This window comes from Nitrobacter sp. NHB1 (assembly GCF_036964665.1).
Classification (GTDB): Bacteria; Pseudomonadota; Alphaproteobacteria; order Rhizobiales; family Xanthobacteraceae; genus Nitrobacter.
Genome location: NZ_JBAMDA010000003.1, coordinates 113,143 through 226,607 on the forward strand (window position 1 = coordinate 113,143; position 113,465 = coordinate 226,607).

The 113,465-nt window shown below is 61.4% G+C and carries 103 protein-coding genes, 20 pseudogenes and 1 other annotated feature (2 of these 124 only partly in view); of the genes and pseudogenes, 58 read left to right on the forward strand and 65 right to left on the reverse strand.

Translation table 11 applies throughout. The features are described from left to right. Positions 1-106 carry the 5' portion of a hypothetical protein gene (locus V4R08_RS16110; RefSeq protein WP_335580398.1) on the reverse strand. It extends 38 nt beyond the left edge of the window, so 106 of the gene's 144 nt are visible here — the first part of the coding sequence; the start codon lies at positions 104-106; the stop codon falls past the left edge of the window. 82 nt (positions 107-188) lie between these two features. Here V4R08_RS16110 and V4R08_RS16115 point away from each other — a divergent pair, with 82 nt between their 5' ends. Next, a complete protein-coding gene (locus V4R08_RS16115; protein ID WP_335580399.1) occupies positions 189-1,028 on the forward strand; it encodes a universal stress protein in 840 nt (279 codons plus the stop codon). A 9-nt stretch (positions 1,029-1,037) separates the two neighbouring features. Continuing rightward, the gene (locus V4R08_RS16120) at positions 1,038-2,318 is read left to right on the forward strand and encodes an APC family permease (RefSeq protein ID WP_335580400.1); all 1,281 of its coding nucleotides are present in this window, start codon (positions 1,038-1,040) and stop codon (positions 2,316-2,318) included. 564 nt (positions 2,319-2,882) lie between these two features. Here V4R08_RS16120 and V4R08_RS16125 read toward each other — a convergent pair. Together V4R08_RS16125 and V4R08_RS16130 are read right to left on the reverse strand one after the other, a co-directional pair. Continuing rightward, positions 2,883-3,134: pseudogene (locus V4R08_RS16125) on the reverse strand (IS110 family transposase); the annotation flags it as partial. Positions 3,135-3,356: 222 nt separating this feature from the next. Continuing rightward, positions 3,357-3,659 carry a hypothetical protein gene (locus V4R08_RS16130; RefSeq protein ID WP_335580402.1) on the reverse strand — a complete coding sequence of 101 codons (303 nt, stop codon included), beginning with the start codon at positions 3,657-3,659 and terminating at the stop codon, positions 3,357-3,359. A gap of 254 nt (positions 3,660-3,913) precedes the next feature. On the opposite strand from V4R08_RS16130, the gene V4R08_RS16135 reads away from it, so the two are divergent. Both V4R08_RS16135 and V4R08_RS16140 read left to right on the forward strand, forming a co-directional pair. Continuing rightward, a complete protein-coding gene (locus V4R08_RS16135; RefSeq protein WP_442935701.1) occupies positions 3,914-4,372 on the forward strand; it encodes an arsenate reductase (azurin) small subunit in 459 nt (152 codons plus the stop codon). A gap of 11 nt (positions 4,373-4,383) precedes the next feature. Further along, on the forward strand, positions 4,384-6,984 hold the full coding sequence (locus V4R08_RS16140) for an arsenate reductase (azurin) large subunit (RefSeq protein WP_335580403.1): 2,601 nt from the start codon (positions 4,384-4,386) through the stop codon (positions 6,982-6,984). Between the two features lie 476 nt (positions 6,985-7,460). Here the strand turns inward: V4R08_RS16140 and tnpC are convergent. The 6 genes and pseudogenes from tnpC to V4R08_RS16170 form a co-directional block, all read right to left on the reverse strand. Continuing rightward, a pseudogene (gene tnpC / locus V4R08_RS16145) lies at positions 7,461-8,984 on the reverse strand (IS66 family transposase). Between the two features lie 76 nt (positions 8,985-9,060). Then, positions 9,061-9,417 (reverse strand): IS66 family insertion sequence element accessory protein TnpB, encoded by a 357-nt coding sequence (tnpB, locus tag V4R08_RS16150; protein WP_335580404.1) that lies wholly within the window; start codon positions 9,415-9,417, stop codon positions 9,061-9,063. Beyond that, the gene (gene tnpA / locus V4R08_RS16155) at positions 9,414-9,848 is read right to left on the reverse strand and encodes an IS66-like element accessory protein TnpA (RefSeq protein WP_335580405.1); all 435 of its coding nucleotides are present in this window, start codon (positions 9,846-9,848) and stop codon (positions 9,414-9,416) included. Before tnpA ends, tnpB begins: the two co-directional genes overlap by 4 nt. Before the next feature lie 296 nt (positions 9,849-10,144). Further along, the gene (locus V4R08_RS16160; RefSeq protein ID WP_335580406.1) at positions 10,145-10,441 is read right to left on the reverse strand and encodes a helix-turn-helix transcriptional regulator; all 297 of its coding nucleotides are present in this window, start codon (positions 10,439-10,441) and stop codon (positions 10,145-10,147) included. Between the two features lie 394 nt (positions 10,442-10,835). Continuing rightward, a pseudogene (locus V4R08_RS16165) lies at positions 10,836-11,099 on the reverse strand (transposase); the annotation flags it as partial. Between the two features lie 35 nt (positions 11,100-11,134). Next, positions 11,135-11,269, reverse strand: a pseudogene (locus V4R08_RS16170) (IS3 family transposase); the annotation flags it as partial. 348 nt (positions 11,270-11,617) lie between these two features. Between V4R08_RS16170 and V4R08_RS16175 the strand changes: the two are divergent. After that, complete coding sequence (locus V4R08_RS16175) at positions 11,618-11,836, forward strand: hypothetical protein (protein ID WP_335580047.1); 219 nt, start codon at positions 11,618-11,620, stop codon at positions 11,834-11,836. Next, positions 11,826-13,898, forward strand: coding sequence for a recombinase family protein (locus V4R08_RS16180; RefSeq protein ID WP_335580054.1), 2,073 nt, complete (start codon positions 11,826-11,828; stop codon positions 13,896-13,898). Before V4R08_RS16175 ends, V4R08_RS16180 begins: the two co-directional genes overlap by 11 nt. A 17-nt stretch (positions 13,899-13,915) precedes the next feature. Here the strand turns inward: V4R08_RS16180 and V4R08_RS16185 are convergent. After that, positions 13,916-14,961: pseudogene (locus V4R08_RS16185) on the reverse strand (IS3 family transposase); the annotation flags it as partial. A gap of 50 nt (positions 14,962-15,011) precedes the next feature. Then, positions 15,012-15,251, reverse strand: a pseudogene (locus V4R08_RS16190) (transposase); the annotation flags it as partial. Positions 15,252-15,608: 357 nt separating this feature from the next. Here V4R08_RS16190 and V4R08_RS16195 point away from each other — a divergent pair. Further along, entirely contained in the window at positions 15,609-15,935 is a 327-nt protein-coding gene (locus tag V4R08_RS16195; protein ID WP_335580407.1) for a P-II family nitrogen regulator, read from the forward strand. Here the strand turns inward: V4R08_RS16195 and V4R08_RS16200 are convergent. Then, complete coding sequence (locus V4R08_RS16200) at positions 15,925-16,857, reverse strand: LysR family transcriptional regulator (protein WP_335580408.1); 933 nt, start codon at positions 16,855-16,857, stop codon at positions 15,925-15,927. The two genes, V4R08_RS16195 and V4R08_RS16200, sit on opposite strands and share 11 nt — an antisense overlap. A gap of 360 nt (positions 16,858-17,217) precedes the next feature. Between V4R08_RS16200 and V4R08_RS16205 the strand changes: the two genes are divergently transcribed. From V4R08_RS16205 to istA, 5 genes and pseudogenes are all read left to right on the forward strand, one after another. Further along, a complete protein-coding gene (locus V4R08_RS16205; RefSeq protein WP_335580409.1) occupies positions 17,218-18,684 on the forward strand; it encodes a form I ribulose bisphosphate carboxylase large subunit in 1,467 nt (488 codons plus the stop codon). Between the two features lie 14 nt (positions 18,685-18,698). Continuing rightward, positions 18,699-19,124, forward strand: coding sequence for a ribulose bisphosphate carboxylase small subunit (locus tag V4R08_RS16210; RefSeq protein WP_335580410.1), 426 nt, complete (start codon positions 18,699-18,701; stop codon positions 19,122-19,124). A 158-nt stretch (positions 19,125-19,282) separates the two neighbouring features. After that, a complete protein-coding gene (cbbX, locus tag V4R08_RS16215) occupies positions 19,283-20,197 on the forward strand; it encodes a CbbX protein (RefSeq protein WP_335580411.1) in 915 nt (304 codons plus the stop codon). A 258-nt stretch (positions 20,198-20,455) separates the two neighbouring features. After that, positions 20,456-20,761 carry a hypothetical protein gene (locus V4R08_RS16220; RefSeq protein WP_335580560.1) on the forward strand — a complete coding sequence of 102 codons (306 nt, stop codon included), beginning with the start codon at positions 20,456-20,458 and terminating at the stop codon, positions 20,759-20,761. Positions 20,762-20,901: 140 nt separating this feature from the next. Further along, a pseudogene (gene istA / locus V4R08_RS16225) lies at positions 20,902-22,092 on the forward strand (IS21 family transposase); the annotation flags it as partial. Between the two features lie 85 nt (positions 22,093-22,177). Here the strand turns inward: istA and V4R08_RS18280 are convergent. Further along, complete coding sequence (locus V4R08_RS18280; RefSeq protein WP_442935697.1) at positions 22,178-22,402, reverse strand: succinate dehydrogenase/fumarate reductase transmembrane subunit; 225 nt, start codon at positions 22,400-22,402, stop codon at positions 22,178-22,180. Continuing rightward, positions 22,360-22,515: a hypothetical protein gene (locus tag V4R08_RS16230; protein WP_335580412.1), complete on the reverse strand. Its 156-nt coding sequence runs from the start codon at positions 22,513-22,515 to the stop codon at positions 22,360-22,362. Before V4R08_RS16230 ends, V4R08_RS18280 begins: the two co-directional genes overlap by 43 nt. Before the next feature lie 236 nt (positions 22,516-22,751). Here V4R08_RS16230 and V4R08_RS16235 point away from each other — a divergent pair, with 236 nt between their 5' ends. From V4R08_RS16235 to V4R08_RS16265, 7 genes are read left to right on the forward strand one after another with little or no spacing between them, the layout of a single operon-like run. Continuing rightward, positions 22,752-23,072, forward strand: coding sequence for a helix-turn-helix domain-containing protein (locus tag V4R08_RS16235; RefSeq protein ID WP_335580413.1), 321 nt, complete (start codon positions 22,752-22,754; stop codon positions 23,070-23,072). Next, a complete protein-coding gene (gene hyfB, locus V4R08_RS16240) occupies positions 23,072-25,087 on the forward strand; it encodes a hydrogenase 4 subunit B (RefSeq protein ID WP_335580414.1) in 2,016 nt (671 codons plus the stop codon). The genes V4R08_RS16235 and hyfB overlap by 1 nt, the downstream gene beginning before the upstream one ends. Continuing rightward, complete coding sequence (locus V4R08_RS16245; RefSeq protein ID WP_335580415.1) at positions 25,078-26,034, forward strand: respiratory chain complex I subunit 1 family protein; 957 nt, start codon at positions 25,078-25,080, stop codon at positions 26,032-26,034. The genes hyfB and V4R08_RS16245 overlap by 10 nt, the downstream gene beginning before the upstream one ends. Beyond that, positions 26,034-26,696 (forward strand): hydrogenase-4 component E, encoded by a 663-nt coding sequence (locus V4R08_RS16250; protein WP_335580416.1) that lies wholly within the window; start codon positions 26,034-26,036, stop codon positions 26,694-26,696. Before V4R08_RS16245 ends, V4R08_RS16250 begins: the two co-directional genes overlap by 1 nt. Beyond that, entirely contained in the window at positions 26,693-28,144 is a 1,452-nt protein-coding gene (locus V4R08_RS16255; RefSeq protein ID WP_335580417.1) for a hydrogenase 4 subunit F, read from the forward strand. The genes V4R08_RS16250 and V4R08_RS16255 overlap by 4 nt, the downstream gene beginning before the upstream one ends. Positions 28,145-28,161: 17 nt before the next feature. Next, complete coding sequence (locus tag V4R08_RS16260; protein WP_335580418.1) at positions 28,162-29,673, forward strand: hydrogenase large subunit; 1,512 nt, start codon at positions 28,162-28,164, stop codon at positions 29,671-29,673. 12 nt (positions 29,674-29,685) lie between these two features. Next, complete coding sequence (locus V4R08_RS16265) at positions 29,686-30,219, forward strand: NADH-quinone oxidoreductase subunit B family protein (RefSeq protein ID WP_335580419.1); 534 nt, start codon at positions 29,686-29,688, stop codon at positions 30,217-30,219. A 994-nt stretch (positions 30,220-31,213) separates the two neighbouring features. On the opposite strand, the gene hemA is transcribed toward V4R08_RS16265, so the two are convergent. Then, on the reverse strand, positions 31,214-32,542 hold the full coding sequence (gene hemA / locus V4R08_RS16270) for a 5-aminolevulinate synthase (protein ID WP_335580420.1): 1,329 nt from the start codon (positions 32,540-32,542) through the stop codon (positions 31,214-31,216). A 166-nt stretch (positions 32,543-32,708) separates the two neighbouring features. Here hemA and V4R08_RS16275 point away from each other — a divergent pair, with 166 nt between their 5' ends. The 4 genes from V4R08_RS16275 to V4R08_RS16290 all read left to right on the forward strand — a co-directional run bounded on the left by V4R08_RS16275 (position 32,709) and on the right by V4R08_RS16290 (position 34,682). After that, positions 32,709-33,455, forward strand: coding sequence for a methyltransferase domain-containing protein (locus V4R08_RS16275; protein WP_335580421.1), 747 nt, complete (start codon positions 32,709-32,711; stop codon positions 33,453-33,455). Between the two features lie 105 nt (positions 33,456-33,560). Further along, positions 33,561-33,899: a phosphoenolpyruvate carboxykinase (ATP) gene (locus V4R08_RS16280; RefSeq protein WP_335580422.1), complete on the forward strand. Its 339-nt coding sequence runs from the start codon at positions 33,561-33,563 to the stop codon at positions 33,897-33,899. Between the two features lie 24 nt (positions 33,900-33,923). Further along, entirely contained in the window at positions 33,924-34,289 is a 366-nt protein-coding gene (locus tag V4R08_RS16285) for a DUF983 domain-containing protein (protein ID WP_335580423.1), read from the forward strand. A gap of 51 nt (positions 34,290-34,340) precedes the next feature. After that, entirely contained in the window at positions 34,341-34,682 is a 342-nt protein-coding gene (locus V4R08_RS16290; protein WP_335580424.1) for a hypothetical protein, read from the forward strand. Positions 34,683-35,033: 351 nt separating this feature from the next. Here V4R08_RS16290 and V4R08_RS16295 read toward each other — a convergent pair whose 3' ends face one another. From V4R08_RS16295 to V4R08_RS16305, 3 genes are all read right to left on the reverse strand, one after another. Beyond that, entirely contained in the window at positions 35,034-35,369 is a 336-nt protein-coding gene (locus tag V4R08_RS16295; RefSeq protein ID WP_335580425.1) for a DUF983 domain-containing protein, read from the reverse strand. A 207-nt stretch (positions 35,370-35,576) separates the two neighbouring features. Next, the gene (locus tag V4R08_RS16300; RefSeq protein WP_335580426.1) at positions 35,577-35,777 is read right to left on the reverse strand and encodes a hypothetical protein; all 201 of its coding nucleotides are present in this window, start codon (positions 35,775-35,777) and stop codon (positions 35,577-35,579) included. A 126-nt stretch (positions 35,778-35,903) separates the two neighbouring features. After that, positions 35,904-36,224, reverse strand: a complete 321-nt coding sequence (locus V4R08_RS16305; protein WP_335580427.1) for a helix-turn-helix transcriptional regulator — start codon at positions 36,222-36,224, stop codon at positions 35,904-35,906. Between the two features lie 314 nt (positions 36,225-36,538). Between V4R08_RS16305 and V4R08_RS16310 the strand changes: the two genes are divergently transcribed. The 12 genes and pseudogenes from V4R08_RS16310 to V4R08_RS16365 form a co-directional block, all read left to right on the forward strand. After that, positions 36,539-36,847 carry a hypothetical protein gene (locus tag V4R08_RS16310; RefSeq protein WP_335580428.1) on the forward strand — a complete coding sequence of 103 codons (309 nt, stop codon included), beginning with the start codon at positions 36,539-36,541 and terminating at the stop codon, positions 36,845-36,847. Between the two features lie 100 nt (positions 36,848-36,947). Then, complete coding sequence (locus V4R08_RS16315) at positions 36,948-37,688, forward strand: spermidine synthase (protein WP_335580429.1); 741 nt, start codon at positions 36,948-36,950, stop codon at positions 37,686-37,688. Continuing rightward, positions 37,688-38,878 carry a beta-ketoacyl-ACP synthase gene (locus V4R08_RS16320; RefSeq protein ID WP_335580430.1) on the forward strand — a complete coding sequence of 397 codons (1,191 nt, stop codon included), beginning with the start codon at positions 37,688-37,690 and terminating at the stop codon, positions 38,876-38,878. Before V4R08_RS16315 ends, V4R08_RS16320 begins: the two co-directional genes overlap by 1 nt. Before the next feature lie 59 nt (positions 38,879-38,937). Further along, the gene (locus V4R08_RS16325; RefSeq protein ID WP_442935702.1) at positions 38,938-40,209 is read left to right on the forward strand and encodes a beta-ketoacyl-ACP synthase; all 1,272 of its coding nucleotides are present in this window, start codon (positions 38,938-38,940) and stop codon (positions 40,207-40,209) included. A gap of 764 nt (positions 40,210-40,973) precedes the next feature. Continuing rightward, positions 40,974-41,129 (forward strand): hypothetical protein, encoded by a 156-nt coding sequence (locus tag V4R08_RS16330; protein ID WP_335580431.1) that lies wholly within the window; start codon positions 40,974-40,976, stop codon positions 41,127-41,129. A gap of 296 nt (positions 41,130-41,425) precedes the next feature. After that, positions 41,426-42,704, forward strand: a pseudogene (locus V4R08_RS16335) (IS256 family transposase). 478 nt (positions 42,705-43,182) lie between these two features. After that, complete coding sequence (locus tag V4R08_RS16340) at positions 43,183-44,247, forward strand: IS630 family transposase (RefSeq protein WP_335580432.1); 1,065 nt, start codon at positions 43,183-43,185, stop codon at positions 44,245-44,247. A gap of 141 nt (positions 44,248-44,388) precedes the next feature. Continuing rightward, on the forward strand, positions 44,389-44,817 hold the full coding sequence (locus V4R08_RS16345) for an EF-hand domain-containing protein (RefSeq protein WP_335580433.1): 429 nt from the start codon (positions 44,389-44,391) through the stop codon (positions 44,815-44,817). Between the two features lie 39 nt (positions 44,818-44,856). Next, positions 44,857-44,958: pseudogene (locus V4R08_RS16350) on the forward strand (recombinase family protein); the annotation flags it as partial. Between the two features lie 174 nt (positions 44,959-45,132). Continuing rightward, positions 45,133-46,437: an MFS transporter gene (locus V4R08_RS16355; RefSeq protein ID WP_335580434.1), complete on the forward strand. Its 1,305-nt coding sequence runs from the start codon at positions 45,133-45,135 to the stop codon at positions 46,435-46,437. A gap of 67 nt (positions 46,438-46,504) precedes the next feature. Then, the gene (locus V4R08_RS16360) at positions 46,505-46,645 is read left to right on the forward strand and encodes a hypothetical protein (RefSeq protein WP_335580561.1); all 141 of its coding nucleotides are present in this window, start codon (positions 46,505-46,507) and stop codon (positions 46,643-46,645) included. Between the two features lie 5 nt (positions 46,646-46,650). Next, positions 46,651-47,142 (forward strand): annotated as a pseudogene (locus tag V4R08_RS16365) (IS5 family transposase); the annotation flags it as partial. Between the two features lie 294 nt (positions 47,143-47,436). Here V4R08_RS16365 and V4R08_RS16370 read toward each other — a convergent pair. Both V4R08_RS16370 and V4R08_RS16375 read right to left on the reverse strand, forming a co-directional pair. Further along, positions 47,437-48,468 carry an IS110 family RNA-guided transposase gene (locus V4R08_RS16370; protein ID WP_335580551.1) on the reverse strand — a complete coding sequence of 344 codons (1,032 nt, stop codon included), beginning with the start codon at positions 48,466-48,468 and terminating at the stop codon, positions 47,437-47,439. A 320-nt stretch (positions 48,469-48,788) separates the two neighbouring features. After that, positions 48,789-49,043, reverse strand: a pseudogene (locus V4R08_RS16375) (IS110 family transposase); the annotation flags it as partial. 51 nt (positions 49,044-49,094) lie between these two features. On the opposite strand from V4R08_RS16375, the pseudogene V4R08_RS16380 reads away from it, so the two are divergent. Beyond that, a pseudogene (locus V4R08_RS16380) lies at positions 49,095-50,325 on the forward strand (IS3 family transposase). Further along, positions 49,379-49,495 (forward strand) — a sequence feature (AL1L pseudoknot). (Overlaps the previous pseudogene by 117 nt.) Positions 50,326-50,348: 23 nt before the next feature. On the opposite strand, the pseudogene V4R08_RS16385 reads toward V4R08_RS16380, so the two are convergent. From V4R08_RS16385 to V4R08_RS16395, 3 genes and pseudogenes are all read right to left on the reverse strand, one after another. Next, a pseudogene (locus V4R08_RS16385) lies at positions 50,349-50,909 on the reverse strand (IS110 family RNA-guided transposase); the annotation flags it as partial. Between the two features lie 85 nt (positions 50,910-50,994). After that, on the reverse strand, positions 50,995-52,311 hold the full coding sequence (ltrA, locus tag V4R08_RS16390; RefSeq protein ID WP_335580552.1) for a group II intron reverse transcriptase/maturase: 1,317 nt from the start codon (positions 52,309-52,311) through the stop codon (positions 50,995-50,997). Between the two features lie 491 nt (positions 52,312-52,802). Further along, positions 52,803-53,051, reverse strand: a pseudogene (locus V4R08_RS16395) (IS110 family transposase); the annotation flags it as partial. Between the two features lie 201 nt (positions 53,052-53,252). Between V4R08_RS16395 and V4R08_RS16400 the strand changes: the two are divergent. Both V4R08_RS16400 and V4R08_RS16405 read left to right on the forward strand, forming a co-directional pair. Then, a complete protein-coding gene (locus tag V4R08_RS16400; RefSeq protein ID WP_335580435.1) occupies positions 53,253-54,218 on the forward strand; it encodes an IS110 family RNA-guided transposase in 966 nt (321 codons plus the stop codon). A gap of 143 nt (positions 54,219-54,361) precedes the next feature. After that, positions 54,362-56,074 (forward strand): SulP family inorganic anion transporter, encoded by a 1,713-nt coding sequence (locus V4R08_RS16405; RefSeq protein ID WP_335580436.1) that lies wholly within the window; start codon positions 54,362-54,364, stop codon positions 56,072-56,074. A 675-nt stretch (positions 56,075-56,749) separates the two neighbouring features. Here the strand turns inward: V4R08_RS16405 and V4R08_RS16410 are convergent. Together V4R08_RS16410 and trxC are read right to left on the reverse strand one after the other, a co-directional pair. Continuing rightward, the gene (locus V4R08_RS16410) at positions 56,750-57,847 is read right to left on the reverse strand and encodes an NADH:flavin oxidoreductase/NADH oxidase (RefSeq protein WP_442935703.1); all 1,098 of its coding nucleotides are present in this window, start codon (positions 57,845-57,847) and stop codon (positions 56,750-56,752) included. Further along, positions 57,841-58,623: a thioredoxin TrxC gene (gene trxC, locus V4R08_RS16415; RefSeq protein ID WP_335580438.1), complete on the reverse strand. Its 783-nt coding sequence runs from the start codon at positions 58,621-58,623 to the stop codon at positions 57,841-57,843. Before trxC ends, V4R08_RS16410 begins: the two co-directional genes overlap by 7 nt. 130 nt (positions 58,624-58,753) lie before the next feature. Here trxC and V4R08_RS16420 point away from each other — a divergent pair, with 130 nt between their 5' ends. Beyond that, positions 58,754-59,296 (forward strand): MFS transporter, encoded by a 543-nt coding sequence (locus tag V4R08_RS16420; RefSeq protein WP_442935704.1) that lies wholly within the window; start codon positions 58,754-58,756, stop codon positions 59,294-59,296. 280 nt (positions 59,297-59,576) lie between these two features. Here the strand turns inward: V4R08_RS16420 and V4R08_RS16425 are convergent, their stop codons facing one another. Beyond that, positions 59,577-61,919 carry a relaxase/mobilization nuclease domain-containing protein gene (locus V4R08_RS16425; RefSeq protein ID WP_335580439.1) on the reverse strand — a complete coding sequence of 781 codons (2,343 nt, stop codon included), beginning with the start codon at positions 61,917-61,919 and terminating at the stop codon, positions 59,577-59,579. Then, on the reverse strand, positions 61,916-62,341 hold the full coding sequence (locus tag V4R08_RS16430; RefSeq protein ID WP_335580440.1) for a hypothetical protein: 426 nt from the start codon (positions 62,339-62,341) through the stop codon (positions 61,916-61,918). The genes V4R08_RS16425 and V4R08_RS16430 overlap by 4 nt, the downstream gene beginning before the upstream one ends. A 590-nt stretch (positions 62,342-62,931) precedes the next feature. Between V4R08_RS16430 and V4R08_RS16435 the strand changes: the two genes are divergently transcribed. Together V4R08_RS16435 and V4R08_RS16440 are read left to right on the forward strand one after the other, a co-directional pair. Then, positions 62,932-63,633, forward strand: a complete 702-nt coding sequence (locus tag V4R08_RS16435; RefSeq protein ID WP_335580441.1) for an AAA family ATPase — start codon at positions 62,932-62,934, stop codon at positions 63,631-63,633. Next, entirely contained in the window at positions 63,630-64,043 is a 414-nt protein-coding gene (locus V4R08_RS16440; RefSeq protein ID WP_335580442.1) for a hypothetical protein, read from the forward strand. Before V4R08_RS16435 ends, V4R08_RS16440 begins: the two co-directional genes overlap by 4 nt. A gap of 370 nt (positions 64,044-64,413) precedes the next feature. On the opposite strand, the pseudogene V4R08_RS16445 reads toward V4R08_RS16440, so the two are convergent. The 3 genes and pseudogenes from V4R08_RS16445 to V4R08_RS16455 form a co-directional block, all read right to left on the reverse strand. After that, positions 64,414-65,601 (reverse strand): annotated as a pseudogene (locus tag V4R08_RS16445) (extracellular catalytic domain type 1 short-chain-length polyhydroxyalkanoate depolymerase). A 4-nt stretch (positions 65,602-65,605) separates the two neighbouring features. After that, positions 65,606-66,025, reverse strand: coding sequence for a ribbon-helix-helix domain-containing protein (locus tag V4R08_RS16450; RefSeq protein ID WP_335580554.1), 420 nt, complete (start codon positions 66,023-66,025; stop codon positions 65,606-65,608). A gap of 383 nt (positions 66,026-66,408) precedes the next feature. After that, entirely contained in the window at positions 66,409-66,627 is a 219-nt protein-coding gene (locus V4R08_RS16455; protein WP_335580443.1) for a hypothetical protein, read from the reverse strand. Positions 66,628-67,510: 883 nt separating this feature from the next. Between V4R08_RS16455 and V4R08_RS16460 the strand changes: the two genes are divergently transcribed. Beyond that, complete coding sequence (locus V4R08_RS16460) at positions 67,511-67,882, forward strand: XRE family transcriptional regulator (protein WP_335580444.1); 372 nt, start codon at positions 67,511-67,513, stop codon at positions 67,880-67,882. A gap of 73 nt (positions 67,883-67,955) precedes the next feature. On the opposite strand, the gene V4R08_RS16465 is transcribed toward V4R08_RS16460, so the two are convergent. From V4R08_RS16465 to V4R08_RS18290, 7 genes and pseudogenes are all read right to left on the reverse strand, one after another. Then, entirely contained in the window at positions 67,956-68,288 is a 333-nt protein-coding gene (locus V4R08_RS16465) for a single-stranded DNA-binding protein (RefSeq protein WP_335580445.1), read from the reverse strand. 615 nt (positions 68,289-68,903) lie between these two features. Then, the gene (gene repC, locus V4R08_RS16470; RefSeq protein ID WP_335580446.1) at positions 68,904-70,136 is read right to left on the reverse strand and encodes a plasmid replication protein RepC; all 1,233 of its coding nucleotides are present in this window, start codon (positions 70,134-70,136) and stop codon (positions 68,904-68,906) included. A 196-nt stretch (positions 70,137-70,332) separates the two neighbouring features. Further along, entirely contained in the window at positions 70,333-71,355 is a 1,023-nt protein-coding gene (gene repB, locus V4R08_RS16475; protein ID WP_335580447.1) for a plasmid partitioning protein RepB, read from the reverse strand. Continuing rightward, on the reverse strand, positions 71,352-72,557 hold the full coding sequence (gene repA, locus V4R08_RS16480; RefSeq protein WP_335580448.1) for a plasmid partitioning protein RepA: 1,206 nt from the start codon (positions 72,555-72,557) through the stop codon (positions 71,352-71,354). The genes repB and repA overlap by 4 nt, the downstream gene beginning before the upstream one ends. A gap of 215 nt (positions 72,558-72,772) precedes the next feature. Then, positions 72,773-73,679 (reverse strand): annotated as a pseudogene (locus tag V4R08_RS16485) (tyrosine-type recombinase/integrase). Between the two features lie 33 nt (positions 73,680-73,712). After that, complete coding sequence (locus tag V4R08_RS18285; RefSeq protein ID WP_442935698.1) at positions 73,713-73,847, reverse strand: hypothetical protein; 135 nt, start codon at positions 73,845-73,847, stop codon at positions 73,713-73,715. Continuing rightward, positions 73,804-74,331 (reverse strand): hypothetical protein, encoded by a 528-nt coding sequence (locus V4R08_RS18290; protein ID WP_442935699.1) that lies wholly within the window; start codon positions 74,329-74,331, stop codon positions 73,804-73,806. The genes V4R08_RS18285 and V4R08_RS18290 overlap by 44 nt, the downstream gene beginning before the upstream one ends. Before the next feature lie 170 nt (positions 74,332-74,501). Between V4R08_RS18290 and V4R08_RS16490 the strand changes: the two genes are divergently transcribed. The 3 genes from V4R08_RS16490 to V4R08_RS16500 are packed head-to-tail and all read left to right on the forward strand — an operon-like array spanning position 74,502 to position 75,386. Then, positions 74,502-74,747, forward strand: a complete 246-nt coding sequence (locus tag V4R08_RS16490; protein WP_335580449.1) for a type II toxin-antitoxin system VapB family antitoxin — start codon at positions 74,502-74,504, stop codon at positions 74,745-74,747. Further along, entirely contained in the window at positions 74,747-75,142 is a 396-nt protein-coding gene (locus tag V4R08_RS16495; protein WP_335580450.1) for a type II toxin-antitoxin system VapC family toxin, read from the forward strand. The genes V4R08_RS16490 and V4R08_RS16495 overlap by 1 nt, the downstream gene beginning before the upstream one ends. 49 nt (positions 75,143-75,191) lie before the next feature. Further along, positions 75,192-75,386, forward strand: a complete 195-nt coding sequence (locus V4R08_RS16500; RefSeq protein WP_335580451.1) for a hypothetical protein — start codon at positions 75,192-75,194, stop codon at positions 75,384-75,386. A gap of 88 nt (positions 75,387-75,474) precedes the next feature. Here the strand turns inward: V4R08_RS16500 and V4R08_RS16505 are convergent, their stop codons facing one another. Next, positions 75,475-76,584, reverse strand: coding sequence for a tyrosine-type recombinase/integrase (locus tag V4R08_RS16505; RefSeq protein ID WP_335580452.1), 1,110 nt, complete (start codon positions 76,582-76,584; stop codon positions 75,475-75,477). Positions 76,585-76,718: 134 nt separating this feature from the next. On the opposite strand from V4R08_RS16505, the gene V4R08_RS16510 reads away from it, so the two are divergent. Together V4R08_RS16510 and scpB are read left to right on the forward strand one after the other, a co-directional pair. Further along, entirely contained in the window at positions 76,719-77,618 is a 900-nt protein-coding gene (locus tag V4R08_RS16510) for a DUF1403 family protein (protein ID WP_335580453.1), read from the forward strand. 62 nt (positions 77,619-77,680) lie between these two features. Next, positions 77,681-78,391 (forward strand): SMC-Scp complex subunit ScpB, encoded by a 711-nt coding sequence (gene scpB / locus V4R08_RS16515; protein WP_335580454.1) that lies wholly within the window; start codon positions 77,681-77,683, stop codon positions 78,389-78,391. Here scpB and V4R08_RS16520 read toward each other — a convergent pair. Both V4R08_RS16520 and V4R08_RS16525 read right to left on the reverse strand, forming a co-directional pair. Then, complete coding sequence (locus V4R08_RS16520) at positions 78,352-79,194, reverse strand: TniQ family protein (RefSeq protein ID WP_335580455.1); 843 nt, start codon at positions 79,192-79,194, stop codon at positions 78,352-78,354. The genes scpB and V4R08_RS16520 overlap by 40 nt on opposite strands. A 74-nt stretch (positions 79,195-79,268) precedes the next feature. Beyond that, the gene (locus tag V4R08_RS16525) at positions 79,269-80,159 is read right to left on the reverse strand and encodes a TniB family NTP-binding protein (protein WP_335580456.1); all 891 of its coding nucleotides are present in this window, start codon (positions 80,157-80,159) and stop codon (positions 79,269-79,271) included. Positions 80,160-80,227: 68 nt separating this feature from the next. Here V4R08_RS16525 and V4R08_RS16530 point away from each other — a divergent pair, with 68 nt between their 5' ends. The 8 genes and pseudogenes from V4R08_RS16530 (at position 80,228) to V4R08_RS16565 (ending at position 85,135) form a co-directional block, all read left to right on the forward strand. Beyond that, entirely contained in the window at positions 80,228-81,355 is a 1,128-nt protein-coding gene (locus tag V4R08_RS16530; protein WP_335580457.1) for an RHE_PE00001 family protein, read from the forward strand. Then, positions 81,313-81,603 carry a type II toxin-antitoxin system TacA family antitoxin gene (locus V4R08_RS16535; RefSeq protein ID WP_335580458.1) on the forward strand — a complete coding sequence of 97 codons (291 nt, stop codon included), beginning with the start codon at positions 81,313-81,315 and terminating at the stop codon, positions 81,601-81,603. The genes V4R08_RS16530 and V4R08_RS16535 overlap by 43 nt, the downstream gene beginning before the upstream one ends. Continuing rightward, positions 81,591-82,106 carry a GNAT family N-acetyltransferase gene (locus V4R08_RS16540; RefSeq protein WP_335580459.1) on the forward strand — a complete coding sequence of 172 codons (516 nt, stop codon included), beginning with the start codon at positions 81,591-81,593 and terminating at the stop codon, positions 82,104-82,106. Before V4R08_RS16535 ends, V4R08_RS16540 begins: the two co-directional genes overlap by 13 nt. Positions 82,107-82,460: 354 nt before the next feature. Further along, a complete protein-coding gene (locus V4R08_RS16545; protein WP_335580555.1) occupies positions 82,461-83,255 on the forward strand; it encodes a DUF6088 family protein in 795 nt (264 codons plus the stop codon). Then, a pseudogene (locus V4R08_RS16550) lies at positions 83,252-84,331 on the forward strand (nucleotidyl transferase AbiEii/AbiGii toxin family protein). The gene V4R08_RS16545 and the pseudogene V4R08_RS16550 overlap by 4 nt, the downstream one beginning before the upstream one ends. A 206-nt stretch (positions 84,332-84,537) precedes the next feature. Then, positions 84,538-84,723, forward strand: a complete 186-nt coding sequence (locus tag V4R08_RS16555; protein ID WP_335580460.1) for a type II toxin-antitoxin system PrlF family antitoxin — start codon at positions 84,538-84,540, stop codon at positions 84,721-84,723. Positions 84,724-84,729: 6 nt separating this feature from the next. Next, entirely contained in the window at positions 84,730-84,912 is a 183-nt protein-coding gene (locus tag V4R08_RS16560; protein WP_335580461.1) for a hypothetical protein, read from the forward strand. Between the two features lie 34 nt (positions 84,913-84,946). Further along, positions 84,947-85,135, forward strand: a complete 189-nt coding sequence (locus V4R08_RS16565; RefSeq protein ID WP_335580462.1) for a hypothetical protein — start codon at positions 84,947-84,949, stop codon at positions 85,133-85,135. On the opposite strand, the gene V4R08_RS16570 is transcribed toward V4R08_RS16565, so the two are convergent. The 3 genes and pseudogenes from V4R08_RS16570 to V4R08_RS16580 all read right to left on the reverse strand — a co-directional run. Beyond that, positions 85,136-85,384, reverse strand: a complete 249-nt coding sequence (locus V4R08_RS16570; protein ID WP_335580463.1) for a DUF4326 domain-containing protein — start codon at positions 85,382-85,384, stop codon at positions 85,136-85,138. 86 nt (positions 85,385-85,470) lie between these two features. Next, positions 85,471-85,824, reverse strand: a complete 354-nt coding sequence (locus V4R08_RS16575; protein WP_335580556.1) for a DUF736 domain-containing protein — start codon at positions 85,822-85,824, stop codon at positions 85,471-85,473. A 627-nt stretch (positions 85,825-86,451) separates the two neighbouring features. Further along, positions 86,452-86,751 (reverse strand): annotated as a pseudogene (locus V4R08_RS16580) (zincin-like metallopeptidase domain-containing protein); the annotation flags it as partial. 203 nt (positions 86,752-86,954) lie between these two features. Here V4R08_RS16580 and V4R08_RS16585 point away from each other — a divergent pair. Genes V4R08_RS16585 through V4R08_RS16595 form a run of 3 tightly spaced genes read left to right on the forward strand, consistent with a single transcriptional unit; the run spans position 86,955 to position 90,174 of the window. Then, the gene (locus tag V4R08_RS16585; protein WP_335580464.1) at positions 86,955-88,223 is read left to right on the forward strand and encodes a site-specific integrase; all 1,269 of its coding nucleotides are present in this window, start codon (positions 86,955-86,957) and stop codon (positions 88,221-88,223) included. Next, positions 88,223-89,182, forward strand: a complete 960-nt coding sequence (locus V4R08_RS16590) for a tyrosine-type recombinase/integrase (RefSeq protein ID WP_335580557.1) — start codon at positions 88,223-88,225, stop codon at positions 89,180-89,182. Before V4R08_RS16585 ends, V4R08_RS16590 begins: the two co-directional genes overlap by 1 nt. Next, positions 89,179-90,174 (forward strand): tyrosine-type recombinase/integrase, encoded by a 996-nt coding sequence (locus V4R08_RS16595; protein ID WP_335580465.1) that lies wholly within the window; start codon positions 89,179-89,181, stop codon positions 90,172-90,174. The genes V4R08_RS16590 and V4R08_RS16595 overlap by 4 nt, the downstream gene beginning before the upstream one ends. A gap of 78 nt (positions 90,175-90,252) precedes the next feature. Here the strand turns inward: V4R08_RS16595 and V4R08_RS16600 are convergent. The 22 genes and pseudogenes from V4R08_RS16600 to V4R08_RS16710 all read right to left on the reverse strand — a co-directional run. Then, a pseudogene (locus tag V4R08_RS16600) lies at positions 90,253-90,885 on the reverse strand (ArdC family protein); the annotation flags it as partial. Positions 90,886-91,191: 306 nt separating this feature from the next. Further along, complete coding sequence (locus tag V4R08_RS16605; protein ID WP_335580466.1) at positions 91,192-91,779, reverse strand: hypothetical protein; 588 nt, start codon at positions 91,777-91,779, stop codon at positions 91,192-91,194. Between the two features lie 392 nt (positions 91,780-92,171). Further along, positions 92,172-92,498, reverse strand: a complete 327-nt coding sequence (locus tag V4R08_RS16610; RefSeq protein ID WP_335580467.1) for a hypothetical protein — start codon at positions 92,496-92,498, stop codon at positions 92,172-92,174. Continuing rightward, positions 92,495-92,746 carry a hypothetical protein gene (locus tag V4R08_RS16615; protein WP_335580468.1) on the reverse strand — a complete coding sequence of 84 codons (252 nt, stop codon included), beginning with the start codon at positions 92,744-92,746 and terminating at the stop codon, positions 92,495-92,497. Before V4R08_RS16615 ends, V4R08_RS16610 begins: the two co-directional genes overlap by 4 nt. Before the next feature lie 2 nt (positions 92,747-92,748). After that, entirely contained in the window at positions 92,749-92,946 is a 198-nt protein-coding gene (locus tag V4R08_RS16620; RefSeq protein ID WP_335580469.1) for a hypothetical protein, read from the reverse strand. Between the two features lie 3 nt (positions 92,947-92,949). Continuing rightward, positions 92,950-93,819 carry a DUF7007 domain-containing protein gene (locus V4R08_RS16625; RefSeq protein ID WP_335580470.1) on the reverse strand — a complete coding sequence of 290 codons (870 nt, stop codon included), beginning with the start codon at positions 93,817-93,819 and terminating at the stop codon, positions 92,950-92,952. Then, positions 93,816-94,289, reverse strand: coding sequence for a UCP036055 family protein (locus tag V4R08_RS16630; protein WP_335580471.1), 474 nt, complete (start codon positions 94,287-94,289; stop codon positions 93,816-93,818). The genes V4R08_RS16625 and V4R08_RS16630 overlap by 4 nt, the downstream gene beginning before the upstream one ends. An 88-nt stretch (positions 94,290-94,377) precedes the next feature. Beyond that, the gene (locus V4R08_RS16635) at positions 94,378-96,030 is read right to left on the reverse strand and encodes a ParB N-terminal domain-containing protein (RefSeq protein ID WP_335580472.1); all 1,653 of its coding nucleotides are present in this window, start codon (positions 96,028-96,030) and stop codon (positions 94,378-94,380) included. A 338-nt stretch (positions 96,031-96,368) separates the two neighbouring features. Then, positions 96,369-101,471: a helicase-like domain-containing protein gene (locus V4R08_RS16640; protein WP_335580473.1), complete on the reverse strand. Its 5,103-nt coding sequence runs from the start codon at positions 101,469-101,471 to the stop codon at positions 96,369-96,371. A 312-nt stretch (positions 101,472-101,783) separates the two neighbouring features. Beyond that, the gene (locus V4R08_RS16650; protein WP_335580474.1) at positions 101,784-102,386 is read right to left on the reverse strand and encodes a DUF1419 domain-containing protein; all 603 of its coding nucleotides are present in this window, start codon (positions 102,384-102,386) and stop codon (positions 101,784-101,786) included. A gap of 291 nt (positions 102,387-102,677) precedes the next feature. Beyond that, positions 102,678-102,971, reverse strand: a complete 294-nt coding sequence (locus V4R08_RS16655) for a DUF5983 family protein (protein WP_335580475.1) — start codon at positions 102,969-102,971, stop codon at positions 102,678-102,680. A 42-nt stretch (positions 102,972-103,013) separates the two neighbouring features. Further along, complete coding sequence (locus V4R08_RS16660; RefSeq protein ID WP_335580476.1) at positions 103,014-103,676, reverse strand: DUF6915 family protein; 663 nt, start codon at positions 103,674-103,676, stop codon at positions 103,014-103,016. A gap of 39 nt (positions 103,677-103,715) precedes the next feature. Then, positions 103,716-105,509, reverse strand: coding sequence for a PcfJ domain-containing protein (locus tag V4R08_RS16665; protein WP_335580477.1), 1,794 nt, complete (start codon positions 105,507-105,509; stop codon positions 103,716-103,718). Further along, a complete protein-coding gene (locus V4R08_RS16670) occupies positions 105,506-105,937 on the reverse strand; it encodes a hypothetical protein (RefSeq protein WP_335580478.1) in 432 nt (143 codons plus the stop codon). The genes V4R08_RS16665 and V4R08_RS16670 overlap by 4 nt, the downstream gene beginning before the upstream one ends. Before the next feature lie 179 nt (positions 105,938-106,116). Further along, on the reverse strand, positions 106,117-106,425 hold the full coding sequence (locus V4R08_RS16675; protein ID WP_335580479.1) for a DUF4326 domain-containing protein: 309 nt from the start codon (positions 106,423-106,425) through the stop codon (positions 106,117-106,119). A gap of 197 nt (positions 106,426-106,622) precedes the next feature. Continuing rightward, a complete protein-coding gene (locus tag V4R08_RS16680; protein ID WP_335580480.1) occupies positions 106,623-107,258 on the reverse strand; it encodes a hypothetical protein in 636 nt (211 codons plus the stop codon). A 132-nt stretch (positions 107,259-107,390) separates the two neighbouring features. After that, complete coding sequence (locus tag V4R08_RS16685; protein WP_335580481.1) at positions 107,391-108,317, reverse strand: DUF3991 and toprim domain-containing protein; 927 nt, start codon at positions 108,315-108,317, stop codon at positions 107,391-107,393. Positions 108,318-108,685: 368 nt separating this feature from the next. Then, positions 108,686-109,696, reverse strand: coding sequence for a tyrosine-type recombinase/integrase (locus V4R08_RS16690; protein ID WP_335580482.1), 1,011 nt, complete (start codon positions 109,694-109,696; stop codon positions 108,686-108,688). After that, the gene (locus V4R08_RS16695; protein ID WP_335580483.1) at positions 109,689-110,636 is read right to left on the reverse strand and encodes a tyrosine-type recombinase/integrase; all 948 of its coding nucleotides are present in this window, start codon (positions 110,634-110,636) and stop codon (positions 109,689-109,691) included. The genes V4R08_RS16690 and V4R08_RS16695 overlap by 8 nt, the downstream gene beginning before the upstream one ends. 14 nt (positions 110,637-110,650) lie before the next feature. After that, complete coding sequence (locus tag V4R08_RS16700; RefSeq protein ID WP_335580484.1) at positions 110,651-111,886, reverse strand: site-specific integrase; 1,236 nt, start codon at positions 111,884-111,886, stop codon at positions 110,651-110,653. Between the two features lie 116 nt (positions 111,887-112,002). After that, a complete protein-coding gene (locus V4R08_RS16705) occupies positions 112,003-112,182 on the reverse strand; it encodes a hypothetical protein (RefSeq protein WP_335580485.1) in 180 nt (59 codons plus the stop codon). Positions 112,183-112,545: 363 nt separating this feature from the next. Beyond that, positions 112,546-113,465: pseudogene (locus V4R08_RS16710) on the reverse strand (replicative DNA helicase) (it continues 571 nt past the right edge of the window).

Consider the following 113,465-nt stretch of genomic DNA (forward strand, 5'->3'; position numbering starts at 1 on the left):
CGCCCGGATCAGCCGCAATCGTCGCCTGATGCGCGATCTCGAGCGCTATACCAGGATCGTCGCAGCCTTCGTCCGCCTCGCCATGATGCGCACCGTGCTCAGGCACCTCATACGCTCAACCCAATGCTCCTGAATCTAATCTTCTCGGGATCGGCTCTTTAGGTTCAAACCTCCCAAAGGAGAAGTGAATGGCCTTCAAGGATATTCTTTTGACGCTGACGAGCTATCCGGAACCGACGCCTGTCTCGGTGGTGGATGATGCGGTTTCGATAGCCGCCGCCCTGGGCGCTCACCTCGCGGCTATTTCCTGCGAAGTACATGTGGAAGTGCCCGGAAGCTTCCTTGCGGATAGCATCGTCGACATACCCGGAATCGTTGCGGGTGAGACCGCGAAGAGCCGCAAGAATGCGAAAGCTCTTCTCGCAGCGTTCGAAGCAGCGGCCGATAAGTCCGGCGTTCAGCATGAGATTATTTTGGAGAAATGCGCAACCCATAGGACGCCGTCGCTGCTAGTCGACTATGCACGGCTTCGCGATCTCACGATTATGTCGGTGCCCGAATCGTATGATCAGTGGTACGCGGAGGCTCTGATCTTCGAAACGGGTAGGCCGACGCTGATTCTGCCGGCTGCCCCGCGATCACACCCATTCCAGCTCGATACCGCCGGCGTGGCGTGGGATTTCAGTCGCACCGCTGCGCGAGCGGTTTCGGACGCGCTTCCGCTGCTTGAAACGGCAAAACGGGTTCGCGTCGTTACCGTCACGAACGAAAAGACTTTGGATTCCAAACATTCCGCCGAAGAACTGGCGAAGAACCTTGCTCGTCACGGCATCGACGTCGTGCTGGACAAGGTCGACGCCGATGGCAAGCCGATTGGCGAGGTCCTTGAAACGTACGTGCTTTCACACAAAATCGATGTGCTTGTAATGGGAGCCTATGGACACTCGAGATGGCGTGAATTCGTGCTTGGAGGCGCAACCAAGAGTCTGCTGTCGAGGCCCCCGGTCCCTATTTTGTTCTCGCATTGACGCTCGGCCATGCAAGACGCGAGAACAGATGCAGACAGTCCGCAACTAGAAACAAAGAAGGCGCATCCGAACCCTCCAAAGCTGATCAGATCGCTCACCCTCACCCATGCGGTGCTCTATGGGCTTGGCGTGACGATCGGCGCAGGCATTTACGTACTGGTGGGGGCGGCCGCCGGCCGGAGCGGCATGCACGCGCCTGTGGCGTTTCTTGCGGCCGCGATCGTCATGGGAATAACGGCGGCGTCCTTTGCCGAGTTGGGCACCAGAATGCCGGTCGCAGCGAGCGAAGCAGCTTACGTCCAGGCGGCGTTTCAGCGGAAATGGCTGAGCGGTGCCGCAGGATTACTCGTCGTTGCCGCCGCAACCATTTCCGGGGCCACCATCAGCGTAGGAAGCGCCGGATACTTAGGCGTATTCATTCCGCTTCCGGAATCCTGGATCATAGCCGCCGTCGTGCTCGCGATGGGCGCCATCGCCTGCCTCTCGGCGGCGCAATCCATCAGTTTTGCGGGACTGATGACGGTGGTCGAAATTGGCGGGCTACTGCTTATCGTCGCGGCTGGCCTCTTGGGGGACGGTCCTCTAATCTCCCGGCTTCCGGAATTATGGCCCGCCATCGGCGACCTGTCTGCCTGGGGCGGCATCGCGCGAACCACCCTGCTTGCCGTATTTGCGTTTATCGGCTTCGAGCATTTGGTGAACATTTCCGAAGAAATGAAGAACCCGCGACACACCTTGCCCCGGGCCCTATTCATAACGCTCGGGGTGACTGCTCTGCTCTATGCCTTGGTGGTCTGGATCGCAGTCATCGCGGTGCCGCCGGTGGAACTCGCGAGATCGTCGGCCCCCCTGGCGCTGGTCTTTCAGCGCTTGACAGGACTTCCTCTGCATGTGTTGAGCGCCATCGCGATCGTCGCGACAGTCAATGGAATCATTGTCCATATGATCATGATCGGGCGCGTGCTCTATGGCCTCGCTAATCAGGATAACCTTCCCACCTTCCTTGCGAAGGTGGATTCGAAGAGCGGCACACCGGTTATTGCGACTCTCTTTGGCGTTGCGGCCATCCTGATCCTGGCGCTTGGCGTTCCTCTGACTGGATTGGCCGAGTGGACGTCACGCTTTACGCTCGGAATCTTTGCGTTCGTGAATCTGGCCCTCATAAGGATCAAAGTTGCGGAATCAATGCCCCCTTCGGATGTGTTTCTAGTGCCGATATGGGTTCCAGTCGTAGGATTGGTGACCAGCACCTCGTTCGTCCTTATTGATTTTACATATACCGCTTCATGACGTAATAGCATCAAAGAAGCCAGGCGCCAGCTCAGGCTGACACCGTGACTGCTTCAAACAATAATTGTCGTGGAAACCGTCGGTGTTGTGGTTCCCATCCTGCGTCGACGGGGCGCGCGTCCAATTATAGACTATCCTCATCGCATGTTGAAAAGCTCAGAGCGCGGATCGAAGACCCAAGCTCCGGCCATCCCCGAAGCGGCGCGCAAATGCCTTGCTCTTCTCGTTGAGACACTCTCCAAACATTGAAGGGCGACTGCGGCCATTAACGTCGTGGAGCGACCACGTCGCGAGACGGCTGATGAGCATTCCCGGCGTCGTGCGCAGTCATCTCGGCGCAATACGGACCTTCTCATGCCGGCGTGTCTGGCGTCGATCCTTCAGTACTCGTTCTGCCGGTTTGTCCGACCCGGATTTCTGTTTCATCTTTACTCCTTAAAGCTACGATGAATCAGAACACTTCCGTTTGAAAAGTCCTTCAATCGATCCCAGACGTGCTGACGGAGAACAATCCTGGTGCCGTCCGGAATGTGATTCAATTGGGTAGCGCGATCTCCGACAACATGAGTGCGCATGCCGGGCGTCGATGCATACCACTGAAAGATCGACCCTACGAAGTTCATGCCATAGCCAGCTTGCCATCGCCCCCGTCTCAAAACCGATGCGCTCCGCATGCGGCGCCCGCTCGCGAAGCAGCGCGGTGAGCGCCCCCGGATCGGACTTGGCTTTTCCCTCGAACAAAATATGCCCTGTCTCGTTGAGCACGCACACCGAGGTTTCCCTTTGCGAGACGTCTAATCCGACATATTGCTTCATAGCCCCTCCGATTCGTGTGATTGCGTGAGGGCTTGAAGATAGCGGACCTTTCGTCTCGCACGCCGCCCGCAATTACGTCATCGTACAGGGGTCAGATCGCTGCAGGTGATAAAGACAACAGGAAAAAAGCCGGAGTGGAGTCACGATGCGCTGCGAACCGTCTGAGCAGCAAGATTCCTCGGAAAGGTTTGGCTTTGCTGCGGCAACGGAGCGTGTGCGCACTTACGCGAACACGAGATAGCGCTCATCTGATGCCAGCAGAACAGCCGTATGCTCGGCACCACCTGCGCCGAACCGCGAACGAGAATACGACCCCGACAATGATAACAAGTCAAGGGCGATGGCCGCGACGGACAGCACGCGTGCAGTCATGGGATCAATCTCCTTGTTGCCCATGATAGGAGTCATCACCGGGAAATACAGCACGACCACAAATGCGATCGGTGCGACATTTCGGGCTTGGAAACTATGGCGCGGTTGGCGGGCATGCTTCGCTGAGCCCCTGTTAGGCTTGATCTGAATCAATGAAGGTGGGTCCGAAGTTATGGATAAAGGAGGGAGAACGATTACGATTGAAGGCTTCTCCTAGTAACTGCGATCCTGACAGCGACTGGCGGAGCGCACTACGGGACCGGGCTCGACGCGATGGATTTACGGTGGCGCTAGCGCAAGTGGCCCGGCGGGTGCTCGCCATTGACATCGAGGAGGACTCACAGGTGAACAGATGTAGGAAGATCGCGGACATTGGACGGCGCAGATTTCTGACCGGCGCGGGTCTCATGACGGCTGGCGTGGCGGCGGCGAGAGTGCTGCCAGCCGAGGCAAAAGCGGCACCGAACGCTGCGTTGGTCGACTATCCCGCCAAACGCCTCGGCAACATCAAGGAACTCAAGATCAATGAGCCGTTCGAAGTGGCTTATCCAGACGACGACGCGCCAGGCGTTCTGATCAAATTGGGGACCCGCGTGCCGACAGGGGTGGGACCTGACGGAGATGTCGTCGGGTTCACCACGCTGTGTCCGCATAAGGGATTTCCTCTTTCCTACACAGCTGACGACAAGACGCTGAATTGCTCGGGGCACTACTCGCGTTTCGACTGCGAAAAGGGCGGCTTGCAGATTTGGGGGCACGCTACGCAGAACCTCCCGCAATATGTGCTTACGGTCGATGAGAAGGGCAACATCTATGCCGACGGCATTGACGAGCTCCTCTATGGCCGTCTGTCGAATGTGCTCTGAAGGAGGTTAACATGGCATACAAGCGTCAGATCAGTCAGCTTCCGATCGTTCCGGTCAACGCAAAGGAACATAACGTCGTCTGCCATTACTGTATCGTCGGCTGCGGCTATAAAGCCTACACTTGGGATGCCCGCTACGAGGGCGGCCGGGCGCCATCGGAGAATCGGTTCGGGGTTGATCTCAATACCCAGCAGGAGGCGGAGACGCCAGCCTGGTATGCGCCGTCGATGTACAACATCGTGAAGCAGAATGGGCGCGACGTTCATCTCGTAATCAAGCCCGACAAGGATTGCGTGGTTAATTCCGGACTGGACTCGATCCGCGGCGCCCGCATTGCCGAAATGAGCTATTCACAGCAGCGCAACACGCAACTGCAGCGGCTGACCGATCCTCTCGTTTGGCGTTATGGCCAGCTTCAGCCGACAAGCTGGGACGATGCGCTCGACCTCGTCGCCCGCGTCACTGCTGCGATCATCAATGAACAGGGCGAGGACGGAGTCTTTGTTTCTGCCTATGATCATGGAGGCGCCGGGGGCGGTTACGAGAACACGTGGGGCACCGGAAAGCTCTATTTCGGCGCAATGAAGATCAAGAATATCCGCATTCACAACCGGCCGGCCTATAATTCCGAAGTTCACGCTACGCGCGACATGGGAATCGGCGAACTCAACAACTGCTATGAGGACGTCGAACTGGCTGACACGATCCTGGCGGTTGGCACCAACGCCTTGGAAACCCAGACCAACTATTTCCTCAACCACTGGATTCCGAACCTCCGCGGGACCTCTGTGGACAAGAAGAAGGCCGAGTTCGGGGGCGAGCCAGTCGGCCAAGGTCGGGTTATATTCGTTGATCCGCGCAGAACAGTAACGATCAACGCCTGCGAAGTTGAGGCTGGCAAGGAAAACGTGCTCCACCTCGCGATCAATTCCGGGACCGACCTCATCCTGTTCAATGCTTTGCTGACCTACATTGCCAATAAAGGGTGGACCGACAAAGACTTCATCAACGCCTCTACGATCAACTTCGACAAGGCACGAGCAGCCAACAAGGTCAGCATCGAGGAGGCTGCGCGCATCACCGGGTTGAAGCCACAGGACATCATCAAGGCGGCGTCATGGATTGCCGAGCCCAAGGCCGGCGGTGCGCGTCGCCGCACCATGTTTGCCTACGAGAAGGGGCTGATCTGGGGCAACGACAATTATCGAACGAACGCGTCGCTTGTTAATCTTGCGCTCGCCACAGGCAACATTGGGCGTCCGGGCGGCGGTTGTGTCCGGATGGGCGGTCACCAGGAGGGTTATTCGCGACCGTCGGACGCCCATGTCGGACGGCCCGCCGCCTATGTCGACAAGTTGCTGATCGACGGCAAAGGCGGGGTCCACCACATTTGGGGGTGCGACCACTATAAGACCACGCTGAACGCGATGGAGTTTAAGCGCGTCTACAAGAAACGGACGGACCTCGTGAAGGACGCCATGAATACCGTCCCCTATGGTGATCGGGCCGCGATGGTAGCCGCCATAATGGGCGCCATTCGCAAGGGTGGCCTCTTCTCCGTCGACGTCGATATCGTCCCGACAAAGATCAGCGAGGCAGCTCATGTCATCCTGCCAGCGGCGACGTCAGGCGAAATGAACCTGACCTCGATGAATGGCGAACGTCGCATGCGCTTGACGGAGCGCTATATGGATCCTCCGGGACAAGCCGTACCCGATTGTCTGATTGCGGCGCGTATTGCCAATCACCTTGAGCGAGTCTTCCGCGAGGTGGGCAAGAAAGATGTGGCTGATAAGTTCAAGGGCTTCGACTGGAAAACCGAAGAAGACGCCTTCATGGACGGCTATCACCAGCACGCGAAAGGCGGAGAATTCGTGACCTATGCGCGCCTACGCGCCATGGGTACGAACGGCTTTCAGGAGCCGGCCATTGGTCTCGAGCCAGCCGGTGCTGTCGCCGCCGGCACGTTAGCCGGCGGAAAGGGACAGCTGCAAGGACCTGCAACGCGGGGCAAGGAGCCGGTTCAGAAGCCTGTCCCGACCGCAGCCGGCGCTCTGCCGACTTCCGCGGGAACAGAACGGATCATCGGCACCAAGCGATTGTATGCCGATGGAAAGTTCAATCGGCCGGACGGCAAGGCGCAATTCATGAAAGCGCAATGGCGCGGCCTGCGGGCTCCGGGAAAGCAGGCTGAGAAGGATAAGTTCGCCTTTCTGATCAACAGCGGACGCACCAATCAAGTCTGGCAGAGCGCTTATCTTGATGTAGATAACGAACTTGTCATCGACCGATGGCCCTATCCTTTCATCGAAATGAATCCGCAGGACATGGCGGACCTCAGGCTTGTCGAAGGCGATCTGGTAGAGGTGTTCAACGACAATGGATCGACTCAGGCGATGGTCTATCCGACGCCGTCGGCAAAACGGAAACAAGCCTTCATGCTTTTTGGTTACCCGATGGGAGTGCAGGGGAACGTCGTGTCAGCTGGCGTGAACGAGTTCATCATTCCAAATTACAAGCAGACTTGGGGTAATATCCGAAAGATCTCTGGCGCGCCGGAAGGCACCCGTCATCTTTCTTTCAAATCCCAAGAATATCCCCAACCAACGTAGCAGCCATCGCAACTATTCCGGCGAGCGCAATTGCGCTTGCCGGCGCTTGACTGAGGAATCCTCTCGGATGCAAACAGAACCGCTCAGCGGGGGCGGCTTCCGCCTGGGATTCGTGAGCTGCGCGCAAGCTCCGAAGTTAGTGTTTGTCAGCGGATAGAAGACGTTCCGGCAAAGCACTTGGACGCGCACGCCGCGATGCAAAAACACTTGTCGCCGCCGACCGGCGCCGGGGCCTTCGGCGGACAACACGATATGTCTTCCGCAATTTGTCCGTCATGGATAATGATACTCGCTGCAAACGACATGTCATCCGCCATAGCCCTGCATCGAGGCATCTGAGTGTGAATGCTGATCGAAAAATGACCCCCATCGGCATCATGGGGACCCCTTCAGCCCATTGATTTCATTGAGTTGGAATGATGGGACCCCCTTGCCGATCATGGTCGAGACCCCACGCCGAAACGTAAGCGCTGTTCCTATGCCACAGCTTTGAGTTCTTGCTTTCTGTAGGCCCACGGCAGCAACTGATCGATATCGCGGTTGGGGTGACCATTGACGATGCGCGTGAGGACGTCGGTCAGATACGCGAGCGGGTCGATGTCGTTCAATTTGCAGGTCTCGATCAGGGACGCGACGGTGGCCCAATGCTCGGCGCCTCCGTCAGAACCCGCGAACAATGCGTTCTTCCGGCTAAGCGCGATCGGGCGGATGGAGCGCTCGACGGTGTTGTTGTCGAGTTCGATGCGGCCGTCATCGATGAAGCGCGTCAGGCCCTCCCAGCGCGACAGGGCGTAACGGATGGCCGTGGCAAGCTTACTTTTCTGGCTGATCAGTCCGAGCTTTGCGCGCAACCACGGCTCGAGCGCAGCGATCAGGGGACGGCTTTTTAGCGAGCGAACTGCTCGGCGTTCCTCGGGACTTCGACCGCGGATGTATTTCTCGACGGCGTAGAGCCCGGCAATACGTTCGAGCGCTTCGCTGGCGATCGGTGCCGGACCAGATACGGCGAGCTCATAGAAGCCACGCCGAACGTGAGACCAGCAGAATGCCAGGCGGACATCGCCTCGGTCGGCGAGCTTGCGATAGCCGGCATAACCATCGACCTGCAGAATGCCCTTGAAGCCCTCCAGATGGGCAATTGGCCGTTCAGATTTGCGATCGGGTGCGTAGACGTAAACGGCGCCCGGTGGATCACAGCCGCCCCAAGGCCGGTCGTCAGCGGCATAGGCTCAAAGCTGGCCGGTCTTGGTGCATCCCCGTCCGGGATCGAGCACCGGCGCCGTCGTCTCGTCCGCAAACAACCGGGGTCGCTCCTTCAGTCTTAGCAACAGCCGCTCCTGCAGCGGACGCAGATGCCAGGCAGCGTGACCGACCCAGTCGGCCAGCGTCGATCGATCCAGCTCCATGGCTTGCCGGGCGTAGATCTGAGCCTGGCGATACAGCGGCAGGTGGTCGGCATATTTCGACACCAGGACCTGGGCGATGGTGGCTTCCGTCGGCATGCCGCCTTCGATCAGTCGCGCGGGCGCCAGGGCCTGCACGACACCATCTTGGCAACGCCGGCAGGCGTATTTCGGACGGCGGGTGATGAGCACCCGGAACTGCGCCGGCACGATGTCCAGTCGCTCGCTCTTGTCCTCCCCGATCCGGTGCAGCTCGCCCTGGCAGCTGGGACAGGTCCTGCTGTCGATATCGACGACGATCTCGACCCGTGGCAAATGCGCCGGCAACGAGCCGCGGTTGGTGCGTCGCTTCTCGGCCCGCGCGGCTCGCTCAGCCGGAGCCGACGGATCTGCTATCGCCGCATCGCTCGCCGCCATTTGCTCGACGTCTTCGAGACCGAGCAGCATTTGATCTTCGGGCAGCGTCTCGGCCCTGCGGCCAAAACGGTGCCGCTGCATTTCCTTGATGATCTGGCGCAGCCGCTCACTCTCGCACTGCTCGGCGAGCAGCATCGCTTTCAGCGTCTCAAGATCGTCGGGCAATGCATCGCTTGGCATGATCGAATCAGACCATATTCGCGGGCAATTTGCGACGGCTTCGATGCGACTAACTCACTTAGCTCAGAGATAAAGATCAACTCGGCTGTGTCGGCGTCACTATTTCCCGCGCCTCATGGACGCGACGCCAGTCCAGCCCTTCCAGCAGCGCCGACAATTGCGCAGCCGATAACTTCATCACGCCGTTCTCAATCTTCGGCCACCGGAAGACGCCATCCTCCAGCCGCTTGGCGAACAGACAAAGACCAGTGCCATCCCAGAACACCAGCTTGATCCGGTCGGCGCGTTTAGCCCTGAACACGTAGACCGCTCCGGAGAAGGGATCCGCCGCCATTGTCTCGCGCACCAGTGCCGCCAATCCCTCGGCACCCTTGCGGAAGTCGACAGGTTTGGTCGCCACCATCACGCGGACCGCGCCGGTCGGGCCGATCACGTGCCATCTTTCAATGCTCGCAGCACCGCTGTCACGGTCTTTGCGTCCGCACCGCGGCCAACCCGAACCGTCATGCCGTCGATCGCGACCTCGATCATTCCCTCACCGGGTTCAACCTGGCGCCGTGACATTTTGCGTCGATGGCGGACGGACGAAGACGGTGCCACGTCCAGGACTGCCGGAACGAACTGCAACTCTTCAGCATGCGAATGCGCCGTCTGGGATCCTTGCAATTCCCGCCGCCAGCCAAATAATTGCTGCGGCGAAAGCCCGTGCCGTCGAGCTACGGCAGAAACAGACTCGCCGCTCCCTACGATCTCAGCGACGATCCGTGCCTTGTCCTCGTCGCTCCACGTTCGCCGGCGGCCTGCCCCGGTGAACACCTCAAGCCGATGAACCGGCTTAGTGATAGCATCATCCACTGTGTCCATTCTAAGCCTAACGGTTATCTGAACCATCAGACTCGCAGATCAGGACATCACCAGGAAGGTGACCTCAGAACACCGCTTACGCCGAAACACAGACTGCTTCCGTCCGCGTCGCACCGTCGTAGATCGCGGCCAGAGCCAGAAGTCGCCGCGCCTGCGGCCCGTCTTTCGACCCGTCTGGCAGCGGACCGTGTCGTCTGTGCGTTGAAATCAGCTCGGAGCGGCAGGGGCGACATGGCGAACCTCCCTCGTTCGCCATGTTGAATCAGCCCGCCGCTGATTTGAAAAGCCCCACAGAGTCACGCTCTCCGAGATTTGGTATTAGGTCGTTTTATCTTTGGCTGCGTGACTTGTTCCTTGAGCCGGACGCCCCGACCGCCAGCCAGGCTTTGACCATCCGGACTGATCAACTCGATGCCCGCGTTGTCCAGAGCTGAAACCAGCTTCATCAGGGAATCGACATTGCCACGAATGACGCCGTCACTTGCTTCCATGCGTTGAATGGTTGGAACTGAAAGGTCCGCTAGTTCAGCCATGTGCCGTTGATCTATATTCAGCAGCGCACGGGCGGCCCTGAGTTGATTAGCGGAAATCATGAATTGGCCAGCTCCAATGCGATTCACCACACATACATTTAAACCATGTGAAATGCAGTATCAAGCATCCATTTAAATATATATGACATCATCAACGGTATGCCTGCAATAACTTTGCCCACGAGGCCAATGATAGAATTAACGGCAGTCCTGATGGGGTTGTCTAATCGCTGCTGGGGCGTCAAGCATATAATTTCGCCGAGGAGACGCTGCCGGGTGCATGGTTGTCTTCGCGGTCGACATTAGCCGCCGCATGATGGAGCTTCGCGGAACGAGCCTTCAATGTGGACGACGCACTTTGCTGAGTCAGCAGTGCAACCCCATCAGCGGAATGGCTCGGCTCACGTCCCGGCAGGGACACCTTAGGCGTTCGGGTTCTGAACGCTATCCGGACTTATGCGGCGGCTCCGGCATTCGGATTAAACAACTCGCCGGTCTTAAGCATCGTATGCATTATCACCGCCAGTTTGCGCGCCACAGCCACGGCAGCTCTTTTGAAGCCGATCCTCTGCCGGAGCTGCAGACCCCACGTGCGCAGAGTGCTGTCGGTTGAGCTGCGCGTCAGAATGACCGCCGCCGCTTCGTAGAGAAGCCCGCGCAAATGGCGGTCGCCACGTCGGGATATATGGCCGTCATAATCGACTTCTCCGGATTGGTAGTGGCCTGCCCCCATCGGGTGGTCCGGGTTGAATATTAGTGCATGATTGGTTTTGGCGCCATGGCTGGTGCGGCCGGCGAAGCTGGTCCGCGTAGCGGAGCCGGCCATTGCACGACCTCTGGCGCCGGTGGTTTGTAGCCCAACGATGAGTGCGGGCGCTCGGTATTGTACAACACGACGACAGAACGCCCACGGGACCGAGGAGCGCGAGCTTCTTTATCCGTGGCATCCATGGGCCGGATGCCTGGTCCATATTCATGAGGTCATCGAGAAGGCTGGCGGAGAAGTTTTCCGGTGCAGCCTCATTGGTCGGGCATCCGCGCGATGGCTGGAGATTCCGGCGTGGATGTTCGATCGGGCGGCCTGGTGTGTCGGCGCCGCACCCTATGTTGACATTGCGGTGCTGACCGCCTTGGCAACGCTGCTGCAGGATGTGACGTCCGTTTCGGGCGCACCATCGCAATTGCGGGATTCAAGCGCAGCATTGGGCTCTCACGACACGAATCGGGGAGATGTCCATGCCACGCCCGCCTACCGCTCATCGCCATCCTCACAGCAATGCACGTCAGTTCGATCTGTTCTGCGACCCGCCCTACGCCGCGGCGCAGACGCCGCAATGGCAGGCGTTGCCCGCCGAGACGCGCCATACGCTGACGAAGCTGCTGGTCCGCCTGATCTTCGGCCACGCCGACGGCGACCTCGTTCGGGAACGGGAGGAGATGCGTCATGATGTCTGAGAAGATCAGGCCGCACCATCTGGAGCGCAAGGCGATCCTGTATGTCCGGCAGTCCTCCGCCCATCAGGTTCTCCACAATCGCGAGAGCAGCGCCTTGCAATATGCGATGCGCGATCGTCTGACGGCGCTGGGCTGGTCTCGCATCGAAACGGTCGATGACGATCTCGGGCGCTCGGCGGCGGGCGGCGTCGCGCGCGCCGGCTTTGATCGAATGGTGGCCGAGGTCTGCCTGGGCAAGGTCGGTGCGGTCGCGGCGCGGGAAGTCTCGCGTTTCGCCCGCAACAGCCGCGACTGGCAGCAGCTGATCGAGATGTGCCGCGTCGTCGATACCGTGCTGATCGATCAGGAGATGGTCTATGCGCCGCGTCAGGGCAACGACCGGCTGTTGCTGGGATTGAAGGGCAGCCTCAACGAGTATGAGCTCGATCTTCTGCGCCAGCGTTCCCTGTCGGCCCGCTATGAGAAGGCCCGGCGCGGCGAACTCATCGTCGCGGCCCCGGTCGGCTTTGTGAAGGTCGGCGACAGGCTCGAGAAGGATCCCGATCGCCGTGTCCAGGAAGCCGTCATTCTGGTCTTCGACAAGGTCGCCGAGCTCGGCAGTGTCCGGCAAGCCCTGCTCTGGTTCATCGAGCATGGGCTGGACTTGCCCGCCAAGCGCAACAACGGTGACGTGGTCTGGCGCAGGCCCAATTATGCGACCATCCACCGGATGATCGAGAACCCGATCTACGGCGGCGCCTACGCCTATGGTAAGAGTCGTGTCGCGACAGGATATGACGCAGCAGGCGTGATCCGACCCAGCCGCCGTCGTAAGGCGCGAGCCGAATGGCTGGCGCTGATCCCAGGCGTCCATGTGGGTTACGTCAGCTGGGAGCGGTCGGAGGCGATCCGCAAGATGGTGCGCGACAACATGCCCACAGGCCGACATCACGGAGCGCCGAAGCACGGCGACGCTTTGCTCGCCGGCCTTGTCCGCTGCCGGCGTTGTGGACGCAAGCTGACGATTCGCTACACCGGCGCCAAGCATAACATTCCGCGCTATTCCTGTTGGCGGGGTTCGCTCGACAATGGCGAGCCACGCTGCATCGCATTCGGAGGATTGCGTGTCGACGACGCCATCGAGGAAGCTCTTCTGCGGGTTGTCGAACCGGGAGCGATAGCTACGGCCGTCGAGGCCGAAGCACAAGCGGCCAACCGCCGCGATCAGGTTCGTGAGGCGCTGGTGCGCGACCTCGAGGCGGCGCGCTACAGCGCCGATCGGGCATTCCGGCAGTACGATGCCGTCGATCCGCAGAACCGCCTGATCGCGGCGGAACTGGAGTTGCGATGGAACGGCGCGCTCACACGTGTCGGCGAGATCGAGATCAGGATTGCCGCGCATGATGCCGCGACATCGGCACCATCACGGGCGCCAGTCCACCTCGCCGCGCTGGCCGCTGATCTCAAGGCGGTCTGGTCGGCGCCGTCGACCGACGCGAGGCTCAAGAAGCGAATCGTGCGCACCGTCATCCACGAGGTGGTCGCCGATATCGATGACGAAGCGTCAGAGATCGTTCTCCTGACCCATTGGATGGGCGGCGTTCATACCGAACTGCGCCTGCCGAGGCGCCGCCGCGGACAGCGCAATAGCATCTCCGCCGACATGCTGGCCGCCGTCCGCCAACTGGTTCTCATCGCCAATGATGATCTGATCGCCGGCATTCTCAACCGGAACGGCCTGGTGACCGGCCACGGCAATCGCTGGATACGGGAGCGGGTCACCGCGCTCAGGTCGCATCATAAGATCCCGGTCTTTCGGCCGGCGCCGGATGGGAACGAGCCATGGCTTAATCTGAACAAGGCGGCGGGTTTGCTCGGCATTGCACCGAAGACGCTTAGGCTCGCCGCCGCAGCGGGCGAGATCGAGGCGGGTCATCCTCTGCCGGATGGTCCTTGGATCTTCAGCCGATCAACGCTCAGCGAACCGGCGGCTCAGCGCCTCGTTCGTCGCGCGAGGCAAAACCCAAATCACCCCACGGGATCGCATCCAGATCAGCAAAGCCTCTTCTCTCCAATCACATAGACAGATGTGTGTTATGAAACAGGATTGTAATGACGACGCCACGCTTCGATGATGACCTTTGCCTCGGCTAGGCTGTAGAAGATCTCGCCGTTGAGGAGTTCGTCGCGCAGCTTCGAGTTGAAGCTCTCGCAATATCCATTCTCCCATGGACTGCCTGGCTCGATGAAAGCAGTCTTGGCCCCGACCGCCACGATCCACTCGCGAACCGCTTTGGCGATAAATTCGGGGCCGTTGTCCGAACGAACATATCCAGGCACGCCCCTGAGGATGAACAGGTCCGACAGGACGTCGATGACATCCGTCGAATTGAGCTTGCGGCCAATGCGGATCGACAGGCATTCCCGGCTGAACTCGTCGATGACGTTGAGCATGCGAAACTTCCGTCCCTCGTGGGTTCGGTCCTCCACGAAATCGTAGGACCAGACATGATTGGGGCGCTCCGGCCGCAGGCGGATACAGGATCCGTCGTTCAGCCAGAGGCGGCTCTTCTTCGGCTGCTTCTGCGGGACTTTCAGCCCCTCCCGTCGCCAGATTCGCTCGACGCGCTTGACGTTCACTGTCCAACCCTCAAACCTCAGCATCGCCGTGATCCGGCGATAGCCGTAGCGGCCATACTGGGTGGCGTACCTGATAATGTCGGTAGTCAACCCCGCTTCGTCGGCGCGCCCTGTTGGCTTCTTGCGCTGTGTCGAACGATGCTGTCCGAGAACCCGGCAGGCAAAGCGTTCCGATACACCAAGCTTCGCCATGACATGATCGATGCAGCGACGGCGACGGGCGGGGCTCAGAAGTTTCCCGAGGCAGCCTCTTTCAAAACCAGCTTCTCAAGCGTCAGATCCGACACCGCCTTGCGCAGCCGTCCGTTCTCCTTCTCCAGTTCCTTCAACCGCTTCACCTGATCCCTCTTCAGGCCGCCAAATTCCTTGCGCCAACGATAGTAGGTAAACTGCGTCACGCCGATCGAGCGAACTGCTTCTCCAACCGATCGGCCTTGTGACAACAGCACGTCCACCTGGCGCAGCTTCGCGACAATCTCTTCGGGCTTATGCTTCTTCTGGGGCATTCCAACGTCCTCCTATGGCTCAAAAGCCTACTTCAGGGAGGACCACTTTTCAGGGGGCAGACCATTTTGTTGAACACGCCGAGCCGGCTCCAGCGCACGAACCGATTGTAGATGGTATTGTGCGGGCCATACTCGCCCGGCGCATCGCGCCAGCGCAGGCCATTTCTGATGACGAAGATGATGCCGCTGATCACCCGCCGGTCATCGACCCTCGCGATCCCGTGCGATAACGGAAAATACGGTTCGATCCGGCGCATCTGCGCCTCTGACAGCAAAAACAATTCAGCCATGGTGACGCACCCCTCGCGTCACCAGTGAATCAGCCAATCAGGCAACCCGCAAGAAAATTAATGGGTCCTGACCCTAGATTACAGTTGTAATTTGTATTGCGCGTTTTACCGAGTTCCGACTCGATGAATCATCATGATTCGACATCGATTATGGACGACAGGCGTGTTGGTCGAAACGGTACTGGAGTTGTGGGCGTCGTCGCATGCGCCCGTTGTTTGCGCAGGAGCGTACAGCGACGGGCGCGGGTGCCGGTCAGTCATCGACCCCACTCAGGGCTACAAGCCTTTCGTCTTCAACAATGGCCAGTGGGAGGAGCGTCCGCCTCTGGTCGCTCCTGCCGAGGAGGAACACGTTGCATGAACGCGATCAAACTGCATCCGCTGAAAAAGCTGGAGTTCATTCTCGAAGGCGTGCACAAGGAATTCGTCACCGACTTGCTCGATCGCGCCGGAGTCAAGGGCTACACCATCGTTGGCAATCTGTCGGGCAAGGGCAGCCACGGCTTGTACGGAGGGCACCTGATGTTCAACGAGGATGACGTCCTCATCATGATCATCGCCGCCGTGCCGCAAAGCCTGGCCGATTCGCTGCTCGAGGGTTTCCAGCCGTTTTTCGAGGCCCACTCAGGGGTGATTTTCGTCAGCGACATCCAGGTCGGCCGCCTGGCCAAGTTCATGGCGTGAGCGGGACGGGCTGCGGATGCTTGGGCGAGGCCAGCGGGCGCGCCTGCTGGGTAAGGAACGCCAGGAAGGACTGCGCCACCGCCGACAGCCGCTTGCCCTTGCGGTGCACGACGAACCATTGCCGCATGATCGGAAAGTTCTCCACGTCGAGGGTGACCAGGCGGCGTGTCGCCAGCTCCAGCTCCAGGGTGTGTAGCGACAGGACGCCCAACCCCAGCCCGGCCTCGACCGCCTGCTTGATGGCCTCGTTGCTGCTCATCTCCATCACCGAATGGAATTCCACGCCGTGACGCGAAAAATGCCGCTCTGCCGCATTGCGCGTGCCAGAGCCAGGCTCGCGGGTAATGAAGCGCTGGTGACCTAGTTGCACCAGCGGAATCTGCCGGCGTTCGGCCAGGGGATGCGTGGGCGAGGCGATGACCACCAGCGGGTTGTCGAGGAACCCGCGCGCGACCAGCTCGGCGTCCTCTGGCGGTTGCCCCATGATGGCCAGATCCTGGTTCGACGCCGAGAGCGTCTCTAGGATATGCGTCTGGTTGGACACCTGCAGCCGCACCTGCACCTTGGCGTGGCAGGCGCAGAAGGCTGCAATCAGTTTAGGCATGAAGTAGTTGGCCGTGCTGGCCACAGTGAGGTCGAGTTCCCCGCGATGGATGCCACGGAACTCTTCTATGACGGATTCGAGGTCACGCATCTTGGCGCCGATGAGCGTGGCGTGGCGATGCAACTCGCGACCGGCATCGGTCGGCTGGATCTTTTTTCCGACGTAGTCAAACAGCGGCACGCCGATCTGCTCTTCCAGATGTCGCATCTGCATCGAGACCGCTGGCTGGGTCAGGTGTAGCGCGTCGGCTGCGCGCGTAAAGCTGCGCTGACGCACCACCGCGTCGAAGATCTGGAGCTGTCTGAGGGTCAGGTACATGGCTGATACATAAGCGAGTCTAATGCATTACATAAGAAATAACAATTGGTGTTTATTCTATCATCATTTATATTCAGCGCTCATGAATAGCGGGCGACGACACTAGCTTTTACGCTTTCATTGCCTATCCCATTGACCTTTCGAGGAAGCCTTCGCCAGATCGACCGCCGCTATCAGAAGCCCGATGGTTGCCGATCAGATGGGTGTCCAGTTCGATGTCGGGAGGGGAGGATCCATTGGCTGAGATGGCCAAGCTCTATCGTACGGGCAAACTTGATCCGCGCATCGGTGATACGGCCATTGCCGCGGAGTGAAATTCGATCCGGAACTTTCGCGGCTCACAGGGAGAAGGAGAGATATATGAACGCCCAAAACGAGAAGTCGATGACCGTCCGCGGCAAGGACCGCTACAAATCCGGCGTCATGTCCTACAAGAAGATGGGCTATTGGGAGCCGGACTACACGCCGAAGGACACCGACGTCATTTGCCTGTTCCGGGTTACGCCTCAGGATGGCGTCGATCCGATCGAGGCCTCGGCGGCGGTGGCCGGTGAATCCTCGACGGCGACCTGGACCGTGGTATGGACGGACCGCCTCACGGCGGCGGAAAAATACCGCGCCAAGTGCTATCGCGTCGACCCGGTACCGGGGGCGGAAGGCCAGTACTTCGCCTATATCGCCTACGATCTCGACCTGTTCGAACCCGGTTCGATTTCAAACCTCACCGCGTCAGTCATCGGCAATGTGTTCGGCTTCAAGCCGCTCAAGGCCTTGCGGCTCGAGGACATGAGACTGCCGGTAGCCTATGTCAAGACGTTCAAAGGGCCGCCCACCGGCATCGTCGTCGAGCGCGAGCGCCTCGACAAGTTCGGCCGGCCGCTGCTCGGCGCCACCGTCAAGCCGAAGCTCGGCCTGTCCGGCCGCAATTACGGCCGCGTGGTCTACGAGGCGTTGAAAGGCGGTCTCGACTTCACCAAGGATGACGAGAATATCAACTCACAGCCGTTCATGCACTGGCGTGAGCGATTCCTCTACTGCATGGAGGCGGTCAATCGCGCCCAGGCAGCGACCGGCGAGGTCAAGGGCAGCTACCTCAACGTCACGGCAGGGACGATGGAGGACATGTACGAGCGTGCCGAGTTCGCCAAGGAGCTTGGTTCCTGCGTCGTCATGATCGATCTGGTGATCGGCTACACCGCGATCCAGTCGATGTCGAACTGGTCGCGCCGGAACAACATGATCCTGCATCTGCACCGCGCCGGTCATTCGACCTACACGCGGCAGCGCAATCACGGTGTGTCGTTCCGCGTTATCGCCAAATGGATGCGGCTCGCCGGTGTCGATCATATCCACGCCGGAACCGTGGTCGGCAAGCTGGAAGGCGATCCGCTGACCACGCGCGGCTTCTACGATATCTGCCGCGAAGAGCACAATCCGATGCAACTCGAGCACGGCATCTTTTTCGACCAGAACTGGGCCAGCCTCAACAAGATGATGCCGGTCGCTTCCGGCGGCATCCATGCCGGCCAGATGCACCAGCTCATCCAGCACCTCGGTGAGGATGTGGTGTTGCAGTTCGGCGGCGGCACCATCGGTCACCCGATGGGCATCCAGGCCGGCGCGACGGCTAATCGCGTGGCGCTGGAGGCGATAATCCTCGCCCGCAACGAGGGCCGCGATTACGTTAGCGAAGGGCCGGAAATTCTGGCCAAGGCCGCCGCGAGCTGCACGCCGCTGAAGCAGGCGCTCGAGGTGTGGAAGAACGTTACCTTCAACTACGAATCGACCGACGCGCCCGATTATGTGACGACCCCGGCCGTAGCGTAAAGGAGGACATTAATATGCGTATCACTCAAGGTTGTTTTTCGTTCCTGGCCGATCTGACCGACGAGCAAATTACCAAGCAGATTCAGTACTGCCTCACCCAGGGCTGGGCGGTGAACATCGAGTTCACCGACGACCCGCATCCCCGCAACACCTATTGGGACATGTGGAATCTGCCGATGTTCGACCTGAAGGACGCGGCAGGCGTGCTGATGGAGCTGAAGGAGTGCCGGAAGGTCTATGGCGACCGCTACATCCGGATCTCCGGGTTCGATTCCAGTCCTGGCTGGGAGTCGGTGAGGATCTCGTTCATCGTCAACAGACCCAAGAACGAGCCGGGCTTCCGGCTCGAGCGCCAGGAATCCGATGGTCGCAACGTTCGGTACACCACGACCTCCTATGCGGTGGCCGAACGTCCCGAAGGTCAGCGTTATTCATCATGATTCCATCCGGCTAAGGCTGGACGATTTATCCTTTCGGTCGTCCAGCCCGGATGTACTGCTCCGTCGCCTCGTGACGACGGAGCCTTTCTCCCGACCGGTTTTCTATCGAGCGGTCGTAAAAAAGAAGCTCCCGGCCGAGGTTATCAGGACCATCTTCGATGCAAGAAAAAGTCAACCTTCGCGAGGAACTCGAGGCTGTTGGAATCGGCGAGATACTCAAGCAGCTCGATCAGGAGCTGATCGGTCTCAAGCCCGTCAAGACACGAATCCAGGAGATTGCGTCGCTTCTCCTCGTCGAGCGAATACGCAAGAAAATGGAACTGACGTCGGAGACTCCGACGTTGCACATGTCATTCACCGGGAACCCGGGAACCGGCAAAACCACCGTTGCCTTACGGATGGCCGATATTCTCCATCGGCTGGGTTATGTACGCCGTGGCCATGTCGTGTCGGTTACGCGCGACGAATTGGTCGGACAGTATATCGGTCACACCGCGCCGAAGACAAAAGAGATCCTGAAAAAGGCGATGGGCGGCGTGCTGTTCATCGACGAGGCCTATTACCTCCACCGGCCCGACAACGAGCGCGACTACGGCCAGGAAGCCATCGAGATCCTGCTTCAGGTCATGGAGTCGCAGCGCGAGGATCTGGTGGTAATTCTCGCAGGCTACGCCGACCGTATGGAAAGATTCTTCTCCAGCAATCCCGGTTTCCGCTCGCGCATCGCCCATCACATCGACTTCCCCGACTACACCAATGAGGAATTGCTTGCGATCGCGGAAGTCATGCTGAGCAAAATGAACTATAAGTTCACCTCTGACGCCCGCGACGCCTTTACACGTTACATCGCGTTGCGCAAGGCGCAGCCCTTATTCTCCAACGCGCGCTCGATCCGCAACGCGCTGGATCGTATTCGCTTGCGTCAGGCCAATCGCCTGGTCGCGGACGAGGACGCCATCCTGTCTGTCGACGATGTCCAGTCGGTGGTAGCGTCCGACGTTCTTGCCAGTCGCGTGTTCGAGACGTCGCAGCCTGCCATTGTCGAGCAATTGACCGACAAGAGAAAGCGATAGCCCTGCCGAGACCAGCCATTGTGGCCGCGTCTCGTTCTGCCGCAGATGTCGCGCGTCTCGGAAAGGAAAGACGGTGATCGATGCCGCCGGTATGCCGGACGGACGAGAGGTGCCGCTTCGTAGTTTGTCGAAAATTGCTCCGGAACCGGCAGCCGCAATCACCACATAAGCCGGGCTGGTGATAAAATCATGCGTCTTTCAGCAGGCGATAGGGCGAAGCCTCGGAGACGAAGTACTTTTGCTCATCGGTAAGGCCCAATGCCAGTTCTCGCGGTCGGGGATGCGATTTGCTGGGTGCCAGCAGAAGGGCTGCCATATTCTCCGGGGGCGCCCCTGGATGAGATCGTCCTGACCAACCTCAAAGAGCGTGTGCTGGCGCCTGACCGTATTGCTGACCTCCTGAAGTCGTTGATGGAACGCCAAGCCACGAAGAGCGAGTGGGCCAATCACCGGCTGCTCGCCCTGCAGAAGGAACTGAGCGACACCGAAGATTGCCTGAAGCTGCTGATTCCGAGCGAAATCGCCCACCATTCCGATTTTAAATCGCCCGCGATTCCGAAATGAAATCGCCCACCATTCCGAGATGATCTCGCTCACGATTCCGAGCTGAAATCGCTCGGGGGATGGCACCTCTTCCGGCCTGTTTAGGGTCCGCTCTTTCGGCTTTGCCAAGGAGGGTCCCGATGCCGATGGAGAGGATGTCGATGCGCCATGTGCGTGATTGCGTGAGATTGAAGAACGCCGGGATGTCGACGCGCGAGATTGCGCGGCGGGTCGGAGTGGCGTCGTCGACGGTTCGGTTGACGCTTCGCCGGTGCGAGGTCGCCGGCATCACCTGGCCGCTGGACGCCGGTTTGACTGATGCGGTGCTGGAGCAGCGGCTTTTTGCCGACGCTGGCGTCAAGTCTGGCCATCGTCGTCAGGCGGAGCCCGATTGGGTTGGGGTGCATCGCGAGATGCGTCGCAAGCACGTCACCCTGTCGATCCTCTGGGAGGAGTATATCGCCGCGAATCCGGGTGGCTACCGCTACTCCCGATTTTGCGATCTGTACCGGGAATGGGAAGGGCGCTTGCCGGTTACGATGCGGCAGACCCACCCCGCCGGCGAGCGTCTATTCGTCGATTATGCGGGCGATGGGGTGCCGGTCGTGATCGACCGGCTGACCGGCGAAATCCGCAAGGCGCAAATCTTTGTCGCGGTGCTGGGCGCGTCGAGCTTCACATTCGCGCATGCGAGCTGGACGCAAGCGCTCCCCGACTGGATCGACGCCCATGTCCGCGCCCTGGAGGCGATCGGCGGTGTTCCGCATTTGCTGGTACCGGACAATACCAAGACCGCCGTCATCAAGGCCTGTCTTTACGATCCCCAGGTCAACCGCACCTATGCCGAGATGGCGGCGCATTATGGTACTGCCATCCTGCCAGCGCGGCCGAGACGGCCTCGCGACAAGGCGAAGGTCGAGCAGGCCGTGCTCATCGTCGAGCGATGGCTTCTCGGGCGGCTGCGCCATCGAACCTTCTTCAGTTTAGCGGATGTCAACGCGGCGATCGCCGATCTGATGACGCATCTCAACGAAGAGCGCCCGATCCGGCGGCTCGGCGTGACGCACCGGCAATTGCTAGAACAGATTGATCGCCCGGCACTGAAGGTGCTGCCGACCGAACCTTACGAGTTCTCGGAATGGCGCACCTGTCGCGTCGGCATCGATTATCACATCGATGTTGCCGCCCATTATTACAGCGTGCCGCATCGCTTCGCCCGTGCCGAAGTTGATGCACGTCTGAACGCCTTCGCCATCGTGCTTTTGACGCTGCTCGGCGCAGCCGGCGAGAGCCTCGGTATGGATCGCCATCTCAAGGTCAACACCGCCAAGCGCCGAACTCATTCGCTGTTCCACCAGGGATGCATGCTCTACGAGTTGATCCCAAACATGCCGGATGTCCGCCTGCGCCCGCTTGCCGCCCGGTTTAGCGAATACATCAATCAACACGCCGCGCTAAATCAAACGTTCTCATGCGTGTGAATGAGGGGATACCTGAGCAGCCGCCTAGCAGATGATGAATGAGCGACCATGTGAAACAGAACAGAACGAACTCGCCGGGCGGCGAAGTAATGTATGCCTCGAATGCTCGATAGGATTTCGGACCTTCCTCCGCCGATATCAGCCACCAGGTAAGTAGGAGCGTTCCGAAATAGAGCGCCACGCCCGTTCGTCCGGTGCGCGATCGACATCATCATGGTTATCGAGCGTCGATAGATCGCGAAGTGCGGAGAAAGTGGTCTCGGCCTCAATCTGCTTTGATTCTTTGATTGACATTCGTCGTTCTCCATTCACACGAAAACTGTGACGGCATTGCCGTTTCCTGCGTGAGCTTCTGAGCTCGTTCACTCAAGCGATCGGTGCGCGCGATCCGGCGAAACACTCGTTCCATCGCCTGAACATACCTCCAATATAGATATATAACCAATCATTTATTGACATTATAACATTATTAGTTATGATAAAAAAATGATGTTTAGTATTACTTAAAATTCTGGCCGTGAGGCAATCAGATGATCACGTCGGCTCAATTGCAGGCTGCCAGGGTGCTTCTTGGTATTGATCAGCGTCAACTCGCGGAATTGTCCGGACTTTCCGTGCCCACCATTCAACGCATGGAGGCGAGTGAGACAATGGTTCGGGGCAATGTCGATTCGCTGGTGAAGCTGATTACGGCTCTCGACGCCGCCGGTATTGAGATGATCGACGAAGGAGCCGTTAGCAATTCTCAAGGACGTGGTGTGCGGCTGAAAATAAATTCCGGATCGGCAAGGACCTATTTGAACCATCAGATAGAAAACAAGGCATCGAGTGGAGCGAGGGCGCGAAGGTAATGTCGGCTGTCGTTTTGCAAATGCTGTGTGTTGCTGGGCTGCTTGGATTGGCAGTTCTGGCGACAGTCCTAAGTGGTTCAAACAACTCGACGGCCGTCATCTACAGCGCGACTTTGGCCGTTTCCTTGGTGGCATTTTTCGGGTCGGTTCGCTGGCTAGTTGGCGAAACGGGGAACGCTTCATATCTGACCTTGCCGATCGGATTGCCGTGGCTTGGCGCCCATTTCCGCGTGGATGCACTGGCCTCGTTTTTTCTTGTGGTCGTCAATCTGGGAGGAGCGGCAACAAGTCTCTACGGACTCGGCTACGGCCATCACGAACAGGCGCCGCACCGCGTGCTGCCTTTCTTCCCCGCATTCCTGGCCGGCATGAACCTCGTTGTACTGGCGGACGACGCGTTTTCCTATCTGCTATGTTGGGAATTCATGTCGCTCGCTTCCTGGGCGCTGGTCATGGCGCACCATCGTGAAACCGGCAACGCGAAGGCAGGTTACGTCTATCTCGTCATGGCAAGCTTCGGCACTCTCGCGCTGCTGCTTGCTTTCGGTCTCCTAGCGGGACCGGCAGGCGATTATGGATTCACGGCCATTCGCGCTGCCCAACATACGCCCTACGTGGCGACGTTGGTCTTGATCTTGATGTTACTCGGAGCCGGGTCAAAGGCCGGCCTGGTGCCGCTGCATATCTGGTTGCCGCTCGCTCATCCTGCAGCTCCCAGCCACGTCTCGGCGCTGATGAGCGGCGTCATGACCAAGGTCGCGATCTACGGTTTCATCCGAGTCGTATTCGATCTGCTGGGGTCGCCCACCTGGCCGGCGAGCGTGATCGTGCTCTTCCTTGGCAGCATCACCGCCGTCATGGGGATTCTGTACGCCATGATGGAAAAGGACCTCAAGCGCCTGCTGGCCTACAGCACGATTGAAAATGTCGGCATCATCTTCGTGAGCCTTGGCCTCGCGCTTGCCTTCCAGGCCAACGGCCAGAGGGCGGCGGCGGCGCTCGCCTTCACGGCCGCACTGTTCCATATACTCAACCATTCTTTCTTCAAGAGTCTGTTGTTTTTTGGGGCCGGCGCTGTCCTGACGTCGACCGGCGAGCGGGACATGGACAAGCTCGGCGGCCTCATCCACCGGATGCCGTTCACCAGCTTCGCCTTTCTGGTCGGCTGCGTCGCCATATCGGCCCTTCCACCGTTTAATGGCTTCGTGTCGGAATGGCTCATCTTCCAGGCTGTGTTGCAAAGTCCTGAACTGCCGCAATGGGCCCTGAAGATCATAGTGCCCGCGGTCGGGGCGCTGCTGGCCTTGGCTGCAGCGTTGGCGGCTGCGTGTTTCGTGAAGGCATTCGGTGTGACTTTTCTCGGACGACCGCGCAGCCCGGCCGCCGAATACGCTAAGGAAGTCGACCGCTACTCGCTTTCGGCGATGTTCATCCTGGCCATACTTTGCCTGCTGGCCGGAATCCTGCCGGGATTGGTCATCGACGTGCTTTCGCCGATCACGATGCAGATTCTCGGTAGCCGCATGCCGATACAGGCTAACGAGCCGTGGCTTTCGATCGTGCCTATTGCGGCGAGCCGCAGCTCATACAACGGTTTGCTGGTGATGGTATTCATCACGGTATCCGCCTCGCTCGCGGTTTTTGCCATCCATCGCTTCGCCTCTCATTCCCTGCGGCGGGGACCGGCCTGGGGCTGTGGTTTTTCCGATCCTACCCCCGCCGCTCAGTATTCGAGTGTAAGCTTCGCTCAACCGATCCGTCGTGTTTTCGGTACGCTCATGTTCCACGCCCGCGACCATGTCGACATGCCGGCTCCCGGAGATATCAGGCCAGCGCGGCTTAGGATCGAACTGCACGACCTGGTCTGGGAGGCAATGTACCTGCCGCTCGCGGGTGCCATCGGAGACGCGGCCCACAGGCTCAATCGCCTGCAATTCCTGACCATCCGCCGGTACCTCAGTCTGGTTTTTGCCACCCTCGTCACACTGCTGCTGGTGCTCGCGATATGGTCGTGATGTCAGACATTCTGCTGCAAGGCCTCCAGATGGCTCTGGTGCTGCTGCTCGCCCCGCTGCTGACCGGCTTTGTGCGTAAGATCAAGGCTCGACTGGTGCGTCGCAAGGGGGCTTCGATTTTTCAGCCGTATCGGGATCTCTTGCGGCTGCTCCGGAAGGAAGTGGTGCTGGCCGACAACGCGTCATGGCTGTTCCGCGTGACGCCCTACATAACGTTCGCCGCGATCTGGGTTGCCGCCGCCTTGGTGCCGACGTTCGCGACCGGGCTGCTGTTCAACTGGACGGCGGATCTCATTGCCATCGTCGCACTGCTGGGAAGCGCGCGCTTCTTTCTGGCGCTTGCGGGGTTGGATGTCGGCACCAGCTTCGGCGGGATCGGTTCCAGCCGCGAAGTCATGATCGCCGCGCTTGCCGAGCCGGCGATGCTCCTATTCGTCTTTTGCATGGCGCTCGTCGCCGGCTCGACCCAACTTTCGACAGTCGCGGATTTCATGGGCTCGCCCACTGTCGGCTTACGGGTATCGCTCGGAATGGCGATGATCGCGCTCATCATGGTGGCCCTTGCAGAGAACGCGCGAATCCCTGTCGATAACCCGGCCACGCACCTCGAGCTCACCATGGTGCACGAGGCAATGGTTCTTGAGTATTCGGGCCGCCATCTCGCGATGATCGAGTTTGGCGCGTTTCTGAAGTTGCTGCTTTATATCTCGCTGATCGCCTGTGTGTTCTTGCCCTGGAAGATCGCAGTTTTTGGGACGGGGGCCTTGTCATACGCCGTCGGCGCCGGCGCCTACCTGGCCAAGCTCGCGATCGCCAGCTTTTTCCTCGCGCTGTTCGAGACTGCCACCGCGAAGATGCGGGTTTTTCGAGTCCCCCAATTTCTCGGCGCGGCACTGATGCTGGGCCTGCTCGGTACGCTCCTCCTCTTCGTGTCAAGGAGCTTTTGATGCACGGCCTCTCGTTCGACATCGCTCATACGCTCGCTGGCGGGCTGGTTCTAGTCAGCTTCATGATGTTGTACCAGGACCGGCTATATTCGCTGCTCAACGTGTTTGCGCTCCACGCCCTGGTGCTCGCCCTTTCCGTCGCGTGGCAGGCCTTCATTCAGGACGCACCTCATCTTTACGTGACGGCCGCAATTGCCCTTGTATTCAAGGCCATCGTCATTCCAGTGGCGCTCCACCGCATCGTCAAACAGCTTGGGATTCACAGGGATATCGAGACGGCCGTGGGAATCGGCCCGACCATGCTGGCCGGGATGGGACTGGTCGCCCTCTCCATGGTGTTGATGCTGCGGGTGACCGCGGAGGCCGACGCCCTGGCGCGCGAGGATCTCGCCTTCGCATTGTCAGTTGTGCTGCTTGGACTTTTAGTCATGGTGACCCGTCGCAACGCGGTCAGTCAGGTCGTTGGGTTCATGTCGCTCGAGAACGGGCTGGTGCTGGCGGCTACCGGCGCCAAGGGCATGCCGCTCGTGGTCGAGATCAGCGTCGCCTTCTCGATCCTGATCGCTTTCATCGTCGTCGGCATCTTCCTGTTCCGGATCCGTGAACGTTTCGACTCGGTGGACGTGTCCGCACTCGACGACTACCGGGGCGAGCGGCGATGAACTTCCATTCCTTCAATCCGGTGGCGGCGGTGCTGCTGATTCCAATCTGCTCGGCAGCATTGCTGGCCGTACTGCCGGGCTATCGGATAACGGCGCGATTGAACGTTGTCGCAAGTTTGTTGACATTTCTTTCGGCACTCTCGTTGTTCGTGATCGAACGTCCGCAGCCAACACCATACGTGCTAGTCGATGACCTGAACATTGTCTTCATCGTGCTCAATACCTTCGTGGGTTTCACGACCAGTATCTTCAGCGCAAGTTACATCGCGCACGAACTCGACACCGGCCGGTTGACACCGACATACCTGCGTTTTTACCACGCCATGTATCAGACCATGATGTTCGGCATGAACCTGGCCTTCGTCTCGAACAATATTGGTTTGATGTGGGTGGCGGTGGAAATCGCTACCCTGACGACGGTGCTGATGGTTGGCATCTACCGCACGCACGCCGCCCTGGAAGCGGCGTGGAAGTATTTCATCCTAGGCAGTGTCGGGATCGCGTTCGCGCTGTTCGGGACCATCCTGGTCTACATGGCGGCGCGTCCGGTCGTGGGTGAGGGCCAGGACGCCATGATCTGGACGCTGCTGGTTGAGCACGCGGCGCATTTCGACCCTGCCCTTCTCAATGTCGCTTTTGTCTTCCTGTTTCTCGGCTACGGGACGAAGGTCGGCCTCGCTCCGCTGCATGCTTGGCTGCCCGACGCGCACGCCGAAGGTCCGACGCCGATTTCGGTGGTGCTGTCTGGCCTGCTGTTGAATGTCGCGCTCTATGCCCTCCTTCGCTTCAAGATATTGCTCACCGTCAGTCCGGACGCGATTGCTCCCGGCCCGCTGATGGTGACGATGGGTCTGGTTTCGCTCGTCTTCGCGGCGTTCATGCTGTACCGTCGACGCGACATCAAGCGTCTGTTTGCCTACTCTTCGATCGAACACATGGGGATCATCGTGTTCGCGTTCGGAATGGGCGGCCCACTCGCCAATTTTGCCGGACTGCTGCACATGATGATGCACAGCCTGACCAAGTCGGCGATCTTCTTCGCCGTCGGGCATATTGCGCAGGTCAAGGGCTCGCAGCGGATCAACAGGATCCGGGGCTTGACGGTGACCCATCCGGCGCTTGGCTGGGGCTTGGTGGTGGGTGTCGTCGCGATCGCCGGTTTGCCGCCACTCGGCATCTTCATGAGCGAATTTCTTGTCGTAAGCTCCACCTTTGCGCGGCAACCCTTGCTCGCAATCGTGCTTGTGTTCGGGCTTCTGCTGGCTTTCGGCGCATTGATGTTGCGCCTGACAAGCGTCGCATTCGGTAATCCCCGCGGCGGCACGGCTCCGGTCGAGGCGTCCTATGTCCCGATGTTTGCCCATCTCTCGCTGGTTCTGATCGCCGGAATCTATCTCCCCGCGCCGGTCGTCGTTTGGTTCCAGCATGTGGCAATCCTTCTTGGATAGCGCTAGGAAAACATGACATGCCATCCTTGATTGATCTCATGCTCGAGGGCCAACTGGTCCAGCGCCATTCTCCTTGGCCGCGAGCCGTAGTCGATGCCTCCGTCTGGAATTTTGCAGCAAGCGAGCTGGCACGGGGTCGTTGGAGCTTGCTCGGCCTATGGGGCGAACCCTCGACAGTGCATATGGCGATCATGGATGAGCAGACGTCGGAAATCGCCGTCGTCAGCCTGGACTGCTTCGATCGCGCTTACCCTTCTGTCAGCCAGCATCACCCGCCAGCGCTTCGATTGGAACGGGCCGTGCACGATCTGTTTGGACTGGTGGCGGAAGGCTCGTCGGATACCCGCAGTTGGCTTGACCACAACCGGTGGGGCGTGCGGTTTCCGTTGGGAGATCGCATTGATGCCTTGCCGCAAGCGTCTCCCTACTTTTTTCTTCCGGCCGAAGGCGACGGCCTGCACCAGATTGCAGTCGGTCCCGTGCATGCCGGCACCATTGAGCCGGGGCATTTCCGATTCACGACCAGCGGGGAGACCGTGGTCCGCCTGGAACCGCGGTTGGGATATGCACACAAGGGCATCGAGAGGCTCATGATGGATGCCAGTCTCGTGCGGGCGGCCCAACTTGCCGGACGCGTATCGGGCGACAGCACGGTCGCGTATGCGTTAGCCTTTTCGCGGGCGGTCGAAGCCGCCCTGGAGGTGATGGTGCCTGATCGCGCGGTTTGGCTCCGTGCTCTTTTGGCGGAACTCGAGCGGCTTGCTCACCATCTAGGCGACATCGGGGGGATCTGCAACGATGCCTCCTTCGCGCTGATGCATGCGCATTGCAGTGTATTGCGTGAGGACGTGCTGCGCGCATCCAATGCCGCATTCGGACATCGGTTGATGCGGGATATCATCCTGCCCGGCGGCGTAACCCGCGACCTCGACAAGGACGGGACTGAGGCCATCCAGGCGGCTCTAGATAATATTCGTTTGCGCTTTCCGGCTTTGATCGAACTGTACGACAACACCGCTTCGCTGCAGGACCGTACCGTCGATGCCGGCGTGCTCAAGCCGGCATTGGCCGCCCAATATGCCGCTGGAGGCTACACGGGCCGTGCTTCCGGCCGATCCTTTGACGCGCGCAGAGCCCTTGCTTATCCACCGTATGAGAGCCTGCGCTTCGATGTACCAATCCTCGCCGAGGGCGACGTCAACGCGCGGGTCTGGATCCGTATTCGCGAGGTCGAACAGACTCTTTACCTGATCGACCAGATATTGACCCGGCTCCCTGAAGGCCCGCTGAGTATACAGGCGGGAGTATATTGTGAGCCGCGGGAGGGAATGGCTATCGTCGAAGGATTCCGAGGCGACGTCATGGTCTGGCTCCGCGTGCGTGATGGCAAGATCGAGCGGTGCCACCTACGCGACCCCTCATGGTTTCAGTGGCCGCTCGTGGAAGCGGCGATCGAAGGCAACATCGTCGCGGACTTTCCGCTCTGCAACAGGTCCTTCAACTGCGCCTATTCGGGCCATGATCTCTAAGGATGGCACAAGATGCGCAAGCTGCTTTTTGAAAGCCTGTTTCGCCGGCCAGTCACCGAACGGGCGCCGTCGCCCGATGATGCGGCGGTGACCGAGCTCGCGACCGCCGTCGCTCAGGCCGCACGGCGGCGACTCGGCCGAAGTCTTTCAATACGCGAGGTTGACGCTGGCTCCTGTAATGGATGCGAGCTTGAGATCCATGCCTTGAGCAATGCCTATTATGATGTCGAGCGCTTCGGCATAAGGTTTGTCGCCTCGCCGCGCTATGCCGACGTGTTGATGGTGACCGGTCCCGTGACCAAGAACATGCGCGAGGCGCTGGAGCTCACCTATGACGCCGTCCCTAATCCCAAGTGGGTCATCGCAGTCGGGGATTGTGCGCGGGATGGAGGGTGCTTCGCGGGCAGCTATGCGGTGGTTGGAGGGGTCTCCGAAGTCGTTCCCGTCGACCTCCACATTCCCGGCTGCCCTCCCACTCCGACGGCCATGCTGAAAGGGCTGCTTGCGCTGCTCGAAAGGGCAGACGCAGGCGCCACTCCCACTTGAGGATCTGCGGACGACTACAACGATTCCAGGCCGGCTTGATCGCGGGCTGCGTCCAAGCCGCAATAATCGTTGTGATCACCCCCGCTGGTGCTCCTCTTCGCACAATATCGGGATAACGACCCCAGCGCGTCCGATCGCGACCTGGCGTCCTCGGTGATCTCGTTGCTGCCTCTAATCTACGTGGTATTCGCCGCAAGGGTGGCTTTGACAAAGCACCGCTACTTAACGCTGACGACTGACGACCACGCGAATCCGCCACGCATCGCGACTCATGCAATCTTCCGAGCCTGAGCGGGCCGCGGGTACGATTGCCATCTGTCTCTTGGATGCGCATCATTTGCCTTGCAGCCGCCTCCCGCCAGCCTGGTGGCTATGAACTGGCATCTCGACACCTACGCAGCAGCACCTATGATTTGGTCGGGAATTATAAGTGTCGCTGTGGCCAGCTTTGGAGCAAACTCGTATGCTGCGGTCGACGCGTTTAACTTTTGATCCGACAAGCGTTCTCGTAACCGACGACCTTCAATCCATTTCACCGAGCGCGCCGAAACAATACGGGCTTCGCGCACTTCCTTTAGCGCTTCCCTTTTCCAACACCTGGGAGAGCGAAGAGGTTTTCGAGCGCCACCCTCGCTTTCCGGACCGCTTCATCCTGAAAAGGCATTATTTTCAAGGGTAAATCGTCCGATCAAGGAGAAGGCAGGTATCGTTGGGCGAATTTATCCTCCACGCCTGTAGCTGCGCCAGGATCTCGGAAAGCAAATAGGAAGGCTACCAATCCGAAGCCTTCATCTCGATCCTCATCGCAGTTTTGTTACCGTCGCCCATGAGGTCAGGCCCTTTCTTGAAATGCAGTACAGGACGATCGCGATCTGGTGCCTTTGTCCGTCCGCTAGTTGTTGTCCGATCCAGCACCGGCGTGCGGTGAAATCATCGTGTCGCTGCTGTTAACCCGGGAAATAGCTTAGAACGCGCACGTGCTGAAGAAAATAAATCAGCGCCACAAACCAAGCCGATCCCATACGTTCACAAGAGCCTTAACCAGATGGTCCGTTTGCGAGTCCGTGTGGAACGGCGACGGAGTGATCCGCAACCTTTCCGCGCCCTTTGGCACTGTCGGGTAGTTAATCGGTTGGATGTAGATCGCGTGCTTCTGCAATAGCATCTCGCTTGCCCTTCGACACTGCTCGGAATCACCGACCATTACCGGCAGGATATGACTGTCAGTCGGCAGCAGAGGAAGGGCAGCGTCACGAATCAACCGCTTGAGTCGGGCGGCGTTCTCTTGATGCCGCAAGCGTTCGTGATCCGAAGATCTCAAGTGACGTATGGCGGCTAAAGCTGCAGCGCACACCGGCGGCGGAATCGCCGTGGTAAAGATAAATCCAGGAGCATACGAGCGTACCGCATCGATGAGCCGCGCGCTCGCCGCGATATAGCCGCCCAAGCCGCCGTAGGCTTTAGCTAACGTTCCTTCGATGACATCGACAAGTCCGGAAACGCCGTCGCGTTCGGCAACGCCTGCCCCGGTCGGTCCATACATTCCCACAGCGTGGACTTCGTCACAGTAAGTCAATGCATTGTGACGTCTGGCGAGTTCGCAAATCGATCTCATGGGAGCGAAATCGCCGTCCATAGAATAAAGACTTTCGAATAGCACGATCTTGGGACGGCTCTGACCTGCGGATGTCAGTAGCTGCTCGAGATGACCGAGGTCGTTGTGCCGAAAGACCTGCTTCGGACAATTGGACTGGTTGACGCCTTCGATCATCGAGTTGTGATTCAACTCATCGGAGAGAATCAGGCAGTTCGGAATAAGCTTGGCGATCGTCGATATGCTGGATTGGTTTGCAACGTATCCTGACGTGAACACCAGCGCCGCTTGCTTTGCATGCAGGTCCGCAAGCTCCCGTTCCAGTTCCACCAAGGGATGATTCGTACCTGCGATGTTACGGGTACCGCCGGACCCGGTTCCCAAACGGCGTGCCGCATCGATCATCGCCTGGACCACGGCCGTGTTCTGGCTCATGCCAAGATAGTCGTTCGAACACCAGATCGTCACATCGCGGGGGCCGTCCTTCGAATGCCAGACGGCATAAGGCAATCGGCCGACAATCCTCTCAAGGTCAACAAACGTTCTGTACCGGTGCTCCTCCTTCAGGCGAAGGGTGGCGCTTTCGAATACTGTTTCAAAGTCGGAATAAACGACGTTCTGAAGAACGTCTCCCGATGCAGACGGGCCGGGACCGATGCCTTTCGAGACATCAGTGGAAGGGATGTATGGACCCGGTGCGGCAGGTTCGGCATTTTTCGGTTGCGACATTCGACAGTCCCGCCTCATAGGCTCGGTTTGCCCGCCGCGAGGCGTCTCTCCGACCTCGGATGGGCCGTCACCAAGAACCGACTAGACTTGGTTATGAGCATTAGCTATACATCTATTTAAAGTCGTTAGTCATGTCAAATGCATCATAATTAACGGGAACAAGCTTTTGAAGATTCTCGGTCGATTTAAAGGCAAGCTGGGCGACATCGCGATCTGGGAGAGCGAACGGACCGGCGACCGACTTTATCGCGAGGGAGAAATCTTTCAGAGCGAAAGCTCCGCAACTGGCGAGAGCCGGCTCCCATACGTCAAAATGATGGAAGTGTTCTTGGGCGACGCCAAGAATGTCCTTCTGCTAGGCTGTGGCGGAGGAAACCTCGCGACGATGCTTGTACGCTCTGGCAAGAACGTAACCGTCGTCGACCACAGCCCTATCAGCTTCGACCTCGCCAAGCGATTCTTCGGAATGCCAAAGGAAATTTCCTGCTTCGTTGCAGATTTCAGGGAGTATCTCGCGGCCGAGACGCGCAGCTTCGATGGGATAGCAGTTGACGTCGGCGGGCCCGGGTTTTGCTACGAAGAACAGTTCGATCCGGCAACCTGTCATTCGATCACGGCACGGCTGAGCCGCGGGGGACGCACCATCCTGAACATGCTTGTCGCGACCGACTTCGACGCGGCGCCTGACTTGATAGCAAGTGACTTGTCCGAAGACCACCTGAGTTCCTGGATATTCGACCAGCCGGGTCTTCTGAACCGGAATGTCCTTCTCGCCTGCCTGCCGAAAGGCCGCCGTACCGCGAACAAGCACTATATGGCGGAATTTTCCAGGACCACCGACGAACTTTGGACGCTTCGGCGTCCCCGTAGGCCTTCCCATCACAGCCAAACGGTTGTCGTCGAGATCGCATGAGCAAACTGATCAGAGCCTAGGGAGAAAATGAATGTTGGAACAGGGCATCCGCAATCCGGAATACGGGGCAGATAAATTTGGCTTCACGGATCTTGAGGCGGTCAATTGAAATTTGCTGGAGCCGGAACTGTACGAACGCGTCCCGGCGGAGAAGCTCAGCTCAGGCCCGACGGCGCGCTCTGCGCCGAGACCGGCCTACATACCGAACGCAGTCCGAAGGACAAGTATATCGTCTGCGACGACGTGACGGACGAGACCGTCTGGTGGGAAAACAACGGCAAGATGAGGCCGGCGCAATTCGCGCCTTTGTACCAAGATCAAGGCCGTCTTCACGACGATGCTACTTCTGCCAAATTCAAAGCGTCGTCCAGGCCGACGTCATGGCCATCGCGATGTACGCGTAAAGTTCGTGTGGAAATTCATCGGATCGGGCCGATTGCCTGATCGCCAACTATCGAGGTAGATCGAATGTCCGTCAGCGATTCATCCGTCTGGCCCGCGATCATTCGTGCGGTATCCGGAAGGTGTCCGGCGTGCGGCGGCGGCAAGTTCTTTAAAAGCTATTTGCGCCAAGTCGATAGGTGCTCGGTGTGCGGTGAAAGCTTCGGTCAGATCCATGCTGACGACGGGCCGGCGTGGTTGACCATCGGTATAGTGGGTCACGTTGTGGTGCCGATGCTTTTGTTTACCGAAACAAATTATCGCTCGCCGTTTTGGATTAGCATGACGGTTTGGCCCCTGACGGCATTGGCGCTGACATTGACGATCCTGCCGCGGGCGAAGGCCCTGTTTATTGCAGCAATCTGGGCGATGAAGGCTCCTGGGGTCGAATAAGGCATGGCAGACGAGGCCTAGGCGGACACGAAGAACATTGAACTCGCTTGAATGGCTGCTTCGCAGTACGACAACGGAAGCGTCGTTGCCGAACCTGCGTTACCAAAAGATCCATTCGATATGGCCGACACAGAGGACGCAACACAGAAGGATACGCCGATTCCATTTCCGCTGCTCGCTTCGGCTTATCTGCTTTTTTCTGCCTTGAGGCATCTTGCGGGTCCGGTCCGTCTGGTTTTTTCTGACAGCATCGTCTTCCTCGAAGCGGGTTCCGTGAGCGTGTTGCTGTCGCCCGGGCTGAAAATAGAACCTTCCAGGCCGCGAAGCCTTTGCCCGCTTCGCAAGAACCTTGATCCTCATTCCTCATTCCGACGTGCTTCATGTTTTGGATGATCGCGGCAAATTACGGAGCGGAGATCCCGTCCGCAGCGCCTATGGGTACGATCGGAGCCATGCTCCTGTTGGCTGGCAAACATCACCTGCCTAATTGTGCTGAGACTGGACATGCTTGCGCGTCAGGCGGGGCCCGTGCTCGCATGTCCGAAGTCATGCAATCACGAATGCCGCGATCATCATTGCTGCTTTGCTGATATGGGCGTCCGGACGTGCTGGCCGCCTGGGGATTTTATACACGAACGCGGACGCGGCGAAGCATGTTTGGCTCGCTGCGGACCACCGGATGCAGCACCTAAACGTTCAGACCGACGCCCGGAGCTATTCGTCGACGCGCGCGATGAGCTTCGCTTACGATGCCTTGTGGTGATACTGCAGCGAGATGAGGAGGCTCTTCAGCCCCCGCAGCGGCCAAAGCGTCACGATCAGGATCAACGGAATCCAAAGCGCCGCGTGAACCCAATATGGCGGCTGATATTTGACTTCTGTAATCAGGGCGGCGATGACGACGATAGCACCCGCGATCAATATGACGAATATGGTGGCGCCGTCGCCGACGTTCGCGAAGTTGAAATTCAGACCGCACGAATCACATTCGGGTTTCAACGTCACGAATCCGTCGAAGAGCTTTCCCTTGCCGCAGCGCGGGCATCGGCACATCAACCCAGTGGAATATGGTGAAGGCATCGTTGTGTGAATCCTCTTGTCAGTGATTTCCATATGCGCACATGTGATAGCCAACCCGTTCGAATGCGCGATATTATCTGCAACCGACCGAATTTGCCGTCCAGCGTTGCTAGAAGAATTCGAGCTGAAGCGAGGCAGTCGGGTCCATAGGCATCCGAGTCGAAAGACGTCACATAGGCGTTTCCATCGCTAGCGACTCCTGGTCCCTCAGGTATCCGACCGCAGCGTCGGCCAGGTCGGCATGGATCGTCCGTCGGCACCGAATTTCAGAATCAGCCGCTGGGTTATCAAGACGACCAATAAATCGCCGTCAGGCAAGAAGCCCAGACCGAACGGTCGACTTAGGACGTCGGCGACGATCGTAACCCTGCCATCCAGATCGATGCGGAAGACCTTTCCCGCGCGCACGTCGGATACCCATAGGGCACCCAAATGCCATCTAGGCGCCTTAATGCGCCTAAATCCGCTTGCAAGTACAATTGTCTTCAGCGCTTTCGTTATCTTCGATGGGAAAATCCATTTTTCCCCTTGTATTCATCGAGCGCGCTCCAGCGTCCGCGACGAGGAAGGCTTGGGTTGCTTTATATTCTTCATCTTTGGCTCCGTGACGTGTTCCCTTAACCGAACGCCTCGACCGCCAGCCAAGCTATGAACACCCGGATTGATCAACTCGATTCCCGCATTCTCCAAAGCTGAAACCAGCTTCATCAAGGAATCGACATTGCCACGGATGACACCGTCGCTTGCTTCCATGCGTTGAATGGTCGGGACTGAAAGATCCGCCAGTTCGGCTGTTTGCCGTTGATCTATATTCAGGAGCGCGCGGGCGGCTCTGAGTTGATTAGCGGAAATCATGAATTGGCGGCTCCGGTTCGACGCACATTGAATATATCTACACCATACGAACTGCCGTATCAAGCATCAATTTAAATACACAAGATATCATCCGAGATGCAGTATCAGACATCAGTCTACCGACCTCAATCGTATGAAACAACGTGTTAACATGCATTTTTAACTTTTAGCTTTGGTTTTTTCAGATTATGTTTTGGGGCTGAATACCTCGCGCTGGAAACAACGAAAGTGAATAGGTGGCGTTTGATCTCAGCCTTTGCCGCGCGCGGTAAGGGCCTTTCCATCGCATCTCTGCAGCCGTGAGGAGATGTTCTATGGACGTATTAATTGTTCTCACAATTGGGGAAGCGATCGCCGGTGCCATCGGCGGAATAATCATCGGCAGAAGGCTAGAGGACTCCAGTTTCGGCAATGTCGTTAATGCGTTCATTGGCGTCGTAGGCGGAGTCACAGTTGGCTATCTGCTGGCCATCACCTTGCCCGACCTTGCGATTCTAGTCAGCAAAGGCTCGTTGGGCGCCATCCTAGCCAGCAGCATCGGCGCGCTTGTTGGCGCGGGAGTTCTGATAGTCATTTGCGCGCTCGTGAAAGACAATGTTTGGGGCGCCACTAGGATCGACTGAGGCGTTGAACCTATGGCGCTCTTACTTTGTGGGGCAGATTCTCTCGGTCAAACCACATGTATGAAGTAAATTTTCTGATCGCGTCTGCCCGTGGGAGTGTTTGATTTTGAAGCTTTTGGGGCGTTACCAGGGAAGGAACGGGGAAATCGAGATCGTCGAGTGTTCGTGGGATGGCACGCGTGTGTATTTCGAAGAGGGTGTTAGGCAGAGCCAAGCGACGCCCGATGGCGAAAGCGTATTCACCTACGTGAAGCTCATGGACGAGTTGTTATATAAGTCGAAAAATATACTCGTCTTGGGGTGCGGTGGGGGAAATCTTGCGACAAAGCTGTCGCGTCTCGGAAAAAGACTGACCATCGTGGACATTAATCCGATCAGTTTTGTGCTCGCGCATAGGTATTTTGATCTGCCGGACGAACTGACGTGCATCGTCTCCGATTTTCGAAAATTCGTGTTCGATGACCGCGCTTACTACGACGGCATTGCGATCGACGTTGGTGGACCGGGGTTCCGTTTCACGGAAGAGTTTGATGCGGAGACCTGCGACGCCATGCGCGCTAGGCTGGCACCAGGTGGCCGGATCGTGATGAATGTGATGGTAGCAAACGACATTGATCCGACACCTGACCGGATCGCGGCCAAGCTCGCAGGCGAGGAACTGCGGACATGGATCGTCGATGAGCAATTCATCGAGGACCGCAATGCGGTCATCGCATGCCTCCCCGAGAAGACGATAGGTTCATGGGCAGCGCTAAATCGCGTGATGCGCCATAGCCATGAACAATGGGCGATCCGCCGAGGGCGATTGCGAAGCCGCGATCTTGCCTTTGGACCGCGCTGATGTCGCAGTTCCCGAAAGACCGGCGCGAGACGTGGATAACCGGCATCGGCATTATCTCGTCGCTGGGAGATGGCTTAGAGGCAACCTGGGAGGCCCTTCAGGAGGGTCGCGTCAATGTTGATCGGAAGACATATGCACCATGGTTGGTCCATCCTTTGCCACCGCTCGAATTGAATGCCCAAATTCCTAAGAAGGGTGACCAGCGCCAGATGGAGGCGTGGCAACGCATCGGCACGTATGCAGCCGGCCTGGCCCTGGATTCCGCGGGCATCAAGGGCGACCGGGAAATCCTGGCTCGGACCGACATGATCGTCGCTGCGGGCGGCGGTGAGCGTGACCTCGATGTCGACGCCGCGATTTTGACCTCACGTGCAGACGACAAGTCCGGAGCGCTTAACGAACGGCTGATGAACGACCTGCGCCCTACCCTGTTCCTCGCCCAGCTATCCAATTTGCTCGCCGGCAACATATCGATCGTTCACGGGGTGTCGGGTTCGTCACGAACCTTTATGGGCGAGGAAGCCGCCGGCGTCGACGCCGTCCGAATTGCATGGGCCAGGATTGCCTACGGACAGAGCGAAGTTGCCTTGGTCGGCGCAGCACACAACGGCGAGCGCAAGGAAATGCTGATGCTTTACGAATGCGGGGGCTTCAATCTCAAAACGGACTTCGCATCGGTCTGGTCGCGTAACGGCGCTGGCTTCGCCTTGGGATCGGGTGGCGTGTTTCTGGTGCTCGAGTCGAAAACGCATGCCGAGCGCCGATGCGCCAAGCCATTTGCAAGGCTCGTCAACGTCGTCTCCGGTCATTCCTCCCGATCTGTCCCGGGCGGAGTTGAAAACGTTCTGAAAGATCTCTGGGCGTCTCTGGCGGTTACGGAGAATGCAACCGCGATCTACACGGCTGCGACAGGCGCTGCGGACGCCACCGCGGAAGAGGCAGCCTTCCTGTCGACACAAGGAGATATCCCCGTTCGTGCGGTCGGTTCGTCCTTTGGACATCTTTGCGAAGCGCAATTTCCGTTGGCCCTGGCCCTTGCATCGTTGAGCCTATCCCGCAGCTCGTTGGTCCCTCCAAACGATACTTCCGGCCGGGAGACTGAGACCCATGAGATCCCGGCCCAGATAGTGACCCTCGGCGTTGGACATTGGCGTGGTGAAGGAATGGCGCTCGTCGAGGCCGTCTCATGACTGAGCTCCGGGAAACTGGGTTGGCGCCAACAAACCTGCACAGCACCGAGAAGATGGCAATGCGCAACGCTCACAACCGTCCTGTCGTCGTCGTTACTGGCATGGGAGTGATCACGTCGCTTGGTCAGGGCAAGACCGAAAATTGGGCGAAACTCACTGCCGGAGAGTCGGGAATAAGCACCATTCAGCGCTTCTCGACCCACGGATTGAAAACGCGCATCGCAGGCACCATCGACTTCGTCGAGGTTAAACCGTTCTCCTCGACGACTTTGGCCGAGCGCTTGGCCGATATCGCCGTTGAAGAGGCCATCGGCCAGTCAGAAATCGGAAGAAAGGGTGATTTCCCTGGTCCCCTGTTTCTCGGCTTGGCCCCTGTCGAAGTCGAGTGGCCGCAACGAGAAGAAATCGCACGGGCCTCCGGCGAGGCGGGCGCGCTAGATTACGACACACTGTTGCGAACGAGCGGCGGCGGACGTTTCGCGCAGATCCACACCCGCTATATGTTCGGCTCGGTTGCGGACCATCTTTGCGAGACCTTCGGCACAAAGGGATCGCCCATTTCGGTATCGACGGCCTGCGCGTCCGGCGCTACTGCGACCCAGCTCGGCGTCGAGGCAATTCGGCGCGGAGAAGCCGACGCCGCGCTATGCGTCGCGACCGACGGCTCCGTCAACGCCGAGGCCGTGGTGCGATTTTCCCTACTGTCCGCTTTATCTACTAATAATGACGATCCGCGCAGCGCGTCAAAGCCATTTTCAAAGAACCGTCAAGGATTTGTGATGGCTGAAGGCGCCGGCGCGCTGGTACTGGAGAGCTTGGAAGCCGCGCAATCGCGCGGCGCGAAGATCTTGGGCGTGATCGCCGGGTGCGGTGAATTGGCGGACACTTTCCATCGTACCCGTCCCAAGCCCGACGGGATTCCGATCGCCGATTGCCTCCGCAACGCTCTCGCCGATGCAGACATGACATTCGATCAGATTGACTACATCAATGCTCATGGAACCAGTACGCCTGAGAACGACAAGATGGAATACCTCGGTGCCGCCGCCGTGTTCGGCGATCATGCCCGCAAGATTCCCGTCTCATCCAACAAGTCAATGATCGGACACACCCTCTCGGCAGCCGGAATCATCGAAGCGGTATTCACCTTCCTTACGCTTGAGCACCAACGCATTCCGCCCACGATCAACTACGACATTCCGGATCCGGCAATCCCGTTCGACGTCGTGCCGCACAAGGCAAGAGATGCTCGCGTGGTGACAGGAATGTCGAATTCGTTCGGCTTCGGCGGCCAAAACGTCTCGCTTATCATGAGGCGGGAAGTGAACTGACCCGGTTCGATGACAATATCGGCCGCGGCCAAATCAAGCACTTGGCGCCATTATTTATTGACTCACCCGTGAAAGCATCAGGTAATTATGCCCCTGTCGCGACCCTTTTGCAGTCCATGGTTCTAGTGGTTGAAGACGATGAGGTGTTGCGCATTTGCGAAGCAGAAGTCATCGCCTACGCCGGTTTCACCCCCGGTCGAAGCGGCAAATGCCGACGAAGCGTTTGCGATATTGGAAAACCGCTCGGACACTGCGCTGCTTTACCCGGACATCCAAATGGACGGCTTAGACCTTGCGCGAACCGTCCATGACCGATGGCCGGCCATCGAGATCATTTTGGTGTCCGGACAGGTGGAAATGTCTGAGCGCGAAAGACCCGCCAACAGTCGCTCCTATTAGAAGCCGTTTGCCATGAAGTAGATGCTGGAAGGATTGCAAGTGATCATTTCATCTCGATGAACGGCGCGCTTTAACTTCACAAATCGACCAAGGCCCGTCTCGAATAGATATCATGATGCAATTGCAATGAGTGGCGATCGATCCAGACTCTTGAAGGTTGGAGAGTATGTCTATTGGGAAAGCCGCAAGGCAGATCGGGGCAAGATCGACTTGAGCGCCGTCAAGATACGTTGGGACAATTGGCTCACGAATTCGATTTGCCAAAACGACATGACCAACGTGGCATTGGCGCACGTGAAATCCTAAGCGTGGGTGTGAGCGGACTTACTTGGAGCTTATCACCGCGAAATCGAGCGAGATCATTTATGGCAATTCCGACGATTGAAAAGCGAGAGGAATACGTCGGCTACGCCGAGCATTGCGTGAAGCTGGCAAGACAAACAAATGATCCGGAATCCCGGCGCATTCTGCGAGAGATGGCCGCGGAATGGCTAAAACTGGTAGACAAGACCTACCACTAGCTGCGGCTTTGCTGATTGGCAGGGAGGCATTCGTGCAAGGTAGCCAACAGCGCGGCCGTAACGTGGTTTGGCGACGAGAAGCCCGGCAGCATTCGTCGTTTGCGAATCATTCGCGACAGGGACGCAAGCAGGAACGAACTGCAGAGGCGCAAAAACATGAGAATTCGATCGATCACGTGAGTATCCAACCTAACAGAGAGCTAAGGTGGAATCTGGGTGACGACGATTGATTGAAGGCGGCGTATCGAGGCGGGTGTCCAAGCCTGCCAGAACCTCCCTGAAAGGAGCGATACGCCATGTCGATAGATAGCACTGTCATTGCCTTCCGCCAGCCTGACGCCATCGACGATCCACTGACTGAACTTGCCCGCGAAGGTGCCCGCCGAATGTTGGCTCAGGTGCTGATTGCCGAAGCCGATGCCTTCGTCGCCATGTGGAAGGACGTAAAGTTGGCGGATGGTCGCGACCGCATCGTGCGTCACGGCCATGGTCCGCATCGCGCGATCCAGACCGGAGTCGGACCTGTCGAAGTCCGTCGCGCCAAGGTGCGCGATCGAGGCGACGTGGAGGCGGAGGAGAAAATTCGATTTCCCTCGGCAATCCTGCCGAAATGGGCGCGGCGGACGAAGAGCCTCGATGCGCTGTTGCCGGTTCTCTACCTACGCGGAGTGTCGACCGGCGATTTCCAGGAGGCCCTCGCTGCCCTATTAGGCAAGGACGCGCCGAACCTGTCGCCGGCCGTGATCTCGCGGCTGACGGCGGAGTGGCAGGCGGATTACGACGCCTGGCAGAAGCGCGATCTCTCGGCACGGCGATACGTGTACGTGTGGGCGGACGGGGTCTACCTTCAGGCCCGGATGGAAGATAACGCCGAGTGCATGCTGGTGCTGATCGGCGCAACGCCTGAAGGCAAGAAGGAACTTGTCGGCTTTCAGACTGGAGTCCGCGAGAGCGCGCAGAGCTGGCGTGAGCAGGCGTGAGCTGCTCATCGACATCAAGCAGCGTGGGCTCGAGATCGCGCCGGACCTCGCGGTCGGCGACGGTGCGCTCGGCTTCTGGAGGGCGATCGAGGAGGCCTTTCCCGCTACCCGGCACCAGCGCTGTTGGGTTCACAAGACGGCCAACGTGCTGAACAAGGTTGCGCTCTCGGTCCAGGTCAACATGAAGGCAGACCTTCGTGAGATTTACGGCGCGCCGACCCGCGCGGCAGCCGATGTCGCGATCGACGTATTCGCCGAAAAATACGGCGCCAAGTACGACAAGGCAGTTGTCTGCCTGACCAAGGACCGGGAAACTCTGCTTGCCTTCTTCGACTTCCCTGCCGAGCACTGGGACCATCTGCGCACGTCAAACCCGATCGAGAGCGTATTCGCGACAGTGCGTCATCGAACCGTGCGGACAAAGGGCGCGCTATCGGCAAAGACCGCCAAGCTCATGGTGTTCAAACTCGTCAATGCCGCCGCGAAAACATGGCGCCGATTGAACGGCGAGAACCAGTTGCCAAAGGTCGTTCAAGGCGTCAAATTCAAAAACGGAATCGAGGTCACTGAAATGCCGGCTCACCACGCCGCCTGATCAACCTCGTCACCCAAAATCCCGCATAGCTCGCCCTCCCAAGCCGCAGCCGTCAAAATCCTGATGCTGGGCAAGCCAGCCTATCAGCAGCCGTAGAAGCAAAGAAATCGACGGTCACTCGTTAATGGACGCGACCCATCATTGGTCCTTGGTCTCCCATGTGGCGGGATATCGACGTTCCGGGGCGGCCTGTATAGTGATGTCCTCCGGACGCTTTTTCCCGGACACGCGGACCTTATCCTCCTTACCCATGTGATGGCACTTCGGTCTTGGGCCCACCTGATACCCGCTCTGCTCATCGGTGCTCTGCGCAATGACCGGAACGATCCGCGAATTGCTGCGCTGGCCGGTATCCGCATTCTTTCATGGCCGATTCTCCTTTTTGAGAGGAGAGATTGCAAACGACCGCTCATCGCTCGGCATTGAGCTGCACTAGTACCTCCTTTTCTTAGAAGGTGAGTCGTGATTCAAGATCGGGATGATCCCCGAAGCAAGAGAAGTTCGCCTTTCGAGGAAAGATCGCAATATGCTTGAGGCATGTTGTCGCTCACCGGTGACGTTGCAGCGCGATTTGAAGCGAGCGCGGATAGTTCTGTTGGCGGCGGACGGGCGCAGCACCCGCTCGATCGCCAAAGAAGTCGGGGTCCAGCCGCGGATTGTCAGCCTTTGGCGGCACCGCTATGCCAATCATGGCCTTGAAGGGCTGCAAGACAAGCCGCGACCCGGCAAGCAGCCGATCTATACGAAGGCTACCGACAAGCGGATTCTGAAGCTGCTGGACAAGCCGCCGCCGCAAGGGTTTGCGCGCTGGACCGGCCCTCTGCTGGCCGGGGCGCTGGGCGATGTTGACGTCCAATATGTCTGGCGGTTCCTGCGCAGCCACAAGATTGATCTCGCGGCTCGCAAGTCCTGGTGTGAGAGCAACGACCCGAACTTTACGGCCAAAGCCGCCGATGTTGTTGGCCTTTACGTCGCCCCGCCCGCAAAGGCCATCGTGCTATGCGTGGACGAGAAGCCTTCGATCCAGGCATTGGAGCGAGCGCAGGGTTATCTGAAGTTACCAAATGGCCGCGCCTTGACCGGCCAGAGCCACGATTACAAGCGGCATGGCACTACAACATTGTTTGCGGCCCTCGAAGTTGCCACCGGAAAGATCATCGCGGCTCATTCAAAACGCCGTCGCCGCGTCGAGTTTCTTGACTTCATGAACAGCGTCACCGCAGCCTTTCCGGACCGAAAGCTTCACGTCATCCTCGACAACCTCAACACCCACAAGAAAAACGAGCACTGGCTCAAGACCCACCCCAACGTGCAATTTCATTTTACGCCGACAAGCGCGTCCTGGCTCAATCAGGTCGAGGTATGGTTCTCGATATTACAGGGCCAGTCGCTTAGCGGAGCCTCCTTCACAAGCCTCAAGCAGCTTCAGGAGCACATCGATGCCTACGTCAACGCGTACAACGACAAAGCCGAGCCCTTCGTCTGGACCAAGAAAAAGGTCCGTCAACGTCGCTTCCAAGGCCGCCGTATCACTCAGCTATGATTCCGGGTACTAGTCTAACAAACCAACCTTTGCCCTCCGCACCTCAGCGCGATCGCTCGCACAGTGCATATTGATTTGCCTCAAGCCGAACTCGGACCAGAAGAGCACCGTTGCTCCTCCAGACTGACATCGGAGAATACCATGCGACGCCCAACCATTACTGCAGCACTGCTGCTTACTGCCTTGTGCTATCCCGCATTCGCTCAACCAACAGCCGATCACGAGGCCCATCATCCGCCACAGGATCAAGTACCAGCGTCCACGCAAGCAACATCCCCTGCAGGCCAGCCTGGGCGGATGATGGGCAGCGGAGATATGATGGGAGGGATGATGGGTCGAGGTAAGGGTCGCGCCATGATGGGCGGTGACGCGATGGGACCCTCTATCATGTTCCGCATGATGTTTGCGCTGATGGACGCCGATGGTGATGGGACGATCTCACTGCCGGAGTTTCAAGTCGCTCACGAACGAATTTTCAAGGCGATGGATAGTAACAAGGACGGCAAGCTCACTATGGAAGAGATGCTAGCGTTCATGCACGGAACCAGGAGCTCGGTTCCGCAACAGTAGAGCTCCATCAAGACCGCTACACTGCGATCTCGATGGGCCGGCCGCCTGACGCTTAACGTGCTGCTGTCCTTTGCCCAATTCGAGCGGGAGGTCACCTCCGAGCGCATCCGCGACAAGATCACCGCCTCCAAACGCAAGGGACGGCGGCCCGCCTGGCCAAGATGGCTTATGTCCATCACCAATTTTACCAAGCGATGGTGCAATTGAACCACAATTGTATTGCCTCATAGTCCTACTGTTGGAGTTCCGAGGATGGAAACGGCAGCAACCGCAAATCTCGTTCCGGTCGATGGCGAGCCTGAATCGGGGTAAGGCATGGCGAGATCTGGCAATCTGTCCGTCCTGCTCATCACCACCTGGGCCTTCACCGTCTGCTTCGCCGTCTGGATGATGTTTGGCGTGATCGGCATTCCGATCCGCGCGCAGCTTGGGCTTGGTTCCACCGAGTTCGGTCTCCTCACGGCGACGCCCGTTCTCACCGGTGCGATATTTCGTTTGCCGCTGGGCATCTGGACTGACCGCTTCGGCGGGAGGATCATCATGCTGCTGTTGCTGATCGTCTGCGCGATCCCGCTTTGGCTGTCCTCCTATGCGACCGCGCTTTGGCAGTTTCTGCTGCTCGGATTGGCGCTGGGCCTCGTCGGCGCGTCGTTTTCGGTCGGCACCCCCTATGTCGCGCGCTTCTTTCCCAAAGAGCGCCGGGGCTTTGCAATGGGCTTCTTCGGCGCGGGCACGGTCGGCGCGGCGCTCAACATGTTCGTCGCCCCGTGGCTGATCGATGCCTATGGCTGGCAGATGGTGCCCAAGGTCTATGCCGTCGCGCTGCTGATCACTGCCTTTTTCTTTTGGGCGTTGTCCAAGCCCGATCCCGGCGTCGGCGGTCCAGTAGCATCGATGTGGCAACAATTGTCCGTGCTGCGCAATCCGCGCGTCTGGAAATACTGCCAATACTACTCGATCGTGTTCGGTGGCTTCACCGCGCTGTCGATCTGGATGCCGCAATATTTCAAGACGGAATACGGCTTCACCATCGCACAGGCTTCGCTGCTGGCCGCGTGCTTCTCGCTTCCCGGCGGCGCTTTCCGCGCCTTCGGCGGCTGGTTGTCGGACCGCTTCGGGGCCCACAATGTTACGTGGTGGGTGTTGTGGGCGGCCTGGGTCTGCCTGTTTCTGCTGTCCTATCCCAAGACCGACCTGATCGTGCACACGGTCAGCGAGCCGCTGAGTTTCCGCATCGCTTTGCCGTCGTGGTTCTTCACAATGCTCCTCTTCACGCTCGGCATCGCCTTTGCCTGCGGCATGGCTTCGACGTTCAAATACATCGGCGACGACTTCCCCGACAGCATGGGAGCGGTATCCGGCATTGTCGGCATGGCGGGTGGTCTTGGCGGCTTTTTGCTGCCGATCACGTTCGGCGCGATTCTGGACTGGCTCGGCTTTAATTCAAGCTGCTTCATGCTGCTGTACGGCATCATCTGGGTGTCGCTGACCCTCAACTATTTGACCGAGGTCCGGCGAGCGCCGGTCATGGGCGAAAGAATCCGATCGGCAGAGGCCGACCAAGCTCTATCAAATAAAAGCCTGAACAGCGTTGACACCGGAAGGCGCGAACTAACATAGATATTCTTCGAAAGACACCAGTTCGGGTCCTGCCGATCAGGCCTCGCACGGAAGTAGTTACAGGCTCATGGCAGGAAAAGGAGGCGTTGTCTGGCGGGATGAAGCCGGCGCCAGCGTGAAGACGCTCGATTGCGAGCCCCGCGCGAGCATCTGGCGACGCATTGCCGCCGCTATGATCGGCCTGTTGCCGATCGAGTCCCAGTTGTAGAGGCACAGGCTGGTCCGAGTGGCGGTCGGCGACCATTTCCATTGGCCGTGATGCTACGGATTTATTGCTTGCAGCAGTGGTACAACCCCTCTGATCCTGGCGCGGAAGAAGTCCTTTACGACATTTGCTCGATGCGCACGTTCGCGGGTCTGGAGCTCCGCCGCGACACAATTCCCGATGAGACGACCATCTTGAACTTCCGGCATCTGCTGGAGCGTCACGAATTGACGAAGGCGATATTCGTCGCGATTGCAGAGTTTCTGGAGACTCGCGGTGCTCTGCTGCGTGGCGGCACCATCATCGACGCGACGCTGATCGCGGCATCGCCATCGACGAAGAACAAGGCACAGAAGCGCGACCCCGAGATGCGCTCATCGAAGAAGGGCAACCAGTGGTACTTTGGCATGAAGGCCCACATCGGTGTCGATGCGACAAGCGGGCTCGTGCACACCGCGGGCGTGACCACAGGCAGTGTGCATGACGCCAAGGTCATGGACATGTGTGGACGTATATGGACCCCGCCCGATTGCAACAGGTTGGACGGATCAGGATCACAGGTCACAACTACTGACGTATATCCGGCTTCCTGATGCGGCTTGACCAATCTTCGCCGCGAGCCTCGATGGATTTTCGCCCGCTTCCACCTCAATGCCCCGGAGGCATTGGCTAAGCCATGCCGGTCCACACATCAGGTTCGGGAAGCGACGTGGTGACTGTTTCGCTATCTCCTGCCATTTGCTGCAATTGCTGGGGTGAGACCTCCTTCTCTTTCTTCCGTTTGCGGCTTTGCCTCAGGCTACCGTCACTGACATCGCCGGTTCGTAGGATACATTGCCGGAAAGCATGGCCCACACGATGCGGGCATTCTTGTTGGCGAGCGCGACAGCCGCAACATTGGGATGTCGCCGCTGCCGCAATTTGCCGAGCCAGAGGCTTCGAGGATCTTGTTTGCCGCCGGCTCGACCCAAAGCGGCGCGAGCGCCATGGATCATCAGGGTGCGTAAATAACGGTCGCCGCGCTTGCTGATGCCGAACAAACGAGCTCGCCCTCCACTCGATCGCTGCCTCGGCACCAAGCCCAGCCATGCGGCAAACTGGCGGCCATTTCTGAAGCACGTTCTGTCCCCCACGGCAGCAATCAATGCCGTCGCCGTCACAGGGCCAATACCTTCGATTTTGCCCAAGCGCTGGCATTGCTCGCTGTTGCGGAAGATTTCCCGTATCCGTCGATCATAGGATGTTATTCGCTGATCGAGTTCAGCCATCTCGACTTGCAATTCCCGCATGAGCGACCGAACCAGGCCGCTGAGCCCGTCATCGCTGCTCCCGACAATATTCGCGAGGCCGCGTCGTAACTGCGTAATGTCACGGGCGATGACAATTCCATGCTCGGAAAGAAGACCGCGAATCTGATTGACGAGCCTGACCCGGTCCGCGACTAGACGCCGGCGAATGCGATGAACGGCTTGCACCGCCAACTGATCCACCGATTTCGGCGGCACGAAGCGCATTGATGGTCGGCCGACGGCTTCACATATGGCTTCCGCGTCGTTTCGGTCGTTTTTGTTGGATTTCACGTACGGTGTCACGAACTGCGGGCTGATCAACCGCACTTGGTGGCCGAACTCAGTGAGCACTCTTGTCCAGTAATGCGCACCGTTCGAGGCTTCCATGCCGACCAGGCACGGTGGCAAGTTGGCAAAGAAGTGGGCTACCGCATTGCGACGCAGCGTCTTGCGCACGACGACTTTCCCGTGGCTGTCGACGCCATGAACCTCAAATACGTATTTCGCAAGATCCAGACCTATCCGAACGACCTGCATGACATCCTCCTTCATCGCAGTTGACGCTCGAGATTTCACCTCGCCGCGAGGGCGGGGTCCATACCATTGCCCCCGTTGAAGCAAGCTGAATCTTTGGAAAGTAAATGGCGTGCGGATCGGGTGCTGACATGTGTCCGGCCTCTGCTGCGGCGATCGCATGCCGCGGGCCCGTATGGGAGTTCGCGGATCGGTTCCAAAACAACCTGGCGCGCTCGAGACGCTTGTCCATGAACTGGTTTTCCCGATCCCGTCTCACGACCGTTGCGCCATACTCTCCTTCAACCTCAGCCTGCTCCACGGCACCCCACGACGTTAGCGGCTTACGCCACCACCGCCGGAGCTCGGTAGACCCCGCCATGGGCGAGCAACGCCCAGACTGTTCGGGCCATCTTGTTAGCCAGCGCGACCCGCACCAGCATCGGCGGCTTGCGCGCCATCATGCTGGCCAGCCACGATCCCGGCACGGGACCTTTGCGGGATGCCCAACTGGCAATTGCGCTCGCCCCAATGATGAGCAGACGTCGCAGCGTTCGTTCTTCCATCCGAGAGGTTCGACCCAGCCGTTCCTTGCCGCCGTGAACCGCGCCGGATTTGCCGGAGGCTCCCACTCCTGAGAGGATGGAGCCATGACGAGCAAGACGACGAACAAGTTTTCACTGGAGGTTCGAGCCCGTGCGGTTCGGATGGTTTTGGATCACGGCAGCGAGTATCCGTCTCGCTGGGCGGCGATTGAAGCGATAGCGCCCAAGATTGGCTGTTCCGGCCATACCCTGCTGGAATGGGTGAAGAAGGCGGAGCTCGACAGCGGCAAGCGAGCGGGCGTCCCGACGGACGTGGCGGAGAAGCTGAAGGCACTCGAGCGGGAGAACCGCGAGCTTCGGCAGGCCAATGAGATCCTGCGCAAGGCGAGCGCTTATTTTGCGACGGCGGAGCTCGACCGCCGGTCCAAGCCATGATCGCCTTCATCGACGATCATCGCGAGGCGCACGGGGTCGAGCCGATCTGCAAGGTCTTGCCGATCGCCCCCTCGACCTACTACGCCGATGTGGCCAGACGGCGCGATCCGGCCAGGCTGTCGGCACGCGCCAGGCAGGACGCCGTCATGAAGATCGAGGTTCGGCGCGTGTTCGATGAGAACTTCCGGGTCTATGGCGTGCGCAAGGTCTGGCGGCAGCTCAAACGCGAAGGCTTCGATGTTGCCCGTTGCACGGTGTCGCGACTAATGCGGACCATGGGCTTGCAAGGAGTTATCCGCGGTAAGTCCGTCAAGACCACGATCAGCGACAAGACTGCGTCATGTCCGCTGGATCACGTCAATCGCCAGTTCAAGGCGCCACGGCCGAATGTCCTCTGGCTCTCCGACTTCACCTATGTCGCGACCTGGACCGGCTTTGTTTATGTCGCCTTCGTTATCGACGCCTATGCCCGCCGGATTGTCGGCTGGCGAGCGTCGCGCACGGCACACGCCGGCTTCGTGCTCGATGCGCTGGAGCAGGCCCTGCATGATCGGCGGCCGGTCCATCGCGGCGGGCTCGTGCACCACAGCGACAGGGGCAGCCAATACGTATCCATTAAATACACCGAGCGTCTGGCTGAAGCCGGCATCGAACCGTCTGTCGGCAGTGTCGGAGATTCCTATGACAACGCTCTCGCCGAAACCATCAACGGTCTCTACAAGGCCGAGGTGATCCATCGGCGCGGGCCATGGCGCAGCTTCGAGGCCGTCGAGTCGCCACTCTCGAATGGGTCGACTGGTTCAACAACCGCAGGCTTCTGGAGCCCATCGGAAACATCCCGCCGGCCGAAGCCGAGCAACGCTACTACGCCATGCTGGAACAATCAGGCATGGCCGCGTAACTTAAACCAAACGGCCTCCAGCAAACCCGGGGCGGTTCACCGCTGGAGTGTTGCACTGGCGTAAGACCCAGCCATGCGGCAAAGTCGCGCCCTCGTCGGAAGGTCGCGGCCGATGGTGCCAGCGCGACCAGGGCCGTTGCGGTGATCGCCCCGACACCAGGAATGGTCATTAACCGCCTCGCGACCGGATCCTCCTTCGCGCGCCGCACGATCTCGGCATCAAGCACCGACACCCGATCATTGAGCGCACGGAGTTCGGCGATGATAACGCCAAGGATGATACGGGCTGGCTCCAGGAGGTTGACCGGATCCTCCACGATCGCAATAAGCCGCCCGACATGCATCGGACCCTGCGCGACGACCATGCCGAACTCGGTCATATGGCCTCGAAGCGCATTGATCAGCTGGGTTCGCTGTCGGACCAGCAGATCGCGGGTGCGAAAGACCAGCGCCGATGCCTGCGCAAGCTCGCTCTTCACGGGCACGAACCGCATCGTCGGTCGCTGCGCTGCCTCGCAGATCGCCTCGGCATCCGCCATGTCATTCTTCTGGCGCTTCAGTAGAGTCGAGGAGAGGCGCGGTGGCGCGTTTATGCACGCTCCGTTTCCTCTCCCCGCTCATCAAACCGGACGTGCAGTTTTCCCGCATCCGGCTTTCCGACAGGCTTCATCACGGGGCACACGTCGGCGACACTTTACGCACGCGGTTCAGCACAAGCACGCCAGGGTTCCCATAGATCTCGCGAGAAAACCGTCTGACGCCCCGGCCGGGCGTATTATGTCGTCTGCGCAGAAAGGCGAGCACGCGGTCGAAGACGTGTCGGTCAACGGCCTGATGGGCCGTGGCCAGAGAGCCATAGCTGAAGTAAGCGGACCAGCCGCCCAGAAGGCGGTTCAGTCGTGCTCGCACTTCAGGCCATGCGCCCTTGTTGCCCGGCGTCAGCAGCTCGCTAACCTTCCTCTTGATCCGCAGCACACTTTTCTTGGACGGAGCCGCGCCAAGATACCACCGTCCCCCATTCGGGAAACGGCGGGGTCCCAGCGTGTATCCAAGGAAATCGAAGCTTTCCAATCGGGCGTTCTTCACCGAGGTTTTCGCCTCGTTGAGTGTCAACCCGAGCTTTGTCATCACTGCTTTCGTCCACGTCAATGCCTTCTCCGCGTAGCCGCGGCTGAGAATGACGAAGTCGTCTGCATAGGAGATGACGTGCGCACGGAATGCTTCACGCCGACCGCTGAGATGCCAATGCTTCAGAAAACGGTTCATGTAGATGACAGAGAGCAGCGGACTGATGACACCGCCCTGTGGCGTGCCACGCTTGTTGCTCTTACCGCCACTCATGCGCCGTTTCCCGTTGCTATCCCGTTCCTCGACTGGTGCTTGCAGCCACAACTTGATCAGCCGCAACACATTCCGGTCAACGATGCGCTGGGCCACCGATTTGAGGAGGTCCGAGTGCGGAATCGTGTCGAAGTATTTCGACAAATCGGCGTCAACAACGTCCGTGTAGCCCCGACAAACAAGCCGGTGCACTTCCTTGACTGCATCGACCGCGCTACGACGCGGGCGATATCCATAAGCGCCGTCCTCAAAATCCGCCTCGAAGATCGGCTCCAGCACGATCTTTGCGGCAGCTTGGACGACCCAGTCCCGGATTGTTGGGATACCGAGTGGACGTCCGCCGCCGCCGGGCTTCGGGATCATCACCCGCCGCACCGGATCGGGTCGGTAAGTCTTCGTGACGAGTTCATCGCGCAGGCCGGCCAACCATGCTTCGAGTCCCGACGCGTCGATTTGCTCGAAAGTTATTCCGTCCACTCCTGCCGCACCCGCGTTGGCGCGGGCCAGCTTGTAGGCATGGCTCAGAATGTCCTCGCGGCAGACCTTGTCGTACAGAACGTAGAAGCGGAAAGCAGGCTCCGCCTTCGCTTTGCAATAAAGCTTTCTCTGAAGGCTCCTGATCTTATCGGGTGTTTCAAGGCTCATCGCCAATCTACCCTTTCCCTCGCCATCTTCAAAAGCGCACCTGAAGTCAGGGTCCTTTCCTCCGCCGGAATTACCCGGCTTCGTCGGTACTATGACCCTGTCCGACTCCCGTCCGGTCCATCGACTACTCGATGCTGAAGCCGCGACCTTCGACCAAGACGGGTCTCCCCCGATTACCCGCACTACCTTTCCAGCGTGCCGTGCCCATTACCCCGGTGAACCAGACAGGTGCATGCGTCGATTGCTTCCCTGTCCGCACGGCCTTCCCCGCCATTCGATCGGGTCGGCATTCACATCGTAACTTTCGAGGCGTGCTCAGACTTCACTCACGTTACCGCCCGCTGGATTGCTCGGCCGCCCAAAGCGACCTTTGTCACGAGGCTTCGATCCGTCCGATTGCTCGTCCAAACCGCTCGTCAGCTACCAGATCAATCGACAATTCTCTGGGTGGATCCTTCCTCCACTGGTAATGCGCGCCGTCGGGGCGCACCGAACGGCTTCACGTAAGCCGGCGCAATCAGCTTCACCTCGTGTCCCAGCCGACCAATCTCGCGCCCCCAATGATGAGCGCCACCGCAAGCCTCCATGGCGACCACGCATCGGGGCAGTTCGGCGAAGAAAGCAAGAAGCTGGTCCCGTCGAAGCTTCTTGCGCAGTACGACCGCGCCATTGCGATCAGCGCCATGCACTTGAAATACGTGCTTCGCCAGATCCAATCCGACTGTGATAATATGTTCCACGGACGCCTCCTCTGATGGTCTGCAACACCACCATCTTGCACAAACGATGCCGTGAGGGGCGTCCACATGGGGTAATCGCGGGAGCGAGTCGCCCCTGAATCAGTCCCAACCGACAATGGAAGCTAGTGGCTGTTCCCCGATAGGATGGAAATACGGGCTCACGACTAGACGCCGGGCCCAAGCATCGAATGGAGAACAGCCATGGAAGAATATATCGGTCTCGACGTGTCGATGAAAGAGACGGCAGTCTCGATCCGCCGAGCGGGCGAACGAATCTGGCGCGGCAAGTGCGCATCTGATCCCAGCATTATCGCCGAGCTCATCCGCAAGCGGGCGCCATCCGTGAAACGCGTGGTATTTGAGACCGGACCACTGTCCGTATGGTTCTATCATTCTCTGCACACCGAAGGGTTGCCGGCGATCTGCATCGATGCGCGCCATGCTAAAGGGGCGCTCGATATGGCGGCGAATAAGACGGACGCGAACGACGCCGATGGTCTGGCGCAACTCGCGGAAGTTGGGTTCTTTCGAGAGGTGCGGGTAAAAGGATTCGACAGCATGCTGACCCGCACGCTTGTCGCAGCGCGGACGCGGCTGGTCCGGATCACTACCGAGCTTTCCAACCAGATCCGCGGTGTCATGAAAACCTTCGGTCTGCTCGTTCCCGCCGGAAAGGGAAGCACCTTCGAGAAGAATGTGCGGAGCCTTCTTGCCGATCAGGACGGACTTGCATCGATCGTGTTAGCGATGCTGGAAGCTTGGCGTGGCATTCGCATCCGCGCCGCCGAACTCGGACGCCAATTGGTGCGGGACGCCCGCCAGAGTCAGGCTTGCCGCATCCTGATGTCGATTCCCGGTATCGGTGCGATCACCGCAACCTCCTTTACCACAGCTATTGAGGAGCCTGACAACTTCAGGAAATCCCGATCTGTTGGCGCGTGGATCGGCCTAACAACGCGCCGCTACCAATCCGGAGAAGTCGATTATGACGGCCATATATCACGACGTGGCGACCGCCATTTGCGAGGGCTTCTCTACGAAGCGGCGGCGGTCATTCTGACGCGCAGCTCAACCGACAGCACTCTGCGCACGTGGGGTCTGCAGCTCCGGAAGAGGATCGGCTTCAAAAGAGCTGCCGTGGCTGTGGCGCGCTACGTGGGAGCTTGAGACGCAGCTTAATAGGATCACCTCGCCTTATTTTGAAAAGGTATTGGCATACCCGAAACTGCTTCCTCTCGAGCTTAAAGTTTATTTCTAGACAAGGTTGCGTGATACTTTTGGTCGGGTAACACGCAGGTGCAATTGGCAAGATGCAAAGTACGGGACAGTCCCCGCTGTTCGCCTCCGTGCGCGGCTGGAGCCGCAAGGACCTGAGCGGTGATGCCTTCGCTGGCCTGACACTGGCTGCCATTGCCATCCCCGAGCAGATGGCCACCGCACGCCTCGGTGATCTCTCTCCCCAGGCCGGCTTCCTCGCTTTCCTGGCAGGCACCATAGCCTTCGCGCTGTTCGGCGCGAGCCGCCACATTTCCGTTGGGGCGGATTCCACCATCACGCCGATCTTCGCGGCGGGCCTCGTGATTCTGGCCGCGTCCGGTTCGCCCCATTACGAGGCGATGGCTGCGTTCCTTGCGCTAATGGTAGGGGCCACAGTATCGGCCGCCGGCCTGCTGCGGCTCGGCTGGGTCGCCGATCTGCTCTCGGTGCCGGTCACGGCCGGCTTCCTTGCCGGAATATCGGTCCATATTGTCACCTCGCAACTTCCTGAACTGCTCGGCCTGCACCCTGGAAGCGGCGACGTCTTCCACCGCCTCGCAGCGGTCTATGGCAACTTGGGTGAGGTCAATCCCTATAGTGCCGCCATCGGCATCGCCGTGTTCGCCGTTGTCGTCCTGTGCGAGCGCATCAGTGCGCGCATCCCCGGCGCGCTAATCGCACTCGCAGCGGCCACGCTGGTGGTGGTCGCCTTCGGTCTGCCGGCGCGCGGCGTCGCGGTCCTCGGCGCACTGCCGGCCACGTCGCCTGGCCTGCGCTTGCCCGAAGTGACGTTCGGAGACATGCGTACGTTGGTGCCGCTCACCCTTCTGGTTACCATCGTCATCATGGTCCAGACGGCAGCCACCACGCGCTCCTTCGCCGGCAGCGGTCCTTCTGGCTCTGACGACGTCAACCGCGATTTCATCGGCGTCGGCGCGGGCAGCCTGCTGTCCGGCCTTGTCGGCGCATTCCCGGTCAATTCCAGCCCACCCCGCACCGCCATCTCGGTCGAGACCGGCGGGCGCTCGCAGGTCGCCGGCTTGCTGGCCGCGGCCATCGTGCTGGCGCTTGTGCTGTTCGGCTCGGACCTTTTGAAGAACGTGCCGCAGGCGGCGCTGGCGGGCATCCTGTTCTTCGTGGCTATGCGTATATTGCGCTGGCAGACCTTCATGGCAACGCTGCGTCAAGCACCGACGGAATTCTTGCTGATCGTCACCACCGCGCTCGCTATCGTGGCGCTGCCGATTGAGATCGGCGTCGCCATCGGCATCGGTCTGTCATTGCTGCACGGGTTGTGGACCATCGCCCAGGCCAAGGCGATCGAGTTCGAGCACGTGTCTGGTACCTCCATATGGTGGCCACCGGATGGCAAGCCGACGGGCGAGCGGATCACAGGCGTGCTGGTAGTAGCATTCCAAGCGCCACTGTCCTTCGTCAACGCAGATCGCTTCCGCCAGGACTTCCACGCGATGGTGGGGGAGCGCGCGGGTAGCCTGAAGCACGTGGTGTTCGAGGCCAGCAGCGTCATCGACATCGACTATACTGCGGCGCAGACCTTGCGCGAGGTGATCACCTATTGCCGAGACGCCGGGATTACCTTCTCGATCGCTCGGCTGGAATCGGTCAGAGCACAGAAGGCGCTGGCGCGCTTCGGCATCGCCGCCATGCTGGGTCCGGCCGGGGTCTACCGCAGCGTCGACGACGCCGTAAGCGCGCTGACGCGTGGACAGGACGCAGTTGCTGTGCCGCCATCTGCCAAGGAATGAGCCAAGTCTACGAACGTCCTACCTGCCCTGCCTACCGATTTCCGTGAGTACTCTGCGACTCACACAGATGACGGTCGGGCTGCGCGAGGTGGCGCGGAAGCGCAAAAGGGTATCCGGACACGAACGCGCTCAACAAGTACTGGAGGGAGCGACCTCGCTCTTTGCGATACGGCGCCATTCGAAAACGGGCCGGAAGCAGAGGTACGACAAGGCACCTCCGCCGCGGACGCCGCCAAGACCGCTGAGAGGCAGGTCCGTCGTCTGCTGGATAAACGTGACGTCATCCCAGATCAGGCTCCCTTCTTGAAGAATGCCGTTTTGCTGTTGACGAGTGGTAGGCCCGGCGGAAAGAAAACATGAGACGGATAGTCTCATCCGAACTCCCCAACTTGCTTCTACCGCCGACGACCTGCTCTACGTTCAAACGCGATTGGGTCAATGCCGTTCCACCAGGTCGAATAAGATGGGGATGCGACGCGGCGATGTTTACGATGATATCGCTGCCGGCGAGCATGCACTTGATCGCGAGTTAGACGTCGCCATGTGTTTTCCGGTGCCAAAAGCACCTGTCGTGACGAGAGCTTTGCACCGGAAAGACGTATTTGGCTGGAGACGGGCGATAAATTCGTATGCGCTCAATGATTTTTGCAGTCATCGAATGGCCCCTACTCTTCATCATTCAAACAGGTTGCGAAAGCGACTGGGTTGGGTGCGCAGATATTGTTTCGGAACTTTTACTATGGCGCCCAGATGCGCTGCCGCGTGCCAGGGCCAGCGCGGGTCATAGATTATGGCGCGTGCGAGCGCGACGAGATCGGCATCGCCGGTGCCGACGATCGCTTCGGCCTGATCGTAACCGGTGATGAGGCCGACCGCGATGGTCGGCAGATCGGTGGCTGCCTTCACGGCACGCGCCAGCGGTACCTGATAATTAGGCCCCACCGGTATCTCTTGCGCGGGCGTTAGTCCCCCGCTCGATACATGGATGGCGTTGCAGCCGCGGGCTTCCAATGCCCTGGCACAGGCGATCGTCTGCGCGATATCCCAGCCGCCTTCAGCCCAATCAGTGCCGGAAACCCGAACGCTGATCGGCCTCTCGCGGGGAAATGCTGCACGCACGGCATCATACACTTCCAGCGGGAAGCGCATCCGGTTTTCCAGGCTGCCGCCGTAGTCGTCATTCCGTCGATTGCTGAGCGGTGAGAGAAACTGATGCAACAGATAGCCGTGTGCGGCATGGATCTGGACCGCGTCCAGACCGAGCCGCGCCGCCCGCCGCGCTGCCTCGGCAAACGCCTCGCGAACGACTGCGAGTCCCTGACCATCGAGGGCGACCGGAGGATGTTCATCTTTCATGTAGGGAATTGAGGAAGGCGCGAGGGTCTGCCAGCCACGATCTTCGCTCGGCTTGATCTGGGCGCCTCCTTCCCAGGGCACGCGCGTGGAAGCCTTGCGCCCGGCATGTGCGAGCTGGATGGCAATCGGCATATCCGAATGGCGCCGCACCATTGCGACAACACGGCCCAGCGCGTCTTCATGTTCGTCAGACCAAAGACCGAGGTCGTCGGGGCTGATCCGCCCCTCCGGCAGCACCGCCGTCGCTTCGATAATAAGAAGTCCAGCGCCCGAGAGGGCCAGGTTGCCGAGATGGATTACATGCCAGTCGGTGGCACAGCCATCGTCGGCCGAATATTGACACATCGGCGCAATCACGATGCGATTGCGCAACTCAAGCGAGCCAACCCTGTACGGCGAGAACAGCCGGCTCAAGATCTGTCTCCGATGGTACGACCTGGAAAATGCCGATGGCGTAACGCCATCGCATCTTCGATCCATTGAAGAAGCACGCTCTCGGGCCTCGCACCCGCGGTCCGTGCGATCGGCTGCCCCTTTTCGACAAGGACGAGGCTGGGGATGCTCTGAACGGCAAAGCGCGTGGCCAATGCCTGCTCGGCTTCGGTGTCGATTTTGCCCAAACGCAGGTGCGGCTCGACTTTCGCTGCGGTCGCCGCGATGCCCGGCGCCATCTGGCGGCAGGGCCCGCACCATCCGGCCCAGAAATCAATCAGAGGTGGAATATCGCTCGATATGGCATGCTTTTCAAAATTCGCCGAGTTCAATTCGACCGGCTGCCCTTGGAACAATGGATTCCCGCATTGTCCGCAACGTCCTCCGTCCGCCAGTCTTGCAGCCGGCAGACGATTGAGCGTTGCGCACGTGGGACACGCAATGACGAGGCGATCTCCATCCGTCATAGCCAGCCCTTTCGTCGAGCTCTTTCTGAAAGCTCGCCAGGCTCCCATGACGACGCGTGAAAAACGGCTATTTTCCGCACGCATCCGAATGACCCAGCCAATGCCTGGCAACACCGGCTTATGGTCGATAGCAGTCTGGTTTAAGGCCTCCCTCGGGGTAGCTCCGCCGAGATCCGCATTATTGCTGCTATAGTAATGTGCCCGATCAAAACCGAGTCCAGTAAAAAACGCGGGAGCAGAATGCTCAACGGAGTACTTCCGTCGTTCTGACCACCATGTTTCATTAGACCCCATGTTCGCGGCTGAGGGCTAGTGGCCCGCCCCACGGCAAGCTCCTATCGAGGGATGCGCCGGAAGGACCGGTGCCGAAGCGGCCACCTCGGCATGGAGCCCATTTCGTCACACCGCGTTCAGATGGCTGTGGATCGCTTCGGTCGTCGCCAATATCGGAGGCTGGATTTACAGCGCGGCTGCCGGCTGGATGATGACCGGTTTTGATGCGAGCCCGCTCATGGTCTCGCTGGTGCAGGTCGTAACCAGCCTGCCGATGTTCCTTTTTGCGCTGCCCGCCGGCGCGCTGGCGGATATTATCGACAAACGCCGATTCATCCTTGTCCTCGAAATCCTGGTGGCCATCGTCGCCGGGCTGTTTGCGATAATGGTCTCCGTCGACCGGGTAACCCCTTGGACGCTGCTGCTGTTCACGTTCTTGATCGGAACAGTGGAGGCTTTGGAGGCGCCCTCTTGGCAATCCATCGTGCCGCAGCTCGTTCCGAAGCAGGATCTTAGCCCAGCGATCGCCGCCAACAGCGTCGGGATCAATATCAGCCGCGCCATCGGCCCAGCGCTTGCAGGGGTTATCATTGCAGGGTTTGGCATCGCAGCCCCGTTTTGGCTCGTTGCGATCAGCAATTTTGGCGTGATCGGCGTTAGCGCGAAGCTGCGCACAATAGTTCGTCGCTCGTGAAGAATGCAGAAACCGTTCTGGCGGAATGATTTCGCGGGTTTTGCAAGTATTCGATATCGCCGGTTTTGGGGATGTCGATATCGATTTCCTTGCAATTTGATTTGGCGGAATCGGCGTGATTCCATGTCTCCGGCTGGGTTTGAGTCGGAGATATCGCGATGCTTCCGAAGGAGCGGCGAGACAGCGGACAGAATGCGGATGCTCTTCCGGTGTCTCCACACGCGGCTGCAATCGTATCAGCGATACTTTCTCACAAGGGCCGCTGCTAGAAGTTTGCTGTTCAGCGGTGCCTATGGCCTCTGATTGATTGAACGTTTGATTTTTCATTTTCTAGTTCGTGCACAATTTTTTCCTGTTCCGCGCGAAGCTTTGCCAAGGCATCGGTCTGGATCGAAGCTCTTGGCAAAGGCTGTGCCGGGTGCTCAGCGATTGCTTGTGCGGCTTCAATGGCGGCGGCGGCCTCGCGAGCTTCACGCGCTGCCGATTGTTGCAAACCAACGACAATTGCCCTTTCGGCCCTGAGCTCCTCCTGGGAGGCTGGGTCGATGCCACCGCGGGCCTCTTGCCGCCGTTCGGCGTCGATTGCCCGGTCTGCAAGGCGCTCCGCCGAAGTTGCCTCGCGCTCTTCCCTGATCTGAATTTCTTGCGCTCGCTCGACGAGCCGCTCGGCGTTCACGCCGACTATGGCTGCGACCTCCGCCCGGCTGAGCTGCTGGACGCCGCGTTCCTGTATGCGCTGGAGATCAATGCGATTGGCGAGTGTTTCCAAATAGCGTGCCGATGTCTCTCGAAATTGCTGCTTCGTCTCCCCATCCAGGAGATCGCTGGTCCGCGAAACCGCATCGTTCATGAGACGTAGATCCTGAGCCATCTGCTGCGATGTCATTGGCATTTCGCTCTCCCTGGTCAAAAACTCCACGCGCTTGCCGATCGTATGCAAGATGGCGCCGACGGTCTGCGCCATCAACAGCCGCTCGAGCATGTCCTTTGCGACACCATTAGAAGGCTGCTCGGCAGCTACAGTCGTCCAGGCGAGGAGGCTCTCGTTCACGACCTTGCGATCGGGCGCCGACATGGGAAGGCGGATGGGATTGGTTCTCGCCACCCGGATCCGCTGCCGCGCATTGTCGATGAGGCGTTGATTGAGGGGATCCGCGGCATAAGCGCGATCGCGGGCTTCTCGTGCGGGCCGCGGACAATCTGCGGCCTCGATGATTGCCTTATCCTTCGGGCCATAGCTTTCCGAGGAGGCGCGCTCCTTCGCCGAGGTCGCGACGATCTTCAGGCCTTCCGCCTGGGCATGTTGCGCATACACCTCGCGCCACTCCGCGAACGTGTCCCGATTGGGATGGATCTTTTGTCCGGATTCGTTCTTCACGGTAATAACGGCGTGAGCGTGGATATGCCCGGCCGATTCCTTATCCGTGTGAATGCCGAACATGAACTTATGGTCGGCAAAACGGTCGTGCAGGAACGCACGCGCCGCGTTGGTCAACGCGCCTACGTCTGTCCCGGCCTTGGCCGATATGATGAGGTGCATCGTGTCGCGCGCCGATTGCGAACGGAGCGCTGGCCCCCATTCCCGCGCTGCGAGGCGCGCGTCTGCGACGTTGGACAGGCTCTTGCCGCGGTCGTCGATTGCTGAGTCCTTCTCGACCAGCTTGTTGAGCCGGTAGGTGACGCCGTCGCGACCATGGCTGGTCGCCCCCGGCCGAATAGCCACAGCCTCCGCATTAACGCCCGCGGTCGCTTCGATCCTGGCGCGAACAGCAGCGTCGGATACGGAATCGAGGCGGCGTGGTCTGGCGTCATGTGCTTGATGGGCCGCCCGGGCGTCTCGAATTCGGAAGCGCTCCTTGCCGCTCCCGGCCATGGCGGCGACAACGTGCGCCTCGAGCTCGCCGGCGCCGTCGGCATCGATGTGAGCGGCATGACGATGTCCGGAGAAGGCGGCTGCGACCGCCTTCTCGTACGTCGCTCGGCCTTCGGTGGTATCTGGGACACCTTCAAGTTTCAGATGGAATGCGCCGACGTCCTGGCTTTCCGCACGCTTCGAAAAATCCGTCGACCAAGCCTTGATCTCATGGGCCACGTCTTCCCGGTCCGTCAGCGACCGCCCGTCATGGGTCTCGAGTGGAACATCTTCGCGCTGGACATACTGGCCGGTCGCCGTGGCGCGCGCGACGCCGCGCGCATAGGACACCACCTTGATGACGGCAGGCTGGTAGCCGGCAGCGAGCTGCCGAGCCCTGCCAAGATATCCGCGCTGCCCTCCCTCGCCCGAGCTCATTCCGATCCCGCTAGCGCCGAATCCTCCGGATATCGGGCTCGGCGCGTCACGCAGAGGCGCGGCTCCGGGACCTGCGCCGCCAGCTACGCCCGCAGCCGGGATCGAACGCGCCCGTTCCTCGTCCCTCTCGCCCGTGATTGTCGCACCGCGAATGATGTCTTGTGCCGGCGGCGTCTTGGGAAGCAGCGCGACGCGTGCCCGCCTCGCGCGAACGTCTTCATCCAAGACGCCGGGCCGGCGCGGCCGTCGACGTTCCGCCTGCGCCTCCGCGACTGCCCGACGCGCGGCATCGACCTGTTCAAACCACCAGACGATCTGCGCTGCGCGGCTCATGGAGTGGCCTCGTCGATGGCCGAGCGCAATGTCAACTTGGCCTCGCGCCGCAGCTTCGCCCCGTAGGCGACGGTCATTCCGGTCAGCTCGTCGTTGATCGCCGCGACGACCTCGTGCAGCCCTCGCCACACCGGCTCGGTGTCTTCGATGCGGACCGCTTGACCACGGTGAATAGCTTTCAGAACCTGCGCGAGGTTGCGGCCGACCATGCGCACCTGGCTCGCCAACTCCACGATAGCGCGGGTGTTTTCGGCCGACAGGGCTGGTCCGGCCTGAACGGAGGCCCGGATCAGCCGGCGCACCACTTCGGCTTTCGGCAAGCCGAACAATGCGACGGCCTCCCGTAGACGCTGCTCATCCGCCTCGGACAGCTCGGTCCGAAGCCTCGGCTTTCGTCTCGGTGCTGCGGCGGAGCGAGCCATCGGCGCTCCCCTCCCTTTCCGTTCGCACGGCTTGCCGGTCGTCAGACCGGCGCCGAATACGCCGGCATCGATGAGATGCCGGCCCAAGCGCGACAGCGCTTCCGGCTGCGCTCAGCAGCCGTTCCCCGGTTTGGCCCACAAACCGGTATCTTGTCAACCAATATCTAATACACTGAATGTTAGATGCTCAGCACATGAAGGGCGCTTGCGTCCGAAAGAGCTATCCGGATGGAGCCTCCAACCTATGGCGCGGGAGCGCCTCCAGCGCCTCGTCTGATTGCGGCGATACCGCAATTCCATAATGCCGCGGTGCGTCATGTCGCAATTGCCGCACAAACGGAATGCCGCAAGGAAGCAAGCAGGTAAAACCTCAACACCGCAAAGTCAGAATGCCGTAACATCGAAACATAGCAATATCGCATTCCAAAAGTACGGCAATGCCGTACACGCGCATTCGCGCATCTCCGCAACAACGTACTGCCTCCAGAACGCAATCACGGACTACCGGAATGGCACAATCCGGGGTTGTCGTATGTTCATTATGTTGTATGTTGTCATTGCGTCATTGATATCGCTGAGGGAGGAACCAGTTGCCGAGCATCTTCGCCGTGGCGAATCCGAAAGGCGGAAGCGGGAAGACCACGATCGCGATCATCCTCGCGGGCGAGTTTGCCAAACACGGATATTCGGCCGCCATCGTGGATGCCGATCCGCAGGGGTCCTCCTACCAATGGCATGCGTCTTCGGTCGCCCGCGGCTTGAGCCCGCAGGGCGTGGACCTGGTGCGCGCGCCTGACGAGAAAGCCCTCGCCCAGACGATCGATCGGCTCGATGGCTACGATGTCGTCGTCATCGATACCCCTGGCTACTATGGCGATGTCTTGATCCAGTCGACACTTCGCGCCGACCTCGTCGTCCTCCCTTGCAAGGTGCACACCTTCGACGCTTCGCAGGTCGTGCGCACAATCCGCAATCTCGAACAGCACGCGGCGACGTCAAAGCTGCCGATGAGCCAGCATCGCGTCCTGTTCAACGAATACGACAGCCTCGACAGAAACACCCGCCCCCTCAAGGAGGTTGTTTCCTATCTCGATGCGGAAAAGGTTCCCGTCTGCACGAACGCGCTGTACCGGCGCGTCACCTATCGCACCATGACAAGCGGACATGGCACGTTGTACCAGATGAACGACAAGGACGAAGCGATCAGGAAGGCCCGTTACAATGCCGACCAAGTGGTCCGCGAATTACTCGCGGCAAGCCAGGGCGCCGGCCAGGGCGATAGCGCCGCATGACGGATCCTGCCTCTGCACAGAAACCGAATCGCCCTTCCCTGCCCCGCGATGCGTTCCGCGCCCATCGGGTCAACACGTCGGCGCCCGATGCTCTCGCTGCCAAGCCAGTCGTCGTGACGCCGGCCTATGAAGATCAGGTCGTCATGCCAGCGTCGCACGCCGTCCCGACAGATGCTGCGCCCCCGCGAAAGCAGCCGCGCCCTCAAAAAACCCGCGATCGAAATCCATTCGACGCTTACGGTGAGCGATCATCATCTCGGCCTTATGCATTGCGGTTGCCCGATGCGATCGACCTTGTCGTCCGCCAAATGGCCGCCGAGGGACGGACACATCCGCTTCGGATCATCGATCGCATTCTGTACGACCACCTCAAACGAATCGGGCGTTTACCGCCGACTCACGAGACTTGACGGAAAGGTTCTCCCTGACGAGGCATTACAGAAAGAGTTTGCCGCAACGCGATACGCCGACACAATGGGAGCGAGACACACGGGATCGCCTTCACAAAATATCATCCGGGAGGGAAGACGCGAGGCCGTCCCGCTCACGGGGCCGCACCATGCCCTTACCGGCGTAGCGCCACCAGATCGACCAGACCGAGAATTCCCGAGGGACGCGGGAAGCCTTTCCAATCCGCGCGAGGGCCGTTACGCAGAGCTCCGGTGGCCGAGGGATGGCTTTGGAATCAAGACGATTGGCTAGGCTTGGTTCCTACATCGCGCCCGCCCTGCTGCGAACATCTTAATTCGCGTCCGTCCCCACCGGAATCGTGAAGTCCGACTACCCTTCGAGCGAATGCTCGAGGAAGAAACGCAGCATTTCTCTGGTCGCGTCCGGCCCTCGCGGATCGGTGTAGGAGCCGGCTGGACTGCCGCCCGACCACGCGTGTCCGGCACCATGAATGTCCCAGTGTTCGGACATCGCCGGCCCGTCCCCGTCGGTAAGGATGGTACGGGTATAGGCATGGCCGTGCGGGACTCGTCCGCGAAGCACCTTCCTTGTCGGACTGGTTGCTTTGGCGGACTGCTCAAGAATCCGGTCGCCGTTATTGGGATGCACCGTAGTGTCGCGATCGCCATGGAAAACGATGGTCGGTACGGGAGAGCCAGCCTTCCCAATTGCGCCGGACCCGTTTCCCTGTCGCATGGCGACGAATGCGGATGGAAGGTCGCTGGCGGCGCCGCAGGCCAGGCCGGAATGGATGCCGACAGACGCGTAGAGATCGGCATACGTCGCGCCCATGATGGCGGCGGCGGCCCCGCCGGCCGACAGACCCGCGACGTAGACGCGCTTCGGATCGATCGCATGATCCCGCATGATATGGCGGGTGATGCCGGCGATCAGCGAGGGTTCGCCCCCACCGCGCCGCTGGTCGCCCGAGCGGAACCAGTTTCAGCACTTCGCGTGGTTGGCTCCGCTCGGCTGTTCGGGATAGATCACGAAACAATTCTGCTCTTCCGCCAGGAAGTTCATCCGGGTGCCGGCAGCGAAATCGTCCGGCGACTGGGTGCAGCCGTGAAGCATGACGACCAGCGGAAGCTGTTGTCCCTGACAACGGCTCGGGGTGAATAGCTTGTAGCTCCGGCTTCCCGCCGCGTTGCTGAAGGTGCTCTCGATGAACTTTGTGCCATCGGGCACGATATCCGACGTGGACGGCGGAGCGCGTCCGATCGGGCCTCGCAGGCCAACCCCGGAAAACTTCCTCATGCCGTCGCGCGGCGCGGGACGTTTGAGCCCTTGAGTAGACGCGGCCTGCGCGACCGGCCTGCTTTCGCTCTCCTCGACGACGCGGGCCTTTGCGTCGATTGTCGGAGGCTCAAGCCTGGCGAGCGGAGGCGCGGCGCTGCGGGACGCCGGTGCTGGGTCACACTCGCCGCGGAGCATGCGCTGCAGGAGCGCGATGGCCTCGATCAGTTGACCGGCACGGGTGAGGCGGGTTGCTTCGCAAACCATGTTTTGATTCAGCATCGTTTCACCTCATCCTGTCGGCGAGAGCGGCCTTGACCGCGGGAGTGGCATGCAGGGCGCCCAGCACCGAGACCGAGGCGATGGTGGCGCGAGCCAACTCGGCTGTGACGTCCTGGGCGATGGTGGCCAGTCCCAGAACATTGATCTGCAGCATCTCGCCGGCGCGCTGCGCCGCTTCGAGATCCTCGCGGCTGTAATTTCGCAACCCAAGGTCCAGGCTCTTTCGGGCTGTGGATTGCCTGACGACGTCTGCATGGCGTTCGAGCTGGTTCCGGATGGCCGTCCGGATGAAATCGGTCCGGTTCGAATAGAACCCTTCCCTCACCATGAGATCGACGTGACCGAGGTCGACATAGCCAAGGTTGACCGTGATCTTCTCGGTGTCGGGCGTCCTGGGGCGCAGCTCGCGCACATTATCGGCCATAGCAACATCCATCTTTACCATCCAACAGGATGGTCTGCGGATGGTACTTAGATGTTCAGAAGCAACTTTCAAGGGGCCGGCAGAATGGCTCCGCTCCCAATCCGCGGAGACGCGTCTTGAGAATGGATTTCACGTCCCTGACGGTTTTCTCCCGGTATCAGGCGCACCTTATCCACCGACGCCGAATGACCTCATCGTCGATGGGCACGATCGAGACTTCGGATTCTGGCTTACAGTTGAGGGTTAGATCGAGGTCGCTCATACCATCTGCCGTCGGGAACCATCATCCAGTTCGAAGATGTGGCTCTCGGAATGGGACCGGGTCCCTCACGACGCGTTCATTCTCCGGCTCGGTAGGGGGGCTCAATGCGTTGCCCGATCGGCTACTTCTGTCCCGAGGGGGTCTGCGCGTTCGAGTTGGGTTTGGGCTTGTTGGCTTCGTGATGGCCGACCACACAGCCCGCCGCAGCGCCAAGCTTGCCGTGGCCAGCGATGTGGCCGGCAACGCCGCCGACGATGGCGCCCTTGATGCACCCCTTTGCCTCCGCCGGCGAGAAGGAGGTGAGTGCCAGCAAGCAAACCGAGGCGAAAATCACTTTCATGCTCATTCTCCGAGATCACGTTGGCCCAACGGGTCAAGTCCCTGGAAGAGGGCCAGTTCCTGCGGACCGATTCGGACTGAAAAACGGTCCGGCAGCCAGACCTCATTCGGTCGAGGAGGTGGAGCGAAAACACCCGCGACCTGTAGGGCGCGATGGACCTGGACGGGACGCGAGACAGTGTCTCGGAATCGGCCAGCGAGCTTAGTGGCAGACGGAACGCTAGTACCCGCGCTGCGCGGCGGCGTTCATCCTCACGACTACATCTTCCCGCGCGTGGAATTTTTTCTCGACAGATTGGGGCCCCAGCCCGGCCGATGTCTGTGCCCCGCCTGGTCTCATTGCCATCGCCGGGCTAGGGCGCGGCAAGGCTTGCTACCATCGCCAAATGCGCGCGCAAGTTTCTCGAGGGTGGCTTGCGGGTGCGCGCTCGCGCCTACGGCCGGTCGAGCCTGTAGGGCTGCTCGTCGACGAAGGCGAACTGGCGGAATCGGTCAACGGCGATCCGTCCCCATTCTGGTGTCGACGCTGCGCAGCCAAGCAGTGCCGGCCTTCGACTGGAAGGCCTCCGAACGGAATCAGGTTTAAGCCGGCGTGAGTTTGCCAGCACCTCGGCATACCACGGTTGAGCTATTTTCATCTTGACGTCAGCCGCTAATCCTAGCCGGATTATATCGAACTTATTGTTGAGCGCGCCGGCGGCAATTCGCTGAGATTGGTTCGTCTGGCAAACACGGCGGACACGCGTCGCCCGGAGAGCCGCTCGGCAAGGCGAATCGTTTCAAGGACTTGCCTGTGAACGTTTCTAACGTCCAATATACTGGACCTCGGTTCTGCTGTATGTTCCCACGTCGTTTCTCGCCGTGGACCCGAAAGCCCGTCTGCAATGCCGCCTGTTCGCAAGCCACAGCCCGTTGATCATTCGATCCTGAATGAAATGTTGGCGATCCGGCTGCAACAACTCGAGATCGAAAACGGGGGGATGGAAGCCTTCCTGCCGAAAACAGGGCTTGCCCGCGGCACCTATTACACGATCCTGCGCGGCATCGGCAATCCGACGCTGCGGACGATGGAGCGGATCGCGTCGAGCCTCAACATGAGCGTGCTCGAGCTCTTGGGCTTCGATGTCGGGGATGCCCGCCGCGCGCTCAAGAAAAACGGCGTCGACTACGACGAGCTGGTCTCGGCAATCGGCAAAAAAAATCGTGCCGACCGCGGGCTCGCGCGGCAGACCCGATCGCGAAAACTTCCTTCGTAGCGGTCCGGATTCGATTCCGGCGCCGACCTCCAGGCGGGAGCGATGGGGAAGGCCGAAGCCTCCCCGCTGTTCGCTATGCCGCGGCGCGTTCGCTGGTCTGCGCCAGCCGACCGAACTCCAGAGCGATGAGATCGACGGTGTAGACCCGCTGGCCGTCGCGCTCGAAGCTGTTCTGCCGAAGCCGTCCGCGCACGTGGACCAGGTCGCCCTTGCTGACATGCGCGCTCACGTAGGACTGGATCGCCTTCGTGAAGATCGTGACTTCGTTCCAGTGCGCGTCGTCCTTCCACTGACCTTTGTCGTCCTTGAAGGGATAGTTGGCGCAGATGCTGACGCGAACAGTCTTGCCGACTTGCTTGATGGTTCCGACCCGACCGATGAGGGTGAATTCGGCGATATTGCGCATTGTCTTTCTCCATCTCGTGGGGCTGTACCCCGTTGCGATGGCTTTTCCGTAATGGCCAGGAAGACGAAACAGAGCCGGAGCCGCCAGAGGCGAGCGGAGGGCAAGCGCAGCGCTGCGCCCCGGCCGGAGCCACGAATTTTGGCGCCGCAGGCGCGTGCGCGAGGAATGCCGGTCGGGTCCCCGCTTGCAGGGGGAAACCGGCAGGGGAAAATTCTTGGCTCCAGGGGCCGACGTGCCGTCGACGGCCACAGGTATCCAGCCATGCAACCGGGAGCGACAGCCCGACCGGACGAAAGACCTGCGATCGTTGCCTGCACCCCCGGTCCGGCCTCGGCCCGAGAAAGAGGACGGCCAATCCGGTCATTCCGGATTCTGCGCACCCTCCACAGAGGACATTTCGGAAGCGCTGACATGCGATAAGGGACACGATCAGGTCGGCGATTCCTGGGCAGCGTGAGAGCGTCGGCGGCGAGACCGCGCAGTGTGGGACCGCCGCGCAGTTTCAGTTTTCCGCTCGCAGGTCGCTCGATCAACCGTTCGCGGTCAGGTGCCACCATGCGGCAAGTTCGAGAACGCAGGACAAAGCGAGGACGCGGAGGTGAGATCGTCATCGCGTCACGCCCGCCGCTTTTCGTGGAGACGCGAATTGATCTGCGACATCAAAATCGGGCCGAGCGAGAATTCTCCGGCCTCGGCTTTCCGCGTCAAACCGCGCATGTAGCCGCCGGCAGATCTGATCGCAGCGCCGCGCTGCAGGATGCACGCAACGACAATCGCCGCCGGCGTTTCGCCCAGGACTGTTTGCGCCTCCTCCCATGCGCTGGGGCTGATTCCCAGCATCGATCGCACCACCGCGGTGGTGGCGAGGAAATCCCGCCAGTTCGAAATCCCGCCCTTGGCGTAATCGGCGATATCGGGACAGGCGTTCAGCACCATTCCCAACGGATAGGTCCCTTCCGTCACCCTCGGTGTTTGTGATTTTGGCTCAGGCCTCCCCGCCCTGCCTTCTCGAAGGCTAGGTTCAAGATCAACAAGGGGGTCTGTATTTGAACTCTGTATGTGGCGCTCAGTATGGGACTCATTGGCGCTTGGATTCGTGGATTTAATGTGTGTTTCCAAAAGATTGAGCACGTCATCCGCAAGCTGTGAGAGCTCTTCAGCGACCGGCTCAAGTTCTTGCCGCGTTGCCGTGCGCGGAATCTGGTCAACGATCGAGCGGAAGGCGACATGAACTTCCTGCCAGTCGGCCGGCCCCTGCCCTCCCCTGCGCGTCGGCACACCTTCCTCAATGCCGGTCGCGATCATCTTGGCAATGTCGCGCCGGCACAGCGTGATCCGCTCGCGGACAAGTTTGAGCGCCCGCGCCTCCGCCTCGATGTCGGCCGCCAGACTCTCGAACTCTTCGGATCGCACAACCAGTGGCGATATGTCGAAGCCGAAGGCGAGTTCGATCTCGCCGGCGGTACCCTTACGAGCATAGCGCTTGCCGTTCGGGCTATCGCGCCGGACGACAAGCCCGGCATCGACGAGAACCGCAAGGTGACGCCGCAGCGTCGACGCCGGCATCCCATGCGCCCGCAGCGACAACTGGTGGTTCGACGGAAAGACGATCAGATCGTCTTCACCAGTGAGCGCGGTCTCCGGGTGAAACGTCAGGAGCGCGTTCAGGACTGAAAGCGAACGCTCGGAGATGCCAAGACGCGGCCGCGCCGTGCAGATGGCGTGGAAGATCTTCCATTTGTGCACGACCTTCTCAGGAGGTCGCGTCGTTGCGACCATCTGGCTTGCCACATGGGCAAGCGTCAGCGATCGCCGCCCAAAGGGCGTCGTTGGAGGGTGTGATTCCATGTCTTTGCCTCAGCTGGGCAAAGAAAATCCGCTCGCCAAAACGGCGTTTAAATCGCGTTGAGAGTCTTGACTGCGATTCGCGAAAGTGATTCTCTCTCAGTCGCCAAACTTGAAGAGAGGGCTTCCGGAACTCCGTTTCGGGGGCCTTTTTTCTTTTGCCGTGTTGCTCCTGGTTGGTGGTTGATGGATGAGGCAGTTACGCCTCGTTGGCCTCCTGACGCTCGGTCGACTTGGAGAAAGTGTCGAACAAGTGCGGGAGCTGTTCGACGAGAAAGTCCGCGAACGAGGCGGGCACCTTCTTGTCGATGGAGAGTTTCAGTTCGCGTTCTGTATGTTGGACCTGAGCGATTCGCTGTCCGTTAGCAGCCAGAACCGCGGCCGCGCGCTCGGTCCGGGAGGCATGTTTCGCGGCGGGACGGCTAGCCGCAGAAAACGCGGCGAGAAATCTCCCATCCGAATCTCGGCCGGAAAATGTCGGGTCGCTGATTGCAGCTCTGATCCGTTTGACCGCCGGGGCGTCCGCAAGCAGCTCCGAAAAGCTTTGCCATCGGCCACGACCGATTTTCGGAGCCTTGCCAATCGCGTCGACAATGTCGTGCGGGATCGCCTTCGCAACGGTGATCAGCTTCGACGCCTCAGCTCTATCGATGGCGAGAGCATCTTGAACCACCGAGCGCTTGTGTCCGGCATCTTCGATGTGCATCGCAAACATAGCGCGCTCGATGAAACTCAAATCCTCGCGCGGACCATTCTCAAGGCCCTGGGCCACCACGAGCTCTTCATCTGAGAGCGGCTTGAGGATCGCTTTCACAAGAATGCCTAGCTCACGCGTAATACGAACGCGACGATGGCCATACGCGCTTTGATATCGCCCGGGCGCCGTCGGATGCTCACGGACGAGGATCGGTATTTCCTGTCCCCTTTGTGCAATCGATTGCTTTAGAACCTCGTCGGAACTGGCGTCGTCGTCTCGAAAACGATCAGCGACCGGAGAAGGATCGACAAGCAGTGGGTCGATCTCGATGATCGTCGCGCCCGCGGCAATTTTGTCCCGGAGTTCTTGGTTTTCCTTTTCAACCTCCGAAAAGGAATCCTTCAGCGACCGCACGGCGCCGGCCGAGACTCGCGCTGGCGCTGCGGAAGTTGTGTTGTCAGCAGACAACGGGACTGTGTGAGGGGCGGTGAAGAGGCTCTTGATTGTGTCAGTGCGCTTGCTCATCGCTCCCACACCTTCTTCATGAGTTGCGTGATCTCACCGTTAACAGCATCCACAGATTCCAGGGCCCGGTCGTAGGCCCCTCTGCCTACGGATCCGCGATCGAGTTCGTAGAGTGACTGTTTGGTTAGGCCTGCGTTGGCGATTGCCGTCGACTTCCACACCGTCGCTTGCAGTACGTCCGACCCGAACAGGTTTCGCAGGAGCGCAACGATCTGGGCCTCCGGCACGTCATTTGGATCGTGGCGCGTGATGACGTAGCGAATGAAATCATGGTCGAGGCGTCCGCCTGCTTCCTCGATGACCGCCATGAGGTCGGAAGTCATGAGCAGAAATTGGCTCATCGAAGCGACATCCACCATTTGGGGATGAATTGTCACGAGCATCGCGGTGGCGGCGTTCAGCGCCCCCATCGTGAGGTATCCGAGCTGGGGCGGGCAGTCGATCACGACGACATCGTAATCGTCTGCCACTTGATCGATTGCGGCGGCCAACCGGCGGAAGAATAGGTCATGTCCGCGCTCCCGACGCTCGATCATCGCGCGGGGCGTATGGTGCTCGAACTCCATGAGTTCGAGGTTTCCGGGGACCAAGCCAATTCCGTCGAAATATGTGGGGCGGATAATCTCACGCATGGGCCGGCGCTGATCGTCGTAACGGATAGCCCCATAGATTGTCTCGTTTTGCCCGATATCGAATTCGGGCTGATAGCCGAACATGGCCGAGAGAGACGCTTGGGGATCGAGATCGAGAGCCAGCACCCGAAGTCCCGCCAGCGCGAGATACTGAGAAAGATACAGAGCTGTCGTCGTCTTCGCGGAGCCACCCTTGAAGTTCGCAACTGTGATGATCTGCAGCTTCTCGCCGTTCCGGCGCCGTGGAAAGAACTCAAGTCCCTCCCGCGGACGCGCCTCGGCAAGATAGGCGCGCAGCTCATTTATTTGCGCCAGCGTGTAGGACCGTCGCCCGCCATGACCGGTGGAGGGAATCGGGCCGAGGCCGTCTAACGAGAGCTGTCTGAGATATCCGTCCGAAACGCGGACGATCTTGGCGACTTCGCCTGAGGTGAAAGAGCGGAGGGATTTGGTGGCTGCCGGTGGGAACAGAGCGGTGCCAAGCGAACGTAGCTGTCCGGAGAGAACGCCTGCATGGCGCGTGATCCGCGCACTTGCAGTCTCAGTTCCTGCTTCGACGATGCTTATCATGCTAACTCAAGACGGTTTCTCTGCGTCAGACGGTAATTATCCGTCTCAAGAGAAGACACGATTCCCGAGTCGCCGCAACAAATTAAGGGTTAACGAGACGTTAATGCCAGATGGATCGCGAGACTGGCAGGACTTTGTTGTCAGCAGACAACATCCGGCTTCAGAGCCACGTTGTCTGCTGACAACATTCTTTGGGTTGCTCCGACGCCTTAATCTCAACCGATGTATAGCCGCGCCGCGTTGCCCCGCGCCCGATCGGCCTCATTGTAGTGCTCGCCGCTTGCTGCACCGAACGATGTTGCGACTGCTGCATGGCCTCGGGCAGCGCCACGCCCTGGCGCGCCGCCTCAGTCAAATATCCCGATCGAAGGCCGTGCGCGAAAAACTCCCGTGCCTCCAGCCCGGCCATCGCGCAGCGCCACTTAACAATGAGATTGATCGACTGTGGCGCCAGTGCCCGCTCCTCGATCGCCTCCCAGCGGTCGATGGCCCGAAAGATCGGACCCTTGGAGATGTCGGCGCGCTCAAGCCATTCGCGCAGCGCCTCGACCGGCGGCCCGACCAGGAGCACCCTCGCCGCCTCATCCGCGATGCCGGTCTTGGTCCGGCCGAGCTGGATCGCCACGCATGGCAAGGTCGGCGAGTCCGGGCCTTGGAGATCGCCCGGAACCGCGGGCTCCTCGCTGATCTGCTCGACCCAGAGACGCGCCACCTCGCTGCGTCGACGTCCGCCGGAGGCGAAGGCCAGAAGCAGAATGGCCAGATCGCGGGTGTCGACGAGCCGGTCGGAGCGACATGTCGCGAGCAGCCGGTCGAGCACGTCGCGCGTGACAGCTCGCTTGCTCTTGCGCTGCCGGGGTCAGGTGCTGGCCCGGACCGCCAGCCTGACCGCCGTGCGAAGACTGGGCGAATGGAACAGACCCTCCTGCCCTTTCCCCAGCGATGCAGTGTGCCCCAGTTCGTCAGCCGGCGCTTCACAGTCGATGGCGCATGCGGACCATCGGTCCGGAGCAGCAAGGCCGACCGCATGTCCGCTGCGACCTCGGCTGGCATCCCATGCTGCGGATCGCTTTCTCGTTTGGCCGGATCCCACAAATGATGCGCCACGAATTTCAGCGTCAGGCTTTCCGGCGCCGGCCACGGCGCAGCTTTCGCCTAACCCTCAAGGTAGGCCAGATCGGAGGCCAGCGCCCGCAGGGTGCTTTCGCCCATGCCCTCGGGCGCGAGATGCTTCAGCGTTGCGACGTCATCGTCGGTGAGGAGTTTGGCGAGCCGATCGCGCCGCTCCATCGGCAGGATCGCCGACAGCGCGTCGAGCTGGAGGGCCCGCCGGGTTTCGGATCGGAAACCAGCGCGCGGGAGGTGATGTCGTCCATAGGCGCCGCTCCATCAAAAGCCGTAGCGTGGTCTGAACATAGTTCGCCGGACCCAGCCCGGTTGGCGCCGACACGAAGGCGCTCGTGCCACCGCCATTCTGTGATCTACAGATCGGTCTCTCTGAGGCGCGCGCCCAGACCGCCTTGACGTCGCCACCGTCCCTGGCGAGCTCAGCCGCCATCCATGGCCGCAATTCGCCGACCCGCGTGTCGTCCGGCCCGATGACCGTGCGGGTGTTGCGCCAGTAATCGTCGTCGACGGGCGCCACGCCGAATGCAAAGCCCGGAAAGGCGGCGGTGAGGGCAGGGATGAGGTCGGCGTCGGCCGACGCCGCATCGAGCCCGGCCAAGACGGTTTCGAGCGAGACGGCATCGGGGAGGCGGGCAGGGGTCGTCATTCTCGCAGGCTTTCAGGGGTGATCGGGGCTTTCATAGGCTGTTAACTATAAAACGCCCGTCGTGCGCGGCGGGCTTTTCTGACGGTTTTGGCGACGAATCCGGCCGGCCTTCCCGTGGTGTATCCGATATGTTATATAAGGCTACACCATACATGCTAGAGGAGCGCCGAATGGCCTTCCATATCAAGAATCCCGAGACTGACGCGCTGGCCCGCAGGGTCGCTGAGCTGAAGAAAATCGGACTGACCGAAGCCGTGCACACGGCGCTCGCCCATGAACTCGAGCGCGAGCAGGGCAAGCCGTCCCTGGTCGACCTGGGAGTGCAGTTTTGTCGCGATTTGAGGGCCAGAGGCAATCCGCAGAGCGGCAAGGCGGCCGACAAGGCGTTCCGCGACAGCCTGTACGAAGATGCCTGATGTTCATCGACGCCTCGGCGCTCACGGCGATGCTGACGGACGAAGACGAGGCGCGGGAGTTGCTCGCGCGCCTCCAGCAGGCCGCAACCAGGCTGACCTCGCCGCTCGCGGTGTGGGAGGCGGCGATCGCCGTCGCCCGCGTGCTCGATCTGCCGATCGTCGAGGCCTCGGAAGCGGTTGAGAGCTATCTCGTGTTGATGGAGATCAAATTGGTGAACGTGCCGCCTGAAACAGCCCGCATCGCGCTTGACGCCTTCGACCGCTACGGCAAGGGCCGGCACCCGGCGCGCCTCAATTTTGGGGATTGTTTCGCCTATGCCTGCGCCCGCCACCTCGGCGAGCCCTTGATGTTCAAGGGCGGCGATTTTCCGCAGACCGATATCGAGGCGGCCTGACCTTTGAAAGACGGCGATCAAGGCGAGCATGGGTGCGGAGGAAGCTGTCATGGAAGAAGAACCGAAGCGAACCAGTGCGCCGCCGGCAGCGGCGGACGGCATCGAACCGGCCAAGGAACGCCAGCCCGTCGGCCATGATCGCCGGGCCGTCCGCACCGTCGATCTGACCGAGGAAGATATCGCGGCGATCGAGGCCAGCGAAATGGAGCCTGGCTGTCGCTTCTCCTTCCTGATTTCAACTTGACCAACTTAAGGGGACGGAGAAGCCCTGCAGTCCCCTTTCGGTTTCAGGTCCGGGCGCTCCGAACCCTTGATCCCGTTGCGCTGTCCGCTCACAGGCCAGCGGCTTTCGTCAGATTGACGCGAAACCGATCACGCCGGCGCTGGTAACGCCTTGTCATCTCGGCCGAGGCGTGGCCGAGTTGGCGCTGGATATGGGCTTCGTCGACCGCGGCGGAGGAGGCGAGGCCGGCGCGCAGTGAATGGCCGGCGAAGGCGAGCGCCCGTTCGCCCTCCGGCAAATCGCCGCGAACGCCGGCGGCCAGGGCCAGCTTCTGGACCAGGCGCGCCACGTGGCGATCGCTGAGACGCCCGGATTGCATGCCGCCATTCGCCAGCGTTACCGGCCGGAACACCGGACCGTCGACGATGCGGCCGAGCTTCAGCCAGGTCTCGAGCGCCTGGACCGGGCAGCTGCGGTCCGACGAGCCACGGGCGATCTCGACGGTGCGCCAGCCGGTCTTGCCATCGATGGTGAGGACGACGCCGCCATCGAGGATTTCAATCCAGCCGCGGCTGTCATCGCTCTGCTTCGGACCGCAATCGAGCCCGGTGATCTCGGACCGGCGCAGGCCGCCGGCAAATCCGATCAGCAGGATGGCGCGATCCCGCCAGCCGCGCAGATTCTGCTCCAGCATCGCGGTCATCGCCAAAATGTCCTCGGCGAACAGCGCCTCCTTCTGGCGCGGCGGCCGGCCGTGGCTGCGACGGATGCCCGCCATGACGTCGACGATATGGCGATCCTGGCGGGGGAGGGGCGTTCCAGCGCTGCGATAGGTCGTGGTGACCGCCGCCAGGCGGCGTTCGATCGTCGAAACGGCGGCCTTGGCGATGCCCGTGCCGGCGGCCGAGGCGGCGATGAACAGCCCGACCACGCGCGGGTCGGGCTGGCGGGCCTCAAAACCCTGGCGCCGACACCAGCGTTCGAATTGTCTCCAGTCCGAGGCATAGGCGCGGGCGGTATTGGCGCTGTCTTTCGCTTTGGCGTAGCCGCGCGCCGAGCCAGCCAGCCGTTCGAGTTCCGGGCTCGGCAGCGGGGTGTCGTCGCCCGCGACAAAACCCGACAGCTGCGGCGTCGCGCGCCGCGCCGGCGTGCGCGCCGCACGGTCTTCCGGTGGGCTGGAGGGCTGGTTTTGCGGTTCGAATTCGGGTGCAGCGGCCATTTTGCCAGGGTATCGAATCGTGTCCGATAAGGCAAGCTTATCGGACACGGATTGGCCCTGACGGCAGCGGCGGAAAACCGTCGATCTTGCGCGATTAGCGCCGTTGTGGCTAGGCTGCGACGATGGAGACGGCCGTGATTCCACCCCTCGATCGGCTGCGCCGGACGCGCTTGGCAAACCCCGGCGACGATCCGGACGTCGGCGCCAGCACCCTGATTCCACAGCCGCTTCCGCGCTGGGTGGGGTCTGGCGCCGGTCCCAGCGGTGGCGCCCGCGACGCGGCGTTCGCGGCCGGCGCGGCACTGCTCGCGCTCGACCAGATCGTCCGCACCGACGCGCCCTGGCTCGGCGTCCTGCGCGGCCGCCTGACGCTCAAGGCCGCAAGTATTTTTGCCCGGCTGCTGCGCCTCAAGGCCGACGCGGCGGCCTTGCGCGACGCGCAGCATTTGACGCGGTGCGGCGACGATCCCGGGCCCGCCGGTCGCCTGCACCGGCTGCTGCGTCAGCTCGCGTCGCGGCCGACCCGCCACGCCGGCGAGATTTTTCGCACGCTGGAGGCCGAACTGCGCGGCGCGCCCGTCGCCGCCGAACTGGTGTCCTTGCTCGAGGCCGATCTGGCGCTGGCCCAAAAGCTCGGCTGGGCGACGCCGCTGCTGCTCCATGCCGGCATCGTGCTCGAGCCGGCGCTGCGCCTCGAGCCGGAGGGGCGCCGGCCGCGCGCCGACAGATCGGACTGGCCGGCGGTCTGCGACCACGCGCTGCTGTTGGCCGCGCGCGCCTGTCACGCCGAGGCCGTGACGCTGGCCCGGCGCGCCGAGGCGCTGGCCCTCGTGGCCAGGCGCCTGCGCACCCGCGATCAGGGACGCGGCCTGGGCCTGGTGCTCGCCGATGATGCGATCGCGCCCTGGCGCATGGTCGGACGCGCCGGTTTCGGCTCCGACCGGGCGGCGCGGCGCTTTTGCGAATCGCTCGCGGCACAAGGCGCGCTGCGGCTTCTGACCGACCGGCCGACGTTCCGGCTGTACGGGCTGTGACCATGCCCGGCGCCTCAACACCGCACGGCTCGGGCCGATCAAATGATGGGGCCGGCTGAGCCATGGCCAAGCGAGCGACCGCTGATGGGTTCGATGCCGAATTGGCCGATCTGCCAGCGGAGCTGCGCTGGCGCGAATGGATGGGGCGGGTCGAGGCGGCGATCTTCGCCGCGCCGGAGCCGGTGCCGCGCGAGGTCCTGGCGCGCCTGGTTGGGCGGACCTGCGTGCTCGACGAGCTCATCGCCGACATTCGCGGCGAACTGAAGCCGCGCCCCTATGACCTCGTCTTCGTCGCCGGCGGGTTCCAGCACCGCTCGAAGGCGCGGTTCACCGAGGCGATCCGCGCTGTGCTCGGTGCGCGCGAGCTTGGTCCGCCAGAGCTGTCGAAAACCGAAAGCCTGGCGATCAGCGCGATCGCCTATCTGCAGCCGGTGACCCGGTCGAGCCTCTCGCGGCTGCTCGGCAAGGCGATCAGCCGCGACATCATCGCCAAGCTCAAACGCCTCGATCTGATCGGCGCGGGGCCGCGCAGCCCTGAGCCCGGCGCGCCGTTGTCCTATGTCACCACGCCGACATTCCTGTCGGTGTTCGGACTAGCCAGCCTGCGCGACCTGCCCGAGATCGAGGCGATGCAGGAGGCCGGGCTGCTCGATCTCGCACCAGACAGCGCGCTGGTCGATCCGCTCGACGACGCTCTCGCCGACGGCGACGACTCGGATGACGACTCGCGCGATCAGGTTTTCGGCGCGCCCGACCGCTTGCCCGCCGACTGAGCATGCGGCCGGATCGCGACCGCCGCATAGGCTGTCAGCAGGTCCTGCAGATTGGCTCGCGGCGAAACGGGCGGCAGTGGCGAAGGCGCCCTGGCGAGCGCCACAATGCGCGGCCTGGCAAAGCTCAGGCAGCGGATCCGCACCATCCCTGAAAGCTGCGTCAACGGCCGGGAGACGGGCGGATCGAGCTCCCGCGGCAGCGCCAGGATTTTGGACCGATGGTGGAAGCCTGCGATCCGGCTGGCGCGCTCGAGCGCCAGCGCGATGCGCAAGGTCGACGTGCCCAGCTGAGGGCCAGCCGCCGCGCGCAGATCCTGGCCGCAGGTCGTGCAGGTGATGAACGGGCTCAGCGAGGCTGCTTCGCAGACCGCAAAACCCTGGCGGCAGGCTGGGCAACGGTCGAGCAGCTGCCGGCCATGATGTTCGCAGATCAGCCTGGTCGCGAGCCGCCAGTGGCTGCGAAGATAGGGCGCCTCGTCCTCTTCGAGGCATCGCGGGCAAAGCTGCAGCCACGTCGCCTGGCGCCGGCCCACGGCTGACGATGAGACGTTCACGCGCGGCGCGAGCATCAGGATGTGGTCTGTCCTCGGTAGGACAAGCGTCGGCAACATGGCGGCCGACAGCCCGCTTGCCGTCTCGAGGTCGCAGGCGATCGCCGGCGACATCCCGCATTCGATGTTCCGCGCCCAGTTGCCGCTTCCCAGCCTCAGCAGCGCTCCAAGTGCGTGCGCCGGCACGCCGTTGGCCGCGCCAAACCGGATCAGCCAGCCCGGCAGCCATTCGTCGGGGCGCGGCGCGACCATCACGGGCCAACGTCGCGATGACGGTGACCGGTAGCGCGGCTGCAGCGTGATCTCGATCTCGACGGCAGCCGGTCTCATGCCAGCACCTCGCGGGCCAATGCCTGGCGCCGTCGCGACAGCGGGATGTAGCCGAGATCACGGAGGCATTCGCGACTGATACGCTCGGCCCCGGATCGCACCGCGGCGATCGCCGCCGTCGTGACGATCGCCACGGTCTCGCCGATCAGACCATCCGAGAGCTCGAAGATCAGCTTTGCGGTCGGCGCGTCGGAAAGCCCGGAGGCCTGCGCCAGCGGCAGCGCCACCTCGAGACTGTCGAGCAGCGAGAGATAGGCGTCGTCATAACTCCAGCGCGGCACCGGCCCGAGCTGGAACCGGCTCGCCATCTCGGCCGTCAGCATGACGTGGTCAAAGATCGCCAGCTCGCCGACCAGCGCTGGCGAGAGATCATAGTCGCGCCCGAACCGCCGCAGCACCGCGAAAATCGCCTCGCTGTCGCGGCTACGGCCCCGCAGGCAATTATGGAACTCGTCAAAGACGATCACGCGGGGCTTCAACTGTCGCAGCAGACGGTCGAGCTGATCGGCTTTTGCCGAGGTGTCGCGCGCCTTGATCTGCGGCGCTTCCAGCGCGGCCAGGATGCCGGCGTAGAAATTGACCAGGCCAGAGCCCTCGCGCGTCTGCACCAGCACGACGCGTCGCGGGTTTCGCTCAGCGTCCGCGCGGCGACGATCCATGATCGCGAAGCGTTCGGCGATCATGCTCTTGCCGTTGGCATAGGGTCCGATCAGCATCACCCCGCGCGTGCGCAGCCCCGGTGCGCGATCGAGGCCTGCCTGCAGCAGGTCGAGCGCGTCCCGCGCCGCTTGCGTGCCGATCCAGCGTGGCGCCTGCAGATGGGCGATGCGCTCGGCGGCAGGTTTTTGCAGCCAGGGTCGCAAGCTCTCGGTCAGATGCTCGCCCATCGCTCACCAATCCTCGATGGGGAGCGGGTTTCGCGCACGCACGGGGTGGTCAGGAAAAGGCGCCGGTTGTGAGGCCAGCGCCTGATGCGGTTTCGGTGCGGCATGCGCAAGCGCCGTCCGCGCCGCCTGTCGTGCGGCTTGACGAGCGCCTGAAATCGTCCCCGTTTCCCGACGGATACCAGTCACGCAGCGACTTCCGCGAAGCCTGCGCGCACGCCGGCGCGAAGCCCGACTGGGCATTGTCGGCGGCCGGCCTTGCCGGATTGCGGGGCAGGGGAGGGGGGCCCGCGAGGACGAGGCGAGCCGACCGGGAAGGGGACGACGACGAGCCGCTTGGGCTCGACGGCGACGACGTTGAGGCGAACGCCGCCGAGCCGGCGCGCGAGACTGCTGTGAACGAACGGATGGCCGACGTGTTCGCCGCGGTCGACGCGGCGATCGCCCAGGCCGACCGCACGCTGGCGGGCGAGGCCGCGACGCAGGCGCAGCGCGCGCCGGAGCGGGACCCGCCGGTCTACGACCTCGACTGGGACGAGGACGCGCGTCTCGGCGAATGGCGCGCCGTCGTCGACCAGACGCGCGCGCTGCCGCCGACCCTGACGGCGGCGGTCGCCGTCGACGCCTGGGCCGAGATCGAGCCGCTGCAGCATACGCCGTGGCTCGGGCGCCTGCTCGCCAGCGCGGTGATGCGTGCACGCGGCAAAACCCGTTGGCATCTCTCCTGCCTCCATGCCGGGCTGAAAACCGTCCCGCGCGAACGCCGTCGATCGTCAGATCCGGCATCGCGGCTCCTGATTCAATTCGAGGCGATGACCGCGGCCGCCGAGGCCGGCCTCAAGGATCACGATCGCTGGCTTAACCTGCGCACTCTGCTCGCCCGCAAGCTCGCCGGCCGCCGCTCCACCTCCCGGCTGCCGGCGCTGCTCGACTACGTGCTGACCCGGCCGATTGTCTTGGCGGGGATGATCGCGGAGGAGCTGCGGATTACGCCGCGCGCGGCGCAAGACCTGGTCGCCGAACTGGGTCTGCGGGAGGCGACGGGGAGGGGACGGTATCGGGCGTGGGGCGTTCTCTGGCGCGGCCGGCCAGTGCATGAACGTCGCGAGCTTTACATTGTCTTTACAGGGTCCCATATTCCGCCTATGGAGGCAGCATGGCCCAGGCTCGCAAGAAAGACACCAAATCCCGTTCGCTAATCAATCTCCGGGTCTCACCGGAGGACCGGCGACTGATCGACCGCGCCGCCACGGCGACCGGCAAGAACAGGTCGGAATTCATGCTCAACGCCGCACGGTTCGCGGCCGAGGAGGCGCTGCTCGACAAGGTGTTGTTTCGGGTCGATGCCAAGACCTATGACGGATTGATCGCCTATCTCGATGAGCCGGCCTCCGCCGACGCTGGGCTTCGCAAACTGATGCGGACCACGCCGCCGTGGCAGGGTTGACCGCAATAGCGCCGCTCGCCGCCCCCGAAGTCCTGCGCGACGATCACAACACTGACGGCTTTGACAGCGGAGAGCCGACACTCGATAGCTGGCTTGTTCGACGCGCCAGGGCAAACCAGATCAGCGGCGCCTCCCGCACGTATGTCGTCTGCCGCGGACAAAAGGTCGTCGGCTATTACGCGCTCGCCAGCGGCGGGATTGATCTCGACGTCGCGCCGGCCCGCTTGCGACGCAACATGCCGGACCCGCTTCCCGTCGTGGTGTTGGGGCGTCTTGCCATCGCGTGCGCCGAACAGGGGCTGGGTCTTGGTCACGCGTTGCTTCGCGATGCCTCATTGAGGGTGCTGCAGGCAGCTGAGCGCGTCGGCGTTGCGTTGCTCGTGGTGCATGCGCTCTCGGATCGCGCAAAGCAGTTCTATCTCGATTGCGGGTTCCGGGAATCACCCCTTGATCCCATGACGCTGATGACCAGAGTCAAAGACCTTAGCGATGCGCTGGAGTAGCGTCGCCTTCGCGTTGGCGCATCAACGGACGTCGCTCTACCTCCCGGCTGCTGGCGTATGTACTGACCCGGCCCGTCGTCTCGGCCGGCATGATCGCCGAGGAATTGCGGATCCACCCCGCGCGCCGCGCAGGACCCGATCGGCGGACGCGGGCTGCGCGAGGCCCTGGGAGGGCGTTATCAAGCCTGGAGCATTCTTTAAAGCCGCGCGTTGTTCATACGGAACGAGATGAGGATACCGCCTGGCGGTTGTCCGAAATACGTATAATAGTTTCGACAAGTGACTCGCGCTCTGTCCGAAAAAGTGCTACAAGTCTCGGACATGCAGAGCGACACACCCGATCTGAAAACAGCCATGCTCGGCCGCATCCGTGCGGATGCGCCGCGCAAGGTTTGGACGCCCAGTGATTTCATCGACCTGGCGTCGCGGGATGCCGTCGACAAGACACTGCAGCGGTTGACAAAGGCCGAAGCTCTCAGGCGGATCGATCGCGGCCTTTACGATCAGCCTGGTTTCAACAAACTCACCCAGAAACCAAACCCGCCCGATCCGCGCTCCGTCATCGACGCCGTCGCGCGCCGCGACCAAGCGCGGATGCTTGTCGACGGCATGACCGCCGCAAACGATCTGGGTCTCACCGACGCTATTCCCGCCAAAATCATTGTCCACACCGATGCTCGTCGCCGTGCAATCAAGCTCGGCAACGCGACGATTGCCTTTCGTCCGACCGCCGCCAGCAAGTTGTTTTGGGCCGGGCGGCCCGCAATGCGCGTCGTCCAGGCGCTTCATTGGCTGCGCGATCTCCTGGTTCGCAATGGCGAAAGCGAGCAAGTCCAACGCAAGCTCGCGAAGCTCTTCGAAGAACCAACTGTGGGACCGCCGATCAGGGCCGATCTCGCCGCAGGCATGACGGCGCTTCCGACATGGATGCTGGTCTTCCTCAAACCGTTGATCGGAACCGATCCTGACGATCGTAGTCAACATCCTGACGATGGTCGTGCCGCGGCCGACCAAGATCGCCAGCGGCGCCACAAGACAGGTGATGATGATCACCGCAAAACCATCGGAGCGCAGTCAAACCCGAAACCGCACTCGCCACTGAAACCTCGGACCACCAAACGCGCGACGACCAAGGCGGCAAAGGCATGAACCCGGCATTCGATGAAGTTCTCGCAGCTGGACCTGCCGCGATGCTGAGCGCCTTCGACACGACTGCGCAGCGCCTCGGCACGGCATCTCAAAACATCGAGAAGGACTTCTGGGTTTGCTGGACGCTGGATGCCTTGTTCAACGGCCTCAGTGAGGGCGGACCCCGGCTCCTCTTCAAGGGCGGCACTTCATTGTCCAAGGGGTTCGGCTTGATCAACCGCTTCTCCGAAGACATCGACGTCACGGTGTTTCGCGACGACATCGGCGAAGCGGCGACTATTGAGGAGCTCGAAGCCTAAAGCCGCAACAAACGTCGTGCGCGCCTCGACGCGATAAAGGAAGCCTGCCAAGCCTACATCAACGGCCCATTGCAGGCCGAATTGACGGTGATCATACGAGAACGGCTACAGGCCGCCGGCCTTAGCGCCGGCGACGCTCGGGTCGAAGCGGACGACGCCGACGCCGATCGGCAGACGCTGCTGATCTGGTATCCCGCCGCGACACCTCGGTCGGACTATGTACGGGCCGCAATCAAAATCGAGTCGGGTGCGAAGTCCGCGCTAGACCCGAACAGCGAAGTGCCGATCAAAGCATATGTCGACGATGATCTGCCGGCGCTTGACCTGACGGTGCCGGCTGTCCGGACCGTCGATCCCGAACGCACCTTCTGGGACAAGGTCGTCATCCTCCATGGCCTGCGGCGCTGGTTCGACAAGCGCGGCGAACTGCGCGGCGGGGGACAGCGAGTGTCCCGTCACTACTATGACCTGCATCGGCTCGCCGCAGCGCCTGTCGCTGCCGCCGCCATTGACGACGCCGCGCTCGGCGCCGACTGCATTGCGCACGCCAGGATGTTTTTCAATCGACCGGACTACGACCTCGCAACCGCCGCACCCGGCTCGTTCGCGCTCGCGCCACATGACGAGATGATCGAGCAGTTGCGCGCCGACTACAGGGCCATGCAAGGCATGATCTTCGGCGATCCTCCGAATTTTGAGGCCGCGCTCGAGAGCATCAACGTGCTCGAGAGGCGCCTGAACGGAAATGGCACCGGCGAAACCAGGGTGGAGCGATGACGCAATCGGAGGAAGCTATCAGGCAAAGCAAGGGGTTGGCACGCGCGGCGCGGACGACGCGATCATTGCGCCGCTGCGCAAGCGAAGCCTCACCGGCGCGCTCTACGAGCGCGATTCCAAAACGAATGCGTTCATTTCCGAGTTGGCCGCGCTACCGCGCGACGAACTGACCGCCAGGGCAGCGGCTCGCCGACGGGATCGTCGTGATGGCTAAGAAGCAGACGCAGGCCGAGGAGGACGCTGCGATCATCGGCAAATTGCTTGAATGCCTAACGTGGGACATGCTCGACCAGCCGCCGCGAATTCAGCGGGTGCCGACCGCGCTGGTCGCACGCGGCAAGGCTCTGGTCGAGAGCGTAAAGGTCGATCTCGACCAGAGCCTTGCCGGATGACGAGACGTGAGCGACAACATTCTGAAAATCAATGGATGGACGGTCTACGCGCATCCGCTCTTCCTCGATCAGCTCGAGACGATGATTGAGGCGGTGCGTTGGCTGCGCGCGGCGAGACCGCGAAAAGATGATATGTTGTTCGGCGCCGCCAGAGGCGGGAAGGTAATTGCTGCCAGCAGGTCGACCTGAACTAGGTCTGATCCTGGCCGGGAGTCGCTGCGACATGTCTACGATTCAGCTTTCAGCAACGCCGAAAGGCAACGGCTATCAGGCGACCGTGACATTTCCCGACGGCGTCTCGATGAGCTCCGAGGAAACCTATCCGACGATCGGTGAAGCCATCGCCGCCGCGGCGATGAAGCTGCTCGACATGCCTGACCGTCTTGCAAGATTGGATCGACCGGGCGACTGATCAGCGTCTGTTCGCGGGGTCGACCAGCACGTCGCCGTGGCACGCGAGCGGTGCGCACCAGCAAATGAGATCGCGGCCGCGCAGTTCGTCGAGCGCATTCATGAGCGCGGGTTTCGCGACGATCCAGGCGCGATATTTCGCGATGACGTCGGCGCGGGAACCGTCGCGTCCGATGACGAACGGGTTGCCTATTTGCTCGGGCGGCCGATGTGGAGCTGCGTCGCGCTCGAGCGCTTGCCGACGTTTCACGCATGCAAGACCTTGCACATGATCGTTCTCCTTTCCGCTCACGCGCGAAGGCCCCGCCTCACGGCGGGGCCTCCTTGCGCAACCGCTCAGTCGCGGCTCGGGCGCGACCAGATGAGCGAGAAGCCTTCCTCGCCTTCGACCTCGACCAGCGTGGCGTAGATCGGAGCCGGGAAGCTCGGGTCGTCCAGCTTGACCGAGTGATACTCGCGGCCGGTGTCCTGGGACTTCTTCTTCCAAGCGGCGCCGAACTCGATATTGGCGCCTGCGAAGATCCGGTAGTCCGGGGCCTTGTCCGAAGTCCGCTCGGCCGGGACGATCTTCGCCTTGACGGTGCCGAGAGCCAGGGTCTTGACGGTGCCGACGAAGCCGTTGCCGTTCACGGTGAAGTTGCCGATGGTAGCCATGTTCGTGTCCTCTTTCGTTTCTCGGGCCGCGACCATCGCGACCTCGATGGCTGTCGTTGACCGGAGGCGATCGGACCGCACCCGCAGGGCCGCCACGCAGTAGAGGGCGGCCAGGGCGAGGCTTTCTTGTCTCGCGAGGAATGGGCGCGCAGCGCCCAGGGGAAGAAAGCTGAGCACGGCCGTTGCGGTCTTGAAATCGAGACAAGCGAAGCGACGACGGCCTTCGGTTAGACATGCCAAATCGAGGACGCATTGGGCGCGTCAGGCTGAACGATGGGGACACGACTGAGCGACAGGCACGCCGCACCGCATGGCGACGGTCCCGGGCACGATGAAGAGACCCGCGCATGCGCCGCTGAAGGTTTCCCCGGCCCCAGCGACCAGGCCAGGAGCCACGACGCCGATTGCAATGCACCCACCCTCGGCCGCCGCAGGAAGACCGTCGACACAGGGACAGGCCGACATCCCGGACACCAAGCGACCCGCGCCGGCCCATCTCGCCGGCATGGCTCGGTCAGGAGGCAGCAACGACCGCCATCCCCAGTCGCCAGCCTTCGCATAACGATGCTCGCAAGAAAGGCCCCGCCGCGTGGCGGGGCCTTCGTGTTACTGAGAATGGTGAACGATCAAGCGAAAGCGTCTAACGCAGAGATGGCGAACGCGTCACGCCGCCTCCCCGATCACGGCCGGCTTCGGCTGAAGCTCGTGCAGATAGGTCACGGCGCGCTGCGCGTGCGCGGCCGCGGAGAAGATGAAGCGCTTCTCGTTGGACAGCAGCTCCAACCACGATGCCACGTAACTCGCGTGATCGGGGCGCGGCTCGAGTTCGGGCACGATTCCAAGATCGGCGCTTAAAAAGCAAGCGCCCAAATCGGCACATAATTCTTCGCGCGCCATTTCGTTGCGGTCCTTGTGATAGCGGCTGAGATTTCTGTTGATCCGATGTTCCGCGCCAACCCAATGCACGTTATGCCGACATCGGCATAACACGCATTATGCCGATCTCCGGATTATGCCGTGCGTCGGCCGGGAAAGCTTGCCCCGCAATGATTGACGCCTGATGACATCGGCATAATCCGGAGTTTCCCACAGGCTGCCGCGCCCCGGATTTCGGGGCGCCGACGTGCGCCGATAGGTTTCCTCTCTATCCAACAGAGAGGACGATCATGACGAAGAGAAAGACGGACACAGTTGCGGCGTCGGTGCACTGGCTCGATCAGTATCGCTTGAAGTTCCTGAAACTTCTGCACGATCAGGGTTATGCGGCTGCGACGGTGCGCACTTACGACAGCGCGGCGGCTTTGCTTTGCCGGGTGGTCTCCCGACGCGGGCTGCATAATGGACAGCTGGTCGGGCAGGCGCTGTCGAAGGTCCGTACTGCGACGCTCGCGTCGATGCACCAGGATAAGTACGATCAGAAGCAATACTGCTTGGAACGCTTCATCGATGCGCTGGTCGAGGCCGGCGTCGCCGAGCGGCCGGCGCCGAAGAAGGTGCGGCCATCGCCGCTCGATCACCTTCGATCGGAGTATGTGGCCTATCTTCGCGATCAGCGCGGGCTGACGGAGGCGACGATCTATCACTGCGTCTGCTTCCTCAATCGCTTCATGGCCTTCCGGTTCGGCGACACGCTCGGCAACCTGAACGATATCACGCCGCATGATATCGTCGACTTCCTGCGCAAGCTCCGTAGCGATGGCAAGGCGCCACGGGATAAGACGCCGCCGTCACATCTGCGCAATCTGTTCCGCTTTCTGTTCTGGAGCGGGAAGACCAAGCGCGATCTTGCGGCATCCGTCCCGCGCGTCGCGCAGCCACCGAGGAGCACGCTGCCGCGCTATCTGAAGCCCGAAGAGGTCGAGACGCTGCTCGATGCGGTCTGGTCGGCCGATCCGACCGGACGGCGCAACTATGCGATGCTCATGGTTCTCGCACGCCTCGGCCTCAGAGCGCCGGAGGTCATTGCCATCCAGCTTGACGACATCGATTGGCGTGCCGGCACAATCCTGATCCGCGGCAAGGGCAAGCGGCACGATCGTATGCCGCTACCCGAGGACGTCGGCCGCGCCATCGTGGACTACATCCGTAAAGGACGACGCGGCACGTCACGGAGGCTGTTCGTCTCCACCAAGGTTCCGTATCGGCCCTTTGCCGACTCACAGATCCTCAACTCAGCATTGAAAGGGGCATTCGAGTGCACCGGCCTCAGACCACCGCAGAAATACGTCGGCTCGCATCTGCTGCGACACAGCCTCGCGACGGACATGCTGCGTAAAGGCGCATCACTTGACGAGATCGGCGACGTGCTCCGTCATCGGTCCCGCATGACGACGACAATCTATGCGCGGCATGACGTCGACGGCCTCCGCTCGATCGCGCCGGACTGGCCAACCGCAAAAGCCGTGAGCCGCCGGGCGCAAGGAGCGCGCGCATGATCACGCTAACCGAACGTCTCGATGACTACATTGCTGTGCGGCGCAGCCTCGGCTACGACCTGTCGTTCGCCGCCCGCGTGCTGCGCGGCTTTACCAGGTTCGCCGATCGGCAGGGGACCGATCACATCACGGTCGACTTGTTCCTGCGCTGGAAGAAGACCTTCGGCAAAGCCGACAACAATACGTGGTCGGCGCGGCTTGGGATGGTGCGTGTGTTCGCCAACTGGCTGGAGGGACACGATGCACGCACCGAGGTGCCGCCGTCCGGGCTGATCGCCGGCAAGCAGCGGCGTGGCCAGCCCTACATCTACCCCGAGGCCGAAGTTGAGATGATCGTCGCACGCGCAGCTAAACTGCCGTCGCGCTACGGTATCCGCGGCTGGACGTGCTCAACCCTGTTCGGGTTGATCGCGGTCACGGGCCTCAGGATCAACGAAGCCATCGCGCTCGATGAGGGCGACGTCGATCTCGACGAAGGCGTGATCACGGTGAAGCGCGGCAAGAACGGCACGGCCCGCTTCGTACCGCTGGCGTCAAGCACGGTCGCCAGGCTCCGCGCCTACCGCGTCGAGCGCACGCGGTTGCTCGGCGCCACGACCGGCCCGTTCTTCATGATCGAAAGCGGCGAGCGTCCGACTGATTGTTGCGCACGTTACAACTTCGCGATCGTTAGCCAGGATCTCGGTCTGCGCGTGCCTCAGCGCTTCCGTAAACATGGGCGCGGCCCACGTATCCATGATCTCAGGCACACCTTCGCGGTCCGGACGATCATGGGGTGGTACCGCAAGGGGCTCGATCCCGACCGCGAAATGATTAAGCTCAGCACTTATCTCGGCCACGTGAAGCCGGAGCACACGTATTGGTACATCGAAGCCGTGCCGGAACTGCTGCAACTCGCGTCGGCGCGGGCTGAACGATCCCTTGCAGCGAGCGCGTCCCAGAAGGGCGGTGCGCGATGAAGACGCATGCTCTCGCACCCTACCTGCAGCGCTTCTTCACGGAGCGGCTCGGCACGCAACTGAAGGCCAGCCCGAACACGGTCATCAGCTACAGGGACACGTTCCGCCTGCTCTTGCGATACGCGGCAGAGCAACTGAAGAAAGCGCCGACGACACTGCAGATCGCCGACATCGACGCCGACATGATCGGCCAGTTCCTCGCTGATATCGAGAAAACGCGCGGCAACGCAGCTCGGAGCCGGAACACGCGTCTCGCCGCCATCAGGTCCTTCTTCAAGTACGTCGCGGTCAATGAGCCTCAACTTCTGCATCACTGCCAACGCGTGCTCGCCATGCCGTCGAAGCGCCACGAGAAACGGGTCATCGACTACATGACCCGCGACGAGATCGAGGCAGTCATCGCGGCTCCGGACATCACAACGTGGTACGGCCGCCGCGACCGGGCAATCCTCCTGCTGACGCTTCAGACGGGATTGCGCGTCACAGAGCTGATCACGCTGTCGGCAAGTGACATCGCGCTCGGCGCCGGTGCTCACGTGCGCTGCATGGGCAAGGGCCGCAAGGAACGCGCCACGCCCATCCGCAAGGACAGCCTCAAGGTGCTTCGAGAATGGCTTGTCGAGCGCAATGGGACGACGACCGATCCGCTGTTCGTCAGCAACCGAGGTGCGCGGCTCAGTCGTGACACGATCGAGCGCATTGTGCGCGCGCACGTGACAACGGCGTCGAAGATGTGCCGGTCATTACGGGCAAAGCGCATCACGCCTCATGTGCTGCGCCACAGTGCGGCGATGCAGCTGCTGCAAAACGGCGTCGACCGTACCGTTATCGCGCTCTGGCTTGGCCATGAATCGGTCGAGACCACGCAGATGTACATCCACGCCGACATGCAGATCAAAGAGAAAGCGATGGCGCGGACACGGCCAGTCGATGCGAAGCCTGGCCGATACCGCCCCGGCGACAAGCTGCTCGCATTCCTGGAGGCGCTCTGATTATGCCGACATGCCGCGCTGAGTCTGCGCCCCCGTCCTCGGGAACCCACATCGGCGCGGCATAATCCGGAGATCGGCATAATGCACGGTCTCATGCGCGAGCGTCGCGTAATAACTTTCCGGGTCGCGGAAGCTCTCGAACGGCGGCATCTGGATAAGATCGAGCGACGGCGCGAAGAACGCCTTGTCGCCGCCGTGCCGGATCGTCGCGCCTGTATTCGCGAAGAACGCGTCCGCGTGCGCGATGCGTTGCGCCGGCGCGATGGTTGGAGCCGGACGCTGATAATAGTGATCAGGCAGATTGTCGATCTGATCGACGCAAAACACTGTGTAGGCGCGCAGGAATGGAATGGCGAGTTCGACTTCGTCGCCATGCTCATCGGTCTCGGTCTTGGTGATCTTGTTTGCATAGACCACCATCGTTCCGCTCTCGCCTTTGCGGACATGACCGCCGAGTTCGAGCGACTGCTTGAACGTCATCCAGATCGGCGACGTGAAGCCGCGCGCCACGGCTTCCGACCACAGCAGCACCACGTTGATGCCCTGATACGGCATGCCATTGTGGCGCAATGGGCGGGTGATGCGTCCGGTTGCTTTGGCCGTATTCCACGGCTTGATCCAGGGACGCACACCGCGTTCGAGATCGGCAACGATACGATCCGTGATGCGCGCGTAGATGTCGGCTCGCGGGTTTTCTTCTTTCCTGCTCATTTTCAGGACCTCCGTTTCGGAGGCCGCGCCTGTCGCGGCCCCTCACGGGGGCCGTCGCGGCGAAACCAGGCGCTCGCGCACCCGATAGGGCCGCAGCGCAGCGGAGGACGGCGAAGCCGTTGCGCGTGCGCTGTATCCGCCGCAGGACCACCAACCGGGAGGGGCCGCACTGGCGCGATGGGTGGTTGTGTTGTGTTGTGTTATGTTTTGTTTGGTTCGGCTAGCGATATGAAAAAAGGGCCGGTCGCGAGACCGGCCCTGAATGTTTCGACGTGAGAAGGCGGGGCCGAAGCCCCGCCCAGACGGCTAGTCGAAAGCCGTCATCTGGGCCGCGGCGGCCTTCTTGGAGACGGTTTCACCGGCGTGTTCGACCTGCCGCTCGAAGGGCTTCCAGGCCTCACCGATAACCTGTTCGTAGGCGGCGACGGCGCCTTCGGCCGCCATGCGGAGCGCGTGTGCCTGCAGGCCCATGTCGGCTGCAAACTCGCGCTTGCGCTGTGCCTGGCTGTCGAAACCGACTGGACCGTCGAGGTCCTCGTCGCGCATGTCGTTGGCAAGTTTGGCGGTGGCCTCGCGCGCCTCGGTCACGGCGCGGGAGTAGAACTGGCCGGCGCCGTATGCCGAACCGACGTACGCACCGACGATGCGCTGCAGATGGATTTCCATCGCGCGGTCGCTGAGCCCGTCCTTGAGGGCGTCGGCGGTCTCGACGACGAGTCGCTCGTGCAGGTCACGAATGCCGTCGCTGTCGAGGATCGCAAGGCCAAAGCTCTCGGAGATACGCAGGGTCTGGGCGGAGTCGGGGCAAGCGAGGCGGACCATTTCGAGGGTCGTGCCGCGGCGAAGGGGGACGACGCGGGCGGAGGTGCGAGGGGAACGGACAGTCTTGGTCATGATGAGATCCTTTCTCGGTTTCGCCTTCGGAAGCGATTGGGCCCTTGGCCGTCGCTCCCTCGGGTGCGGTCGAACAGAACCGGCTTGAGCGGGCCGCTTCAGGGGGCGGTGGCTGCCAAGGCGAGCATGGGCGGGTTGCGGACGAGCGGGCCTCCAGGCCTGCGAAGGACGCGGCTCCCCATGACGAGACGGCGGCCGCCGATCGCTTGCGACTTGCCCTTGAAGCGGACCGCGGCCGGTTCAGACCGCAGCACAAACCGAGGGGGTGACGGCCAAGGGACAAACCTGCTGCCGAAACTGTGAGAGGTCGTGCCAGACCGACGTCCTCTCGGCCGGCGCCATGGATTCCTCGCGCACGGTTCGCACTCCGATTGGTGTGGCCCCCTGTCTCCTCATCGCCACGCTGCAGAAACGAGCTGGCACGAACGAAACTCGGCGATCGCTTTCTCCTGTCGATCGAGTTTGCGCGTGAGAGCGTCGATCTCGCCACGACGGGCCAGCGTGAGCTCCGCGACGTGCTCCTGAAACAACCGCTCGTCGGCATTTGTCCAGGTCGATGCGCCGCGGCCATGTTGCCGGCGCTTCGCCCGATCGGTGATCGTCAGCCGTTCGGCGCGTGCTGCGATCTGACGCTCGATGATGCCGAGATGGCGCTGCGTCTCGGCTTGCGCGGCTTCCATGCGCGTCAGCAGCGTGCGCCGTTCGGAAGGCTCGGTCATCGCACCGTCCCCGTGGGCCATAGCGGGAAGGCCGAAACGTCCGGCATGTAGTCATCCGGAAGGGAGATTGCCGCGATGGATGACGCGATGTCGTCGCCGGCGATCGCCCAATCGATCAGCGCCGAGTTGCCGCCTGCATGCTTGCACATATCCGGCGTCAGGATGCCGTTGAGCGCATCGGCGATGGCGCTCTCGGGACGATGATGCGCCTGCACGAGGAGATTGACCGCAACCAGGTAGGCCTTCATGGCTAAACCTCCTTTGTGTCGACGTCGGCCGGATAAGGTTGCGGAGCGTGGATGGAGAGACGCACGGCGCGCTTCCAGGCTTCGGACCCTGTGAAATGCCGTCGGAGGCGGGGATGCCAGACGATGAGGGTGGGCGTCGCGCCGTCCTCGTCGGTGGCCGTGCGCCAGCTGAAAGCTTTGGCGATGAGGCGCCGGGGCATGGGTCACCTCCATCCGAGGAAGTTGGAACGACCACCGTAGAGCTGGTGGCGCGCCTCATTGATCACGAAGCCGAATCGGCCGACGTGATATTCGTCGGACGGCACGAGATAGCGCCGCTGCTCGGCCGCGCGGCGATCGCCGCCGAGCGTGGCGACGCATTCCGTCATGCCAGGATGGTGATCGGAGCGAATCGCCGAGATCACGATCCAGTCGGATGCGTGATCGCGCTCGAATGCCTGGCGATCCTTCTCGTGAGATTCTCCCGGCAAAAGCGGGCGGCAATGAATCGCCTCCCACGCGTCGGGATACCAGTTGCGGATGGTTAGATCGGCGCAACGCCGCTCGTACTCCGTGAACAATTCCGGAAGCGCTTGCGCGACAGCCGCCCACGCGCAGTCCTCTTCGTACCAGCCCCCACGCGCGCGAAGGGCCGGGTGGACCTTTGCATTATGCGCGGCATCGAGATGAAAGCCGCCATGTCCCGCGGTCGAGTGGGAGATCACGCCGGCGGCGTAGACAGTCGCACCCTGCGAGGCACCCCACGGCGTGTGCGTCGTGGAGTGAATCTCGCGGCGGCCGAGCGCGGCACGTTGGCGATGGTGCTCCGCGCTTTCATGCACGCGCATGCGGAAAGCGGCCTCGTCGGCGAGCTCACCGTCACGACCGTAGAAGTCGGACTGTGTCCACTCCGCCATCGGCGTGCGCAACAGCCAGGCCGAGGCGAAAGAATAGCGGCCATTGACGGTCGGCAGCATGGCGTAGGCGCAGTCACCGACCTTCGCGACGAGCACACCGTCACAGGTTCGCCCAAACAAAACTCCGGGTGCGGCGGAGGGATCGGTATTGTGAGACGAGGTGCGAGGCGCGTTCATGCTGCCCTCCCGCTGCAAGCCGCCGCAACGACAGCGTCGTCACCAACCTCGTCGAGAACCGCGTCCGGATAGCCGTGGCTCTTGAGCCATGTTTCGGCGTCAGCACGATTGCGCGCGAGATGGATGAGTTCGCCTTTGTCTCCGGGCCGGTCGAGCACGCGCACCGACCCCGGTGCCGGACGTTCGACCACGGCGAATGTCAATGCAGAATCCACCGAAAAGGTCTTGAAGACCTTGAGCACCACGACGCCGGCGCTGGCGTAATCGTTGAGGTGCAGGCCGAAGCTCGCCGGCGAGGTGTGGTTGCCGACAGTATGGGCGGGGGCCTTGCGAACCAGCCGACCGCGACCGTTGTGGTTTTCCCAGGCGGCGACCTTCTTCCTGAAGCGAGCTGGTGGCCGCGCGGCGCCGTCAGAGAACTGAACGATCGCACCGAGCGGCGCGTCGTCGAAAATCGAGCGAGCGGACATGATGTCCTCCTGTTGATGACGGTGAAAACAAGACCGCCGCCGGTTCGCGGCCGGCGGCGGGATTTCTTGGGACGGAATGAAGCGGCGGCTATTCGGCGGCTTCGGCGTAGCCGCTGTGCTCGTCGTCGCCAGCGTCGATGTCATCGACTGCCGTGTCGTCGTCATCATCGACAGGCGCATTGTCCTCCGCCCATTCCGCGACGACATCGGCCGCCGGCGCGAACAGCGCGGCGGGGTATACGAAACGGCCATCGGCGTAATGCGCGACAAGCGCCGCACGCGTGTCTTTCACACGCGGCCGCGGCAGAACCGATGTTCCCTGCAGCGAGGCCTCGAGCGCGCTGCGTGACAAGCAAGAGAGAAATTCCTCCGTCGCCAGGCTGGGGAGAAACTCATCGGCACCGATCGCCGCGCCCGCAACGCGCGCGACGACGCCGCTGTTAGAGCGGTTCTCGCGGCATGACAGCACGTCGATCAGCACCTCGCGTGCGACCTGATGCAAGGTCTCACGGTCGAACGCGAGCTTGCCGTCCGCGCCGATCAGCCGTCTGGCCTGCCGGGCACGTGCACCGTATTCGGACGTGCGCCCGGAGGCGACGGAGACGTTGCCGGCGGCGAAGGCGAGCACGAGCAGCGCGGTCAGCGTGTCGTCCTCGATCGGCGCACGGCCCAACGCCTCATGCAGCGCGTCGGTGCGAAGATCCCCGATCATGTCCATGCCACGTCGGGTGACATCCGGCCGCGGCGCCGGTCCAGCGCTGTCGGCTTCCGCCGTGCGCGAGCCCTTGCCCTTGGCCGCAGCCTTTTTGGCTTGCGGCATTCGGTAGCCGACCGACTGTACCGAACCGTTGCGCGGTTCGAGATACCAGCCGGTGTAATCGCTCTTGTTCGGCTTGCCATAGACGCGCTCGGCCTTTGGCGGCAGCTTGGGTTCGCCCCAGGTCGTGACCTCGATGACGAAGCCGCGCTTCGGCAGATTGGCCGTCATCCATTCCTGCTGCGCGCCGAGGAATGCCTCGACGTCGTTGGTGTAGCGACTGTCCTCGTCGGCGGGCGCGAACAGGTCCTCCTGCCAGACGATGCCGTAGGCCTGGGCGAGGTCGTCGCCAAAGCTGGCGTGGCGGGCGAGCATCCGTGACTTCGTGAGGACGCGTGCCACCTCGCTCCAGGAGACTTGCGGGTCGGTCTTTCGCGGCTTGTGCTTTTTCCACACCTGCGCCTGCTCGTCCTGCGTCGCCGCAGCGATCGTACGCAGATGCTGCTCGCTTGGCATGTCGCCTTTGGCGATATGGTCGAGCATCGCGGGGAGGATGTTTGCAAGCAGGCGGAGCTTGCGGATCTGGCGCACGGACTGGCCAAGCGCGATGCCGATCGATTCTTCGGTCCAGCCAAGCGCGACCAGCCGTTCGATCCGACGCCAGAGGTCGACGGGGTTGAGCGATTCGCGCGCGACGTTTTCGACCAAGCTCCGCAAGGCATCCTTTTCCGCGTCGGGATCGGCGACAAGAACTTCAATTTCATCGAGCTTGGCGGCGATCGCCTGCGCCACGCGGCGATGACCGATCTCGATGGTGAAGCCATTGCCACGCCCGCGCTGCGCGGTGACGATCGGCGGCTGGATGATGCCAACGGCCTTGACGGTTGCGAGAAGCAACGCGTCGCTTTGCGGTGTGGACTTGGTACGGCGCGTCGAGTCAGGATTCTCCGTGAGCGCACGCGGGTCGACCTTGATCAGTTTCATGGGATAATCTCCATTTCAGGGGTTACGGACCGCGTCATTCCGGCGGTCCCTTGTCCGTCTTCTTCTCGAAGACCCCTGCGCGTACGCAGGGCGCGAGTGGCCGGCGCAACTGCCGGCAAGCATCCCTGCCCGGCGACCAAGCGGGGCTCACAGCCCTGCGCCGGGCGCCGCGGCCGGGATCGCGGAGGCGGCGGTTGAGGCTGCGTCGGCGGCCCGAGCGCTCTGCGAGTCCTCTTCCTTTTTCAGTTCGTTGGTTTTTTCGGCGCGCGGCGCCTGCTCATGCCGCGCGCGCCGCACTGTGCGAGAAGCGGAGCTGATCGCGGAATTGCAGGGATCGCTTAAGCGGCGATTGCTTTCCGTTCGCCCGCACTCCCCACGTCCGAGGCAAGCGCTTTCTCCACCTCGGCAAGTTGCCGCCGCTTGTCGGCAAGTTCGGCGGCGAACGTGAAATCACCGCCGTCGCGCGACTGGTAGGCGGCCAGACGCCGCCGGGCATCGGCAAGACGCTGGTGAAAACGTTCCTGCTCCCCCTCGAAATCAGCGACCGCATGCTCGAGGCGCGAGATCGCGCCGAGCGGCGTGACGGTCACGGGAAGCTCGATCTCGTATTCGGCATTCGTTCGCATCAACATGGTCGTGTAGCGATAGCTTTCGCGACCGATCCGTTCGCCAGCATACTCGAGATCGAAACCGCCGATCGAGGCGAGCACGGTCTCGCCTTCCTGCTGAAGCTGGACCAGGGTGAGGATTTCCTTCAGGAGCGCGCGGCCAGCCTCCTTGCGCTCGGCATAGCGTTTGCCCTTGACACCCATTGCGAAGGCCTCGCCTGTCGTCGGGACTACGCGCTTGATATCCTCGCTGATCTCCGCGATGCGCCGGGTGGAGAAGTCGATATCGCGCTCGGCGTCGCGGATCTGGCGCCGGATTGCATACTGGTCGTCGATATGGGCGGCGCGGAGCCGTTCGAGCCGCGCGATGTCGGCTTCCAACCCCGCCTTCTGCATCAGGCGCTGATCGCCGGACGCGATGGCCTTGGCCATGGCGAACTGGTTGGCCTGTCCCTCGCCGAGGTCCTCGAGCCGCCGGATCGACGTGTCACCGGAGAGCGCCGCTGTAATGAAGCGGGCCTTACGCTCGTTGTTCTGCCACATGGTCGCGTCGAGCGACCCTTCGGTGGCGTAAGCAAAGATATCGACCTCGTCGTGCTGGTTGCCCTGCCGGACGATGCGGCCTTCGCGCTGCTCGATCTGCGAGGGCAGCCAAGGGACATCGAGATGGTGCAGCGCCTTCAGGCGAAGCTGCGCGTTGACGCCGGTGCCCATCGTGTCGGACGAGCCGATCAGGAACCGCACCTTGCCGGCGCGCACGTCGCCGAACAGACGCTGCTTTGCCTCGGACTTCCTGTAGTCCTGCATGAAGGCGATCTCGGACGCCGGCACGCCCATGCGCACGAGTTCGTCCCTGATCCAGCGATAGGCCGAGAAGCCGCGGCTTTTCTCGACGCTGATCGTACCGAGATCAGAGAAGATCATCTGCGCGGCGCCGGGAAGCTCAAACGGCTTGCCGTCGGAACGGATATAGGCGTTGCCGGCAGTCTCCTGCCAAATGCGGAAGGCATTGGAGATAAGATTGTTGAGCTTGTTGTCCGGCTCGCTGTCTTCGTCGGCATCGACCAGTCGCAGGTCGATCGCCGCGTGGCGACCATCGGTGACGACGGAGAGCAGGATGTCGTCGCCCGGCTCCGGCGGCCGGTCGCGCTCCTCAATGGCCTTGATGCGCTCGTCGAGCAGGACCTGATAGCGCTTGAAAGCGGCGGTCGGCTTCGCGGTGAGGATCTGGCGCTTGCCGGTCGAGATCGCCGGCACCTTCACGTATTGCCGCAAATCCTCCGGCGTCACCACGTCCGCGAAGCTGCGGAACATGGCGATCAGCTCGGGAACGTTGACGAAGGTGGCGAAGCGTGTGACCGGCTTGTATTTACCTGAAGGTTGGAGCTCGAGTTCTGTCGAGACGTCGCCGAAGGTCGACGCCCATGCATCGAATTCGTGCAGCCCGCGCTCGGACAGTGCGGCGTAGCCGAGATAGCGCTGCACCGAGAACATCTCGCCGAGTGTGTTGGTGATCGGCGTGCCGGAGGCGAGCACGAGCGCCCGGCCCGGATTCTTTGTCTCGATGAAACGCGACTTCACGTAGAGGTCCCAGGCGCGCTGCGAGCCATTCGGGTCGACACCCTTCAGCGTCGACATGTTGGTGGCGAAGGAGAGCTTCCGGAATTCCTGTGCCTCGTCGACGATGACCTGATCGACGCCGATCTCGGAGACGGTGAGAAGATCGTCCTTGCGGGTCGCGAGCGACTCCAACCGCTCCTTCAAGCCCTCTTTCAGCCGTTCGAGTCGCTTGCGCGAGACGCGGTCGTCGCTCTCGACCTTGGTCAGCAAGGTCTCATACAGCTCCAGTTCGTCCTGGATCATCTGCTGCTCAAACGCCGACGGGACGCCGATGAAGCGAAACGCGCTATGCGTGATGATGATCGCGTCCCAGGTCGCCGTCGCGGCGCGCGACAGGAAGCGCTGGCGCTTGTCCTTCGTGAAGTTGGTGTCGTCGGCGACCAGAATGCGAGCCGAGGGATAGAGCGCCAGGAACTCGCGCGCCGCCTGCGCCAGGCAATGGCCAGGAACGACCAGCATCGCCTTCGCGATCAGGCCGAGCCGGCGCTGCTCCATGATGGCGGCGGCAAAAGTCATGGTTTTGCCGGCGCCGACGGCGTGGGCCAGATAGGTCGAGCCGGCCGCCACGATCCGCCAGATGCCGCGCTTCTGGTGCCCATAAAGAGAAAAGGCGCCAGAGGCGCCCGGGAGCTTCAGATGCGAGCCGTCGAAGGCTCGTGGCGCGATGTTGTTGAAGCGGTCATTGTAGACCCGCGCCAGACGGTCGGTGCGATCCGGATCGGACCAGATCCAGCGCTGGAATTCATCCTTGATCTTCGAGAGTTTCGTTTTCGCCGCCTCGGTGTCGACGACGTTGAGCACACGCCGCTCGCTGTCGACGTCCTTGATCGTGTCGAAGATCTGCGGGACCCGGCTGTTCAGCGCATCGGCCAGGAGTTCGCCGGCATGGCGGCGATCGGTGCCCCATTCCGACGTTCCGGCGGCCATCCAGCCGAGCTGGCGTGCCTCCACGGTCCACGACGCCAGTTCCTGCATGTGGTGGATCTTGATCTCGGCGCCCATCGTCTCGTGCACGAAGGCGACGATGTCGGCGGCCGGAATCCACGGCGCGCCGAGGCGCGCGGTGATGTCGGAGGGCCGCAGATCGGCAGGCTGCACGCCCTGAAGCGCGGTGACATTGCGCTGATAGGACAGGTCAAGCGCCGCGGCGGCCTCTGCCGCCCTCAGCTTGTCGCGGACATGGCCGGAGAGATAGGCGTCGGCCGTCTGCCACGAGCCGTCGGCCGGATCGCGGAAGACGGCGCTGCCCAGTTCGGCGACGACATCGTCGGTGTCGCGATGCAGCAGCTCGGCGATGTAATTGACATCGACGCAGCCGCGCTCGTTGAGAACAACCGCGAGCGCATCGGCCGCGCTGCTGATCGCTGGCGCTGACGGCGGCGCGATCACGCGTTCGGTGAAGATCGGACCGGGCTTCGCGGTATTGGTCTCGAGATCGTAGTCCTCGATCGATGCGACCAGCCAGCAATCGGGATCGTCGAGGAACGGCTGGATGTTGGGGCGGCGATGTGTCTCGCGCACCTCGCCGGTCTCTTCGTCCTCGGTCATGGACACCGTTGTGAAATTGATCGGGCCGAAATCGCGAACGAAGTTCGACCAGGCGATGCGCAGGCGGACCTGCGCGTCCTTCCACGGCCGATCGTGCTCCTGCGCTTTCAGCACCTCGCGAACCGCATCGCGGATCGGGATCAGCTTTCGGATGATGCGGACATGTTTCTCGGGGATGCCCTCGGCACCGCGCCCCTTGCGGACGGTGACTGCGACGGGCTCCGCGTCGAGGATCTGCGTCAGGCCGTGGGCCTTGTCGAAGAAATAGCTGCCCTCGCGCACATGCCGGTCGCATGGAAGATCAACGCCAGGTGGAACGATCGCATCGTCCTGTTCGGGATCGACGACCTCGGACTCGCCGTCATAGATCGCTTCCGGAAGGAGAGCGATCGCGGCCGAGAGCGCTGTGTCGAGATTCTGGTCCTCGCGGGGAAGGCATGCGTAGGTTTCGCCAAAGGGACCTGAGGCGAGGGCATGCGTGCCGAGCACGAACTGGGGATGCTTCTTGAACCAGCGGTTCACGTGGATCGCGCCTTCGTCATCTGTCGCAGGGCGGACCTCGTCGAGATCGAGCCACGACAGATCGCCTTCGGCATCGCCGGACTTGCGCTTGCGGAAGAACAGGACGTCGACGACGACGTCGGTGCCGGCGCTGGCGCGGAAGCTGCCTTCGGGCAACCGGATCGCGGCAATCAGGTCCGCTGACTTGGCGATATGCTCGCGCGCGGCGGTATCCGCCTTGTCCAGCGTGCCCGAACTCGTAACGAAGGCGGCAAGGGCGCCCGGCTTGAGCAGGTCGATGGACCGCGCGATGAAATAGTCGTGCAAGCGCAGACCCATCGATCGATACGCCCGGTCTGAGCGCACCGTGCGATCGGAGAACGGCGGATTGCCGATCGCGAGGTCGAAGCTCGCCGGCAATTCGGTGCGCGCAAAATCGCCGGCGATGATCCGTGCTCGTGGCTGCAGCAACCGCACGATGCGCGCCGTCACGGGATCAAGCTCGATGCCGGTGACGTGGGAGGTATTTCGCAACCCCTCGGGCATCAGCGCCGGAAACAGACCCGTGCCGATGCCGGGCTCGAGCACGCGCCCGCCGCGCCAGCCGAGACTGCGAAGGCCAGTCCAGATCGCGCGGACGATGAACTCCGGCGTGAAGTGCGCATACTGGGTGCAGCGCGCGAGCGAGGCATGGTCGAGAGCGCCGACAGCATCCTGCAGGTCCTCGCCGATCGCGTCCCAGCCCTTGCGGAAATCCGTCTCGCCCGGCCGCCGGAAGACAAAGTTGGCGAGGTCGGAGGCGCCGAATCCCGTGAAGCGAATGAGCTGCGCCTGCTCGTCGGTGGTCGCCGGACGCGCGCCGACGTCGATGGCCGTGGCGAGCCGGATCGCCGCGATGCTGTCGCGGGCGCGATCTTTCCAGGTTTTCGCCAAGGCGCGGTCGCTGGCTAGATGAAAGTTCGTTCCGCTTTCGCGTTGTGCGGGTGAGGTCGCGCGGACGACGGCCGCGACGGGACTCGCGGGCGCCATTGCCGACGGGTCGGGATTGTCGTCGTCCGGGGCCGCCACCGTGCTGTCGGCGAAGGCGGTCACGCCGAGGCCGAGACCGGCCGACAGCGCGGTGCTGCCGAAGAGATCGAGGGTGAAGGGATCATTTTGCGCCATTGGAATCTCCTTGTGATGAAGGCGCGCGCCATCGTCCCGCCGCCTGTGTGCGGCGGGATGCGAGACGTGCCGGGGGTAGAGGGGACGGGCCCTGATCGGGTCTCAGAACCGGAAGGTGCGGACGAGATCCTGGTGCCGTTGATGGCAGCCGAGCATGTCGCGGTAGAAGCGCTTGCGGGCTTCTCTCATCGCCGGATCGCGGCGATGCTTTCTGGCGATGCGGTGTTCGCAGCCCGCACGACGTCGCGCCATGACGCGAAGACATGGACGCGAAGCCGGTCGTAGGCGCCCTGCATGGGACTGCTCCCCTGCTCAGGCAGCGAGTGGCGGAAGATGGCGGAGTTGCACAGGCAGCTTGGCGGCAATCTCCTCGTCGGAGAGATCGTCGAGCGGCTTCAGCACCGTGCCGGCTCCGCCGCAGTAGACCAGCACCGTGCGTTTGCCCTGCAGAGCGGCGGGCCAGCCGGGGCCGGCATAGCCACGATAATCATCGTGGGTGCTCGACCAGATATGCTCGAGGCGCTCGTCGTGCGTCATGGCGCGGATCGGTCGGGACTGGCGCTCGACGATCGCCTGCTTCATGCGCTCCGGCGCGCCGCGATCGGAAAGATCGCAATAGCCGTGGAAGAAGCGTTTGCGGCCGTCGATCCATAGCGAGAAGAAGACGCTGGTGACATTGCCGGTCATGAACTCGCGCATCGCGAACATGTCGGCGCGCATCCACAGCGGCGGCAGGATCTCGAGCATGTAGTCATGCTCGCGCTCGGCGATCTCGAACCACTCGCCGGCGAAGAGATGCTGGGCATCGCTTTTGGTCATCGCCGGATCGCCACGATGGCGGTTAAACATGCGATACATCTCGGGACGTGTGGCGACGCCCTCGAAGACTTTGCGGATGGTCGGTGAGGTGTGCATCGGCGGCTCCTTTCAGCCTGGCCGGGCTGAAGCGCGAGCGATCCACCTGATCTCCTCATCACTTCAGTCCTTCGTCACACCTCCGTTGCGGCCGCCTCTCCGGTCCGGCGGGTCAAGGGCCGCGGCACGCGGGCGAAGCTTTACCCTTGACGCGCCGGCCGGGCATGCGGCAGCGGATTTTCATTCCTTTCATTTTCTTCTTTTTTCTCTTTCTCGGTTTTTGGTCTCCGATCCGCGCGAGCGGAGCGGCCGCCCTTCGTGGCATCCTTTGAAACGGTGCGGCGAACCGCATCACCAATCGTGGCTCGGCAAGTCTTCGACAAGATCGCCATCACAATCGAAGAGGATGTAGTCAAAGCCGTGCTTTCGTCCCCATGTCATGACGACAAAGAGGTCGTCAGGAATCGCGTCCGGACCCGGATCGCCATTCTCCTCATGGGCATAAACAAACCATCCGTACTCACCGTAAGGGCCACCGAGGCAGGGCCATTCTTTTGTCGGAGTGTTGTCGAGGCAGCGCGCCGTCTGCTCGGTGACGTGGGCGGTCGAAACGACAACGAAATTCCGAACATCGGGATTGCTCATGATTTTTCTCCTTCGGTTCTTGTGGGTTCTTGATGATGGATCTCAGTCGAGACCGAGCTTCTGAGGCGAGGTCGCCTGAAGCATCCAGCGGGCGCCTTTGATCCGGCGCAGCGCGTCGACGGCCGCGGGAACGCGACCCAGCACGGTCTGGACGTGGCGTTCCGCCACCACGCGCGTCGGCACGCGCCGTTCACTGCCGATGTCGAGGGCGGGTCCGAAGCGGGTTTCCGCCTCGAAGATCCCGAAGCTATGATGGCGAAACAGCAGGTGCTCCGCGCCGATGCACCAGCTCTGCGTCGCCAGGAACCAGTCGTGCAGAGCGCGATAATGCCCGGGTTCGCCGCCAAAACGCCGCGCGCTGGCCGCCGCAAGCTCGGCGGAACCGGGGACTTCTTCCGGAAGCCAATCCGGCCCATCAAGGTCGATCAGCCAATCGCGCGCCTGCGGGATCAGGCCGCAATCCTCGTCGAGATGCTGAAGCCCGACCTGACGAAGGTCGATTTTGGCGCCGTCGCTGTTCTGAATCGCGGGTCCGAAGACGGCGACGGCTACCTCGACCCCCTCGAGATGATGCCGCAGCGCGCGGTGCGTGTAGCGGCACTGGATCGATTTCGTCGCATCGAACCAGGCATGGCAGGGGTAGTAAACCTGCCACTGTCCGCCAAAGCGACGTGCGGACGAGCGTGCGTGATCGTAGGGATGCATGATTGCCTCCTTGAGGTGATGAACGAGAAAGGGAGAAGGTCAGCGCGGGGACGCTCGGGACTTTTCGCCGAGTGCTGCGAAAGCCCGGTCAATGGTGTCGACGAGACCGCTTTCGGCGCACCAGAGGTCGAAGCTCGCCGGCGCCAGACGCGGCAGCAGCGGCCGGTAAAGTGGATAAGCCTCGCGCGCGTGATCCAATGGCAGCGCGTCGCTGCGCCACGCATAATCCCCACGTTTGTGCATGCGCCGGCGATAGCGGGCGAGCGTCGCCGCATTCATGGCGTGCGCCTGAGAACGCAGATCGCGCAGGAAGTCGCGCAATGCATCATGGAGGTCGTCGGCTGGTCGGGTATTCCGGATCGCCTTGAATTGGCCGACCTTCAATGCCGGCGCCTCAATTGGGCCTTCGAGCGCAATCTCGACGGTGGCGGCGCGGTGGCCGTCGCGACGCAACGACAGGATTTGTGTGTCGCCACGGCGGCAGACATCGTAATAGCCGCCGACGCAATGTTGCATCGCGTTGCCTTCGAGCACCAGATCGCTGGCAGAGGTCAGAGCCACAACCTCATAGCGGCCGTCGTGCGATCGCCAGGCCGCGCAGAGCGCCGGCCAGCCGGGCCGTTCCGCCGTATGCTCGTGGCGCAGCGCCGAGAGCGACGCGGCGCGGCGATGCCACAGCGCGGCCGCCTCCTGAAACGCCTTCGGCTTGCGGGTCCCGATGACGGCCCGATGCAGACCGAGCAAAAACGTTCGATAATCGGCGCAACCGTGTCGCGCTTGTGGAAAATCGAGCTCGCTTGCGAGATGCGCGATGGCGGTGTTGCGTAAGTCGGCGTGCGGCAGGCGATCGGCGACCAGCGGACGAATGAGATCGTCTTTTAGCGCCAGGATAGCGTCCTGAACGCCTGCTTCTTTTTCGTCGAGATAGTCCGGCCGGATGAGATGCGTGCGCGGCGATCGCAGCCAGGGTGAGTTTTGCCATGCTGACGGTGTTTCCGGCTCTCCGCCGCCTGGCCATTCGTGGCGCGGGACCGAATAGGTCTTGAGCCGCCGCGCCGCGACCACGAAATCGTCCCATTGCTCGATCGATGCAGGGACGTCGCGCGAGCCGCGAAAAGCGCGCAGCTCGGCCTCGGTTAACCCGAGATGTCCCGCAAGCGCCGGCGTCAGGGGTTCGCCGCGATCGACGACCTCCGTGATGGCAGGCTCTCGCAACGCCGAGACGAGGCTTCCGAACAGGCCCAGGGCCTGTGCGCGTCGGACCAGGATGTCCGGCCGGGATGCATCGCCGGAGAGATATGGCGCGAGCAGCCACTCGGCCTGCAGCGTGAGGCCTCGCGACAGGAACGCGGCCTGCGGGGCATCGCGCGTCAGGACGGCGCGGAGATGCTGCGTGCACAGTTCCTCGACGCGCTTGTGAACGCGCGTCAGCGCGGCGCCGACACACTCGGCCATGGCGGTGAGCTCGGCTTCGCGCGCGCCATCGCCGAGAAGATCGACCATGAGAAACGCATAACCCCAATCGTCGAGCCGGGCTGAAATGTCGAGACGCGTCTCGCCACGCGCACAGCGCGCGACGTCGCTCACGACACAAGTGATATGATCCAGCAGCTCCGCCGCGGGACCGTGGCCCGGAGGCGCGGGATGGACGCAAAGCTCGGCTTCGAGGTGATTGTCATGCACGTCGGCAGCAAGCCGGGCATGTGACAGAGCCATCAGCGCGAGTAGCGCTGCGATACGACTGTCGGACTTGCGCAGCGCCACGGTTGCGCAGCGGCCGACGAGCGTTTCGAACGCGGAGGTTTCGAGGTCGGACCAGATGGGGGCGTTCATGACACCGCCTCCGCATCCTCGGCGCCGTCATCATCGGAATCGAAATCCTCGTCCTCGAATTCCTCGTCATCGTCTTCGCCGCCATAGTCGCCCTCCTCGCGGAAGGTCATGTCGCATTCGAAGCGGAGGTCGTCATCTTCCTCGAAGGGACGAATGATGACGGTGCCGTAGCCCCCCTCGTTGTTCACCCAATCGCCTTCGGGGAGATCGGCAACGAGATCGTCAAGGAGCCATGAGAGAGTGCGCGCCCGGCCTGTGCCATCGATGCCAGTCGGAATATCGGGCAGCCTGTCGAGCAACCGGCCATCGACATGCTGGATTCTCTCGAGCGTCGAATCGCCCGAGTCGCCGCCGCCATCTAACGAATATTCCAACTCCTGGATGCCGATCGCGCGCAACAGCGCGATCGCGACCTCTCCTCTGTCCATCGCCTCGCCCTTTCCTGAAGATGTCGAAAACATCTCCAGGCGGCCGCCTCTCCGGCCGTCGGGTCAGGGGCCGCGGCACGCGGGCGCAGCGCACCCTTGACGCGTCGGCCGGGCATGCGGCAGCGATTTCATGCTTCTTCAGTCCTCCCCATTTCATGAAAGGACCGTCCCTCCGACGCTCACGCAGCGGCTCTCACGCCGCGCCACCACGCGATCCGCTCGTCGCGCGACGCATTTGCGAGACGACGCAGGAGATCGCCGTGGCACGCGCGCGGCGCGCAGAAGCAGACGAGGTCGCGACCACGCAGCTCGTCGAGCGCGCGCAAGAGATCATGCTGGTCGGCGAGCCAGCGCGCGTGTTTTACGATGACGGCCGCCCGGTCGCCATCAGGGCCAATCCGGAACGGATTGCCCCATTTCGAGCCGCGGCCGATATAGACGGCGCCCGCCGGCACGCCTGCGTGATGCTTGTTGAGAACCCTGCACATTGTCCTTCGCTCCTGACCGCGTTGCGATGGATGCGCGGCCGGGCGCAGACAGGTCTCGGCTGTCACGCATCGTCTGCGATGCGGGAACGGCATGCCCGTTGACAGGCGAGATGCTGCGCCCAGCGTTTTCCGAGCTCACGGGTCTAGGGTGCGATGGCCCGGCAGGGTTGCGGGCCACGACGCGCGGTTCGTCGAGACTATTGTTGGCCGATGTGAGCTTCGTCGGCAGCCGGGTGGATGCGATCGTCGTCGAACGCGACGTCCTCGATCACGCTTTGCCTGCCATCCGGCGTCGCGCGGTCGATGAAGGCGATGACGCCTTCTCGCCGCTCATCGAGATCGATGTGCTCAGGATGCGCCATTGAGGCCATCGCCGTTTTCGCGGCGGCCTTCGCCTTCTCGATCGCCTCGGCGTCCGAGGCCGCCTCGTCCCCGGTGCTGTCGGGAGCGCACGCGCCGGCAAGAATGGCTTCGGCCTTGGCGATCGCCGGCTGGGCGCGCTCGCGCCAGAAGTTGGGATCGGGCGATTCCAGGTCCGGCTTCGCCAGAACCTTGACGAGACCGAGCAGCACCTCGAAATGTCGCGCGATCCGCACCGGCGTCTCGGTGTAATGCGAGGGGATCGGCTGAGCCGCGCCGGAATAGGCGGCGTCTGCGCCCGACCAGATTCCCGTCACATAGGTTTCGCCAGCGGATTCGTAGTCGCGCTTCTCGCGGTCCCAATTCTCATCCTCGATGGCAAGACGGCAAGCCTGCGCCAGCGTCTCGGCCTCGTAGGTCTTGTGCCGGAAAACCGGCAGGCGATAAGTGGTTTCAATGGTCCAGAGAGGCATCGGTTGGTCCTTCCCTTCAGGTGTTGCAAACACCTTGGGGCGGCCGGCTCTCCGGCGCGGCGGGTCAAGGGCCGCTGACCAAGCGGGCGAAGCCTCCCTTGACGCGCCGGCCGGCAGGCGGCATCGGCGACCTTACCCGCTGGCCACGACAAGCTCTTTCTCCAGTCGCATCACCAGTATTTTCAGATCCTCATTCCAGTCTCCGGCCCGGGGACGCGATCGTGCGTAGAAGGCACTCGCTTCCGCCGCGATGGTGCGAATCCGATCGGCGTAAACGTCGCCCTGCCGATTGTTGTCGGTCGCGGCGACAAGCCGTGCGTTCGCATGGCGGGCCAGGCCACGGATGGCCTCATCCGTGGCCGGAGACCAGCCGCCGCCGGTGCTGACATAAAGTGTGTCATCGCGCAGAACCTCGATCGCGGCGAGGCTCATGGCGTCGATCGCGGCTTCGGTGATGCAGATTCGCTCACAGCCGACCTGCCCAAGGCGAAACAGTTCCTTGGTCCCCCCGGTGGCGAACCCGCGCCACCGCGGGCCGCGCTCTTCCCAGCCTATGACGCGGCCGGCGGGGTCTTCGTGTGCCGCCCACATGCTGCCCTGTGGACCCTCGCGCAATCGACCTTGAGCAATCGCCGCCACAATGATGCTGTCGGGGATACAGCGCTGATCGGCGAGATAGCGCCAGGTCGCCGAACCGGGCCTCGGGACTGTCCGGTACGCCCAACGGTCGGCGACGGACGTGAGCGCGGTAGGCCTGGACGCGCGTGTCCAGACCGGCGAGCTCGGAACGAAGCCGACAAGAGCGGCGACGCAATCGCAAGCTTCCGGGAATCCGCTGGCGCCGAGACGTTCGGCAAGATCGAAGACATCGCCCTTGGCCGACGACAACGGATCGAACCATCCACGACCGTCGTGGATGACGATGATGATATCCGCATCGCGCCGATATTTGAGCGCCCGGCGCGTGCTCTCCTTCAGGTCGATTTTCCAGCCGTCGTTTTCAAGTATGGCCGCGCAGGCCACCTTGGCGCGCAGCTCTTCAATATCCTTCTTTTCCATCTCTTCGTACCGAGCGCGCTCCGTGCGCCACCCGGCCCTTTCTTCGGTTGTTTTTTCGTCCCGCAAGCTTCGGGAACAGAACCGACCGGCCGCGAAGCCTGCCGGATGCAAGGGCGTGCTGACAAGCCGTCCAACATGTCGGACTCCGGCCGCGGCGAAGCTTCCCTTGCAACCGGCATGGCGCCAGCGGCAGCGGTCCCCGGCTCAATGAGCCGGGGACCATGGGTCGTATTCGTGATTATGCGGATATCCACATAACCACGATTATGATCCGTTTGAGATTATGGAGAGCTGACGCCAGCCCCGTTACTCAAACGACCGAAGCGCCGGGCTCGTGGCCCGGCGCTTCTTCTTGGCGCTGCACATAATCAAAGGCTTTGGAGGAATGCCATAAGCTGATCCGGCGGGCGATAGCGGGCTGGTGCAGCGTTCACTGGCTGCAGTCGGCGGAGCGCTTCTTCCTTCATGGCCAGATCAGCTTCCAGATACATGTGAGTTGTTGTGGGGCTTTCATGCCCGAGCCAAAGGGCGATCACCGTGATGTCGACGCCTGCCTGAAGGAGGTGCATTGCTGTGGTATGGCGAATGGTATGTGGCGAGACCGTTCGACCGACGAGCCGAGGGTGCTGCCGGATGGCATGCTCGACCGCCAGAGCGAGACGTTGGGTCACGCTTGAGCGCGATAACCTCCCGCCTGCGCCATTCGGAAACAGGAAGTCGGCATCCTCTGCTCTGGCGAGTTGCCGCTTCCATTGTCGAAGAGTGCTGGCTGTTGTCTTCCAAAGTGGCACGCTTCGCCGCTTCCGTCCTTTCCCATGCAGATGTGCCACAGGCGATATGTCCAGAATGACGTCGCCGACTCTTAGATTGAGGGCCTCCGATACGCGTGCGCCGGTGTTGTAGAGCAACACGAACAGCGCGCGATCCCGTTGTCCTACCCAGCTCCGCTGATCGGGCGCCGCTATGATCGCCTCCATCTCCGGTCTGGCCAGAAAGCCGAGCACAGGCTTGTCATGTCGCTTTGAAGGAATTGCCAGGCTATGCTCGATGGTGGCCAGAGCCGAGAGGTCGTGATGGGCGGCGTACTTCAGGAACGATCGGATCGCCGACAGACGGGCGTTGCGGCTACGTACGCTGTTGGCGCGATCCCGCTCGAGATGATCGAGAAAGCCAAGGATCAACGTCGCATCCAGATCGCGGAGCGCGAGGTTGGTCGGCGACTTGCCGATAGCCTTCTCCATATAGACCATGAGCAATTGGAATGTGTCGCGGTAGGCTGCGATCGTGTTCGGGCTGACAGCCCGCTGTTGACGCAAGTGGTCGACGAAAAAATGCTGCAACAACGTCGGGAACGATGGATGTAGGCTCGCATCAGTCATGATCGACCTCCCTGATCATGATTGCTTGTTCCTCGAAGCGGGTGCTGGCGATTGCCATCAGTTCCGGCACGGCCTGCAAATACCAATAGGTATCTCCGATGCTGACGTGTCCCACGTAGGTCGAGAGCGCCATCATGGCATTGTTGATATCCGCGCCGTTCTCCTGCCACAGCATCAAGCGCCGACAGATGAAGGTGTGTCGCAGGTCATGAATGCGTATGAATCGATGGCCACCGCGGGGGACGATTCCCAACTCGGCCGAGAGGCCAAGGAACACGCCCCGCACCTCACTGTATCGAAGCGGCGCGCCAGTCTTCTCGGACAAGAAGAGCGACGCGGTGATATCCATCGGACCATATCTGGAGCGTACGCGCAGATAACGTCGCAACGCCTGGGTGGTGGTCGAATGCAGCGGAACGAGCCGGGTTCGCTGGAATTTGCCGCGCCGTATGGTGAGCTGTTGTTGCCTATTGTCGAGGTCGCCGCACCGTAGACCCAACGCCTCGGATATCCGCAGGCCCGTCGCCGCCAGCAAACCAAAGAGCGTTGTGAAGGTCGCCAGTGTCAACCCGTCGTGCGGCGTGAGGCGGCCCGCTGCTTCGATCAACGCCCCGACTTCCGCTGGTGTGTAGATATGCGGTGCTAGTCGGCGTTTTGAACGACCGAACGGAAAACCGGTTGGAAACACGGTGCGAGGATCGAGATCGATAAGATAGCGAGCGAACGGGCGAAGGACATCGACCCGCCTGGCCCACGAATAGGGGTCTGAGAACTGCGCCTCTTGCTTCGCCCATCGGAGCACGATGGCGGAGGTCAGAGATCCTTCGTGGCCGCTCCCATCCGCAAAGCGCGCAAAGGCTTGTATCTGACTTCCTGATCGGTCCAGTGCGAAGCCGAGACGGCGCCGTTCGGCGAGATAGGCCTCTGCCCGCGACAGCATGGTGTCTGATGTGCTCATGCTGCGCTCCCGGGCCAGGACAGGGCGACAGCTGATAGCCGGGCGACATCGACACGGGCGTAAGTTGCCGAGGTCACGATGCTACGGTGGCGCATAACATCGGCGATCTGCTTCATCGGCGCGCCGGTGTTGACGAGCCGGGTGGCCAAGGTATGCCGCAAAATATGGACGCGGGTGCGATCCCAACCCAGCCGGCGATAGGCGGCATGGACGGCTTGCTGAACGACGCGTCGGCCCACGGGGCTACCAATAGGCGCGACATGCCGAACGAATATGTTGCGGCATGGCGTCTTGGGCCGTTCGTGCAAGAGGTAGTCGGCAATGGCTTCACCTGTCGCGGCCGGCAGCGGCAATACGTCAGCTCTGCGCCCTTTGCCGAAGGTGATCCGGACAGTTCCAGTTTGCCAATCTATGTCATCGAGGCTCAGCCGAACGACCTCACTGCTTCTGAGGCCGAGATCGGCAAGGCATCGCACGATCGCATAGCCACGCCGTCGCGATGGGCAGTCGGAATCAAAGGACCGGAAAAGCTGCTGCAACTCATCGTCGGAAAGGGCTTCCGGCAACGTGCTTTGACTCCAGCAAGCCGGCTGCGGCACAGCGCGGATCAGATCGGTAACATTGTCGCCCAGGAGCTTGCGATACCGAAGATAACACCGGACTGCACCGGCCATGACCCGGATCGTGTTCGCGCTCCATGTGGCGTCGCCCAGAACGAAGCCGCGAATACTTGACGGCGTGATCGATGTCGGGTCGATTGGCCCAGATCCAAATTGAGCTTTGAGCAGCCGTCTGATGATCCGGCATCGGTGATCGCGTGTCCCTTGGGACAAGCCCCAGACTTCCGCCATCTTGGCGTCGAACAGCGCAAGTTCGTGCATGAGCGCATCAATCGTTGGGCAGCTCACCATTCCTTGCGCCCGCAAGATGCGGATGAGGTGGTTGAGAGCGGCTCGATTGGTGATCAGATGATTTTGTACAGGGTGCGAACAGGTACAACTCGACAGGTGGCCAGAAAGGAACCGGCTAACGACTACTTCGCCAATATCATGGATGGCGTAGCCTTCCGCACGCATCCAATCCCCGAAATGAAAGACGCTGGCCACATAAAGGCGAATCCGTTTGACAGCATAGCGGCCGGCTTCGAAGTGTTCGCGATAGCCCTTGATAAACGGAGCGAGGATGTTGGCGGGATCGTCGGTACAGAGTTGAGGTTTAAGAGACTTGGACATTCTTGATCTCCCTGTTGATGAGAGATCGATTTGAAGCTCAGAATTATGTGCAGCGCCAAGAAGAAGCGCCGGGCCACGAGCCCGGCGCTTCGGTCGTTTGAGTAACGGGGCTGGCGTCAGCTCTCCATAATCTCAAACGGATCATAATCGTGCATGATGGCTGCTTCTTCGCCGTCATATTCGCTGGAAACCATGACGCCAAATTCGTCGTCGACCTGAAAGAGAACGACCGGCACCATCAAGGTGCGGGCGAGATCAAGGGCGTGATCCTGAGCGAGGGTGAGATTCTGCGACATCGTGAGGCTCCCGTCTTGGGGCGGGGACCATCCCCGCTCGACAGGCGCCGATGTGTTCGGACGCGGCCGCGGTCACCTCGCAGGCGAAGCCGAAGAGGTCGCACGCTTGCGTAGCGAACCCCTTTGCGGGTTGATCGTGGAAGGCCGCGCCCGGACCAAGGAAAGCCCATTCGAGAGCGGGGTGGTCCTTCCCCGGAAGCAGAACGCCGCATGTCAAAGTCTCAGCGACCCGCGCATCACGCATGTATTCTGATGCACGCGCAGGGCCGACCTGTTCGATTGACGGAGAATGCCGCTTAATAGGGTGAATATGTGGGCGTCAGCTTCTCAGCACGCCGTAAAATCGAGCCTGCGCTTGGCGACCTATTCTGATCGCGGCGGCGCCTGGTTCTGCTTCGCCAGATCGAAGAAGCGGGTGAATTCACCCTGAAAGGTTATGCCGACTGTCCCTGTCGGACCGTGCCGCTGCTTCGCGATGATGACTTCCGCTTTGCCGCGCGCGTCTTTCATCTCCGATTCCCATGCGAGATGGTCTTCGGTGCCGGGCCGGAGCTCCTTGTTCTTCAGATAATACTCTTCGCGATAGACGAAGATGACGACGTCGGCATCTTGTTCGATCGAGCCAGACTCACGCAGGTCGGCGAGCTGCGGCCGCTTTTCGTCGCGGTTTTCTACCCCGCGCAAGAGCTGGGACAGCGCGATGACCGGGACGTTGAGTTCTTTGGCCAGCGCTTTCAGGCCGGTTGTAATCTCGGTGATTTCCTGCACGCGGTTCTGCGCGGCGCGCTGGGTCTTTCCCTGCATGAGCTGAATATAGTCGACGACGATGAGGTGCAGGCCGCGCTGTCGCTTCAGGCGGCGCGCGCGGGCTGCGAGCTGGGCGATGGAGAGCGCGCCGGTCTAGTCGATGAACAGCGGCAGACGCCGCATTCTCTGGCGATGCTCGATAAGCCTCTCGAAATCGGTCTCGGCGATCTCGCCGCGCCGGATACCGGAGGAGGGGACCTCAGCCTGTTCCGAGAGCACACGTGTGGCAAGCTGCTCCGACGACATCTCGAGCGAGAAGAAAGCGACGATCCCTCCGGCGGCGGGCCTCAACGAGCCGTCGACCTGTTGTATCGGATCGTAGGCGCTTGCGACGTTGAACGCGATATTGGTCGCGAGCGAGGTCTTCCCCATGCCGGGGCGGCCGGCGATGATGATGAGGTCGGTCGGTTGGAGGCCACCCATTTTGGCGTCAAGATCCTTGAGCCCTGTTGCGAGGCCGGAGAGTCTGCCGTCGG

Bases quoted from the DNA above. Each gene is read 5' to 3' on its own strand.
- V4R08_RS16115 (WP_335580399.1), top strand. From the start codon at position 189: ATGGCCTTCAAGGATATTCTTTTGACGCTGACGAGCTATCCGGAACCG.
- V4R08_RS16120 (WP_335580400.1), top strand. From the start codon at position 1,038: ATGCAAGACGCGAGAACAGATGCAGACAGTCCGCAACTAGAAACAAAG.
- V4R08_RS16135 (WP_442935701.1), top strand. From the start codon at position 3,914: ATGACGGCTGGCGTGGCGGCGGCGAGAGTGCTGCCAGCCGAGGCAAAA.
- V4R08_RS16140 (WP_335580403.1), top strand. From the start codon at position 4,384: ATGGCATACAAGCGTCAGATCAGTCAGCTTCCGATCGTTCCGGTCAAC.
- tnpA (WP_335580405.1), bottom strand. From the start codon at position 9,848: ATGGACACAGTGGATGATGCTATCACTAAGCCGGTTCATCGGCTTGAG.
- V4R08_RS16160 (WP_335580406.1), bottom strand. From the start codon at position 10,441: ATGATTTCCGCTAATCAACTCAGGGCCGCCCGTGCGCTGCTGAATATA.
- V4R08_RS16175 (WP_335580047.1), top strand. From the start codon at position 11,618: ATGCCACGCCCGCCTACCGCTCATCGCCATCCTCACAGCAATGCACGT.
- V4R08_RS16180 (WP_335580054.1), top strand. From the start codon at position 11,826: ATGATGTCTGAGAAGATCAGGCCGCACCATCTGGAGCGCAAGGCGATC.
- V4R08_RS16195 (WP_335580407.1), top strand. From the start codon at position 15,609: ATGAACGCGATCAAACTGCATCCGCTGAAAAAGCTGGAGTTCATTCTC.
- V4R08_RS16200 (WP_335580408.1), bottom strand. From the start codon at position 16,857: ATGTACCTGACCCTCAGACAGCTCCAGATCTTCGACGCGGTGGTGCGT.
- V4R08_RS16205 (WP_335580409.1), top strand. From the start codon at position 17,218: ATGAACGCCCAAAACGAGAAGTCGATGACCGTCCGCGGCAAGGACCGC.
- V4R08_RS16210 (WP_335580410.1), top strand. From the start codon at position 18,699: ATGCGTATCACTCAAGGTTGTTTTTCGTTCCTGGCCGATCTGACCGAC.
- cbbX (WP_335580411.1), top strand. From the start codon at position 19,283: ATGCAAGAAAAAGTCAACCTTCGCGAGGAACTCGAGGCTGTTGGAATC.
- V4R08_RS16220 (WP_335580560.1), top strand. From the start codon at position 20,456: ATGCCAGTTCTCGCGGTCGGGGATGCGATTTGCTGGGTGCCAGCAGAA.
- V4R08_RS16230 (WP_335580412.1), bottom strand. From the start codon at position 22,515: ATGTCAATCAAAGAATCAAAGCAGATTGAGGCCGAGACCACTTTCTCC.
- V4R08_RS16235 (WP_335580413.1), top strand. From the start codon at position 22,752: ATGATCACGTCGGCTCAATTGCAGGCTGCCAGGGTGCTTCTTGGTATT.
- hyfB (WP_335580414.1), top strand. From the start codon at position 23,072: ATGTCGGCTGTCGTTTTGCAAATGCTGTGTGTTGCTGGGCTGCTTGGA.
- V4R08_RS16245 (WP_335580415.1), top strand. From the start codon at position 25,078: ATGGTCGTGATGTCAGACATTCTGCTGCAAGGCCTCCAGATGGCTCTG.
- V4R08_RS16250 (WP_335580416.1), top strand. From the start codon at position 26,034: ATGCACGGCCTCTCGTTCGACATCGCTCATACGCTCGCTGGCGGGCTG.
- V4R08_RS16255 (WP_335580417.1), top strand. From the start codon at position 26,693: ATGAACTTCCATTCCTTCAATCCGGTGGCGGCGGTGCTGCTGATTCCA.
- V4R08_RS16260 (WP_335580418.1), top strand. From the start codon at position 28,162: ATGCCATCCTTGATTGATCTCATGCTCGAGGGCCAACTGGTCCAGCGC.
- V4R08_RS16265 (WP_335580419.1), top strand. From the start codon at position 29,686: ATGCGCAAGCTGCTTTTTGAAAGCCTGTTTCGCCGGCCAGTCACCGAA.
- hemA (WP_335580420.1), bottom strand. From the start codon at position 32,542: ATGTCGCAACCGAAAAATGCCGAACCTGCCGCACCGGGTCCATACATC.
- V4R08_RS16285 (WP_335580423.1), top strand. From the start codon at position 33,924: ATGTCCGTCAGCGATTCATCCGTCTGGCCCGCGATCATTCGTGCGGTA.
- V4R08_RS16290 (WP_335580424.1), top strand. From the start codon at position 34,341: ATGGCTGCTTCGCAGTACGACAACGGAAGCGTCGTTGCCGAACCTGCG.
- V4R08_RS16295 (WP_335580425.1), bottom strand. From the start codon at position 35,369: ATGCCTTCACCATATTCCACTGGGTTGATGTGCCGATGCCCGCGCTGC.
- V4R08_RS16305 (WP_335580427.1), bottom strand. From the start codon at position 36,224: ATGATTTCCGCTAATCAACTCAGAGCCGCCCGCGCGCTCCTGAATATA.
- V4R08_RS16310 (WP_335580428.1), top strand. From the start codon at position 36,539: ATGGACGTATTAATTGTTCTCACAATTGGGGAAGCGATCGCCGGTGCC.
- V4R08_RS16320 (WP_335580430.1), top strand. From the start codon at position 37,688: ATGTCGCAGTTCCCGAAAGACCGGCGCGAGACGTGGATAACCGGCATC.
- V4R08_RS16325 (WP_442935702.1), top strand. From the start codon at position 38,938: ATGCGCAACGCTCACAACCGTCCTGTCGTCGTCGTTACTGGCATGGGA.
- V4R08_RS16330 (WP_335580431.1), top strand. From the start codon at position 40,974: ATGGCAATTCCGACGATTGAAAAGCGAGAGGAATACGTCGGCTACGCC.
- V4R08_RS16340 (WP_335580432.1), top strand. From the start codon at position 43,183: ATGATCCCCGAAGCAAGAGAAGTTCGCCTTTCGAGGAAAGATCGCAAT.
- V4R08_RS16345 (WP_335580433.1), top strand. From the start codon at position 44,389: ATGCGACGCCCAACCATTACTGCAGCACTGCTGCTTACTGCCTTGTGC.
- V4R08_RS16355 (WP_335580434.1), top strand. From the start codon at position 45,133: ATGGCGAGATCTGGCAATCTGTCCGTCCTGCTCATCACCACCTGGGCC.
- V4R08_RS16360 (WP_335580561.1), top strand. From the start codon at position 46,505: ATGGCAGGAAAAGGAGGCGTTGTCTGGCGGGATGAAGCCGGCGCCAGC.
- V4R08_RS16370 (WP_335580551.1), bottom strand. From the start codon at position 48,468: ATGCAGGTCGTTCGGATAGGTCTGGATCTTGCGAAATACGTATTTGAG.
- ltrA (WP_335580552.1), bottom strand. From the start codon at position 52,311: ATGAGCCTTGAAACACCCGATAAGATCAGGAGCCTTCAGAGAAAGCTT.
- V4R08_RS16400 (WP_335580435.1), top strand. From the start codon at position 53,253: ATGGAAGAATATATCGGTCTCGACGTGTCGATGAAAGAGACGGCAGTC.
- V4R08_RS16405 (WP_335580436.1), top strand. From the start codon at position 54,362: ATGCAAAGTACGGGACAGTCCCCGCTGTTCGCCTCCGTGCGCGGCTGG.
- trxC (WP_335580438.1), bottom strand. From the start codon at position 58,623: ATGGGGTCTAATGAAACATGGTGGTCAGAACGACGGAAGTACTCCGTT.
- V4R08_RS16425 (WP_335580439.1), bottom strand. From the start codon at position 61,919: ATGAGCCGCGCAGCGCAGATCGTCTGGTGGTTTGAACAGGTCGATGCC.
- V4R08_RS16430 (WP_335580440.1), bottom strand. From the start codon at position 62,341: ATGGCTCGCTCCGCCGCAGCACCGAGACGAAAGCCGAGGCTTCGGACC.
- V4R08_RS16440 (WP_335580442.1), top strand. From the start codon at position 63,630: ATGACGGATCCTGCCTCTGCACAGAAACCGAATCGCCCTTCCCTGCCC.
- V4R08_RS16450 (WP_335580554.1), bottom strand. From the start codon at position 66,025: ATGGCCGATAATGTGCGCGAGCTGCGCCCCAGGACGCCCGACACCGAG.
- V4R08_RS16455 (WP_335580443.1), bottom strand. From the start codon at position 66,627: ATGAAAGTGATTTTCGCCTCGGTTTGCTTGCTGGCACTCACCTCCTTC.
- V4R08_RS16460 (WP_335580444.1), top strand. From the start codon at position 67,511: ATGCCGCCTGTTCGCAAGCCACAGCCCGTTGATCATTCGATCCTGAAT.
- V4R08_RS16465 (WP_335580445.1), bottom strand. From the start codon at position 68,288: ATGCGCAATATCGCCGAATTCACCCTCATCGGTCGGGTCGGAACCATC.
- repC (WP_335580446.1), bottom strand. From the start codon at position 70,136: ATGGAATCACACCCTCCAACGACGCCCTTTGGGCGGCGATCGCTGACG.
- repB (WP_335580447.1), bottom strand. From the start codon at position 71,355: ATGAGCAAGCGCACTGACACAATCAAGAGCCTCTTCACCGCCCCTCAC.
- repA (WP_335580448.1), bottom strand. From the start codon at position 72,557: ATGATAAGCATCGTCGAAGCAGGAACTGAGACTGCAAGTGCGCGGATC.
- V4R08_RS18285 (WP_442935698.1), bottom strand. From the start codon at position 73,847: ATGGAGCGGCGCGATCGGCTCGCCAAACTCCTCACCGACGATGACGTC.
- V4R08_RS18290 (WP_442935699.1), bottom strand. From the start codon at position 74,331: ATGACGACCCCTGCCCGCCTCCCCGATGCCGTCTCGCTCGAAACCGTC.
- V4R08_RS16490 (WP_335580449.1), top strand. From the start codon at position 74,502: ATGGCCTTCCATATCAAGAATCCCGAGACTGACGCGCTGGCCCGCAGG.
- V4R08_RS16495 (WP_335580450.1), top strand. From the start codon at position 74,747: ATGTTCATCGACGCCTCGGCGCTCACGGCGATGCTGACGGACGAAGAC.
- V4R08_RS16500 (WP_335580451.1), top strand. From the start codon at position 75,192: ATGGAAGAAGAACCGAAGCGAACCAGTGCGCCGCCGGCAGCGGCGGAC.
- V4R08_RS16505 (WP_335580452.1), bottom strand. From the start codon at position 76,584: ATGGCCGCTGCACCCGAATTCGAACCGCAAAACCAGCCCTCCAGCCCA.
- scpB (WP_335580454.1), top strand. From the start codon at position 77,681: ATGGCCAAGCGAGCGACCGCTGATGGGTTCGATGCCGAATTGGCCGAT.
- V4R08_RS16520 (WP_335580455.1), bottom strand. From the start codon at position 79,194: ATGGTCGCGCCGCGCCCCGACGAATGGCTGCCGGGCTGGCTGATCCGG.
- V4R08_RS16525 (WP_335580456.1), bottom strand. From the start codon at position 80,159: ATGGGCGAGCATCTGACCGAGAGCTTGCGACCCTGGCTGCAAAAACCT.
- V4R08_RS16535 (WP_335580458.1), top strand. From the start codon at position 81,313: ATGGCCCAGGCTCGCAAGAAAGACACCAAATCCCGTTCGCTAATCAAT.
- V4R08_RS16545 (WP_335580555.1), top strand. From the start codon at position 82,461: ATGCTCGGCCGCATCCGTGCGGATGCGCCGCGCAAGGTTTGGACGCCC.
- V4R08_RS16555 (WP_335580460.1), top strand. From the start codon at position 84,538: ATGGCTAAGAAGCAGACGCAGGCCGAGGAGGACGCTGCGATCATCGGC.
- V4R08_RS16565 (WP_335580462.1), top strand. From the start codon at position 84,947: ATGTCTACGATTCAGCTTTCAGCAACGCCGAAAGGCAACGGCTATCAG.
- V4R08_RS16575 (WP_335580556.1), bottom strand. From the start codon at position 85,824: ATGGTCGCGGCCCGAGAAACGAAAGAGGACACGAACATGGCTACCATC.
- V4R08_RS16585 (WP_335580464.1), top strand. From the start codon at position 86,955: ATGACGAAGAGAAAGACGGACACAGTTGCGGCGTCGGTGCACTGGCTC.
- V4R08_RS16595 (WP_335580465.1), top strand. From the start codon at position 89,179: ATGAAGACGCATGCTCTCGCACCCTACCTGCAGCGCTTCTTCACGGAG.
- V4R08_RS16605 (WP_335580466.1), bottom strand. From the start codon at position 91,779: ATGACCAAGACTGTCCGTTCCCCTCGCACCTCCGCCCGCGTCGTCCCC.
- V4R08_RS16610 (WP_335580467.1), bottom strand. From the start codon at position 92,498: ATGACCGAGCCTTCCGAACGGCGCACGCTGCTGACGCGCATGGAAGCC.
- V4R08_RS16615 (WP_335580468.1), bottom strand. From the start codon at position 92,746: ATGAAGGCCTACCTGGTTGCGGTCAATCTCCTCGTGCAGGCGCATCAT.
- V4R08_RS16620 (WP_335580469.1), bottom strand. From the start codon at position 92,946: ATGCCCCGGCGCCTCATCGCCAAAGCTTTCAGCTGGCGCACGGCCACC.
- V4R08_RS16625 (WP_335580470.1), bottom strand. From the start codon at position 93,819: ATGAACGCGCCTCGCACCTCGTCTCACAATACCGATCCCTCCGCCGCA.
- V4R08_RS16630 (WP_335580471.1), bottom strand. From the start codon at position 94,289: ATGTCCGCTCGCTCGATTTTCGACGACGCGCCGCTCGGTGCGATCGTT.
- V4R08_RS16635 (WP_335580472.1), bottom strand. From the start codon at position 96,030: ATGAAACTGATCAAGGTCGACCCGCGTGCGCTCACGGAGAATCCTGAC.
- V4R08_RS16640 (WP_335580473.1), bottom strand. From the start codon at position 101,471: ATGGCGCAAAATGATCCCTTCACCCTCGATCTCTTCGGCAGCACCGCG.
- V4R08_RS16650 (WP_335580474.1), bottom strand. From the start codon at position 102,386: ATGCACACCTCACCGACCATCCGCAAAGTCTTCGAGGGCGTCGCCACA.
- V4R08_RS16655 (WP_335580475.1), bottom strand. From the start codon at position 102,971: ATGAGCAATCCCGATGTTCGGAATTTCGTTGTCGTTTCGACCGCCCAC.
- V4R08_RS16660 (WP_335580476.1), bottom strand. From the start codon at position 103,676: ATGCATCCCTACGATCACGCACGCTCGTCCGCACGTCGCTTTGGCGGA.
- V4R08_RS16665 (WP_335580477.1), bottom strand. From the start codon at position 105,509: ATGAACGCCCCCATCTGGTCCGACCTCGAAACCTCCGCGTTCGAAACG.
- V4R08_RS16670 (WP_335580478.1), bottom strand. From the start codon at position 105,937: ATGGACAGAGGAGAGGTCGCGATCGCGCTGTTGCGCGCGATCGGCATC.
- V4R08_RS16675 (WP_335580479.1), bottom strand. From the start codon at position 106,425: ATGTGCAGGGTTCTCAACAAGCATCACGCAGGCGTGCCGGCGGGCGCC.
- V4R08_RS16680 (WP_335580480.1), bottom strand. From the start codon at position 107,258: ATGCCTCTCTGGACCATTGAAACCACTTATCGCCTGCCGGTTTTCCGG.
- V4R08_RS16685 (WP_335580481.1), bottom strand. From the start codon at position 108,317: ATGGAAAAGAAGGATATTGAAGAGCTGCGCGCCAAGGTGGCCTGCGCG.
- V4R08_RS16690 (WP_335580482.1), bottom strand. From the start codon at position 109,696: ATGACTGATGCGAGCCTACATCCATCGTTCCCGACGTTGTTGCAGCAT.
- V4R08_RS16695 (WP_335580483.1), bottom strand. From the start codon at position 110,636: ATGCTGTCGCGGGCAGAGGCCTATCTCGCCGAACGGCGCCGTCTCGGC.
- V4R08_RS16700 (WP_335580484.1), bottom strand. From the start codon at position 111,886: ATGTCCAAGTCTCTTAAACCTCAACTCTGTACCGACGATCCCGCCAAC.
- V4R08_RS16705 (WP_335580485.1), bottom strand. From the start codon at position 112,182: ATGTCGCAGAATCTCACCCTCGCTCAGGATCACGCCCTTGATCTCGCC.